90 protein-coding genes and 1 pseudogene (2 of these 91 cut by a window edge) are annotated in these 115,343 nt (G+C 43.8%); 54 read left to right on the top strand and 37 right to left on the bottom strand.

All coding sequences use genetic code 11. The features are described 5' to 3' along the window. The 9 genes from HUW51_RS05805 to HUW51_RS05765 form a co-directional block, all read left to right on the top strand. A protein-coding gene (locus tag HUW51_RS05805) for a SusC/RagA family TonB-linked outer membrane protein (protein ID WP_185273049.1) crosses the window boundary here: on the top strand, positions 1 to 543 show its 3' end. 2,691 nt of this gene lie to the left of the window's left edge; only the last 543 of its 3,234 coding nucleotides appear in the window; its start codon lies off the left edge, out of view; it ends in the stop codon at positions 541 to 543. A 14-nt stretch (positions 544 to 557) separates the two neighbouring features. Continuing rightward, positions 558 to 2,432, top strand: coding sequence for a RagB/SusD family nutrient uptake outer membrane protein (locus HUW51_RS05800; RefSeq protein ID WP_185273048.1), 1,875 nt, complete (start codon positions 558 to 560; stop codon positions 2,430 to 2,432). 27 nt (positions 2,433 to 2,459) lie between these two features. After that, positions 2,460 to 3,197 carry a DUF3823 domain-containing protein gene (locus tag HUW51_RS05795; RefSeq protein WP_185273047.1) on the top strand — a complete coding sequence of 246 codons (738 nt, stop codon included), beginning with the start codon at positions 2,460 to 2,462 and terminating at the stop codon, positions 3,195 to 3,197. A gap of 187 nt (positions 3,198 to 3,384) precedes the next feature. Beyond that, complete coding sequence (locus HUW51_RS05790) at positions 3,385 to 5,463, top strand: CehA/McbA family metallohydrolase domain-containing protein (RefSeq protein WP_185273046.1); 2,079 nt, start codon at positions 3,385 to 3,387, stop codon at positions 5,461 to 5,463. Between the two features lie 328 nt (positions 5,464 to 5,791). Next, entirely contained in the window at positions 5,792 to 6,184 is a 393-nt protein-coding gene (locus HUW51_RS05785; RefSeq protein WP_185273045.1) for a DUF1801 domain-containing protein, read from the top strand. Position 6,185: 1 nt separating this feature from the next. Then, positions 6,186 to 6,551, top strand: a complete 366-nt coding sequence (locus HUW51_RS05780; RefSeq protein WP_185273044.1) for a DUF2200 domain-containing protein — start codon at positions 6,186 to 6,188, stop codon at positions 6,549 to 6,551. A 108-nt stretch (positions 6,552 to 6,659) separates the two neighbouring features. Continuing rightward, positions 6,660 to 7,502, top strand: a complete 843-nt coding sequence (kduI, locus tag HUW51_RS05775; protein WP_185273043.1) for a 5-dehydro-4-deoxy-D-glucuronate isomerase — start codon at positions 6,660 to 6,662, stop codon at positions 7,500 to 7,502. Positions 7,503 to 7,520: 18 nt separating this feature from the next. After that, positions 7,521 to 8,312, top strand: a complete 792-nt coding sequence (locus tag HUW51_RS05770) for a gluconate 5-dehydrogenase (RefSeq protein ID WP_185273042.1) — start codon at positions 7,521 to 7,523, stop codon at positions 8,310 to 8,312. A gap of 259 nt (positions 8,313 to 8,571) precedes the next feature. Then, positions 8,572 to 9,789: a DUF4861 domain-containing protein gene (locus tag HUW51_RS05765; protein ID WP_185273041.1), complete on the top strand. Its 1,218-nt coding sequence runs from the start codon at positions 8,572 to 8,574 to the stop codon at positions 9,787 to 9,789. Positions 9,790 to 10,134: 345 nt separating this feature from the next. On the opposite strand, the gene HUW51_RS05760 is transcribed toward HUW51_RS05765, so the two are convergent. The 8 genes from HUW51_RS05760 to HUW51_RS05725 all read right to left on the bottom strand — a co-directional run bounded on the left by HUW51_RS05760 (position 10,135) and on the right by HUW51_RS05725 (position 27,008). Then, the gene (locus HUW51_RS05760; protein WP_185273040.1) at positions 10,135 to 12,705 is read right to left on the bottom strand and encodes a phosphocholine-specific phospholipase C; all 2,571 of its coding nucleotides are present in this window, start codon (positions 12,703 to 12,705) and stop codon (positions 10,135 to 10,137) included. A 435-nt stretch (positions 12,706 to 13,140) separates the two neighbouring features. Continuing rightward, entirely contained in the window at positions 13,141 to 14,769 is a 1,629-nt protein-coding gene (locus HUW51_RS05755) for a type I restriction-modification system subunit M (RefSeq protein ID WP_185273039.1), read from the bottom strand. A gap of 9 nt (positions 14,770 to 14,778) precedes the next feature. Then, complete coding sequence (locus tag HUW51_RS05750) at positions 14,779 to 15,900, bottom strand: AAA family ATPase (protein ID WP_185273038.1); 1,122 nt, start codon at positions 15,898 to 15,900, stop codon at positions 14,779 to 14,781. 3 nt (positions 15,901 to 15,903) lie between these two features. Continuing rightward, positions 15,904 to 17,205, bottom strand: a complete 1,302-nt coding sequence (locus HUW51_RS05745; protein ID WP_185273037.1) for a restriction endonuclease subunit S — start codon at positions 17,203 to 17,205, stop codon at positions 15,904 to 15,906. Next, positions 17,195 to 18,211, bottom strand: coding sequence for a PDDEXK nuclease domain-containing protein (locus HUW51_RS05740; RefSeq protein WP_185273036.1), 1,017 nt, complete (start codon positions 18,209 to 18,211; stop codon positions 17,195 to 17,197). Before HUW51_RS05740 ends, HUW51_RS05745 begins: the two co-directional genes overlap by 11 nt. A gap of 137 nt (positions 18,212 to 18,348) precedes the next feature. Continuing rightward, entirely contained in the window at positions 18,349 to 18,726 is a 378-nt protein-coding gene (locus HUW51_RS05735; protein WP_185273035.1) for a GxxExxY protein, read from the bottom strand. A 151-nt stretch (positions 18,727 to 18,877) separates the two neighbouring features. Beyond that, a complete protein-coding gene (locus HUW51_RS05730; RefSeq protein ID WP_185273034.1) occupies positions 18,878 to 21,877 on the bottom strand; it encodes a type I restriction endonuclease subunit R in 3,000 nt (999 codons plus the stop codon). Positions 21,878 to 22,271: 394 nt separating this feature from the next. Beyond that, positions 22,272 to 27,008: a T9SS type A sorting domain-containing protein gene (locus HUW51_RS05725; RefSeq protein ID WP_185273033.1), complete on the bottom strand. Its 4,737-nt coding sequence runs from the start codon at positions 27,006 to 27,008 to the stop codon at positions 22,272 to 22,274. Positions 27,009 to 27,559: 551 nt separating this feature from the next. Between HUW51_RS05725 and HUW51_RS05720 the strand changes: the two genes are divergently transcribed. After that, positions 27,560 to 27,988, top strand: a complete 429-nt coding sequence (locus HUW51_RS05720; RefSeq protein WP_185273032.1) for a hypothetical protein — start codon at positions 27,560 to 27,562, stop codon at positions 27,986 to 27,988. A gap of 34 nt (positions 27,989 to 28,022) precedes the next feature. Here HUW51_RS05720 and HUW51_RS05715 read toward each other — a convergent pair whose 3' ends face one another. After that, positions 28,023 to 28,451, bottom strand: a complete 429-nt coding sequence (locus tag HUW51_RS05715) for a hypothetical protein (protein ID WP_185273031.1) — start codon at positions 28,449 to 28,451, stop codon at positions 28,023 to 28,025. A 462-nt stretch (positions 28,452 to 28,913) separates the two neighbouring features. On the opposite strand from HUW51_RS05715, the gene HUW51_RS05710 reads away from it, so the two are divergent. The 6 genes from HUW51_RS05710 to HUW51_RS05685 all read left to right on the top strand — a co-directional run bounded on the left by HUW51_RS05710 (position 28,914) and on the right by HUW51_RS05685 (position 34,626). Further along, the gene (locus tag HUW51_RS05710) at positions 28,914 to 30,128 is read left to right on the top strand and encodes a sensor histidine kinase (RefSeq protein WP_185273030.1); all 1,215 of its coding nucleotides are present in this window, start codon (positions 28,914 to 28,916) and stop codon (positions 30,126 to 30,128) included. A gap of 469 nt (positions 30,129 to 30,597) precedes the next feature. Further along, positions 30,598 to 31,458 carry an STAS domain-containing protein gene (locus tag HUW51_RS05705; protein ID WP_185273029.1) on the top strand — a complete coding sequence of 287 codons (861 nt, stop codon included), beginning with the start codon at positions 30,598 to 30,600 and terminating at the stop codon, positions 31,456 to 31,458. Between the two features lie 8 nt (positions 31,459 to 31,466). Further along, a complete protein-coding gene (locus tag HUW51_RS05700; protein WP_185273028.1) occupies positions 31,467 to 31,865 on the top strand; it encodes an STAS domain-containing protein in 399 nt (132 codons plus the stop codon). After that, positions 31,849 to 32,262, top strand: coding sequence for an anti-sigma regulatory factor (locus HUW51_RS05695; protein ID WP_185273027.1), 414 nt, complete (start codon positions 31,849 to 31,851; stop codon positions 32,260 to 32,262). Before HUW51_RS05700 ends, HUW51_RS05695 begins: the two co-directional genes overlap by 17 nt. Then, positions 32,252 to 33,277, top strand: coding sequence for an ATP-binding protein (locus HUW51_RS05690; protein WP_185273026.1), 1,026 nt, complete (start codon positions 32,252 to 32,254; stop codon positions 33,275 to 33,277). The genes HUW51_RS05695 and HUW51_RS05690 overlap by 11 nt, the downstream gene beginning before the upstream one ends. A gap of 5 nt (positions 33,278 to 33,282) precedes the next feature. After that, a complete protein-coding gene (locus HUW51_RS05685) occupies positions 33,283 to 34,626 on the top strand; it encodes an ATP-binding protein (protein WP_185273025.1) in 1,344 nt (447 codons plus the stop codon). A 292-nt stretch (positions 34,627 to 34,918) separates the two neighbouring features. Here the strand turns inward: HUW51_RS05685 and HUW51_RS05680 are convergent, their stop codons facing one another. Continuing rightward, positions 34,919 to 35,104 carry a hypothetical protein gene (locus tag HUW51_RS05680; RefSeq protein WP_185273024.1) on the bottom strand — a complete coding sequence of 62 codons (186 nt, stop codon included), beginning with the start codon at positions 35,102 to 35,104 and terminating at the stop codon, positions 34,919 to 34,921. A gap of 452 nt (positions 35,105 to 35,556) precedes the next feature. Here HUW51_RS05680 and HUW51_RS05675 point away from each other — a divergent pair, with 452 nt between their 5' ends. After that, complete coding sequence (locus tag HUW51_RS05675) at positions 35,557 to 37,407, top strand: malectin domain-containing carbohydrate-binding protein (RefSeq protein ID WP_185273023.1); 1,851 nt, start codon at positions 35,557 to 35,559, stop codon at positions 37,405 to 37,407. A 271-nt stretch (positions 37,408 to 37,678) separates the two neighbouring features. Beyond that, on the top strand, positions 37,679 to 38,527 hold the full coding sequence (locus HUW51_RS05670) for a ThuA domain-containing protein (RefSeq protein WP_185273022.1): 849 nt from the start codon (positions 37,679 to 37,681) through the stop codon (positions 38,525 to 38,527). Positions 38,528 to 38,610: 83 nt separating this feature from the next. On the opposite strand, the gene HUW51_RS05665 is transcribed toward HUW51_RS05670, so the two are convergent. The 5 genes from HUW51_RS05665 to HUW51_RS05645 all read right to left on the bottom strand — a co-directional run bounded on the left by HUW51_RS05665 (position 38,611) and on the right by HUW51_RS05645 (position 42,501). Then, positions 38,611 to 39,024 (bottom strand): DUF7793 family protein, encoded by a 414-nt coding sequence (locus tag HUW51_RS05665; RefSeq protein ID WP_185273021.1) that lies wholly within the window; start codon positions 39,022 to 39,024, stop codon positions 38,611 to 38,613. Between the two features lie 204 nt (positions 39,025 to 39,228). Continuing rightward, positions 39,229 to 39,744, bottom strand: coding sequence for a DinB family protein (locus HUW51_RS05660; protein WP_185273020.1), 516 nt, complete (start codon positions 39,742 to 39,744; stop codon positions 39,229 to 39,231). Positions 39,745 to 40,174: 430 nt separating this feature from the next. Next, entirely contained in the window at positions 40,175 to 40,432 is a 258-nt protein-coding gene (locus HUW51_RS05655) for a hypothetical protein (protein WP_185273019.1), read from the bottom strand. Positions 40,433 to 40,844: 412 nt separating this feature from the next. Further along, positions 40,845 to 41,195: a histidine kinase gene (locus HUW51_RS05650; protein ID WP_185273018.1), complete on the bottom strand. Its 351-nt coding sequence runs from the start codon at positions 41,193 to 41,195 to the stop codon at positions 40,845 to 40,847. Positions 41,196 to 41,241: 46 nt separating this feature from the next. Then, complete coding sequence (locus HUW51_RS05645) at positions 41,242 to 42,501, bottom strand: PAS domain-containing protein (RefSeq protein ID WP_185273017.1); 1,260 nt, start codon at positions 42,499 to 42,501, stop codon at positions 41,242 to 41,244. 738 nt (positions 42,502 to 43,239) lie between these two features. On the opposite strand from HUW51_RS05645, the gene HUW51_RS05640 reads away from it, so the two are divergent. The 3 genes from HUW51_RS05640 (at position 43,240) to HUW51_RS05630 (ending at position 49,372) form a co-directional block, all read left to right on the top strand. Continuing rightward, complete coding sequence (locus HUW51_RS05640) at positions 43,240 to 46,548, top strand: SusC/RagA family TonB-linked outer membrane protein (RefSeq protein ID WP_185273016.1); 3,309 nt, start codon at positions 43,240 to 43,242, stop codon at positions 46,546 to 46,548. A 101-nt stretch (positions 46,549 to 46,649) separates the two neighbouring features. Beyond that, positions 46,650 to 48,422, top strand: a complete 1,773-nt coding sequence (locus HUW51_RS05635; protein ID WP_185274434.1) for a RagB/SusD family nutrient uptake outer membrane protein — start codon at positions 46,650 to 46,652, stop codon at positions 48,420 to 48,422. Between the two features lie 98 nt (positions 48,423 to 48,520). Continuing rightward, the gene (locus HUW51_RS05630) at positions 48,521 to 49,372 is read left to right on the top strand and encodes an endonuclease/exonuclease/phosphatase family protein (RefSeq protein WP_185273015.1); all 852 of its coding nucleotides are present in this window, start codon (positions 48,521 to 48,523) and stop codon (positions 49,370 to 49,372) included. A 743-nt stretch (positions 49,373 to 50,115) separates the two neighbouring features. Here HUW51_RS05630 and HUW51_RS05625 read toward each other — a convergent pair. Further along, complete coding sequence (locus HUW51_RS05625; protein ID WP_185273014.1) at positions 50,116 to 50,865, bottom strand: CPBP family intramembrane glutamic endopeptidase; 750 nt, start codon at positions 50,863 to 50,865, stop codon at positions 50,116 to 50,118. 480 nt (positions 50,866 to 51,345) lie between these two features. On the opposite strand from HUW51_RS05625, the gene HUW51_RS05620 reads away from it, so the two are divergent. After that, on the top strand, positions 51,346 to 51,645 hold the full coding sequence (locus tag HUW51_RS05620; protein ID WP_185273013.1) for an SH3 domain-containing protein: 300 nt from the start codon (positions 51,346 to 51,348) through the stop codon (positions 51,643 to 51,645). Between the two features lie 204 nt (positions 51,646 to 51,849). Here the strand turns inward: HUW51_RS05620 and HUW51_RS05615 are convergent, their stop codons facing one another. From HUW51_RS05615 to HUW51_RS05590, 6 genes are all read right to left on the bottom strand, one after another. Next, positions 51,850 to 52,275, bottom strand: a complete 426-nt coding sequence (locus HUW51_RS05615) for a lipocalin family protein (protein ID WP_185273012.1) — start codon at positions 52,273 to 52,275, stop codon at positions 51,850 to 51,852. A gap of 221 nt (positions 52,276 to 52,496) precedes the next feature. Continuing rightward, on the bottom strand, positions 52,497 to 52,814 hold the full coding sequence (locus HUW51_RS05610) for a DUF6686 family protein (RefSeq protein WP_185273011.1): 318 nt from the start codon (positions 52,812 to 52,814) through the stop codon (positions 52,497 to 52,499). Positions 52,815 to 52,990: 176 nt separating this feature from the next. Then, positions 52,991 to 53,710, bottom strand: coding sequence for a hypothetical protein (locus tag HUW51_RS05605; protein ID WP_185273010.1), 720 nt, complete (start codon positions 53,708 to 53,710; stop codon positions 52,991 to 52,993). A gap of 51 nt (positions 53,711 to 53,761) precedes the next feature. Then, positions 53,762 to 55,027 (bottom strand): PepSY-associated TM helix domain-containing protein, encoded by a 1,266-nt coding sequence (locus HUW51_RS05600; RefSeq protein WP_185273009.1) that lies wholly within the window; start codon positions 55,025 to 55,027, stop codon positions 53,762 to 53,764. An 84-nt stretch (positions 55,028 to 55,111) separates the two neighbouring features. Further along, complete coding sequence (locus HUW51_RS05595; RefSeq protein WP_185273008.1) at positions 55,112 to 56,341, bottom strand: DUF4374 domain-containing protein; 1,230 nt, start codon at positions 56,339 to 56,341, stop codon at positions 55,112 to 55,114. Between the two features lie 32 nt (positions 56,342 to 56,373). Then, a complete protein-coding gene (locus HUW51_RS05590; protein ID WP_185273007.1) occupies positions 56,374 to 58,767 on the bottom strand; it encodes a TonB-dependent receptor in 2,394 nt (797 codons plus the stop codon). A 535-nt stretch (positions 58,768 to 59,302) separates the two neighbouring features. Here HUW51_RS05590 and HUW51_RS05585 point away from each other — a divergent pair. The 4 genes from HUW51_RS05585 to HUW51_RS05570 all read left to right on the top strand — a co-directional run bounded on the left by HUW51_RS05585 (position 59,303) and on the right by HUW51_RS05570 (position 63,459). Beyond that, on the top strand, positions 59,303 to 59,932 hold the full coding sequence (locus HUW51_RS05585; RefSeq protein WP_185273006.1) for a LuxR C-terminal-related transcriptional regulator: 630 nt from the start codon (positions 59,303 to 59,305) through the stop codon (positions 59,930 to 59,932). A gap of 162 nt (positions 59,933 to 60,094) precedes the next feature. Then, complete coding sequence (locus HUW51_RS05580) at positions 60,095 to 60,709, top strand: 3-keto-disaccharide hydrolase (protein WP_185273005.1); 615 nt, start codon at positions 60,095 to 60,097, stop codon at positions 60,707 to 60,709. A 157-nt stretch (positions 60,710 to 60,866) separates the two neighbouring features. Further along, positions 60,867 to 61,748 (top strand): DMT family transporter, encoded by an 882-nt coding sequence (locus HUW51_RS05575; RefSeq protein WP_185273004.1) that lies wholly within the window; start codon positions 60,867 to 60,869, stop codon positions 61,746 to 61,748. 604 nt (positions 61,749 to 62,352) lie between these two features. Further along, complete coding sequence (locus HUW51_RS05570; protein ID WP_185273003.1) at positions 62,353 to 63,459, top strand: DNA alkylation repair protein; 1,107 nt, start codon at positions 62,353 to 62,355, stop codon at positions 63,457 to 63,459. A gap of 200 nt (positions 63,460 to 63,659) precedes the next feature. Here HUW51_RS05570 and HUW51_RS05565 read toward each other — a convergent pair whose 3' ends face one another. Next, a complete protein-coding gene (locus HUW51_RS05565; protein WP_185273002.1) occupies positions 63,660 to 64,067 on the bottom strand; it encodes a DoxX family membrane protein in 408 nt (135 codons plus the stop codon). Between the two features lie 202 nt (positions 64,068 to 64,269). Here HUW51_RS05565 and HUW51_RS05560 point away from each other — a divergent pair, with 202 nt between their 5' ends. From HUW51_RS05560 to HUW51_RS05540, 5 genes are all read left to right on the top strand, one after another. Beyond that, positions 64,270 to 65,127, top strand: a complete 858-nt coding sequence (locus HUW51_RS05560) for a helix-turn-helix domain-containing protein (protein WP_185273001.1) — start codon at positions 64,270 to 64,272, stop codon at positions 65,125 to 65,127. A 140-nt stretch (positions 65,128 to 65,267) separates the two neighbouring features. Further along, positions 65,268 to 65,867 carry a DUF417 family protein gene (locus HUW51_RS05555; RefSeq protein ID WP_185273000.1) on the top strand — a complete coding sequence of 200 codons (600 nt, stop codon included), beginning with the start codon at positions 65,268 to 65,270 and terminating at the stop codon, positions 65,865 to 65,867. A 72-nt stretch (positions 65,868 to 65,939) separates the two neighbouring features. Continuing rightward, entirely contained in the window at positions 65,940 to 66,479 is a 540-nt protein-coding gene (locus HUW51_RS05550) for a carboxymuconolactone decarboxylase family protein (RefSeq protein ID WP_185272999.1), read from the top strand. A 382-nt stretch (positions 66,480 to 66,861) separates the two neighbouring features. Further along, positions 66,862 to 68,406: an aldehyde dehydrogenase family protein gene (locus HUW51_RS05545; RefSeq protein WP_185272998.1), complete on the top strand. Its 1,545-nt coding sequence runs from the start codon at positions 66,862 to 66,864 to the stop codon at positions 68,404 to 68,406. A gap of 315 nt (positions 68,407 to 68,721) precedes the next feature. Then, positions 68,722 to 69,477 (top strand): hypothetical protein, encoded by a 756-nt coding sequence (locus HUW51_RS05540; RefSeq protein ID WP_185272997.1) that lies wholly within the window; start codon positions 68,722 to 68,724, stop codon positions 69,475 to 69,477. A gap of 240 nt (positions 69,478 to 69,717) precedes the next feature. Here HUW51_RS05540 and HUW51_RS05535 read toward each other — a convergent pair whose 3' ends face one another. Continuing rightward, entirely contained in the window at positions 69,718 to 70,635 is a 918-nt protein-coding gene (locus HUW51_RS05535) for a helix-turn-helix domain-containing protein (protein WP_185272996.1), read from the bottom strand. A 90-nt stretch (positions 70,636 to 70,725) separates the two neighbouring features. Next, positions 70,726 to 71,499, bottom strand: coding sequence for an SDR family NAD(P)-dependent oxidoreductase (locus tag HUW51_RS05530; RefSeq protein ID WP_185272995.1), 774 nt, complete (start codon positions 71,497 to 71,499; stop codon positions 70,726 to 70,728). A 347-nt stretch (positions 71,500 to 71,846) separates the two neighbouring features. Here HUW51_RS05530 and HUW51_RS05525 point away from each other — a divergent pair, with 347 nt between their 5' ends. The 9 genes from HUW51_RS05525 to HUW51_RS05485 all read left to right on the top strand — a co-directional run bounded on the left by HUW51_RS05525 (position 71,847) and on the right by HUW51_RS05485 (position 80,601). Continuing rightward, positions 71,847 to 72,593, top strand: coding sequence for an SDR family oxidoreductase (locus tag HUW51_RS05525; RefSeq protein ID WP_185272994.1), 747 nt, complete (start codon positions 71,847 to 71,849; stop codon positions 72,591 to 72,593). A gap of 120 nt (positions 72,594 to 72,713) precedes the next feature. Beyond that, complete coding sequence (locus HUW51_RS05520; protein ID WP_185272993.1) at positions 72,714 to 73,646, top strand: helix-turn-helix domain-containing protein; 933 nt, start codon at positions 72,714 to 72,716, stop codon at positions 73,644 to 73,646. Positions 73,647 to 73,739: 93 nt separating this feature from the next. After that, on the top strand, positions 73,740 to 74,504 hold the full coding sequence (locus tag HUW51_RS05515; RefSeq protein WP_185272992.1) for an SDR family NAD(P)-dependent oxidoreductase: 765 nt from the start codon (positions 73,740 to 73,742) through the stop codon (positions 74,502 to 74,504). Positions 74,505 to 74,706: 202 nt separating this feature from the next. Continuing rightward, positions 74,707 to 75,609, top strand: a complete 903-nt coding sequence (locus HUW51_RS05510; RefSeq protein WP_185272991.1) for an NmrA family NAD(P)-binding protein — start codon at positions 74,707 to 74,709, stop codon at positions 75,607 to 75,609. Between the two features lie 8 nt (positions 75,610 to 75,617). Beyond that, positions 75,618 to 76,538 (top strand): helix-turn-helix domain-containing protein, encoded by a 921-nt coding sequence (locus tag HUW51_RS05505; protein ID WP_185272990.1) that lies wholly within the window; start codon positions 75,618 to 75,620, stop codon positions 76,536 to 76,538. A 923-nt stretch (positions 76,539 to 77,461) separates the two neighbouring features. Then, positions 77,462 to 77,836 carry a GntR family transcriptional regulator gene (locus HUW51_RS05500; RefSeq protein ID WP_185272989.1) on the top strand — a complete coding sequence of 125 codons (375 nt, stop codon included), beginning with the start codon at positions 77,462 to 77,464 and terminating at the stop codon, positions 77,834 to 77,836. Then, the gene (locus tag HUW51_RS05495) at positions 77,833 to 78,720 is read left to right on the top strand and encodes a slipin family protein (protein ID WP_185272988.1); all 888 of its coding nucleotides are present in this window, start codon (positions 77,833 to 77,835) and stop codon (positions 78,718 to 78,720) included. The genes HUW51_RS05500 and HUW51_RS05495 overlap by 4 nt, the downstream gene beginning before the upstream one ends. 333 nt (positions 78,721 to 79,053) lie before the next feature. Further along, positions 79,054 to 79,587 (top strand): hypothetical protein, encoded by a 534-nt coding sequence (locus tag HUW51_RS05490; protein ID WP_185272987.1) that lies wholly within the window; start codon positions 79,054 to 79,056, stop codon positions 79,585 to 79,587. Between the two features lie 87 nt (positions 79,588 to 79,674). Then, on the top strand, positions 79,675 to 80,601 hold the full coding sequence (locus HUW51_RS05485) for an RraA family protein (protein WP_185272986.1): 927 nt from the start codon (positions 79,675 to 79,677) through the stop codon (positions 80,599 to 80,601). 880 nt (positions 80,602 to 81,481) lie between these two features. Here HUW51_RS05485 and HUW51_RS05480 read toward each other — a convergent pair. Continuing rightward, positions 81,482 to 82,990 (bottom strand): catalase, encoded by a 1,509-nt coding sequence (locus HUW51_RS05480; protein WP_185272985.1) that lies wholly within the window; start codon positions 82,988 to 82,990, stop codon positions 81,482 to 81,484. Positions 82,991 to 83,289: 299 nt separating this feature from the next. Between HUW51_RS05480 and HUW51_RS05475 the strand changes: the two genes are divergently transcribed. From HUW51_RS05475 to HUW51_RS05460, 4 genes are all read left to right on the top strand, one after another. Beyond that, entirely contained in the window at positions 83,290 to 84,225 is a 936-nt protein-coding gene (locus tag HUW51_RS05475; protein WP_185272984.1) for a hydrogen peroxide-inducible genes activator, read from the top strand. A 437-nt stretch (positions 84,226 to 84,662) separates the two neighbouring features. Then, positions 84,663 to 85,430 (top strand): MBL fold metallo-hydrolase, encoded by a 768-nt coding sequence (locus tag HUW51_RS05470; RefSeq protein WP_185272983.1) that lies wholly within the window; start codon positions 84,663 to 84,665, stop codon positions 85,428 to 85,430. A gap of 158 nt (positions 85,431 to 85,588) precedes the next feature. Continuing rightward, positions 85,589 to 87,043: an MBL fold metallo-hydrolase gene (locus HUW51_RS05465; RefSeq protein WP_185272982.1), complete on the top strand. Its 1,455-nt coding sequence runs from the start codon at positions 85,589 to 85,591 to the stop codon at positions 87,041 to 87,043. 127 nt (positions 87,044 to 87,170) lie between these two features. Further along, the gene (locus HUW51_RS05460; protein ID WP_185272981.1) at positions 87,171 to 88,091 is read left to right on the top strand and encodes a ketopantoate reductase family protein; all 921 of its coding nucleotides are present in this window, start codon (positions 87,171 to 87,173) and stop codon (positions 88,089 to 88,091) included. 829 nt (positions 88,092 to 88,920) lie between these two features. Here the strand turns inward: HUW51_RS05460 and HUW51_RS05455 are convergent. The 3 genes from HUW51_RS05455 to HUW51_RS05445 form a co-directional block, all read right to left on the bottom strand. Beyond that, the gene (locus HUW51_RS05455; RefSeq protein ID WP_185272980.1) at positions 88,921 to 90,090 is read right to left on the bottom strand and encodes a glycoside hydrolase family 43 protein; all 1,170 of its coding nucleotides are present in this window, start codon (positions 90,088 to 90,090) and stop codon (positions 88,921 to 88,923) included. Between the two features lie 601 nt (positions 90,091 to 90,691). Further along, complete coding sequence (locus HUW51_RS05450) at positions 90,692 to 90,961, bottom strand: hypothetical protein (RefSeq protein WP_185272979.1); 270 nt, start codon at positions 90,959 to 90,961, stop codon at positions 90,692 to 90,694. Continuing rightward, positions 90,958 to 91,587, bottom strand: coding sequence for a pyridoxamine 5'-phosphate oxidase family protein (locus HUW51_RS05445; RefSeq protein ID WP_185272978.1), 630 nt, complete (start codon positions 91,585 to 91,587; stop codon positions 90,958 to 90,960). The genes HUW51_RS05450 and HUW51_RS05445 overlap by 4 nt, the downstream gene beginning before the upstream one ends. A gap of 174 nt (positions 91,588 to 91,761) precedes the next feature. On the opposite strand from HUW51_RS05445, the gene tcmP reads away from it, so the two are divergent. The 6 genes from tcmP (at position 91,762) to HUW51_RS05415 (ending at position 96,388) form a co-directional block, all read left to right on the top strand. After that, positions 91,762 to 92,871 carry a three-Cys-motif partner protein TcmP gene (tcmP, locus tag HUW51_RS05440; RefSeq protein ID WP_185272977.1) on the top strand — a complete coding sequence of 370 codons (1,110 nt, stop codon included), beginning with the start codon at positions 91,762 to 91,764 and terminating at the stop codon, positions 92,869 to 92,871. Positions 92,872 to 92,926: 55 nt separating this feature from the next. Then, entirely contained in the window at positions 92,927 to 93,643 is a 717-nt protein-coding gene (locus HUW51_RS05435) for a DUF5131 family protein (RefSeq protein WP_185272976.1), read from the top strand. Between the two features lie 362 nt (positions 93,644 to 94,005). Continuing rightward, positions 94,006 to 94,164 (top strand): hypothetical protein, encoded by a 159-nt coding sequence (locus HUW51_RS05430; RefSeq protein WP_185272975.1) that lies wholly within the window; start codon positions 94,006 to 94,008, stop codon positions 94,162 to 94,164. Positions 94,165 to 94,328: 164 nt separating this feature from the next. Continuing rightward, the gene (locus tag HUW51_RS05425) at positions 94,329 to 94,904 is read left to right on the top strand and encodes a Crp/Fnr family transcriptional regulator (RefSeq protein WP_185272974.1); all 576 of its coding nucleotides are present in this window, start codon (positions 94,329 to 94,331) and stop codon (positions 94,902 to 94,904) included. Between the two features lie 110 nt (positions 94,905 to 95,014). Next, positions 95,015 to 95,749: a DUF4386 domain-containing protein gene (locus HUW51_RS05420; protein ID WP_185272973.1), complete on the top strand. Its 735-nt coding sequence runs from the start codon at positions 95,015 to 95,017 to the stop codon at positions 95,747 to 95,749. Positions 95,750 to 95,974: 225 nt separating this feature from the next. Continuing rightward, a complete protein-coding gene (locus HUW51_RS05415) occupies positions 95,975 to 96,388 on the top strand; it encodes a hypothetical protein (RefSeq protein ID WP_185272972.1) in 414 nt (137 codons plus the stop codon). A gap of 51 nt (positions 96,389 to 96,439) precedes the next feature. On the opposite strand, the gene HUW51_RS05410 is transcribed toward HUW51_RS05415, so the two are convergent. Continuing rightward, positions 96,440 to 97,312, bottom strand: a complete 873-nt coding sequence (locus HUW51_RS05410) for a helix-turn-helix transcriptional regulator (RefSeq protein ID WP_185272971.1) — start codon at positions 97,310 to 97,312, stop codon at positions 96,440 to 96,442. Between the two features lie 95 nt (positions 97,313 to 97,407). Here HUW51_RS05410 and HUW51_RS05405 point away from each other — a divergent pair, with 95 nt between their 5' ends. Beyond that, positions 97,408 to 98,349 carry an NADP-dependent oxidoreductase gene (locus tag HUW51_RS05405; protein ID WP_185272970.1) on the top strand — a complete coding sequence of 314 codons (942 nt, stop codon included), beginning with the start codon at positions 97,408 to 97,410 and terminating at the stop codon, positions 98,347 to 98,349. A gap of 686 nt (positions 98,350 to 99,035) precedes the next feature. Here HUW51_RS05405 and HUW51_RS05400 read toward each other — a convergent pair. The 4 genes from HUW51_RS05400 to HUW51_RS05385 form a co-directional block, all read right to left on the bottom strand. Beyond that, a complete protein-coding gene (locus HUW51_RS05400) occupies positions 99,036 to 100,427 on the bottom strand; it encodes a sulfatase family protein (RefSeq protein ID WP_185272969.1) in 1,392 nt (463 codons plus the stop codon). 11 nt (positions 100,428 to 100,438) lie between these two features. Continuing rightward, positions 100,439 to 101,899, bottom strand: coding sequence for a sulfatase family protein (locus HUW51_RS05395; protein WP_185272968.1), 1,461 nt, complete (start codon positions 101,897 to 101,899; stop codon positions 100,439 to 100,441). 30 nt (positions 101,900 to 101,929) lie between these two features. Then, positions 101,930 to 103,411, bottom strand: a complete 1,482-nt coding sequence (locus tag HUW51_RS05390) for a RagB/SusD family nutrient uptake outer membrane protein (protein WP_185272967.1) — start codon at positions 103,409 to 103,411, stop codon at positions 101,930 to 101,932. A gap of 72 nt (positions 103,412 to 103,483) precedes the next feature. Continuing rightward, positions 103,484 to 106,660 carry a SusC/RagA family TonB-linked outer membrane protein gene (locus HUW51_RS05385; protein ID WP_185272966.1) on the bottom strand — a complete coding sequence of 1,059 codons (3,177 nt, stop codon included), beginning with the start codon at positions 106,658 to 106,660 and terminating at the stop codon, positions 103,484 to 103,486. A 700-nt stretch (positions 106,661 to 107,360) separates the two neighbouring features. On the opposite strand from HUW51_RS05385, the gene HUW51_RS05380 reads away from it, so the two are divergent. After that, positions 107,361 to 108,977, top strand: a complete 1,617-nt coding sequence (locus tag HUW51_RS05380; protein ID WP_185272965.1) for a Na+/H+ antiporter — start codon at positions 107,361 to 107,363, stop codon at positions 108,975 to 108,977. Between the two features lie 243 nt (positions 108,978 to 109,220). Here the strand turns inward: HUW51_RS05380 and fabF are convergent, their stop codons facing one another. Together fabF and HUW51_RS24515 are read right to left on the bottom strand one after the other, a co-directional pair. Continuing rightward, on the bottom strand, positions 109,221 to 110,471 hold the full coding sequence (gene fabF, locus HUW51_RS05375; protein ID WP_185272964.1) for a beta-ketoacyl-ACP synthase II: 1,251 nt from the start codon (positions 110,469 to 110,471) through the stop codon (positions 109,221 to 109,223). 31 nt (positions 110,472 to 110,502) lie between these two features. After that, a pseudogene (locus HUW51_RS24515) lies at positions 110,503 to 110,586 on the bottom strand (DUF2798 domain-containing protein); the annotation flags it as partial. A gap of 858 nt (positions 110,587 to 111,444) precedes the next feature. Between HUW51_RS24515 and HUW51_RS05365 the strand changes: the two are divergent. Next, entirely contained in the window at positions 111,445 to 113,916 is a 2,472-nt protein-coding gene (locus HUW51_RS05365) for an Ig-like domain-containing protein (protein ID WP_185272963.1), read from the top strand. Positions 113,917 to 113,921: 5 nt separating this feature from the next. Here HUW51_RS05365 and HUW51_RS05360 read toward each other — a convergent pair whose 3' ends face one another. Continuing rightward, a complete protein-coding gene (locus HUW51_RS05360) occupies positions 113,922 to 114,923 on the bottom strand; it encodes a helix-turn-helix transcriptional regulator (protein WP_185272962.1) in 1,002 nt (333 codons plus the stop codon). Between the two features lie 134 nt (positions 114,924 to 115,057). On the opposite strand from HUW51_RS05360, the gene HUW51_RS05355 reads away from it, so the two are divergent. Beyond that, a protein-coding gene (locus tag HUW51_RS05355; protein WP_185272961.1) for a cupin domain-containing protein crosses the window boundary here: on the top strand, positions 115,058 to 115,343 show its 5' portion. It continues 266 nt past the right edge of the window; 286 of the gene's 552 nt are visible here — the first part of the coding sequence; its start codon is at positions 115,058 to 115,060; its stop codon lies beyond the right edge, outside the window.

Here is a 115,343-nt window from a genome sequence, read left to right as displayed (position 1 = left end):
GAGCGCCCGATTGGTTACGGTTTAAGTACCACGCCTATTTTGTCGGGTGGGATAAATTTAACGGTAGCTTACAAAGGCTTTGACTTTGCCGCTGATTTTTCGGCGGGGAGCATGCAAACCTTTAACCGCCGCAACGAACTCCGCAACGCTTTCCAGAACACCGGTAATATTGCCCGCATTTTATACGACGATCGCTGGCACCGCGCCGATCCGTTAAACCCGGACAGCGAATGGATTCCGGGCAAAAATCCACCGATTCGCTTCAACGATGGCGGCCACAGCAACTTAAATAAAGATTCGGATTGGTGGCTTGTGAATACCAAATACTTCCGTAACCGCACCATGGAATTAGGTTATACTTTGCCCAAAGCATTAACCAACCGGGTAAAACTGGAAAGGTTGCGCTTATTTGTGAACACCTACAATTTGTTCTCTATTGATAACGTGGATCAGTACGGGATTGATGCCGAAATAACCGACGACAATGGTTTGCAATACCCGCAGAATAAACTGGTGAACTTTGGTATTAATTTAAGTTTGTAAAAAGAGAATCAGCGATGAAAAAATATATTTTTTTAATAATTGGGGCTTTAGCTCTGAACAGCAGCTGTAAGAAAGACGAAGATTTTTTAAATGTAAAGTCCACGAACATTTTGCTGGTAGATGAAGTGTACGAAGATCCGCGGCTGGTTTTGTCGGTTATCACGGACTTGTATAACCGTATTCCAGATTTAGTGGAACCGAGTAACATGGGCATTTACGCTTCATTCGACGAAGCTTTTGCCTCCGGCGACTACGGCCGGCACCAAAACCGCGAATACAGCTACGACGACTGGAACTACTGGGATTACGGCTACATCCGGGAAATAAACTTGTTTATGCAGCGGGTAGCCGCTTCCGAAAAGTTGTTGCCGGCAGATAAAACCCGGTTTACCGCCGAAGCGCGTTTTTTACGGGCCAATGCTTACTTCGAAATGGTAAAACGGATGGGCGGCGTGCCGTTGATTCTGGAACCCCTCATTTACGACTTTAGCGGCGATGCTACCAGTTTACGCAAGCCCCGTGCTAAAGAAGCCGAAGTGTACGATTTTGTGATCAGCGAAATGGAAGCCATTAAATCGGTGTTGCCCAATACGCCCGGTGAAAAATCGCGCGCTACCTACGGCTTGGCTTTGGCCGCTAAAACCCGGGCGGCATTGTACGCGGGTTCTATTGCCAAGTACGGCGCTACTACGCCTTCGGTGTCTTTGCCCAACGGCGAAGTAGGTATTCCGGCCGATAAAGCCAATGGTTATTACCAAACGGCCTTAGCCGCGGCTCAGGAACTCATCAACTCCGGCCAGTATAGTTTGTACCAGAAAAACCCGGACTTATCGACCAACTTTGCCAATATCATACTGGATAAAGCCAATAATCCGGAAGTAATTTTCGTGGAAGATTTTAAACTGCGCAGCGGCAAAGTGCACGGTTTTGCCCTGGATAATCAGCCCCGGGCGATTACGGAAGAAGGGGAGCGGGGCGGCCGGTTAAATCCATCTTTAAACCTGGTGCAATCTTTCGAAAAACTAGATAATACCTTTGCGCCTTTGCCTATTAATAACGGTAGCCCCACCGATTATATTTACTACGACAAACCCGAAGATTTATTTGCCGGCCGCGATCCGCGGTTGCGGGGTACGGCTTTAGTGCCCGGCGCTTTGTTTAAAGATAAACCCATTGATATCTGGGCGGGTTTACTGTTAAGCAACGGCAGCTTTTTATCCGGCGACCAGTTAGGACAATTAAAAGCACCCGTAGAAGGCGGGCCATCGGTGCAGGTGGTAGGCCGTTCTGGCCCAATTGATGGCTACGATGGCTCGGCGCAATCCGGATTTTACATGCGCAAGTACAACGATCCCTTGGTAGGTTCCGGACAGATTGGTACTCAAAGCGATGTCTGGAATGTGCGTTACCGGTACGCCGAAGTATTGTTAAATGCCGCCGAAGCTGCTTTTGAATTAGGCTTACTCGACGAAGCTGCTACCTACATGAACCAGGTACGCTCCCGCGCTGGCTTAACTAAAGCCTTAACTCCCGGCGATATTACTTTCGACCGCATCGTGCACGAACGCAAAGTAGAACTGGCCTTCGAAAACCATTTACTCTGGGACATGAAACGGTGGCGTTTAGCACACATTGTCTGGGATGGCAGCAACTCCGATTTAACTACCCAGCCTGGCAAAGCTACCGAACCCAGTACCCGCGTTTTTGGCTTGTGGCCCTACAAAGTGTACAATCCTGGCGGCGCCAACCACGAAAAATGGGTGTTCCGTAAAGTTACTCCTTCGCGGGTAACGCAAAGCCACGTGTTCCGGCTCGGAAATTATTACTCCCGCATCAACGATGTGATTATCAACAATAATCCGCTCATTGTCCGGAATCCGAATCAATAGGTCATACTTTAATTTTCTATGAATTATATGAAAATAGTAGCTCGATTTTTAAAAATTTTAGTAGTTGGCTTTCTGTTAAGCTCCTGCGAAAAAGATAATTTTGACGCCCCGCAATCGGTGTTTGAAGGCCGGATTGTATACAACGGAGAACCGCTGCTGGTGCAAAGCGCTAACGCCGCACCGGGCAATAACTCCGACTTTCCGGTTTTTATTGAATTGTGGCAAAAAAAGTATCAGAACCGGAGCTCCATTCGGGTGCCCATTAAACAAGACGGGACTTTTACCACGGTATTGTTTAACGGCGATTACAAACTAACCGTACCCAACGGCCAGGGGCCTTTCTTATGGAAAAAAACGGCACAGAACACGCCCGATAGCCTCACGATTAACTTGCAAGGCAGCCAAACCTTAGACATTGAAGTAGTACCTTACTACATGGTCCGGAATGCGCAGTTTTCGGCGAGTGGCCGTTCGGTTACCGGCACGGTTAAAGTAGAGAAAATAATTACCGACGTAAACGCCAAAGACGTGGAACGGGTGTCGATTTACGTGAACAAAACCCAGTTTGTAGATGCCGGCAACAACATTAACAAAGCCGATTTAGCGGGCAGCGCCATTCCGGATTTAAATAATGTGAGTATCAGTACGCCGGCGCTGGGCGCCATTGTGCCGTCGCAAAGTTATGTTTTTGCGCGGGTAGGAGTAAAAATTGCCGGCGTGGAAGACATGATTTATTCGCCGGTCCAGCGGATAGAACTGCAATAAAATTGTACACTAGCAAACTGACAACCCGGTTGGTTTATGACTGGCCGGGTTTGCTTATTTTTTAAATTTTTTAAATTTTGGGCCTTAAAGCCGGTACTCTTATTTAAATTATTTTTTAATTCGCTAACGCTAGTACCTGAAACCTTCCGGCAGGAGGGAAATTTTTCGTTCTTACCTTTCTAAAAACATGAAAAAAGCTTTCTTCTTTTTGCTTCTCCTCGTCACCGTTATTACCCAGGCCCAGGTACCCGTTGATTTGGCCGGATTTCAGAAAAAAAATAACGTTCAGGTAACCCACTCGGGTAATCAGTTAGAAGTAAGCTGGCCGGTAAAAGTTAAAGAAAAAGGGAAAATTATTCTGAACCTGGACCAAAATAACCCTTTGTTTACCAGTTTACAGCTCAGCCAGGGTGGTAACTTTCAGGAAATTGCCGCGGCTTTAGACCCCGGCTTTATTTTAACCGTGGGCAAACGGGATTTAATCTCGCAGAACGGCTGGAACATCTTTTTCGATAAAACCCATAAAAAACCCCACACGTCGCACCTGGTAAATTTTACCAAAAGAAACGCCAGCGTAAAAACTGTGGGTTCCCGCACCGTAATCCGGATTTCGGAAGTACAAGCGGCATCGTTTACCGGCGCCCTGGAAATTACTTTATACAACGGCAGTCCCTTGTTTAACGTGGCCGCCGTAATGGCCACCGAAGTAGATTCTACGGCTATTTTGTACGATGCCGGTTTGGTAAGTAAAGCGCCCACCTGGCAAACCATTGCCTGGTCCGACACCCAGGATAAGCTACAAACTATCCCATTAAACGCCAACCAAGCCAGCGAAGCCAAAGCTGTAAAATACCGCACTATTATGGGCTCAGGTGCCAAAGGTACGCTGGCCTTATTCCCGGCACCGCACCAGTATTTTTACCCTTTAGACGAAGCGTTTAATTTAAAATTTACCTGGCTAGGTAAGAATTACCGCGAGCTGGTGCCCGATTTTGGTATTGGTATCCGGCAGGATTTGATGGGCGATGATCGGTATGTGCCTTGGTTTAATGCCCCACCCAAAACGCAGCAACGGTTAAACTTTTTCTGTTTACTCAGCACCGACTCGCCCGAAAAAACCTTAACCACAGTTAAGCAATTTACCCACAACGATACGTACTTGCCGCTGCCGGGCTACAAAACCATGTCGAGCCATTTTCATAATGAGTTTATCATGAAAGTGGTAATGGCCAACAAACCCGTTCCGGAAAAACCCACTTTTGTGGATGTATTTAAAAATACCGGCGTAGATATTGTGCACCTCGGCGAGTTTCATTATACCGCTCACCCCAAAGGTCCGGATGAACAACGTTTGCAGGAACTGCAGGCTTTATTTGAACAATGTAAACGACTCTCCACGGATAAGTTTTTACTGTTGCCCGGCGAAGAACCTAACGAATTTTTTGGCGGCCATTGGCTGCAGTTTTTCCCGAAACCCGTGTACTGGATTATGTCCCGAAAGCCCGAAATGCCTTTTGTGACCCAAGATGCCCGCTACGGCAAGGTGTACCGCATCGGCGATAAAAACGACATGCTAAAGTTACTGGAAGTAGAAAATGGCCTGGCCTGGACGGCCCACGCCCGCACCAAAGGCTCTACGGGTTACCCGGATAAATACAAAGAAGAAGCATTTTTTAAATCCGAAAGGTTTATGGGTGCCGCCTGGAAAAACATTCCCGGCGAACTCTCGGAGCCCCGCTTAAGTAAACGCGTTTTGGATTTAATGGACGATATGGCAAATTGGGGTTTAAAAAAACACGTAATTGCCGAAGCTGATTTATTTACCGTGGAGCCGGAAAACGAAATGTACGCCCACCTCAACGTAAATTACCTGCAAATCGATAAACTACCGAATTATGACCAGGGCTGGCAAACCATTCTGGATGCCATGCAACAAGGCAAGTTCTTTGTATCTACCGGCGAAGTGTTGTTGCCCACCTTTACCGTAAATGGCAAAAAATCCGGCGAAACGCTTACCTTGCCCCGTAACGGTAAAGCCACCATTGCCCTGGACGTAAACTGGACTTTTCCGCTAACTTTCGCCGAAATCATTTCGGGAGATGGCAAGCAAGTGTTCCGTGAAAAAATTGATCTGCAGCAAACGCAGGCTTTCGGGAAGCAAAATTTTAAATTTAATACCAATTTAAAGGGTAAAAAATGGGTGCGGGTAGAAGTATGGGACGCTGCCGTAAACGGAGCCTTTACGCAGCAAGTTTGGCTGGAGTAGCTTTTAAACTATTTTGTAAAGATTATGAAAAGTAGCATTTTAGCCACTTATAAGGGCCTAAGTTTTACAAAAATTTAAAAAATGAATGCTCTGAGTAAGATTTCTTATTTAAGGTAAGTTCAATCTTTGCACTGTACAGATTAAAGTATAGGTTAATTTCTTTCGGTCATTCAGGAGGAACCTATTTGACTACGTAGCTAAATAGGTTCCTCCTGAATGACCGGATCATGTTATCTATATTTCTATTTATTCATTACTTTTAATCCTAAAGCACTTGCTTAAAATTACTTGATACTTTTATTAGTGCCTTCAGAAACATGCCCCCTTTATGAAAGAAGAAATCCAGGCATATAACAACAAACAAGCAGCGGTTGAGAACGAAATTTGTGACTCGCTAGCTGCAATTATCAACCAGCAACTACCCGAAGCTGAAAGCAAAATCTGGCACGCGCACCCGGTTTGGTTTTTAGAAGGCAACCCAGTGGTGGGTTATAGCAAACTAAAGAACGGGATACGGCTGATGTTCTGGAGCGGGGCTGATTTTGAGGAAGAATTGTTGCAAGTGGGCACCGGTAAATTTAAAGACGCCTCAATTCTTTATACTTCCGTCGCGCAGGTTAACTTGCCCGATCTGGAAAGATGGCTAAAGAAAGCCCGCGACATTCAGTGGGATTATAAAAACCTGGTAAAAAGAAAAGGTCAGTTAGAAAGATTAAAATAATATGAAAACAACCCCGGAGCACGACGCCCGCATCGCCAAACTAACCTTTGCCTCGGTTTACCCCCATTATGTGACTAAGGCGGAGAGTAAAGGCCGGACTAAAGCAGAACTGCACCAAGTACTGGAATGGCTCACGGGCTTTAACGACCAAAAATTACAAGAACTGATCGAGGAAAAAGCAACTTTCGAAACTTTCTTTGCCCAAGCCAATTTAAACCCCAACGCTCACCTGATTACCGGCGTTATTTGCGGGTACCGGGTCGAAGAAATTGAAAACCCCTTAACCCAACAGGTACGGTATTTAGATAAGCTGGTGGACGAATTAGCCAAAGGCAAGAAAATGGATAAGATTTTACGCCAGGCATAAAAGCAAATTGCCGTTAACATCGTAGCAATAAACACGCTTGCAATCAAAACAAACGTATAATTCTTGCTGCTCAGTAGCTTTGCGCACCCTAACCACAAACACGAAACTATGAAAATGCATTATACTTTGCGGCAGGCGGTAAGTCCCCGGGAAACCAAAACCATGGACACAACTGCTCTACGCGAAAATTTTTTAATCGAAACGGTATTTCAACCCGACGAAATTCAGTTGTGTTATACGCAGTTCGACCGTTACATTGCCGGTGGGGCCATGCCGGTGCAAGATATTTTAACTTTAGCAACTATCCCGCCACTCAAAGCCGAGTATTTTTTAGAAAGACGGGAAATGGGTATTATTAACATTGGCGGTGCGGGCACCGTTACGGCCGATGGCGTAGCCTATGAGTTGCAATACAAAGAAGCTCTGTACTTGGGCAAAGGCACAAAAGAAGTTACGTTTGCCAGCAACCAGGCCGATGCGCCAGCTAAATTTTACCTTAATTCCGCGCCGGCTCACCAGACTTATCCCAGCAAAAAAGTGACTCGTGCCGAGGCCGAAGTAGTAGAATTAGGTTCTCTGGAAACGGCTAACAAAAGAACAATCAATAAACTATTAGTGGCGGGCGTCATTCAAACGTGCCAGTTGCAAATGGGCATGACCGAACTGCAAACCGGCAGCGTCTGGAATACCATGCCGGCCCACACCCACGACCGGCGCATGGAAGTGTATCTGTACTTCGAGGTGCCCACCGGGCAGGCGGTTTGTCATTTTATGGGCGAGCCCCAGGAAACCCGCCACATCTGGATGCAGAACGAACAAGCCGTTATTTCGCCGCCCTGGTCTATTCACGCGGGAGCGGCTACGTCTAATTACACTTTCATCTGGGGCATGGCCGGCGAAAATCTGGACTACAGCGACATGGACCCTTGTCCGATTACTGATTTACGCTAATCCCGATTTCTTAAAAATATGGTATTACAACAATTTAATTTAACCGGGAAAATTGCCTGGGTAACCGGCGGTACGCACGGCTTAGGCATGGCCATGGCCAAAGCTTTGGGGCAAGCCGGCGCTACCATTGTGGTAAACGGCAATTCGTCGCGGGAGAAACTAGATCAGGCCATTCAGGAGTACCAGGCCGAAGGACTTACAGTGCACGGATTTTTGTGCGATGTTACCAATCAGCAGCAAGTGCGGGAGTTGGTGGCACAGATTGAGCGGGAAATTGGCCATATTGATATTCTGGTGAACAACGCCGGTATTATCAAGCGCATTCCTTTAGTGGAAATGGATTTGGCGGATTGGCAGCAGGTGATTGATGTAGATTTAACGTCGCCGTTTATTGTATCGCAGGCTGTGGTAAAAAGCATGATCCAACGGCAGCAAGGGAAAATCATCAATATTTGCTCCATGATGAGCGAACTGGGCCGCCAGAATGTGGGTGCCTACGCCGCGGCCAAAGGCGGTTTAAAAATGCTCACCAAAAACATGGCTACCGAATGGGCTAAGTTTAATATTCAGGTTAACGGCATTGGTCCGGGTTATTTTGCCACCAGCCAAACGGCTCCGTTACGGGTGGCAGGTAATGCTTTTCATGAGTTTATCGTAAACCGCACCCCAGCGGGCAAATGGGGCGAACCAGATGAACTAGGCGGTACTACGGTTTTCCTGGCTTCGGCGGCCAGCAATTTTATAAACGGCCAAATCATCTACGTCGACGGCGGCATTCTAGCTACCATCGGCAAGCCCATGGGCGAGTAACAGCAGCTGAGCCGGATGTTAAAACAATAGCTTCAGAATTTTAAAAATTTAAAAAAATCATCTCTGCACCAGCATATATAAAGTGCACCGCCAAGAGTCTGTCATTCAAACCATTCGGCTACGTAGCCAAATAGGTTCTTCCTGAATGACCGCAATTATTTATGAGTGAAATATCTGCCTCAGCTTTTAGATAATCTGCCAAAAGCTTGTTTATTATTACCCGAAGCCTCAGCGTAGCATAAACCTTTAACAAAGAATAATGCAGAACTTTACTCTCACCCGAAAAATGGTAATCGCGAGTATGTTGTTGGTTTTAATTGGGATTTTCGCTTTTCATACGAAAGAACCCGTGGTGTATTTCTCGGTGAAGAATAATTTAAATAGAGCGCGTACCTCCGAAACCATCAGCATTCCGGTTTCTAAAATTAATAAACTGGTAAAAGCTTTTGGTGCGGCCCAATTGCAAATCAAAGATGTAACAACCGATAGTGTGCTGGTAAGTCAGCCGCTGGATAATAATGGGGATGGCACCATTGACGAAATTTTATTCCAGATCAACATTCCGGCAAATGCTGAGAAAAAGTTTAGCGTGTCCGGCCGCCAACCCGGTGCTGCGGCACCACGGAGTAAATTAACTACCTATGCGCGGTTCGTGCCCGAACGTACCGATGATTTTGCCTGGGAAAACGACCGGGTGGCTTTTCGTACGTATGGGCCGGTGGCGCAGCAATTAGTGGAGCAAAACAAACCCGGCGGCACCCTCACCAGCGGCATCGATGCCTGGCTGAAACGGGTAAATTACCCCATCATAGATAAATGGTACCGAAACAACAGCACCCAGGGCGGGTCTTACCACGTCGATCATGGCGAAGGTTACGACCCGTACCAGGTGGGGCCTAGCCGGGGCGTTGGGGGCATCGGCGTTTTCCTGAACGACTCGCTGTACGTATCTAAAAACTTTGTACAATACAAAATACTCGCTACGGGTCCTATCCGGACTTTATTTGAACTGACCTATGCTCCCTGGCAAGCCGGTAATAGCATTATTCAGGAAAAAAAGCGTATCAGCCTGGATTTGGGCAGTAATTTAACCCGCTATGAAGTAACGCTCCGCAGCAATCAAACGTTGCCCAATGTTACCGTTGGCATTGCCCTGCATGATAAAAAAGGCGAAGTAAAAGTTAATCCATCGCAGGGTTGGTTCCGGTACTGGGAGCCCATGGATGATGCTTTTCTGGGAACGGGCATTGTTGTTTCGCCTGCCGCCGTTCAGCAATACAAAGATTGGCGGGTAAAAGCAAAAGATCACAGTCAACTTTTGGTAATCACCAAACCACAAAAAAACACGATCGTTTATTACGCCGGTTTTGGCTGGACCAAAAGTGAAAATTTTAAAAATCAGGCAGAGTGGGACGCGTATTTACAAACTTTTGCCCAGTGCAAAGCTTCGCCGCTACAGCTTACATTAAAAAAATAGAAACGCCCAGACGGATATTTCTATTTTTAAAATTTTACTATTTACCATGTAGTTGATACTAAATCGTATTAATAAGCTACCATTAGTTTTGCTCGATGGCGTTTTCTTTGGACCCGATTCCCGCCTCCAGGCGCACTATGGCGCGGAAGTTACTTCCGTGACTTACTTTAGGGACCTGTCGGTTTTATTTTTCCCATTTAAGTCATCCTGCAGAGTTTAGAGAATCCCAGAAGAATTTAACCAGTAGGTAACCGATTAGATCTTTCTGGAATTTTTTGAATTCTGCACGATGACGGAGATGAGTAAGAATAGCTTATCTCGAATTCACGTTAAATAATAAACATCCTAAACAACTACCCGGCCCATAAACGGATCGGTGGAACCGTGTTTGCCCGTTTCTACCCGGCCGGCAAATCTTTGTTCGTAGGTAACGTGCCCCGTTACTTTTACACTGAAATCGTACCAGTTAGAACTGCGCTTTAAATCCAGGTTTAAGGTTACCTCAGCCGGACCGGAAGCGTTGGGTTTTATTACTTTTTTTAAATCATGGGCCTTATACGCATGGTCGATAATCTCTAAAGTATACGCCTGGTTTTTGCTGGTATTTTTAATTGTTAATTGGGCGTTGCCAATTAGCTGCTTTTTGTTTTTCGGGTTGCGCTCATACTCTAATTGTATTTCTAAGGCCGGATCTTGCGTGTTGCCCCTAAATTCCCGGAAGAAACCGTTGGGACCGTACAATCTTAAATGGTAGGCGTTGTTCTCAAAAGCTGCCAGGGGCCAGGCATGGGCCAGTTGGTCGCCGGCGTTTACGGCAAAAGCCCAGTTGGTCATGGTGTCGGAGATTAGTTGCTGTTGGGCGTTGGTTTGCCGGAACGTACCCGGGGCATACACCTGAAAAGGAACGCCTGCGGTTTTGTCGCCAAAAACTTCATTGCCGGAAGCAAAGCTTACTTCAAAGGCAGTTTTATCGGCGTTAAGCTGGCCGTTAGCGTAAATCTGGTAAGGTAAAGCGCAGGAGTTGCGAGTGCCTTGCTCTTGTTGCGGCAACAACTCCGAAGTATGAGTATTTTTATTAATGCTTTCTACTTCTTGCGGATTTAATAATTTAAAACCCGTAGGCAAATCTTTGAATTTGGCCTGATGAACACTTTGAAAAAAGGCGTTTTTATTAACAGAATCCGGCAGGGTAAATTTTTCGTTGTTGTAAGGCCGGAAAACCGAAGTTAAGTCGCCGCAAATGCTGCGCCGCCACGCACTAATGTTAGATTCTTTTATTTTTTTGCCAGTCTTTTTATTTAAAAATGTTTCTAAAAACTGCAGGCAGGAGGTATGGTCGAATACCTGCGAATTTACCCAACCGCCCCGGCTCCAGGGCGAAGCTATAACCATGGGTACCCGGTAGCCTAAACCAATCGGACTTTCGCGCAGCCGGTCGGCGGAGTAGCCTCTTTCTTTTTCCTGGGCCATGGTAACGTGCTCTACCCGGGTATCCAGGTTTTTAGAAGCTAAACCGGTTTCGGGGCGATCTGGGTGCGGCGGAACAAACGGGGGAACATGATCAAAGTAGCCGTCGTTTTCGTCGTAGTTTAAAACAAAAATGGTCTTTTTCCAGACTTCCGGATTTTGGGTTAAAATATCCAGAACTTCCGACACGTACCAGGCCCCGTACCACGGCGAACCCGGATGGTCGGAGAAATTAGAAGAAGCTACCAACCAGGAAACCGTAGGCAAATTACCAGATTGCACATCTTTCCGGAACTGGTGTAACACATCGCCTTTTGGTACATTTACTTCGCGCTCCGTGCCGTTATCATTGTAAGTAAGCCGGGTAAGTTCGTGGTAATCCGGGTCGTGGAGGTTGGTAACAAAGGCTTTGCCATGAATACTTTTCTCCCGGTCGCTTAGTTTGTTGTAGCGTTCCTGGGTCCATTCTTTTTGCTCCTGCAGAATAGCCGCTAAATCTTTTTTCTTTTTTTCGAGTTGTTTTTTCTGCTCGTCGTTTAGTTTGTTCTGCTGATTTTCTTTTTCTAAAGCTTCTATTTCTTGTTTTAAAGAAACGGGCCTTTTTTGCAGATATTCCAGGTGTTTGGCGTGTAGGCGCACGTTGTACTGGGCAAAAAACTCTAAATCGTTATCGGTAAAATTGGCGAGCCAAGCCTCTTTTTCGCCTTCTAAATCGGTGCTAATACTTAGTTCGTTCTGGTAAACTTTCCAGGAAACTCCCGCATCTTCTAACCGCTCCGGAAAGGTAGTCCAGCGCAAATCTTTGTGGTCAATTTCGCCGTTCCAGACGTGAGCTTTGGATTTTTCGTGCTGCTCTTCGCGAATGGTACCGGTCCAGAAGTAACACCGGTTCGGGCTGGTACCCGTTAAGGCCGAACAAAAATACTGGTCGCAAACGGTAAAAGCATCGGCCAGGGAGTAGTAAAAAGGAATATCGGCCCGGTTAAAGTAGCCCAGGGTTAAGGGTAAGTGGGCGTAGTCTTTATTGCCCGAATTTTTAAAATCCAACCATTTATCGTATTTGCCATTGTTCCTGGCATCTACCTGGTCAGCCCACGAATGCGGCAAAGCACTCATCCAGGTAGATTTAGTGTCTTTCAGGTTCAAGCGAAAAGGCGCATACGTTTGCCCAGCCGCGTTAGATTGCAGCCATACTTTGTTTTTATTCGGTAGCTCGATGGCCCGCGGGTCGCTAAAGCCCCTTACCCCTTGCAACGTACCATAAGCATGATCGAAGGAGCGGTTTTCCTGCATTAAAAAAACAATGTGTTCGGCATCCAGATAGGTGCTGCCGGGGGCGGCATTAATGGCCAAAGCTTTTTGGATAGAAGCCGGCAAGGCACCCAGCAAACCCGCACCGGTGGTTAAAACGGCCGCTTTTTTTAAAAATTCTCTTCTTGAATCTGGCATTTTACTTCTACTAAACGACTTAATACATTTTTAAAAAACAGATTTGCTCCCCTCATTTCATAAGCTGTTTTTTATTCCGGTAAAAGATACAGGCAAATTACTCGAAAGCGCGCAGGAAATAAACCCGCCAGGTTATTTTATTATTAATTCTAAGCTGGCTGGCCGGTGATATTGGTTGATGGGGGAGTTAGCAATGTTTTCGTGTTGGTATTATGCTAAGTTATTCATTGTTCAGTAGCTTCTTGCTGATAGTTTGTGCCCTGACTAGCGATAAGAAATTTATAAATTTTCAATTTTTACTTAATTCGATATTGTTTTCAAGCATTGTTTTACGCTCCACTTACACTTGCTATTTACTCATTAATACGAAGGCACACGGCAATCCTGGTTCCTTTGGTTGCCATGTGCCCTCAAGTAGTGGTATGCGTAATAAATTTAAATTAAATCTAAGCCTAATTCTTTCAAAAACTTATTATGGGTTTCCGTACTGCTTTTTATTCGCTGCTCAATCTGGGCTAAATCGGCATTTACTTTTTTAAGGTCAATTTTCTCTTCGTCAAGGGAGGTGCTGACGTATCGGGAAATATTCAAGTTATAGCCGTTCCTTTGGATTTCTTCTATGGAAACCCGACGGGAATAGCGCTCTCTTTCGCTGCGGTATTTGTATGTTTGGATAATAGCTTCTAAATGGTTTTCACCTAAACTATTTTGCCTTTTCCCTTTTTCATACTGTTCACTGGCATTGATAAATAAAACATCGTCTTCTTTTTTGCATTTTTTTAAAACCAGAATACAAACCGGAATACCCGTGGAATAAAACAAATTAGAAGGTAATCCAATGACTGTATCAATATTATTGTCTTTTAAGAGTTTGGTACGGATTTTTTCTTCGGCCCCGCCCCGGAATAAAACGCCATGGGGTAATATAATCGCCATGGTGCCCTCTTTGCCTAAAAAATGGAAGCCGTGCAACAAGAACGCAAAATCGGCAGCGGACTTGGGGGCTAAACCGTAGCTTTTAAAGCGGAAATCTTCGGCTAAGGTATCATTGGGTTCCCAGCGTAAGCTAAAAGGCGGATTGGCGACAATGGCATCAAATTCTATCTTTTTGGCTGGATTCATTTCGTTGAGTAAATCCCATTGGTTCTCCAGGGTGTCGCCGTGGAATATCTCGAACTCGGTGTCTTTCATGCCGTGTAAGAGCATATTCATGCGGGCCAGGTTGTAGGTGGTAATATTTTTTTCCTGGCCGTAAATTTTACCAACGCTGCCGCCGTTTTCTTTGATGCGCCTTCTTACGTTTAGCAATAAGGAACCGGAGCCACAGGTAAAATCCAGCACTTTATCCAGTTTTAGCTTTGGACCTGTTGTAGGGTTATGACTATCTAGAATGACAATTTTAGAAAGAATAGTCGAGATTTGTTGCGGGGTGTAAAACTCACCGGCCTTTTTACCGGAACCAGCGGCAAACTGACCAATTAAATACTCGTACGCATCGCCCAGCGTGTCGGAATCAGTGGAGAAATCCCGAATGCCTTCCGCTATTTTCTGAATTATATTGCAAAGTTTTTTATTCCTTTCAGGTAGAGTTTTGCCAAGCTTTTCTGAATTTAAATTTATTTCAGAAAACAAACCTTGAAATGAATTATCAAAAGATTCATTTTCGATGAACCTGAAGCCTTTATCCAGCGTGGCTAACAATTCGCCATCTTGTGTACGTGCCAGTTCTGTGATATTGCTCCAAAGGTGTTGGGGCTTTATTACATAATGCACCTTCCTGCGCATCTGTTGTTCAAAGTATATAACATCATCAGGGTTCTCATTGTACCATATCTCTAAAGGTGTTTTAACCTTAAGTGTAGACATTACATCCCCTGGAGTGTCATCTGGATAATCTCTACCCAATTCTTTCTTAGCGGCCTCTTCGTAGTTGTAGGATAAATACCGCAGGAATAAAAACGAAAGCATATAATCGCGAAAATCGTCCGCATTCATGGCTCCGCGTAAGTTATCGGCTATATTCCAAAGGGTTTTACCCAATTGCTGTTGTTCTTTTTGTGTCATTATAAATTTTTAAGCAAATATTTCAGGTAATTGGAATTGATGTTTCTCCAAAAACGCATTCAATATTCTTTTAAACAGGTCTTTATTATCTATATTCATTTCAACAGGTTGATAAACAGAGTATTTCCCGTGACTCAGTAAATTTAAAGCACGAGAAAAAAGTACTTCGTCATCTACACCGTAAATGCATTTAGAAAATTCATCATAACCAAAAAAGGTTGATGTTTTTTCCAAAACACTACGTAGCATATTAAAATGGTAGGTATTTACCTTTCCTGTATCCGCTGCTTTTTTTAACTCGGTTAATAAAGCAACATGATGAAAAAATGGCGTGTCGTCGGTAGCTCTTAGTATATAACCGTCCGTACCGTTTTTATGTAAGAAATGACTCTTGTGCTCCATATTCCTGAGCTCGTTATACATTACATTAAAGAATAACGAGTGGTGGGAGGAGATAACTACTTTTACGGTATCCTTTCCTCTTTTTAGTAATTGAGCCAAATCGCTGGCTACCGTGATAGCGTTGTTGTCATCAAGCGAAGAAATCGGGTCATCTATATAGATATATTTTACCCAACTATAAGATGCCGCTTTATCTATAGCTAATTCACAAATAGCGAGAAAAATGCACCAAATAAATATGTTTTCTTCGCCTCTGGATATCTTAATATAATCTTGCTTTATATATTCTGCTTCTGTTGTTTCGGGCCTGTATCTTGGATTTTTAACTTGCTTGCTAAAAACGATTATCCAATCATCGTAATCTATTTTAAAATCGAACTCTGCGTATCGTTCTAAATAGGCGAATATTTTCTCTTCAAGTGCTAACTCTCTAAAGCCTTCAAAAAATTTTGAATCTCTATTAATTATTAAATGTCTTTCTGTATCATTTTCAAGGTCATTATTCCAATGAAAAAGGTCCTCTGTGTAAGCATTATAATAGAGTGTATCTTGGGTAGGATTTCCTCTGCGCTTTTTACTTCTATCTTTATATTCCATAGAAAGACGGGTTTTCCCAGTGCCATTGTAAGCATATAGTAATACAAAATAATGGTCGTTTAAATCATCTCTTAACCTAACTGCAACTTTAGTTAGATTTTTGTACTTGTATACTTTTGCCCTTTCGCTCATCTATTATTCAATTACTTTTGGAAACAAGCCCTGCATCAATCCTTTTTTATGAAGTTTCAATTGCTCTATTTTCTCAACTTGTGCAGTGATTAAAGCATCTAAAGCAGAAAGACAGTCGGCTATTCTTTGCTGTTCTTTTTTGCTTTTAGGATAATATAACTCAATATTTTCTAAGTCGGCCTTTGAAAAACCTTTAATAGAAGTACCTTGATTCAATGTTTGCAGAAGATGTTTGTTTGCAGAAAAATAATACCCAATAAAATAATTTAAAATTGTATAAGGAATAAAATTAGTGTAGTCCTGACTAGTGCAAAGCTCTTGTTGGTTAATTGCCAATTTCCCGACGCCTACTCTTGATACAAATAAAATGCTCCCTCTAGGAATTATCTTTGTGGCAGATTCTTTTACTGCCAGCTCATTTATAAATCGAGTAATTGAGATGTTATGAATATTATCTTCACCAATATCAGAGCTGGAAATCCAAGGAATCCTTCCAATCCAGTAATTATTATTTGACCTTTCAGGTGTTCCTCCTCCTAAAAACTTTCCTAATTTTCCTAATAAACTTTTTTCCCACTCCCCATCATTCGCAAACTCCGGAAAGCGGCATTTTGGAACAGTTTCCCCTTCTTGGGGGAATAGGTTTTGCATCAAGCCTTTTTTATGTGCTTTTAAGGCTTCTAATTTTTGGCTGTGGGCAGCAATTAATTCATCTAAAGAAGAAAGGCAGGAAGCGATTTTTTGCTGTTCTTTAAGATTTTTAGGATATGAAATCTTAACCTTAGAAATCCTTGCAGCTGAAATTCCTAAGACTTTTGCTCCTTGTGCTTCCTTCTGTATTTGCTGCCTAACAGTATGAGATTTAAATAAATATCCTCCGAAGCCTATGAATAATTTATTTTCCTTTTGTCTTGCTAGTAAAGTGTGTAAGCCAGAAACTAATTGTTCATTTTCTAAACTAACAATTTCAATGCTTTTACCTATATCATTCAGATCTTCAGAGGCATCGGCAAATATTATGTCTCCTTCAATACAATAGTTTTCTTCCTTTATTTTATCTATTGGAACATCTGGGTTAATAAATGGCACTTTCTCTTTTGCAATATCAAAAAGTGTATTAAACTTAGTGTGAATATCGCCATAATGAATATTTTTTACATACCCTTTTTCATAGTTTAAATTTTCCCGTGAAAATGAATTAGTGACCCTAAATTCATAAACATCTCCAACAAACTTCTCTTCCCAATCTTCCTCGTTTTCAAACTCTGGAAAGCGTAATTTGGGCACTAATTTATTATTCTGCATTCTCAATTAATTTGCGGTTTCGGTCGGCAATCATGTCGGCCAGCTCTTCTTCGCTAGGCAGTACGGTTTGGTATTTAGAGGCAAAAAGCTGTTTGTTTTCTTGCAGTACCGAGTATTTTACCATGGTCTCGTCTTTTTCGGCACAAAGAATAATACCAATAGTGGGGTTATCGTCTTCACCCCGCTTTAGGGCATCAAACATGCGCACGTACATATCCATTTGCCCAATGTCGGCGTGGCTGAGTTTGGTAGTTTTTAAATCAATTACTACAAAACATTTGAGCAAGTAATTATAAAAAACCAAGTCGAGGTAAAAATGGGCGCTTTCGGTACTAATGCGCATTTGGCGGTCTACGAACGAAAAGCCTTTTCCTAGTTCGAGTAAGAACTTTTGCAAGTTGCCAATTAAGGCATTTTCCAGCACCGATTCCTTGCCGGTTAAATCTTCGGGCACATCTAAAAACTCCGCTACATAAGGGTCTTTTATAAAATCGGCCGGACGGTATTTATCGGTTTCGGTAGCCGGTATATTTTGTTGCGTAGAAAGCAAACGCCGGTAATAACCACTTTTAATATTACGCTCCAGCACCCGGGAACTCCAGTTTTGTTCGGCAGCTTCTTTCAGGTAATAATCCCGTTCTTTTGCATCCGGGAGCCGCATAATAAGCCGGATATTGGTCCAGCTCAAATTCGCTACGCGGTGCGTATCCAATTGCTCAAAATGCGGGAAGGTAATATAAAACTGCCTGATATTCTTTAAATTAGCTTCGGAGAAGCCTTTGCCAAAGCTGTTGGATAAGTGCCGAGATAGATTGGTAATTAGATAATCGCCATAGCCCGCACGACTTTGCCCTTGTTGTTCTTTTTCTACAATGCGCTTGCCTATTTGCCAATACGTTTGCACCATCAAGGTATTTACCGCCTGGTAAGCTTTGCTTCTGGCCAGCTGCAACAATTGACTGATTTCGGTAAAAAAAGCATTGTCGTTGTTTACCTCTTTACTCATTTATCTGAATCAGGATTTACAAGATTTAAGGATTTCTTGATTTTAAGGTTAATTAAGCTCATTTTATGATGTTGCATTTTCTTATTTTATTTTTTAATGTAAAATCCTGTTCATCTTATAATCTTAAAAGTTCTGATTCAGGCTTTGTATTTGGGATTAAATACCTTTTTAATTTGTAAGCTCTGGCTTCCAAAATTGATTAACAATCCAATGGGCTTGTTGTAGGCTACTATATAATTTTTGGCTTGAGCTAAATGCACATCTTCCAAATTTATTAAGGCTTTTAATTCTAACACTACACTTTTTTCTATTACAAAGTCCGCTCTTCGTGTACCTACCTCAATCCCTTCATAATAAATGGTATGTTCCTGCTCTCTTTCAAAAGAAATTCCCGCTTTACTAAATTCAATTGCCAAACACCTCTGATAAATGACTTCTTGAAATCCGTTGCCAAGAGTATTGTGTACCTTCATGGCACAGCCATTTATCTTGTATGTTAATTCATCTAAAGTCATTTGTCAGAATCAGGATTTGCAGGATTTAAAAATTTATTGATGTTATTTGGTTTTTGCTTCATCTTAAGTTTCGGTTTCATCAGGTGCTAAAATTATTTCAATATAAAATCCTGTTTATCCCTTCATCTTGTAAATCCTGATTCTGACAACCTTACTCATAAGCGGCTAACCCAGATATTTCGCGTCCTTGAGCTATTTTTTTTAAATGGGGTACTAAGTCTTCCATTAAGGCCAACTCTTTTACCCGGCGTTCTTTCCAGCTTAGTTCCAGCGGCTCCAACAGGTCGGTGAGCTTTTCGCCGTCAAAAATCATCCGGCTCATAATGCCATCTACAAAAACTTTCAAGTCGGCAGTTTGCAAGCCGTGTTGGTGGGCAATAGCCGTTAATTCTTTTTCGTTTTTCTCGGTTTTAAAAGTGTCATAGCCTCGCCGTAAAGTATTTACATCTTGCCCGCTGTTCCAGTCCAAGCTGTTAATGTAATCGGTTAAATCTTCCTGCTCATCCATCAGGTTAGAATTAGAACTCAGCAAGTTAATTACCTGAGCCTTGGTCATTTTTTGTTTGGCCGGTTTCTGCTGCGTGCTGTCGGCAATTAAAGCCATAATGTAGTCGTAATCAATCACTGCCGAAGCAAAAAGTACCAATTCAAAATCCAGTTGTTGAATGTCAGGTGGTGCCTGGTCGCCTTCTTTTTGCTGGATTTCTCGTAACTGCTTGGCGGTTTCCAGGTAAGAACTTCTGAACGCCTGCAGCTTTTCTTTAGGCAAAATGGTTTCAATTTTGGCTCGTTGGGTTTCGTTCAGGTCGGTGTATTGGTCTAATTGGGTTTTGAGGCGTTGTACTTCCTTAAAGTTTTTTACGAAAGTAATGCGGGCCGCATCGCCTTTCAGGTTGTACACTTCCTGCGGTTCGTTTACTAAATTGTGTTGTTGCATAAATTCGCCTAAAGCGGCTACCGCTTTCTGGTATTCCGCAATAACCACCGGAGCCGGATCCACCAGCCAAATTTCTTTCGCTTCTCCTTTATCTTTACCGGAAAAGAGCCCGATAGCTTGGTTTACCGCTTCTTGTTGCGAGCGAAAATCTAAAATATTACCGTATGGTTTGGTATCGTTCAGCACCCGGTTGGTACGGGAAAAGGCTTGTATCAAGCCGTGATATTTCAGGTTTTTGTCTACGTACAAGGTATTGAGGTACTTAGAGTCAAAACCAGTCAATAGCATATCCACCACTATGGTAACATCTATTTTGTTCTTGTGCGGGTAATCTTTATTGCTGTATTTCTGGTTTTTAATGCGCGTTTGCACATCCTGGTAATACAAATCAAATTCGTTGATGTTGTGGTTGGTACCAAATTGCAAATTGTAGTCAGTAATAATTTCCGTTAAAGCTTTTTTCTTTTCTTCCGGATTAGTTTGATTATCTTCTTTTTCCTGTTGTAAATCTTCTTGTAATTGCTTTACATCGGCTGCGTTTTTCTGACTTTGCTGGTCGCCATTTTTTGCAATTAACTGCGCCGGCGGAGAAAACACGCAAACAATATTTAGGGGTACATAATCTTCATTGGCGGCCTTCTTCTTTTGGGTCTCTTTAAAAAGCTGGTAATATTCAATAGCATTGTTGATGGAAGCTGTTGCCAGTATAGCATTAAACCGCCTGGAATTGGTAGCGGCATTGTGCTTATCCAGAATGGCTTCTACTACTGCCTGTTGGGCAATTGGCTCTCCTGGCTTAGGGGTCTGGGTGCCTTTGCCTTTAAAATAATCTATATGAAAACGCAGTACATTTTTGTCTTCTATGGCATTGGTAATGGTGTAGGCATGTAATTCCTTTTCAAAAATCGATTCTGTAGTCTTATACGTTTCATATTGGTCTTCTCTGATTTTTTGCGTCGCGTTTTCGTCAAATATGGGCGTACCTGTAAAACCAAACAACTGTGCCTGCGGGAAAAACTCTTTAATTGCTTTATGATTTTCTCCGAACTGCGAACGGTGGCACTCATCAAAAATGAATACTATTCGCTTATTACTCAACGGTTTTAAGCGTTCTTTATAGTTTTTCTTATTGGTGCCATCCAGGGCTAATCCTAATTTTTGAATAGTAGTAACAATTACCTTGTCGGCATAATCCGTAGAAAGTAAACGCCTTACCAACGTTTCGGTATTGGTGTTTTCTTCTACACTGCCTTCCTGAAATTTATTAAATTCTTCGCGGGTTTGCCGGTCCAGATCTTTCCGGTCTACCACGAAAAGGCATTTCTCTATATCCTGATTTTCTTTTAACAGGGTAGATGCTTTAAAAGAAGTCAAGGTTTTACCGCTACCCGTCGTGTGCCAGATATAGCCGTTGCCCCGGTTTTGATGAATGCAATCAACAATAGCTTTTACCGCATAAATCTGGTAGGGCCGCATCACCAACAGCTTCTGTTCGCTTTCTACCAAAACCATATACTTGCTAATCATTTCGCCCAGCGTGCACTTGGTCAGAAACTTTTCAGCAAACTCATGCAAATCGTTGATTTTCTTATTATCTCTGTCAGCAAATTCATATACTGGTAAAAATTGCTCGTCGGCATTAAAATTAAAATGCTGATTTTTATTATTAGCAAAATAGAGCGTTCTGGAACCGTTACTTACAATAAATAACTGCATAAAACACAGCAACGAATTGGTATAGCCATTGCCTGGGTCATTTCTGTAGTCTACAATTTGCTGCATGGCCTTCCGGTGCGAAATGTCCAGCTTTTTCAATTCGATTTGTACGACAGGCAAACCGTTTATCAGCAGGATCACATCATAGCGTTGGTGGCTGTTTTCGGTATTGATGCGCAACTGACTAACAACTTCATACTCGTTTTTGCACCAATCTTTAATGTTAACTAAGGTATAATGAAGTGGGGTGCCGTCTTCCCGTTGAAAGTACTGTCTTTCCCGTAATAATTTAGAAGCTGCAAAAACATCCGGATTAATAATTTCTTCCCGTAAGCGTAGAAATTCACTTTCAGTCAGTTTAATCCGGTTAAGTGCCTCAAACTTAGTTTTGAAGTTCTGTTCAAGTGTTTTCCTATCAACAATATCTTTCCGATGAATGTACTTAAGTTCGGTAAGTTGCTTGATTAGATTTTCTTCAATTTGTTTTTCTGTAGTCATTAATCTTCTTCCAGTAAATCTTGGACAGTAACTTTTACTATTTTGGCAATATGATGCAATTCTTACTAGTAACTCAGATTATCATATTGCTTCATATTCTTTCATTAGGGCTTTTTTCATCCGGTAATTAATGAACAATAATTTAGACTGCTAAAAGTACCGTTTTCCTTTTGTTAAATAAACTCCTTTTAGCTTATATAAGAGAAATTAGCCTTTGGAGTAAACAAACTTCTCGTAAAAGCAAATCAAAAGAATATTGTGTTTCTAACACTTGAGGCTTGCTATACTCCGCTATGTACCATGTGATTAAAAATTCTTACTTAGCTCCATAAAAAACACGAAAGCCGGGGAGAGGTCTCCGGCCGGCTTTCAGAAGTTAAAAATTTTAAAAATTTTACTTTGCCAGGATAAGTTTCTGGGTGTTTTGCCCCGACGAGGTTTGCAGTTGCAGCAGATACAAGCCATTTTCTTGTTTACCGGCTTGCCATTCTACTTCGTACTTTTTATTGGCTTGAGCTTCTCCCTGGAACAAGGTAGCTACGGGTTGTCCTTGGTTATCGAGTATCCGGAGGGTAGCCGCTTGCGTTTGGAGCAAGGAAAAGCGCACCGTTACGCGTTCCTGGAACGGGTTAGGATAAGCTGCTAAATGTGTTAGTTCTGCGGGGAATGGTTCTTCTGGTCCTAATGGAGCGGCTTGGGCTGCTACCTGGGCAGCGTTTGCAGGCGCAACTTTCACCAGCCAGTAATCGGTGCTGCCTTGGCTGGGCTGGGTACGGTCGCCGCTAACGCCGGAATTGGACCGGCCGCCCAACAGCAAGCCGCCGTCTTTGGTTGGCGTTATTGTGCGCAATTCGTCTTCGCCGTTGCCGCCATAGCGTTGGTCCTGCACTTTGTTGCCGTTTTCATCTACTTCTACTACCCAGTAATCGCCCGCGCCCTGGCTGTCCTGGGTTTTATCGCCGCCGGTGTTGGAGTAAGAGGTACCAGCTAAAATATAATGCCCTTGGTTGGTGTAGGTGCTGGCGCGTAGTACATCATTTTTACTGCCGCCAAAACGCTTATCCCACAGTTTCGTGCCCTGTTTATCTAGTTTAATTAGCCAATAATCCAGCTCGCCCCGGCTGGTTTGGCTTACTTCGCCGCTAGCTTTGGAACTGGTACTGCCAGCTAGGTAAAAGTTTCCATCCGGAATTTGGCGCACCGAAAAGGCTCCGTCCTGGCCATCGCCGCCAAAGGTTTTTTCCCAAACCAGATTGCCGTCTTTATCGGTTTTTACGGCCCAGAAATCGCTGGCGCCGCGGCTAGATTGGGTTTTATCGCCGCCTTTGCCCGATACTGTGCTGCCACCCAGGAAAAAGCCGCCGTCGCTGGTTTCGGTAAAGCTGCCTAAATCTTCGTTGGCCGTGCCACCGTACCGCTTATCCCAGATTTTAATGCCAGTAGCGCTGATTTTCACTAACCAGAAATCGGTACCCCCTTGGCTGGACTGGGTTTTATCGCCGCTCACCGGCGAGCTGCTGTAACCGCCCAGCACATATTCGCCGCTAGCCAATTGAACTACTTTTTCTAACTCGTCTTCGCCCGTGCCGCCATAGGTTTTATCCCATTGCTTGTTGCCCAGGGCATCGGTTTTTATTACCCAAAAATCGCGGTTGCCTTTACTGCCTTCTGATTTGTCGCCACTTTTACCCGAGAAAGAAGACCCCGCTAAAAGATAACCACCATCAGCCGTTTGAATCACCCGGTTCAGGTAATCCTGGTCGTTGCCGCCAAAGCGTTTGTCCCAGAGTTTATAGCCGTTTTTATCGGATTTAACAATCCAGTAATCGTTCTTGCCCTGGCTACCTTGGGTTTTATCACCGCTAACAGCCGAGTTGGTGTAACCGCCACTTAAGTACCCGCCATCACTGGTTTTAATTACGGACGTAAAATTATCCGTGTCCATGCCGCCGTAGCGCATGTTCCATTGCTTGGCCAGCGGCACGGATTCGTCTGCTATTTTCACGAGCCAGAAATCGCCTTGGTCCTGCGAGAATGGGTTGGTAGTATCCCGGGCGGCGGCCGTTTTATCGCCGCCAATACCAGCTACAGAAGAGCCGCCCAGCAAGAAACCGCCATCGGGCGTGGGCACCACTACTTGAAGCGTATCATAATCCCGGCTACCCAGGGTTCTATCCCATTTTTTAGTTCCTTCCGTGTTAATCTTAAGTACCCAATAATCGTTGCGGCTTGGGTTGATGGCCGTAATGATTCCGTTTTCTTCATCTACCGGATAAGGGTAAGGTTCGCCCACCCGGCTACTTTCTGTTTTATCTTTTCCTTTTTCGGAGTTGGAAGTGCCAGCCAGAATGTAATTGCCATCTGGGGTAGTAGTTATAGAGGCCAGATAACTGCCGCCGTTATCTCTATCTGAGTAGATAAGGCCGCCATATGTTTTATCCCAAGCTTTAACTCCTTTATCGTTAATTTTTACCACCCAATAATCGTGGTAATACGCATTGTTCTCATTGGTGCCCTGGTTCGCATCAGATTTTTCTGCTCCTTGTTCCGCATTAGAATAACCCCCCAGCAAGTAGCCCCCATCTGCGGTGGTAATTAATGAAGTTAACGTGGAGCTTCCTACCTCGATAAAGCAATTTTCCAGGTCACCTTCCCAATCGCAATTTTCAAAGGAGGAATGGCGCTCTTTTAGCCCGCCGTAGGTTTTATCCCACTGTTTGCTGCCGTCTGCATTTAAACGCACGATCCAATAATCTTCAAAACCCCGGCTAACTTCACTTTTATCGCCGGATTTACCCGAGGCAGAAGTTCCCCCAAGCAAATACCCGCCCTCTGGTGCTACCACCAAAGCCGCGAGCCGGTCCGAGGCATTTCCTCCATATGTCCGGTCCCAGAGTTTTTTGCCGTTGGTATCTATTTTTACAATCCAGTAATCGCTGCTGCCTTGGCTAAACTGACTTTTATCGCCGGATTTAATGGAAGCAGAAGACCCTGCCAGTAAATAGCCCCCATCCGGAGCAACTGCCAGGGCCGTAAGTTTATCTACGGAGTTGCCGCCAAAGGTGCGGTCCCAGATTTTGGTACCGTCGGCATCGGTTTTTACCACCCAATAATCGCTGCTGCCTTTAGTGCCCTGGCTTTTATCACCGGAACTACCCGAAACAGAATAGCCACCCAACAAATACCCTCCGTCTGGCGTGGCGATTAGGGCAGTTAAACTATCGGCGGCATTGCCCCCGTAGGCTTTATCCCACACTTTGGTTCCCTGACTATTTAGTTTAACCAGCCAATAGTCCGTGGCGCCTTTACTGGCATTGCTTTTATCGCCGGTTTTTCCGGAACGGGAATACCCACCGGCTATGTAGCCGCCATCCGGAGTGGGAATAAGGCTGGTAAGGATATCCCGGTTACTTCCGCCGTAAGTCCTATCCCATTTTTTCTGCACTACCTTCTTTTCTTCTACGGTAAACCGGCGATCTATAACGGTAGCGTTATACGTGGCATTACCGGGCTGATAAGCTTGAATGTGCACCGAACCAACGCCCGTAAGTTTGATGGTATTGCCGCTGATGGTAGCCGGGCCCGAAATAACGCGGTATGAAACAGGTAACCCCGAACTAGCCGTTGCCTCCAACGCAAAAGGAGCGTCGCCTAGTGCCCGGTTTAGTAAGATGGACGATGTAAAGAAAATGCTTTGGTTTTGACGGATGGTATTTTCCAGCTTGACTAGCCAGAAGTCGGAAGCGCCTAAATTGGCTTGGGACTTATCGCCGCTAATGCCAGAATTAGAGTTACCCGCCAAAACGTAGGAACCATCAGAAATCTGCTTCACCGACTGAAGGTAATCTTCAGCTTCTCCGCCAATGCTTCTATCCCAGGCTTTTTGCCCGTCGGCCTGTAGTTTTACAATCCAATAATCGGGCGTAAAGATTTTTTTTAAAATTTCGGTTTTGTCGCCGTTTAAATCGGTTAATGACCAGCCTCCTAATAAATACCCACCATCTTGTGTCTGTTGCACCGAAGTTAAACGGTCATCGCCATTGCCGCCAATAGTTTTATCCCACACTTTTGTGCCATTTGCCCGGAGCTTTACTACCCAATAATCATCAGTAAGGCCAAAGCCATTCGGATTGTTTTTTCCGCCTTTGCTAGCTTCGGATTTATCACCGGAAATGCCGGAGCCGGAAGATCCGGCCAGGATATAGCCGCCGTCCTGGGTTTGCCGGAAAGACGCTAAATAATCCGCCTGATCGCCGCCAAAGGTTTTATCCCAGAGTTTGCTACCGTCTGCTTTAAGTTTTACCAACCAGTAATCCTGGTCGCCTCTTCCGTTTTCACTTTTGTCGAAGCCCTTTTCTGAGCCAGAAGATCCGCCCAATATATAGCCACCATCCTGGGTTTGCGCTAGCGCTATCAATTCATCGGTACTATTACCCCCAATGGTTCTGTCCCATTCTTTCGTGCCATCAGCTCTTAGTTTCAGGACCCAATAATCATCCAGGCCCTCCGTTTTAATTTTTTCGGTTTTATCGCCCGTGTTGCTCGACTCGGAACTGCCACCCACCAGGTATCCACCATCCTGAGTTTGTTGAAGTGCGGTTAGGTAATCATAGTTACTACCACCATAGGTTTTATCCCAAACTTTGTTGCCGTTTGCATCCAGCTTCACGATCCAGTAATCTTCGTTACCCCGACTATCCTGGCTTTTATCGCCGCTTTTAATGGAACTGGAAGTGCCTCCCAGAATATAGCCGCCATCCTGCGTCTGCTGTACCACGGCCAACTCATCTTGTTGTCTGCCACCGTAGGTTTTATCCCATTCTTTGGTACCATCCGCTTTTAATTTAATTACCCAATAATTTAAAAATCTTCTGTCAGGATCTGCCGGATCGCCTTTAATGCCCAGATCAGTATAGCCGCCTAAAATAAAGCCGCCATCTTGGGTTTGTTGCCAGGATGTGATTACATCTTGGTTTTTAGTGCCGAAAGTTTTATCCCAAATTTTATTCTGAGCAAAAGTTACCATTGGTAAACCGAGGAGGAGCAACAGGATAGCGCTTACGAGGTGGCGCCAGCGGGGGAATACCCGGTTTTGTTGAACCAGGTAAAAGATAGATAAAGGTGCTTTCATAGTATGTATTAATTATTAAATAAGGGGAAGGCTAATTTTAAACAAACGCGGCACAGATTAATAGCATTAGGAGGGCTCCTGAGCTGTGTAGCTATTGCCTTTTGTTACATACCATTAGCAGGTAAATTGTTACCATTATTTTAAAAATTTAAAAATTCAATAACGTGCCATTTTTCTGCGGAAGTTTCCGGGGCAAAGTTGCTTTGGGTTAGGCTGGTTGGAGGCAACAGAAATGCTGCCTTAACTTACAAGCAGATAAACTAGCTTATTCAACCCAAGTTCGTTGCTGCTATTTTAATGGTAGTGCAGGAATCCTCGGCAGAATTGATCTGGAAAAGGGCAGTTCCGGTGCTATTGGTTCTTTGCTCCATTTTAACCCACCCTGACCATTACCTACGTTTTATAGTGGTAAAAACTAAAGGTATTAGTTTTGGAGCAGTAGTAAAAGAAGATAATATTTAATTTATCTAATATAATTTGTTTGCTATTATTAATTTTGGTTAACTTACTACTAAGCTATTTAGAAGCAAAACCCTAATAAATTTAGTTTTATGATTTATACTTCTAAGCTCCACCTTTTATTTGAAGATACAATTTTTAAAATTGAACTAGATGCCATTGGGCCGATTTTGCGCTTAACCTGGCAGCAGCACCCCTCCAGTGAAGATTACCGGCGCGGTTACCGGCAAGCTATTTTGCTGGCTTTAGAACACAAAGCTAAATACTGGCTCACCGACTCCCGCATGCTGCCTTACCTGCACATGACAGACCAGCATTGGATGTACACTAAAATGCGGCCACTCCTAAAAGGCGGTAAACTACAAAAAATGGCCATTGTTATGCAGCCGGAAACGTTGATGATGACCGATATAAACCCCATCATGGACCAGGCATCACCTAATCAAAAGCGGGAGAAATTAATTAATATGGAGTTTTTCCTGGACCTGGAATCGGCCAAATTATGGCTGTTAAATGAGTAGGACTTCTGAGGCTTTACCAGCCGCCACGTTTTATCTAGCCAAAAGAGCGGAAGGGTTTGCCGGTTAGCCATTCCAGGGCTTGTTCTCTGCTGGTAAAGTTTTGAATCAGGTAAGAAGCCGGCTCGCTTTTTAAAACGTGTTGTTGCACCTTATTCGCCATTCCTTCCAGGGTTGAATCGCTACTAGCCAGGCGGGCTACCTTTTTTAAATGGGTATACTTCAGTTTCTGGGAAACCTGGTAAATAAGCTGGTGGTAGGCCGCATTATCTACCTGCACTACGGCTTTTCTGGAATCCAGCAACAGATAATGTACGTGGTAGTTGTTTACATGCTCCACCATAATATCAAAGCAGTGTTTTGCTTCGCTTAGCTCCTGCGTTCGCATTTCAGGTAAATCTACAAACAAGGTATCGGTAGTAGGGTCGTAATCTAAGGTGAAATAGCCGTTATTAAATAGTATCATACCTGAAATAGAGAAACCGGGATTAACGGTTTGTATAACAATTATTTGCTTTAATCATAAAAGCGCTGGTGAAGATACTAAAAACAAGGCGCTTGAGAATCTTTTAAGGTTGTAAACCAAAAAATTTAAAAATTTCGGGTAAGTTCTCTATCTGAAGGTAATTGCACAATTTAAGGAAGCATAAAGGTGGCTGGGCGTAAGCAATTCTTCGGGTGTTTTAAACTTTTTTGCGTGTTCTTGTAGCTGGTTCCATAATTTAATTTGTTACTATCTAAAATTTACAGAACCTAATAGTAAATTATAATTGTCATAATTTACTGATAATGTATTATGCCGATAAAGTAAATTGATGTACAAGTACTCGCAAGAAAAGATTTGCTTTGCTAAACCTATATTGTGATGACGCACTTTATTAAATTTGTTTTTTAATACTTATTCTTGCATTAATAACTTGCTTTGCGAATGCCTAATAACCACGACAACTTACTGAAAGACCTGGAAGTTGTTAGAAATATTTCGTTTGTGCCCAGCATGCTGGAAATTATTTGTGATTTAACCGGAATGGGTTTTGCTGCTGTAGCCCGGGTAACCGATACCAAGTGGCTTGCCTGCAGCGTGCGCGACAAAGTACAATTTGGTTTAAAAGAAGGAGAGGAACTACAGCTGGAAACCACGCTTTGTAACGAAATCCGGGATCATCGCCAGCCTGTTATTATTAATAACGTGGCGGAGTGTTCGGAGTATAAAAATCATCATACTCCCAGAATTTACGGCTTACAGAGCTATATTTCTTTTCCTATTATTTTGTCAGATGGTACTTTTTTTGGAACGCTTTGCGCCATAGATTCCAAGCCGGCCCAGGTAAATACCAAAAAGATTATTGATACTTTTTCTATGTTTACCGAGTTGCTGACTTTTCATATACAAAGCCAAAACTTATTACAGCAGAGTTACCTGGCTAATACCGATTTAGTACAGCAAAATAAAGTTCTGACTTCGGCTAATACGGACCTGGATAATATTGTGCATACTGCCTCTCACGACCTGAAATCACCAATTAATAATATTGAGAGCTTAGTGGATATTCTGGACCAAACAATCCTGGAAGAACCATTAAACCGGGAATTAACGCAGGATATTATCAGATTAATGCGGTCGTCGCTGAAAAATTTTAGGCAAACCCTTACAGACCTCACCACTATTATAGAAGCGGATCATTCTTTAAAGGTGATAGAAAAAGAAGAAATTAATTTTCTGGAACTGGTGGAGCGTGTGAAGCAGGATTTACATAGCTTAATACTAGAATCGCAGGCTAAAATACAGGTAACCGGATGCGAAAAACTCTTATTACATTTTCCTCGGAAGATATTTAAAAGTATTTTGTATAACCTGGTAAGTAACGCCATTAAATACCGGGCTCCGGAAAGGCAACCCGAAATACTTATAAACCTGGAGCAAGTAGATGAAAAAATCAGCTTATTGGTTATCGATAACGGATCAGGGATTCCGGCAAATCAGCAGGATAGCATTTTTATGTTGTTTAAGCGCTTGCACACCCACGTAGAAGGAAGTGGCTTAGGTTTGTATATTGTAAAAAAAATGGTAAATACACTGGGAGGACAAATTAAAGTAGAAAGTGTCTTAAATCAAGGAACCACGTTTCGGATTACTTTTTAAAAATTTGCTGGTTTCAAGCGAGAAGTGGTTATTAGAATGCATTTAAAAGCCCGAACTATCCAAGCCGGTGGTTCGGGCTTTTAAATGTACGTCTCTGGTTAAAGAAAAAATTTAAAAATTTAGCAGGTATTACCAGCGGGCTTCGAACTAAATAGCTTTACGGATTCCCTCTATTTTAAAGAATTAATTTTTAGATAATTGAACTCCGGGAGAAAGAAGGAGGTGCTACAAAAGTTAGAATTAACTACGTTGTTGCAGCTAATTACATGCAAAGTTTTAAAAATAACCAGCTATCAGGGTTTTTAAGTCAGCCGCGGCGCTTAAGAATAGCTCCATTTAAGCTAAATAATTTAGTTTAAACGCTACTATGGTTAAACAAACTAATTAGCTACTTTTGACACTCAAAATTTAACAATAACTGGTAAGGCGAATAGTTTACCGGTTTAATCTTTTTCTGCAACATTAATTTATGCAATCCCAGACGACTTCTTACCTGAAGAAAAATAAAAAGTATATTCTGGAGGCTTGGATGAGTAACCAGTTAACCGACGCAACCCTTCGGGAAGACTTAATTTCTAATGAAGAGTTACATGCCCAGTCCGAGGACTTATTAGATGCTCTATTAAAAGCCTTAAACAGCGGTACTTTTAATTTAGAAGCGGATGCTTATCAACCTGTAATTGATTTACTGAGCGAAATTTCGATAACCCGGGCCCGTCAGGGGTTTTCTCCCCGGGAAACTACCTTGTTTGTGCTTAGCCTTAAAAAGGCCTTACAGGTAGCTTTACAACAAGAATTTAAAGATAACCACCAACTGCTGTACCAGGAGGTATTAGAGTTAAATGATATTCTGGATAGTTTAAGTATCGTAACCACTGAAACTTTTATTAAAGGCCGGGAAGAAGTTATTCTGAGGCAAACCGACGAAATCAGTGAAATATCTACACCGGTAATCCGGGTATGGGAAGGTATTCTGGCTCTGCCTATTATTGGTACCCTGGATAGTGCCCGCACCCAGGTAGTGATGGAGAACTTACTGGAAAAAATTGTAGAAACCAGCAGCCGCATTGCCATTCTGGATATTTCCGGAGTGCCCGCCGTAGACTCTTTGGTGGCCCAGCATTTAATTAAAACCGTAAGTGCTACCCGCTTAATGGGCGCCGAGTGCATTATTAGCGGCATCCGGGCCGAGATTGCGCAAACCATCGTGCACCTGGGCATTGATTTATCTAATATCTACACCAAAGCATCGCTGGCGAGCGCCTTAAAATTAGCATTTAGTATGCTTAACATTGAGGTACGCCGCGGAGAGAAGAAATTTGTGAGGTAAAAACCAAGATGGACAGAATACCAATTTTAAAAATGGGCGAGTTTTTACTCGTTACCATTCAGGTAGATTTATACGACCGGCTGGCTTTAACCTTAGAAAGTGATTTAATGAACATGGTGAGCCGGACGGAAGCCCGGGGCGTGCTGATTGATATTTCTGCGGTGAGTATTGTTGATTCCTTTATGGGCCGCATACTAGGCAATATAGCTTCTATGTCTAAAATTATGGACGCCGAAACAGTTGTAGTGGGCATGCAACCGGCCGTTGCCATTACCCTGGTAGAATTAGGCTTAACTTTATCCGGGGTGCATACTGCCCTGGACGTAGAGATGGGGATGGAACTTCTTCGCGAAAAAATTGGGCCCCAACCAAACGACGAGGAAGATCTCTATGATGACATTATCTAAGGAGAACTTCGAAATTAAACGGGAACCCGATGTAATCTTATACCGGAACCGGGCTAAAGAATTAGCCGCCAAAATTGGCATGAGCCTGGTGGGGCAAACCAAACTCATTACAGCCGCCAGTGAACTCGTGCGGAATATGCTCCGCTATGCCGATGGCGGTACGGGTACCATCGAGGTAATCGTTAAAAACAATATCAAAGGCATCCGGTTAACTTTTGCCGATAAAGGGCCCGGAATTAAAGATTTAAAATTAGCCATGCAGGATGGCTTTTCTACGGGCCGCAGTTTAGGTTTAGGTTTGCCCGGTGCCAAGCGTTTATCTAATGAGTTTGATATTAAAAGTGAGCCTGGCAAAGGAACCACAGTAACCATTATACGTTGGAAAAATGGATTATAACCTGCACGTGCGGTTTGAGCTACAAGACCGGAGTTTTTTAAATATTGTTAAGCGGGATATAACCAAACTGGCAGAAAGTGTTGGGTTTTCAGAAGTAGATGCAGGTAAACTCAATATTGTGGTGGCCGAGTTGGCCAGCAATTTAATTAAGCATACCTCTAAAGGCGGGGAGTTACTGGTTAAACCAATTAAAGGCGAGAACCAAGTAACCGGCATTGAAATTATTTGCTTAGACGCTGGTCCCGGCATGATCGATCCCCGGCGAATGATGGAAGATGGCATTTCTACGTTTGGTTCTAAAGGCGAGGGCTTAGGCGCCATTCAACGGTTATCCGACGAATTTGATATTTATTCCCGTCGCGACTCAGGCACGGTATTGTTATCGCGGTTGTATAAGAAAGGGCACCAGCCAAAACCAAGTGAGCGCAAAAGGTTTGATTTAAATGCTGTGCAGGTAGCAAAGCCCGGCGAAACCCATTGCGGCGATGGCTGGACCAAGGTGCAACACCAGGAAGTTTGCCGGATTCTTACCGTTGATGGTTTAGGCCACGGAGAAAATGCGCATCAGGCTACCAGTGCGGCTATAACTTCTTTTCAAAAGCAACCTTATTCTTCTCCTGCCAGCCAGATCCGGCAAATACACAGCGATATTGTGCGTACCCGGGGCGGAGTTATAAATATTGCCAACATTGATTTAAGAAATAACACGCTTACGTATTGTGGCATAGGCAACATATCTGGCCGTATTTTATCCACCGAAGGTTCCCGCAGTATTATTGCGTACAATGGGATTGTAGGGCACAATTTACCCAATACTATCCACGATCACCAGCTACCCTGGAATCACACAAACGTGTTAGTTCTGCACTCCGATGGCCTGAAAAGCCGCTGGGATTTGAGCAAACACCCGGACTTACTTAACCATGATACCAGTGTAATAGCCGCCGTGCTGTACAAAGAATGGACCCGGAAAACGGATGATACTTTAGTTTTAGTGGGCAGAACGCGCCCGTAATGCCGATGAAAAAGGAAATTATTAAAATTAAAATAGAAAACGAGTTAGACGTAGTATTGGCGTACAAACGGTCTTTGCAATTGGCTGGCTTCTGTGGCATTGCCATGGCTAACCAAACCAAATTTGCTACGGCTGTTTCCGAGATTTGCCGCAATGTACTGGAGCACGTAGGTCAAGGCCAGATTCAGTTTAACATTGCCGAAAACAAAGGCATTTTATACTTGGAAGCTTTAATTAGTGACCGAGGGCGGGGTATTATTAATGTAGAAGAATTATTAAATAAACATTACCGCCCGGTAACGTCAAAAGGCTGGGGTATTTATAATTCTAAAAAGCTGGTAGAGCAAATATTTATCGACAGCGACAGCGAAAAAGGAACTCAGGTTATGCTCCACAAAGCTATTCCGCATAACCATCCACCAATTAATAACGCTATCATTCAAGGCTGGAATCAGCACTTTGCCAGCGAAGCAAATGTATCTCCTTACGTCGAGATCAAAAATCAAAACATGCAGCTGCTGGAATTACTCGATCAATTACGGTTGAAGAATCTGGAAGTGGAACACCAGTTAGATGAAATAAAAAACTTAAACACCCAATTACAGGCCTCTAACCACGAAATAACTAACCTATTACAAGAACGCAACTTGGCCAATACACAGCTTACCGCTATTAACCAAGAGCTGGATAAGTTTGCTTATATTATTTCCCACGATTTAAAATCGCCTTTATTTAATATTGTATCCTTAACTTCCATAATAGAAGAAGACCTGCAGGAAAACAATTTAATCGGAGTAAAAAAAACGATTCAGATGGTGCAGGAACAGGCTGAATTAATGGATAAATTTATTTCGGATGTGTTGGCTTATTCCAGTATGGGCCGGCATTCTATTGCTAAAACCAGGGTTTCTTTAAAAGAGTTAATAGATAAAGTTATCCGTTTTTTAAATGTTCCGGCTCATATCCAAATTGAAGTAGCTCCGGATTTGCCCGTTTTATTTACAGAAGAAATTTACTTACAGCAAATTTTTACCAATTTGCTGAACAACGCTATTAAATACAATGACAAACCTGCCGGATTAATTCAAATTAACTGGCAGCAAGGAGAAAACTTTATTCAGATATCGGTTGCGGATAATGGCCAGGGAATACCCTTGGAAGACCATATAAAAATTTTTGAGCCCTACCAAACAGGGAGCCGGCACCGGAACACCAGCACCGGTCTTGGATTGTCTATTGTAAACAAAATAATGCAAATAAAAGAAACCGATATTTGGGTGGAATCTACGGGAAAAGATGGTACGGTATTCCATTTTAATTGGCCTATTGCAGATATGGTAGCTAGTTAAATAATGCAAAATAATAGTGGTTGCTTTACAGGAACTGGTTTAAAAACGCCCCGTTTAGTTTTACAGAATAAGTAACTATAAAAGTGTAAAGGTGTTATTAGTGCTATTTGTTAATTACCTGATTTATAACCAATAATGCTTGCTAATCGCCTTTGTAGCAGAAATAAACTTGTAATTGGGTAGGATGTACGAAAAGTACATACAACGTTTTCGCCTATTCAGAGAATTTTTAAAATTTCTATTTATCAAGAGTGTTTGTTTGATTACTCGCGTCTGGTTCTATTTTAAATTCTCATTTATCCAGTTCCAGCATTCTTTTCTTTAAACGGGTTTGAATTTGTAGTAATCTTGCTCTTTGTTCTACCGTCAGGTTTTGATAGAATATCTCCAGAATATACTTGTTATAGGATTCAATCTCTGAACGGGATAGCTGCTCAATTACTATATTCTCGAAAATATGATCGATTAAACCCGCCATATACTTATAACTACTAATTTGTTTACACCAAAGTATACGGGCCTGGAGCTAGTGATTTCTACGGCTTTCTATAAAGCATTATACGGATTTAAGTATTCGGAAAGAAATCAGTACAAATACGGTAATAAAAAAAGATTAAACTATATACATTTAAGTAAAGAGGCTGTTACTGCCTGCGTACGTGCCTAAAACGCATTGGTTTAAATTCTAAAGAAGAATTTAAGGGAACGGCGAAGTAAAATATATACCTTAAAATTGTAACAATTTATCTTAAACAAAGTATATTCAAATATTAAATTTAATGAATGTGCCATTCCCGTAATACACAAATATCAACTTTCTAGCCTATTATCAGGTGTAACTTGCTTTCCCTCAGGGTGTATTTATCTTGAGTAGGCCCTTCCTTGTTTGAAATACTTATTGATCTTTCTATTTTTATTATTCTTAATTACATGATTAAAATTTACTTTCCTGTTTCAAAATTTGCCAAGTTAAAACATAGTAGAGGATTATTACTGGCCGCTATTTGCTTTTTATTGCAGTTGCCCGTGCGAGCAGATGAATTGGTTTACCGCATTAATGCAGGTGGGGGCAGCATGAGCTCCTCCGTGGGTACGTTTTCGGCTGATAAGTATTTTGCTCCTTCGCCGGGGTCTACTACCACCACCACCACTGGTATTGCGGGCACCACCGATGATGCCATATACCAAAACCAACGACGCTCTGCTACCAATAACAGTACTTTTAACTATAACTTTCCGGTAAGCAGCGGGCAGTACCGGGTTAAGCTTTTTTTAGCCGAAATATACTGGACCAAAGTAGGCCAACGAATTTTTGATGTAAAGGCCGAAGGCACGAAGGTGTTAGATAATTATGATATTCTGCGAAAAGTAGCACCCAATACTGCTACTTCCGAAACTTTTACGATAAATGTAACAGATGGTACCTTAAACCTTTATTTCAGTTCTCTGGCCAGCGATGGCGGAGTAAACCGCCCGCAAGTAGCCGGGATAGAAGTAGTAAGAGTTTCTTCCTCCACGCCTGATTTTACCCGCATTACCTGGGGTACGGCCGCCAGTCAGCCTTATGGTACCCACGAAGTGCACGGCGAAGTAGTAAATGGCAGGCTCTACATTTTTGGTGGTTATGATGTTACAAAATCAACTTATACGCCTACTAAAAAGGCTTACCGCTACGATCCGAATAACAATACCTGGCAGGCTATTGCCGATTTGCCGCATACACCCAAAGGCAGCAACTTTGGGGGCATAACCCACGTGGGTACTGCTACCGATGGTACTAATATTTATTTAGCCGGCGGGTATCCGTCTAATGCTACCGGCACCGGGCAGGTTTTTGGTACCAAGCAAGTATGGCGCTACAACGTAGCCAGCAATAATTATACAGCCTTACCCAACTTACCTTACGACCTGGCCGCCGGACAATTAAAGTACCTGAACGGCAAACTACATTACATGGGCGGTGCTAATAAATCCCGGGCCGATGTTTCGGTGCATTATGCCTTAGATCTAAAAAATCTTTCGGCCGGTTGGAAATCTTTAGCTTCCTTACCCAATAAAACCAACCATGGCGGTTCTGCGGTTTACAATGGTAAAATTTACTACATCGGGGGGGCGCATGGCCAGAATGATGCCGCGGTGATGCAGAAATCCGTACAAATCTACAATCCGGCTACAAACACTTGGTCCAAAGGCGCTGATATGCCGGTTGGCCGGGATCATATCTCGTCTTCGGTGGTGGTAATGGGCAACCGCATTTTAGTATTAGGCGGACAAACTGCTTACAACGTAAGTTCGGCGCTGGTATCGGCTTATAACCCGGCAACTAATACTTGGCAAGAATTAACGCCATTACCAGCCAAAAGATCAACGGGGGTAGCCGCCGTAATTAATGGCATCATTTATTATACGGGGGGTATTCGGTCTAAGGTAAACTACAAAGGCGTACCGGTGCAGCCTGCCGCTTCAACCTCGGCAGTAGCGGTAAGCGAAATTGAACCGGAAAACTCCACCGAAATCCAACAAATTGTTGCCTACCCTAATCCGCTTAAGGCAGGCGATAAACTTTCGGTAGAAATTCAAAATTTTAAAAAACAGGAAAATGTTACGGTTACTTTGTTTGATGTGCTAGGTCGCCAGATGCAGTCTACCCAGGTAGTTACTTCCGAAGAAGGAAAAGCTACTGTAGAAATGCCGTTTCAGGCGCCGGTAAATTCCGGTATGTACATTATAAAAGCGTATTCTGATAGTGGCAAAGCGCTAACCCGGTTAATAAAAGAATAATTAACCTATTGTTGCAACAAGAAGAACCGTTAGTGGCTTAATAAATAAACCCGGTAGGTATTAAAACTTACCGGGTTTATTTATGTTAAAATTTTTAAATTTTAACGTGAGTTCGACATAAGCATATAACAACATAAAGAACGAACTTTGCTATCTATTTCAGTCATTCTGCGATTAGATTCTTGCAGAATAACGTACTTTGACAGGAATAAAGCTGTACTCTCCACTTATCTCGAACTCACGTTAATTTTAGCTGCAAAACCTGCCTTTAATGAGAAAGTTTGGTAAACGTATACTTGGTACTCTGTTAGGTGTTCTGCTGGTATCGGGGGCCACCATCGGGCTGTTTTTTTATAAAATTACCTATGGCTTTCCGGTTAGCTATGAAACTGAAAAACCAAACATCCAGTTTCCGCGCCAAAAAGCGGCTATCCTGGTTTTTTCCAAAACTACTGCTTTCCGGCACAGCGAATCCATCCGGGCATCTCAGGCAATATTTAACCAGTTGGCGAAACAGAATAATTGGTTTATTTACCAAACCGAGGCAGGCGGCGTTTTTAATCCGGAACAACTGCAGCAATTTAAAGCGGTTATTTTTAACAACGCTACCGGTCGGGTTTTAAACGAAGAACAACAACAAGCCTTAAGCCATTATGTAGAAGAAGGCGGTACTCTGTTGGGCATTCATGGGGCCGGCGATAACTCGCACCATTGGCCCTGGTACGAGCAAAGTTTGCTGGGTACCCACTTTTCGCACCATCCTATTAATCCGCAGTTTCAAAAAACAACCGTATACCTGGAACCTACGGCCAGCTTAGCCTTAACCCGGAACTTGCCCCCAGCTTGGGAACACCAAGACGAATGGTACGTTTTTACGGGTCAACCCCAGAGCGCCCAGGTGGTAGCTTACATTAACGGCAACAAGATTATACCCAATGGCAACATGCTCTGGATCCGGGATAAAAATTTTGGTATGGGTAACTACCACCCCGTGGCCTGGCACCGGGCTGTTGGTAAAGGCAAAACTTTCTATACCGCTATGGGGCACAGCCAGGAAGTATGGCAGGATGCTAGCTTTGTGCGGCTACTGGAAAATGCCCTGCAATGGTGCCTGAACTAACCCGGGACTTGCCAATAAATGCTTCCGGAAAAATTAAATTTTTTAAAAATTTTAATTATCTGCTCTTTAAAAGTACAAGTGGCCTAAACGAAAGAGGTATCTCTAAATGGCTTGAGCCATTCCAGAGCCCGGTGCTTATCCGTAAAAAGTTGCGTCGGATTTTTAGGTTTACTTACCATCATGTAAAAGTTAGCGATCATCCGGAGCATGGGCGAGTTAATGAGCATGGCGCTGGCCACTACTAATTGATTGCCTTCTGCGGCCATGTAATCCCGGGCTTCTTTGGTAATTTGGTTTACCTGCGTTACGTCAAACAAACAAGGATAAGATTTATTTCTAAAAAATACTATCCGATCGTGAACGGTAATTTTAGCAATGGCTAGGTCCAGAACTTTTATAGGTTTAAAATAGGCCTGGCAAATGTCGTCCTGGATACACATTTTTACGTAAACCGTTTCTTTCCATTTAACTATCTTACCTACTGAAGAATCGGACATTTAAAATTTGAGGCTATAAAGTATACCAAGTGGTTAACGGATTAAATAGCTTAATATAAGGGCGTTTTTTATAAATAGCAATGTTCAGAAAAAACAAGGCCATTTTCCGGTGTTTAATTAAACCTGTTTTTAAAAATAATGCTTGTCCTAACTGCTCAAATTTTGGTAAGTGTTAATACAGCGCACTAGGGTACATAGCCCCAGTTATTCCCAGTTCCGTGATTGCAAAAACAGATCGATTCTTTGCTTTTGCCGGAGGTGATGGCGAAAATGCATTTCCGCAAATTGCAGCCATTCGGCCGCGTTAAAATAGTTTAAACCGGGATGTTTGGTTTTGCCCTTAAAAGCAGAATTTTGCAGCAAAGCGGCCGCCTGATTCATAGCCACTTTCAAATCCTGAAGGCGATGCCGAAGCTGTTCTTTACTGGTAGGTTGCGGAATAAAGGCGTTTTCCGGGGAGCCTTCAATCACCTCGTCCGGAAAAGCATTATTCCGGAACAACGTTTGTGCAAATAAGGAAGCTTCCTGGTCAGCATGGTCATTGGTGACAACGCACGTTTTTATCTGATCGATAAAAAAAGTGGTGTCGTTGATCAGGTGCAGGTACAACTGCCCTAACGACCAACTGCCGGGCGAGGGTTGGGCACACAACTGCGCCAAGCTGTATGGTTCTAATGCGGCTAGCCAGTAATCAACAGTCCGGTTAAAATCGGCAAACATTCTAGTAAGATTTTATCCGCAAATTTACAGATTAGCCATGCGGGCAAAAGGAAAATAATTATAAAACTAGGCCTTTCGGCGTTCATGCTGTTTTTAAATATATAATCGCATGCTTAAGGGTTATGTTCTTTGGGTAAGGCCGCAATAAACCAGTAAAATAGAAAAATTTAAAAAATTTTGTTTTTGGTTAAGCTTGTAAGCGGCAGCAATCCTTTATAAAGAATTTACCGGTTACAGAATAAAGAAGGAGTAAACTTACTTTAACGTAATAACAGAAAGCCAAGCTTTATTTTTTAAGATAGAATTAGTTGTTTCTCCCAGGAAGTGAGAGGTGATGCATTACCCGGCCACAGGCTGGTAAAGGTAAGAAAAGGCGTAATTAAGGCAGGAACTGTACGGAACCCGCAGACGCAAAAACTACCGAAGAAAACTAATTATCGTTGGTTTTGGGAATCAATAAATAGGTAACGCCATCGTATTCCTGGCAGCGGCACGTATACCGGCATAAGTACTGCAGCCGGCTTTCAAAGTTTTGAATAACCTGATCGGGGATGGCCCGTTTTTTTATCTCGCGGGTATCCTGTACTAAAATGTATTCCTTGGTTTCGGCTATTTCTACTACTTGTTTTAAAAACAGCGGCGAAGGCTCAATTAAGTACTCATAAATTGTTTGTTTAGATCTTACCACCACTATCCTCCTTCAATACATGCTGCTGGTTTGTTAACTACGTATTTATACTATGTGTTTTTATACTTAGATTAACGGCAATGGTTTTATAAATTGCCTGCTCTTTTAATTTTTTTTTAATCTATTTTTAATTTCTTTTTCTTGTTGTTCTGCTGCAGCCTAGGTGTAAGCCTGTTACAAGCTAAATGCAGCAGAAGCTGCTTTGCCGGAAGTTACTAATGCTGGTTGTGCTTGTTTTAATTTCAGCTCCCGGACTAGCTGCTTTTTACCTGTTTTAATAATTTTTTAAATTTTTTAATTTCTAAAAAGCATATAAGTAAAGAGGTACAGGTGTTTAACTATTTCGGTTTAACCGCTTTGTTCTCCCCAAAGTCTAAAATCTAATACCTTAATACTTGTGTTTAGGGAAAGGTTAATCGCCCAGCCTTTGCTCCATAAGCGTTACAAGATTTAAAAACTGAATCGATTTTTCTTCTATCACACTTAAACCATCGTAAGCTTCGTCTATTTTGCCTCGTTTGTATAAATCAGTTAAGTGATTCACGAATAAATTTATTTCTTGTTGTAAGCCATTTAATTCCCGCATTTCGGGTTCGTTTTTATATTTAAGCAAACCCACAGAGTCGAACCAGGTATTTACCGGACCTAAACGGGAAAAAAAAGCTGCATCGTACGAGCCACCATATACGGCAGAACGCACCTTTGCTTTATATAAAATATGCTTAATACGTAATTGTTGTAAATCTACCTGAGCCGCATTCATCCTTTAATAGTTTCTTCCATAATGCATTACAACTGTTTTATTCTTACTAGCGGATTTGTAGTTGTTGCCGGAGTTTTACATTTTCACTTACTTCGTTGCCGCACACCATAATGCCGGAAATTTGTTGATTTTCGTCGTAGATTGCCTGGTAAACAAAAGAAACATAGATTTCTTCTAACTCGCCGGTGGCCTGGCGGTCTAATTTAATAGGCACTTCCTCCGCCGAAAAAGTTTCGCCGGTTTGGTATACCTTATCCAGAATTTGAATATAGCCTTGTTCTACTACCTCGGGCATTACTTCAGCTACGGTACGGCCTTTAATGTTTTTGGCGGGTAAAAGTTGCTGGTATTTATCGTTAATTAACTCAAACCGGTGTTGTGGGCCTTTTAAGATGCAAAAGAAAGCGGGCGCCTCTATAATCAGCCGCTCCAGGGTTTTGCGCTCGGCTTCGGCTTTGTTAAACGCTAATTGCACCTGATCTGATAAAGCGGCCATTTGTTCGTTGGTTTCCAGTAGTTCCTGCACCATTTGCTTGGTGCTGTGAATATCGGTGCAACTGCCTACCCACATAAGTATTTCGTTGGTTTCATCTAAGCGCACTGGGGTAGTTTTGTTGATGAACCAACGGTATTGGCCATTTTGGTTACGGATGCGCAGCTCCGCCTGAAACTCATTTTTTTGTTTTAAAGCTTCCTGCACGCTGCTGGTTAATCGCGGTAAGTCTTCCGGATGAACCAACGTGCTCCAATCAAAATCCGGGCTATAGCCTTCTTCTTCCGAAATCCCCGTATAGTTAATCAGTCGTTTGTTAATGTGGTTTACTTTGCCGGCACCATCTGTCGTGAAAATTACCTGCGGAATGGTATCCATTAAAAATTTAAATTTCTTTTCGCTGATAACCCGCGCCTGCCGGGCCAGTTCTCGTTCGGTAACATCAATGGTTTTTTGAATAATGTATTCTATGTTGCCTGCATCATCCAGCACAGGGGTATGCGATGCTTCCCAGTAACTGTCGTAGAAACCGCCGCCTTCAAATTCCGGTAAAGCAATCCGGTAGCTTACCAGCTCCATGTAATCTACTTTTTTGGTTTGCAGTACTTTCTCGAAAGATATTCTAACGGGGTTTTCCTCAAAAGTATAGTTCGGGTCGGGGTAAGCTTCTAAAAGAAAATGCAGCCCTACAATTTCTTCCCGTTGGCGGCGGGTTACCTGCAAATAGGCATTAGTGGCATCTAAAATTTTATACTCCGGGGAAACTACAATCAGGTTTTCAGGACTGTTATGGAATAATTTAAGCGCATCCATTAAAAAGTTGTGTTAAATCGTAAAAGTTTACTTTAGTACAAGTATCTGCTGTAATTGTTCGGCAAGTTACTTTGCCATAGCCGGCTTTTATTATCGAGGCTTATTTATCCGGCATTTATTCGGGCTGAAAATTTAAAATTTTAAAAATTTCGCTAACTGAGCAAAGCAACTGCCCTAAATTAAGGATTTTACAATTCTATAAAAAAGGGCTTTGTTATGCGCAAAGAATTACGTTTAACCCCAATGCTAGGTTATCTGCTTTGTTCCTTAGTAACGCGGGTAATTAATTAAATAAAGCAGAAAAATTAAAATCAGATAAACAAATCTCCAATGTGTGGCGAGTTGCTACCAGTACCTTTTTTTGCGGGTTTTGTTTGGTATGTTATTAAATTATTATTTTTAAAATTTTATTCTGGTCGATTGATAATATAAATTTAACAGAATGAAGAGATTCAGAATAAATCTGTATTTGTTCCTTTGCGACGAAATTAGGTTCCTGTTAAAAAGGCAGGAACGTGAAGTAACACGCATACCAGAAATTATTATTTTGATTAAATTTGAAATTATTCGCCACGACTCTTATTTTCAGGTTTTCAACCTATTTCTGCACCCGCGTCAGCAGCGTAGATTAAGGTCTGTTATTTAGAATTTCCGCTCTCTTTAGCTACCTGCCCCCAACTAATTTAGTTTTTCAGGATGCACCTGAAGCCATATTCCTTTGTACTAAATAGTAAAGCCATGCATAAAAAACTACGTAAAAACAGAAAGGTTATTTCGCTCCCTTTAGCTCAGTTGTTAATGGCGACCGCTTTAATCAACCCCTTAGATGGATTTAGCGCCGGAAGTAGTAACCAATTTTTAAACCGATCCACGCTTATTTTTCAGAACAGTCTGCCGCAAACCAGGCCTATCACGGGTCAGGTGAAAGATGCTGCTGGTCAGCCATTACCGGGCGTTTCGGTGGTAGTAAAAGGAACCAACAATGGCGCTATTACCGATCCGGAAGGTAAGTTTACTTTAAACATTGACCCGGGCACTTCGCCAGTGCTGGTATTTTCGTTTATTGGTTATTTAAAGCAGGAAATCCCGGTTACGAACCAAACTGCTGTAAACGTAACCTTGCCCGAAGATACCCAAAGCTTAAACGAAGTGGTGGTAGTGGGCTATGGTACCCAGAAAAAAGTTAACCTGACCGGCGCCGTAGACCAAGTAACCGCCGAAGTTTTCGAAAACCGGCCCGTATCCAACGTAGGGCAAGGTTTACAAGGAGTAATCCCTAACCTAAATTTGATACCTACGGATGGTAAACCCATTCAGTCGCCAACCTTTAACATTCGGGGAGCTACGTCTATTGGGCAAGGCGGTAATGCCTTGGTGTTGATTGATGGGGTAGAAGGCAATCCCAGTTTGCTGAACCCCGCCGATATCGCCAGCGTGTCGGTGCTGAAAGATGCTTCCTCGGCGGCTATTTACGGGGCGCGGGGCGCCTTTGGGGTAGTGCTGATTACCACCAAAAATCCCACGAAAGATAAAACCAGCGTTACCTACTCGGTAAACCATTCCATAAAAAGCCCCACGGCCGTGCCCGATTTTGTAACAGATGGTTACACGTTTGCTAAAATGTTTAACGAAGGCTGGACCGCCTGGAACAACTATTCGCAAACCCCGCAGAACGTAAACAAAACGGTACGTTTCTCGCCGGAATACCTCGCCGAATTTGAAAAAAGAGCCAACGACCCTACGTTACCTAAAACCGAAGTAGGCCCTAACGGCGAGTACGTATATTACGAAAATATGGACTGGTACAAAGAGTTGTATAAAGACCATACCAGCGCCACCGAGCACAACGTAGCGGTTTCGGGCAGCAGCGGCAAAGCCAGTTTTTACGCCACCGGCCGGTACTACAACCAAAACGGTTTGTTCCGCTATAATTCCGACGATTTTAACACCTATAACTTCCGGGCAAAAGGTACCATCGATTTGTTCTCTTGGCTCCAGATTGATAACAACACCGATTACACCCAGTTAAAATACCACAACCCCTTGAACGTAGGCGAGGGCGGCGGTATCTGGCGCAATATCGCCGACGAAGGCCACACCATGTCCCCGATGTTTAACCCCGATGGTACTTTAACTTACTCCGCGGCTTATACCGTGGGCGATTTCTGGTACGGCAAAAATGGCATCGACATGAACCAGCGCGTAATCCGGAATACCACCGGTTTTACGACCAAATTTTTAGAAAATAAACTGCGGGTAAAAGGTAACTTTACTTTCCGCAACACCGACGACGACCAAAAGCAAATCCGGGTGGCCGTGCCGTATAGCCGCAAACCCGGGGTAATCGAGTACGTGGGCCTAAATACCAACGATATTCAGGATACCTATCGCGAAACCAATTACTTGGCGGCTAACTTGTTCGGGGAGTACGAAACCAATTTTAACGAGGCGCATTATTTTAAAGCCATGGCCGGCTACAACTACGAGCAATCGACGTATCAGGCGCTGCAAACTTTACGCAATGGTTTAATTTACCCGGGGGCTCAGGATTTGAACCTGGCTTTGGGCCAATCCATTACTACCAGCGGCGGTTACGAAAAATGGGCCATTATGGGCGGGTTTTACCGTTTAAATTACTCGTTCAAGGACCGGTATTTGCTCGAAGCCAGCGGCCGTTACGATGGTTCTTCTAAGTTTCCGGAAAATGAACGGTTTGCCTTTTTCCCTTCCTTCTCGGCGGGCTGGCGGCTTTCCGGCGAGCCTTTCTGGAAAGTATCGCCCGATGTGGTATCGGATTTAAAAATCCGGGCTTCCTACGGTTCTTTGGGTAACGGTAACATTAGTTCCTACGCTTTCCAGGAGCAGTTTGCCATTACGCAATCCGACCGGGTACTGAACGGCGTACGGCCCCAAAAAACCAGCCAGCCCGGCGTAATTCCGGATGGCCTTACCTGGGAAACTTCTACTACCCAAAACATTGGCCTGGATCTAGGCATGCTGCGGAACCGGCTTACCTTTACCGGCGACGCGTACATCCGGAAAACCACCGATATGTTTACCGTGGGCATGACCTTGCCAGCCGTATTTGGCACCAATGTACCTAAAGGCAACTACGCCGATTTAAAAACTAGCGGCTGGGAAGTAGCCTTGAACTGGCAAGACCAATTTGCGGTAGCGGCTAAACCTTTTAACTACAGCGTACGGCTTACTTTAGCCGATTACCGCGCCGAAATTACCAAGTTTAACAACCGCGATAATAAATTAACGGATTACTACGCCGGTCAGCGGCTAGGCGAAATCTGGGGCTACGAAACGGCCGGTTATTTTACCTCCGTAGACGAAATCAACAACTCGCCGAGTCAGGCTTTATTCCGGGCTTCTACCAGTGGGCAATGGTTACCGGGCGATATTAAATTTGCTGATCTAAACGGTGATGGTGTCATCAACAACGGCGATAATACAGTGGCAAACCCCGGCGATAGGCGCATAATTGGTAACTCGTTACCGCGCTACACCTACGGCGCACGCCTAGACCTCGACTGGAATAATTTCTTCTTTTCTACTTTCTTCCAGGGCGTTGGTCACCAGGATTGGTACCCCGGGGCCGAAGCGGCTATTTTCTGGGGACAGTATAACCGCCCGTATAATAAATTGCCGGAATGGCATTTAGGTAATATCTGGTCGGAGCAAAACCCGAATGCGTATCTGCCGCGTTACCGGGGTTACGTAGCTCAAAACGGGGCCGGCGAGCTTACCCAAACCCAAACCAAATACTTAATTAACGCGGCTTACCTGCGGATGAAAAATATCCAGATTGGCTATAATTTACCGGAAGTGATTACGAGCAAACTGCGCTTGAGCAGCGCCCGCGTTTTCTTATCCGGCGAAAATTTACTTACCTGGTCGCCGCTGTACAAAATCACCCGCGACCTGGATGTAGAAACTCTCAACGGTTCGGACCGGGTAGTAACCAATGGCTCCAGCGGTAATGGTTATAACTATCCTATCCTGAAAGGCTTTACCGGTGGGGTATCGATTACTTTCTAACGCTACCGGTTTACAAGCAGATTTTTGGTCGGAGTAGTTGAATACCGCTCCGCAAAAAAGAAAAAATTTAAAAAATTAAGTTACAAGCTGATTTATAGATGATGAAAAAGCAAATAATATGGCTGCTGTTGTTCGGCGCTTTTCTTTCGGGTTGCGAACTAAACGAAACGCCCGAATCTACCGCCACCAAAGAAGCGGTGTTTAGCAGCGAAAGAGGCCTGGATTTATACACTACTTCGTTTTACGATATTTTACCCACTGGCAACGATATTCACCGCGGCGACGCCATGAGCGATTACGCCGCCCGTACCCAGGTGCCCGAGTTTTTGGTACCCGGTGCCTTTGGTCCGCGGCAAAGCGATGGCTGGACCTGGACCGGCCTGCGCAACATTAATTATTTTATCGCTAACAACAACGATCCTAACATTGCGCCCGGCGTGCGCAGGCATTATCTGGGCATTGCTAAGTTTTTCCGGGCCTGGTTTTATTTTGACAAAGTAAAACGCTTTGGCGATGTGCCTTGGATTAACACGCCCATGTCCGTGGATGATCCGGCTTTGTACAACGGCCGCGATTCGCGGGCTACGGTAATGGATTCGGTTTTGGCCGATTTAAATTACGCCTGCGCCAACATTACCACCACCAGCGACAACTCCCGCAGTTTAATTACCAAATACGTGGCGTACGCTTTTAAAAGCCGGGTTTGTTTGTTCGAAGGTACTTTCCGGAAATACCACCCCGAATACGGCCAGGAAAGTAGCGCCAACGCCTGGCTAACCGAAGCCGCCACTGCCGCCGAAACCGTCATGAAAGAAGGCGGTTTTAGCCTGAACACCGCCGGCGGCCCCGACAACGCGTATCGCCAGTTATTTATCAGCCAAAAGCCCGTAACTTCCGAAATTATTTTGTCGGCTGTAGTGGATCCGGCTTTAAGTATCTTTAACGATGCCAACTGGTACTGGACCAGCGCAACGTATGGAGCCCGGGTAAGCTTAATCCGCACGTTTGTAAATACCTATTTAAACCTGGATGGTACGCCGTTTACCAGTAAGCCTGATTATCAAACCTTAACCTTCGCCGAGGAAGTGAAAAACCGCGACTTGCGGCTGAAACAAACCATTCGGGCGGGCGATTATAAAAGATTAAACGGCGGCGTAGCCGAAGCTGCTCCCCCGGTATTTTCTTACACCTACACCGGTTACCAACCCATTAAATGGACTTTGGACGATACGTTTTACGACGGCGGTAGCCGGAATAACAACTCTATTTCTATCATCCGTTTTGCCGAGGTATTATTAAACTACGCCGAAGCCAAAGCCGAACTGGGTACGTTTACCAACGAAGACTGGCAGCGCACCGTGGGCGCCTTACGCCAGCGGGCCGGCATTACCGGCGGCTTAGCCGAAAAACCAACCGTAGCTGATCCGTATTTGCAAACCAATTATTTCCCCAATATAAACGATGCGGCTTTACTCGAAATACGGCGCGAACGCGGCATTGAACTGGTATTGGAAGGTCAGCGCTTTTCGGATTTAATCCGTTGGGACCGCGGCGAATTAATGGAGATGCCCTGGAATGGTTTCTACGTACCAGCCCTGAACCAGCCTCTGGATTTAAACGAAGACGGCAAACCCGACGTGGCCTTTTACAAAACCATGCCGGCTAATCCGGTAGCGGGTGTAACGTACGTAAACGTAGCCGAAACCATTAGCGGCGGCACTGCCAATCCGCAGCGTTTAAGTAACGATACATCCGGCGAATTAACCTGGCTGAATAACATTCCGCGCAACTGGGAAGCCAAACATTACCTGTATCCGATCCCCGAAACCGACCGATTGCTTAATCCCAAACTCGGCCAAAATCCGGGATGGTAATTACCAGTGGGCAAAAAAGAATTTTTTAAATTAATTTAATTTCGCCATCATTGAAATTGGAAAATTTTAAAAAACAGCATATAGTATTTATAAAACAGATGAAATTACAACGTGCGCTTTACTTTTTAATCGTCTTTTGTTTGTTGTCGGGTTCTGCTTCTGCCCAACAGTTAACGGTAGGTTCCTTTAATATCCGTTTTGATAACCCAAGGGATGAAGGTAATTTATGGGCCGACCGGGCGCCGGCTGTGGCCGCTTTACTGCAGTTCCACGATTTTGATATTTTTGGTACTCAGGAAGGCTTAAAAAATCAACTGGACGATATCAGTAAAGCTTTGCCGGGATATGCGCGCTACGGCAAAGGACGCGACGATGGCCAGGAGAAAGGCGAACACTCGGCTATATTTTTTAAAAAAGACCGGTTTAAACTACTCAAAAGCGGCGATTTTTGGTTATCGCAAACGCCTGATAAACCATCATTGGGTTGGGATGCTACCTGCTGTAATCGCATTTGCTCCTGGGTGTACCTGCAAGACCAGCAAACCAAGAAGAAGTTTTATGTTTTTAACGTCCACTACGACCACCAGGGTGTGCAGGCCCGCCAGGAAAGCAGCAAATTAATTTTAAGCAAAATCAAAGAAATTGCCCGCCAGGAACCCGTAATTTTAACCGGCGACTTTAACGGCGACCACAACAGCGAGTGGTACCAGGCCGTAGCCAACTCCGGGCAATTGTATGATACTTACAAAGCCGCGAAAAACCCTTATGCCCTTAACGCTTCTTTTAACGCGTTCGGTAAAAAACTCGACGGCCAGGAAATTATCGATCATGTTTTTACCACCAAAGATTTTAAAGTACAAAAGTGGGGCGTCCTTACTGATACCTACCACGGCAAATTTCCTTCGGACCATTTCCCGATTTTGGTTAAGCTGAGTATGGGAGCCAAATAATTGCCGGTAAATAGCTTCTTATTTTTTAAAGCCTGATTATAGTTTAAAGCTGTAATCAGGCTTTTGCTTTAATTAACCGGAAGTACGGTTGTTTTATAGAAAGTTATGTTAAGTTGTTGGTTGTTAACTTTACTTATTTAGAGTCGGTTCCCGTCTCCATGCAGAGGTGCTATCGTGTTTGAACAGGCTGCGTTTGCCTCGTGGCCGGCAGGCCTCGTTTAGCCAGTTCGGACGGTTTAGCGAACCTTGGCTCGTTTCACTGCGCCATGCCTCCTAACGTCGGCACCGGAACGCTAAAAGGTCCTCATGGCTAAACTGGTGTCAGATGCGCTTCGCTACGGCTTTCCGGACTCATTTGGTTTTAAAAGCAGTGAACATGAATATTGTGATTTATTATTAATAGTACTACTGGATTACACTTTCAGACTCTGTTTTATTTTTTTCGGATTAAACAGTAGCTAAGAATAGCTGACACCAGTTTGACTCTAGAGCACCTGCTAGGAATGCCGGTTTTGCATAGCAAAATTTCGCACACGAAATCGAAAATCAGAATAGCCACATCTCCTCCCCTGTTTTTAGGGGAGGTCCCGCAGGGGGAGGGGTAAAATCAGCCTGTTCCAATCAGATAGCACCTAAGTAAGGAGACTTGCAAAGGCTCCAAAGAATAGTCCTTGATTTTATGAGCTGCAGGCTTTATACGCTTTGGTATCACAAGCAGAAAAGCCATATCAAATTTTAAAAAATTAAAAATCGGCTCCGTAAAAGATGCAGTAAATCATGCCCAGGTTAAAAGCCGCATGGCAAACCATAGCCCCCAGAATAGACCCGCTGTTTTTCTTACACACGTAAAATAAACGGCTCACCAGAAACATACTTACTACCCAAATGAGCGTGGGTAAAAGTAAAAATTGCCATTGCTGGTTTGTGTACACCAAACCAAAATGCGCCACATGCGTCAGGGCAAAAGCGGTACTGTCTATAACCGAAGCTTTTTCTTCGCCGGTAGATGGGGCAAAACTGGCGTGCACAATGCCCCGGAAAAACAACTCTTCGCCAATAGGGCTAAACAACATACCGGTTACCGCCATAACGGCAAACAAAATAGCTTTATCGCTGGCGTTAATGCCCGCCGGAATATTGTACGATTGCCCGATGTAGACGTACCAGTTGTGGTAAGAATTGCCGAAAAGCGTTTGCCCCAGCCACCAAAGCAAAATGCTGAAAAGCAAACCCGCCATAAAAGCCATTAGCAGCCAAAGTGTGTTGGTAGGCTTTTTTAAACCGATTTGGTAACGTCCAAACTTACTTAAAAACAGAAACGGCGCCAAAGCCGACAAAACCATGATGATGCCGATGTACTGGTAATTAGCCGAAGTATTGGCGTGCAGCACCAAAACAAACCGGGGAACGCAGATAATTAAAAGAAGGAACAACCCGAATTTCCAGTTGAAGCAGAATATTTTATCCCATAATGGCTTTAATTCTTTGTGCATACGGCCCTGGTTAGATGCTACCCTAAATGTAAGGGTAGTTATTAAAAGTAACAGTAAGCAACAGAAAGGAAAGGTAGATTTCCGGAGTTAAAAGCTGATTATAGCTCTGGGTTGGGGCAGTGCTGCTGCCCCGGAAAGTGCGCCACCGCAGCAACTGCGGGTAAATTTTTAAATTTTTAATATTATATCAGGCTACACCGTTTCGCTAGCACGTGCTATCAGTAAGCTTCTGATTCTGAAAATACCTGAAAATTTAAAAATTACCTAAACCGGGTTGTTCGTAACCGGACAGTGTGCGGTGATAAACCGTTCGGAAACGTACATGTTTTTATCTGTTTTTTCTAAAAAGTGCCTTTGCAGCCGTTATTTGGCGTTTTTACTGGTTTGGCACAGCCGTTGCAATTCTATTAAAGGAAATAAAATGGCAAAAGCCAGATTCTAAAAACAAAAAAGTAAACGAAAAAATAACAAAATAAAACTATGAAAACGCTTCTTCTTTCGCTCGCTCTTATGGCTCAGGTTGGTTTAACTATGGCCGATGATAAAATGAAAACTACCCCGGTGCAAGTGCGCAACGACAACGTTAAAATGTTTAAGCAAGCGGGCACTTCTACCCCCATTCTGGAAACCTTAACTACCACCGACCGCGTGGAATTAGTGCGGAAGTTTAATAAAGAATGGGCCATTGTGGTAGTAAACGGCAAAGCGGGCTACGTGCTGATTTCGGAGCTTGCCAACCTGAAAACTACTCCATCAACCAAAACTTTAGCCAGTAAGTAAAAGGTAAATTATTAAGAGTGTAGGTAAACGGCCACCCCCATAGGGTGGCTTTTTCTTTATGTAACGGGCTGCATTAGCCACCAAAATGGGAGAACTGCTGATACCCAGAGAGATTTAAAAAACAGATATACCGGATTTTTTAAAAAATTTAATTTCCGGAAAGCTCTTTTTATTACCCGAACCAAAGTTTATTTAAACGCAAATTTAAAAAGGGATTTGAGCCAGTTGGGTTAGCTGTAAATACCTTTCGCCGGAGCCTTGATCGTAAAAGCAGCCATCGTCCAACACAAATTGCTCGGTTTCAAGGCTGTTTTCGTCCTGGTAGGTAATGTTTAAAGTAGATCCGTTTACGTGCCACACGCCGTATTTGGTTTTTTCCAAAGGAATAGTTTCGTTCACGTCAACAAACATCCACTTGGCGGTGCCATCGTATTTGAGTACGTAAATTTCTTTGGCTTCATTTATGGAATAACGGTCTGATTTTACCATGTAATTCCCGGCAAACTTAGTAGTAACAGGTGTTACCTGGGGTTGCAGGCTTTGTGCCTGGCTGGTTGGAATTTGTTGGATGCTGCTACTATCGCAGGATATAATCCCTACCGAAAAAAACAGAAGAAATACCCTATTCATACCTAATCGAATCTGATAATTTGCCCACCTTAAAATTACTCTGCGGACAATTATTTCTTCTTTAACTCTTTTACCGGGGTGTTTATTGTGCAAACCAGAAACTAGTCGTTTGTTCCTGTTGAGCAAGGCCCCGAATTAAGCTTCTGGAACTGCATTGGCAGGGAAGAAAATCTGCCGAAATTTTTAAAATTTCTGATTTTGGGTAAGGCTGTTGGTCCAATTTACCGCATGGCTTCGTACACCTCCTGCATCAGCATAGCTTCCCGGATAACTACCTGCAAATCGTGCCATTCTTCTTCCATAAAGGCAAACCCAATTTGTTTTTCGGGGAGCTGCATCACCAAGCGCATTTGGTAGTCCGGAAACGGTACCGCATCTTCGTCGAATGTAAACCGGTTGGTAATTTCTTGAAATGTAGCAAACTCCGCGGAGGTAAAGCTCAATAGTAAATTGTTGTGCCACAAATAAAGGGTTTGGCAATGCAGGCACTGACTAATGGTGGTGGCATTTTTATTACTTAACAGGAGAATATCGCACATAGCCATCGGATAAATTTAAAATTTTACATTGTTTAGGAAGAGGGCTTAGCCGCTTGGTTGCTCGTAACAACATACCGCTGGTGGGAGAGGGGTACGTTTGTACGGCGGGCAGCAGGCAGAACGAAGCGTTCCGGAAAGCGGCTAAGCCAGAAGGAGTGATTAATTGACGGGAAAGATTACTTGACTACAACCTGCAGGGTAGAAATTTTATAGATAGATTGGTACGGTTTGCCGTTACGTTCGCCGGTGGTATTTTCTTTGTGTTGGGCTTCGAGTAAATACTTGCCGCTCCATTCCGGCGTAAAAGTAGCCTGACCTTGCGTGCCCGAGTTTACCTTACGTTGCCAACCGGCCGGCGACATGACGGTAATTTCTAATTCTTTAGCGGCCCCATCCGGATAAAAGCTGTTAACGGTAAGTGGCTTTTTTACCTGCGGGGTTTTAGTGTCCGGTAGCTGTAAGGTTAAAGTTTTAGAGGCGGTTATTACTGGCTTATTTACTTTTTCGCTGCCCACGGCTACCGTGGCAGAACTATTAAATTCGTACACGGTGGTGCCGGCTACTTCGCCGGTTAAATGGTTTACGTGCAGTTGGTACTGGCCCGCAGTTTTAGGCGTAAACGTGGCCGTAAAATGATCTTGAGCGGGCGTTACGGTAATTTGTTCCTGCTGGCCGTTCGGGTGCGTGAGCCACAGTTTAAAAGTTTTTACGTCGGCGTACCATTTCTCAATGGGTTCCAGGTTGTTCAGTTCAAATTCGCCGTAGAATACTTTTACCTGATGCGCTTGCCCGGCTTTGCCGGTAGCGGTGGTTTCAATCCAAAGGGCGTGGGCGTAAGCCGCTGTTTCCAGTAACAATAAACTGCTCAGCAGCATTATAAATTTAGATAACCTCATTTTTTAGTTTTTTAAATTTTTTAAAATTTTAGACTTTATTCCGGCTACTGGTTAGGTGCGCACGGGCCTTTTTACCCGGGGCCGGCTTATTTCGGGCGTAACCGCCACGCCTGGTACCGGAGCGAATGGCGTATTTTTAAATTTTTTGCTTTTGGCGGATTTCCTGCCTTTTTTCTTTTTGCCCCACCAGATAATAAAACCGGTAACCGGCAAGCTGGCCGAAATAATACAAACCAGAAATGCAATAATCTTGGTCCAGATGCCGCCAATGGAACCCACGTGTAAGTCGTAGTTGAGTTGCATAAGTTTATCGCCTAAGTTGCCGTTCGGGAAGCCCGGTTTCTCGGAGAGTTTTTTCAGCGATTTTTGCTCGTAGTAAGTGGAGGCTGTTAAGTAGCGGGTACCTGGTTTCGAGTTTATATCCACTCCCCAGGCTCCATCCGTACCGTAAGGGTACACAATCCTCACGTCGTTCTTGCTTAAATCTACCTTTTGTTCGGCCAGTTGGGCAAATAATATATCTTCTTCCAGTTGCGGCAGGGGGGGAGCTACCAGCGTCGTGTCGGATTTAGGTCGATCTTGTATTTGCGTTTGGCCACCGGAGGCAGTCCAGTAAACGCCGTCGGCGAACCACTTCATGCCGTACACCATGCCCGTTAACCCTAATACCAAACCTACCAGCAGCGAGTAAAAGCCCAGTACGTTATGTAAGTCGTAATTAACCCGTTTAAAGCTGGCTTTAAAATTCAGCCAGAAGCTTTGCTTGCGGGTAGTAGCGGTCCATTTTTGTGGCCACCACAGGACCAGGCCGTTTAATAAGGTAATTACAAAAATGAAGGTACTGTACGCCACAATGGGTTTGCCGATGGGGCGGGGCAGCCACAACTGGTAATGCCCGATAATCATAATTCGGAAAAAGTCGTCGTTTAGGTATTGCCGATGCAAAACTTCGGCGGTGTAGGGGTTCACGTAAACCACCTGGTAGTTGCGGCGGTCGGCGTAGTAAGGCACAATGGCGCTGCGGGTTTTGCCCTGGTACATCACCGACGAAACCGACGGAAAATTATACTTGTCTTTTACCGCTTTACTCAAAACCGAAGGTGGCAAAAAAGGCTTATCCGAGTATTCTACGGTTTGGTACGGTTGCAGCCACACCCGTAACTCATCTTCGAAAGTTAGCGCCGCCGCCGTGAGGCTCACGATAATCACCACGATACCGGAAGCCAGCCCCAGCCAAAGATGCAGCCAGGCCGAAACGCGGTAAAACAAAGAACGGGAATGCTTTTTAGTTGCTTGGGCTTTGCTACGGAATAACATGTTTACTTCGGTTTATTGTAAGAGTAAAAGAACCAGGAGATTTAAAGGGCAGAAATTAAATTAAACCACCTGGTTCCGCAGTTATTAATAATCGAGTTTGCTGATGGCGGTAATCTGGCCACCTTCTACTTTAATGCCTCGGGTAGCGGTGGCGGTAGTGGCGTTAATCTGGTACACGTAGCTGCCTTCGGCGGTAGTTATGCCCACGTGCGCGGTGTTGTCCGTAACTAAATTATTGGTAGTAACATTGGTAACGGTAGCCGGATCGGGGGCGCCTTGTACCCAGGTAATGGTTTGGTTGTATACATCGGCAATGGCCAGCCGGAAACCAGTGGTGTAAGCGCCTTTTACGTTCGATAGCATAGCGATGAATTTGCCGTTGCCCACGTAGTTCTGGTTGGTAATGTAATAGCCTTCGGCGGCTTGCTCCACATTAAAGAAATAGCTTTTATCGAACTCGGTTTCGCCTTTTTTAATTTTTAAAAATCCGGACGGTTTGGTAGAGGCAGGTTTGCCGCTGTTGGTAGCTACCGCCGAAGAAAATGCGTAAGCGTCGCCTTTTTCGTCTTCTACTAACCCGTTAGTGAAATACCGGCCAATGTAGCTGGTGCGGTTATCGCGGATTACTTTTTCGAGGGTCATGCTGGGATACGAGAATACCGCTACCCAACTGCTATCGGGGTACAAGGTTCCAAAGGTGTCGCCGCAGCAACCTTTAATGCTCATGTACGGGGCGTATACTTTATCGCCTACTTTCGATAACCACGAAAAGTGCGCCCGCTCGCCGTTACCGGCCAGTTTCACGATATTGGTTTTGCCTTCGCCCACAATCTGCATCTGCTCGGCGTTAACGCGGTACCACGACGCATTTTCGTCTCCGCTGCGGGGTATTTTCATCATCAGAATATCGTCGTTCACGGCGGCAAAAGCCTGTACCGTTTCCGATTGGAAGTTTGATAACTTGGTTAGTTTTCCTTCGCTGTTTAACTCATAGGTGGTAACGGCTCCTGGGTTGCCTTGCCCGTACAACAAACTGAAAAAACGGTTTTTGTTGGTAACATAGTAGCGGTAGGTACCGTCCTGTTCAATGCCGTTGCCCACGGTGCTCACGGTACCCTTACTTAAATCATCGACGGTAAGCAGGTAATCGGCTACACCTTGCGAAGCAGTAGGAGTAGAGGCAATAATGTATTTGGTAGTGGTTTCCGGTTTGGTAACCGGCGGCTGGGTGGTGTCATCGTCGGAGCAGGAAGTAGCCAGTAAAGTGGTGGTCAAAAATAAACCAGATAACAAGGATTTAAAGTTGTAAGTCATTAGGTATATAGATTAAAATAGATTGGTGTTACTTATTGATTAATGAAATAGCGGAGCTTGGCCGTGAAACTGCGACCCGGTTTTTGCAGACTAAAGTTGTCGTACAATTGGGCGTTGGCTACATTGCGGCATTCCAGGGTTACATTGTAGCGGCCATCTGCCAGGGTATAAGTGAGGTTTACATCGTGTGCTAGCTGCTGCGGAATATCGAGTTTGTCGCTGCCCAGGCTGGGCCAGTACAGGTAAAAAGCGTGCACGTATAGCAGGTTATAACCCAGGTTCAGGTTGTTGCCTTTCTTGCCCAAATCTTGGATAAAAACCGAGGCATCGGCGTTGCCAAACAAATAAGGCATGTTCGGAATGCGGTCCCGGTACACCACGCTTTCCTGGGTTTGCCCTTCTTCAAATTTGGTGTTGTTGCGCAGGTTTTGGTAAGTCAGGTTCAGGCCGGCATTTAAGAAACCTTTGTAAGAGTACCGGATTTCGCCGTCCACGCCGGCGTTGGTAACGTCAAACAAATTTTCCATTACCTGCATGGTTTGGTTGTTGTTCAGGCGGGCCCGGATAAAATCCCGCGCATCGCGGTACATCACGTTACCGCTGAAATTTAACTGGTGAATTTTGTTGAAGGTAGTGTTGTAACTCAAACCCAGATTAAAATTGTGACTGGTTTCGGGGTCTAAGTCAATGTTGCCTTGCAGGTTAACCAAATCGCCGAACAATTCCTCGGTTTCGGGGAGGCGGTAGCTTTTTTCGTAAGAGCCTTTGGCCTGCAAATGTTCCGTCAGGAAGTAAGTGGTAGCCAGGCCGTAACCCCAGTTGCTGAAATTGTTTTTTTGTTGCCGGTACAGTACTTCGCTGGTGTTGCTGCCGGGGTTGTACGATTGGCTGTAGCGGTTTACCTGGCTGTAATGTTTGGCAAACAAAGTGGTGCTCCAGCGGCCAGTGTAATCTATTTTGTAGCCAATACCGGTAATGTTTTTGCTGCTCTTGCGGGGCTGCTCGTAATTGTCGTTTTCGGGGTACAGCTCATCCCGGCCTTTGCGGTTAAAGGTATTGTAAACATGGTTTAGGGAAATGGTTTGCTTTTCGCTGAGTTGGTAATTTAAATTAGCCGTGCCCACGCCGTTGTTGTTGCGGTATTTATACATTGACCGCGACCGCTCGCTGCCCTGACCTTCGTATTGCTTGTAATCCCCGAACCAGTTGTAGCGGCGATATACCGTATCAATGTTTTGTTCGGTGCCCAGGTTGTAATTTCCGTTCAGGGTTAAATCCAGCCCTTTTATAAACAAGTCGCGTTTCTGGTATTGCAGGGTGGGCATCACAATGTTACCCTTGCGGTGCCAGTCGCCGAAAACACTTACCAGGCGCGCCCCGGTTTGTATTTCGGCGTAGTTCTGGCCCAGCGTAACCCCAAACAATAAGCGATCGGCGTATTTTTTACCCACCACCCCGGCTTTGGCAATTATGGTTTCGTTGTGGTAGGTATCATTAAAACGGCGCACCCGCTGGTTGGGGAAATATTTACCCGTATTAATGTCGGCTACATCTACATTTACCCAATAATTATTATCGGAGTAATTCTGAAAAGCATTGATTTGCGCCGTAAAACCGGATTTAGCAGTGTAACCGGCATTGATTACTGTACGGTGCGTATTAAAAGACCCAAAAGAGTAGGAGGCATCGAGGTAAGTCCGCGGCTGGTTGTTGGTAACAATATTTACCGCGCCGCCCAGCGCATCCGAGCCCAGCCAAATCGGCACTACGCCTTTGTAAATTTCAATCCGCTCGGCCAGGTTAACCGGAATGTTATTGAGCTGGAAAGAAGAACCAAAATTATCCATGGGCACGCCGTCGAGGAAAAACTTAACCTGCCGGCCGGTAAAGCCATTTAGGGAAAAGTTGATGTTAGAACCCACACCACCGGTTTCCCGTACCCGCACGCCCGATACCCGGTCCAGGGCATGGCTTAAATCCAGGCTGGTATTGTGTAACTTGCGGGCATCAATGGCTTGTACTTCGTAGGCTTGCTCTTTCGTTTCCTGCACGGCACTTTTACCCATCACTGTTACCGATTCCAGCTCCGTAGAAGATTCTTTCAAAAAATATTGCAGCGAAGTAGTTTGACCGGCGCTGATTCGGATGGTATCGGTTTGCGACTGGTAGCCTAGCGAGGAGATAACTACCGGGTAAACGCCTGCTGGAATGCGGTCCAGTTTAAAATAACCTTTAGCATCTGAAACTACTCCTAAGGTAGTTCCTTTTAAGTACACCGTCGTTTCGGGTAAAGCATTTTTCTGGCTGGATTTCGTGTATCCCTCGATGCTACCGGTTGGCGCAGTTTGAGCCGCGGCCCGGAAGAGAATAGCTCCCCCCAGATTGGCGACGAGTACCAGTTTGATTATAAGTTTTAAGTAATTCATCTAAGTAAATTTTCCGGCAAATGGCTATTTTTTTAATTTTATCTGGTTGTTCAACTTTTCAAGGTGGTTGTTGCTAGCTTCCAGTAGTCTTTACCAAGCGCCGATTTCAAGACCAAACCGCCCTGTTCTTCTTTGTTATTTAGAATGATTCAAAATTACAGGCTGTAAAAATATTTTTCTTCGACAGCAATAGGGAATTTGGCCGTTAAAGGGTAGTGATTTTAAATGCCAGGAGTAGTAGGGCAAATCACTAGTACTAGCGATTGCATTTTACCGGTAAAATCGGAGAAGGTGCTTTTCCCCCGCAATTGAGAGTTTTTAAGCCGCGCGGAAAGAGAAAAATTTGAAAATTGGGGATAATCAAGGATTAACCAGAGGAGCGTAAAAGTAACTCCTGCGCTTCCGGAAGCAGCAGATAGCCCAGCGGTACTTTGCTATTTAGAATGATTCTAAACATTTTTTCGTACACTTGCACTAAAATTTATTTACAAAGAATTAGGAGTACCGGGTGTATTTAGATACAAAGAAAATTTCCGTGCTGGTTACCGAAAGTAATTTGCTTACCCGCCGGGGCATTGCTACTTTATTGGCCGCCCAGCACGGCGTAGAAGTAATAGGCGAAGCAGAAAATATTTCTGAATTAACCTCCTGGATTAAAAATTTACAACCCCAGGTAGTTACCGTAGATGGTAACTTCTTGCAGGAGTTCGGGGCGCCGGAAATGGAAACGCTGCAGCAACTCGCCCCACAAACGTACCTGCTGGCCATTACCACCAACTCGGAAAAATACATGGTGGTAAATGCCCTGAAAGTGGGGGTTACCAGTTATATTTTAAAAGATTGTGACGAGCAGGAGTTGCTGCAAGCCGTACGGACCACAGCCCAGGGTAAACGGTTTATTTGCAGCAAAGTATTAGAAGTAATCCTGGCCGATACTGGTTCCGTGGAAACGGTGCCGGATAATTTAAATTTAAGTTCCCGAGAAATAGAAGTAATCCGGTTAATTGCCGAAGGAAAATCTACCGCTGAAATTGCCGAAACTCTTTTTTTGAGTCCGCATACCATTAACTCACACCGCAAAAACATTTTGCGTAAACTCCAGATAAAATCACCGGTTGAATTAATTATAAAAGCTATGGACTTGGGAATTGTTAAAATAAGCTAATCGGTCCGGACTAAAAGGGTCGGAGCAAGTACAAGCCGGGAACAAAGCCCAAGAGAATATCAGCGGGAGTATTGATAAACCCATTCTCTTTTGTTATACTTGGCTGTTCGATGTTCAATTTTTGTTTTCTTTACAATCTATTTTACCACAATTAAACCCCTTATGGCTTACAAATCTTTTTTTAAAATTGCTTTATTCTTTGTAGTACTGGCTGTTACGTGCCAGGCACAAGCGCAAAAAAAACTTTTTAATGGCAAAAACCTGGATGGCTGGCAAGTGCACGGCACCGAAAAATGGTACGTAGAAAACGGCAATTTAGTCTGCGAAAGCGGCCCCGATAAACAATACGGTTATTTAGCCACCGACCAAAAATTTAAAGATTTTGAATTGACGGTAGAATTTAAGCAAGAAGCCGACGGCAACAGCGGCGTTTTCTTTCATTCGTCGCTGGATGGTACCAAAATTTCTGGCTGGCAAGCCGAGGTAGCTCCTCCGGGCAAAAGCACCGGTGGTATCTACGAATCTTATGGCCGGGGCTGGCTCATTAAACCTGATCCGGAAAAAGATAAAGCCTTAAAAATGGGCGAGTGGAACAAAATGAAAATCCGGGTAGTGGGTAACCAAGTAACCACCTGGGTAAACGGCACTCAAATGATTGAATTAACCGATGAGCAAATTGGCAGCCGCGATGGCGTAATTGCCTTGCAAATCCACGATGGCGGTGGCATTAAAGTACGCTGGAGAAACATCGCCGTAAAAGAGTTGAAGAAAAGCTAAGATAAACTTTGCTTGCTAATTTTTTAAAAATGCCATCTTTCGTGATGGCATTTTTGTTTTATAAACCATTTCATCTTCTGGAGCCCTGAGTACTGTGCAAAAATCACCATATAATAAATACCTTTGCCGCGAACCTGTTATTTGTAGTTGTTAGTTTATGCGAAACGTATTACCCGGGGTGCTATTTGCCATGTTGTGGGCTTCGGCCTCGGTTGCTACTAAAGTAGGGGTGGCTCACGCGCATCCGTTATTATTAGCCAATATTCGTTTTTTAATTGCTGGCGGCCTGATGCTGGCATTTTGTTATGGCTGGCAGCGGGGTAAGAATGCTTTCCCGCGAGGTGCGGAATGGCGGCAGCTGCTGCTTTTTTCTTTATTAAACACTACTATTTATCTGGGCGCTTTTGTGCTGGCTTTAAAAGAAGTTTCGGCGGGCATTGGTAGCCTTTCTACGGCCACTAATCCGTTATTTATTACTTTGCTTTCGGCAGCCTGGCTGCGCCGACCGGTAAAATGGGGCGAAGGGCTAGGCATTATGCTGGGCTTAGCTGGCGTTGGCCTGGCTACTTATCCTTTACTGGAAAACAGTTTTGCTACTACCCGGGGCTTACTTATTTTACTTGCCGGCATGGTGTCGGTGTCGGCGGCTACGGTGTATTACGCGCAGGTAAAATGGCAACTGGCTACCCTGGTGATTAATGGCTGGCAGGTTTTACTGGGCGGTTTGTGTTTGCTGCCGTTTACCTTGTATTTTACGGATTACACCCATACCCACTTTGATGTTGCTTTTTGGGAAGCAGTTTTCTGGCTGATCGTGCCCGTATCTATAATTTCGTTGCAATTGTGGTTTTACCTGGTAAAGCAAGATGCGGTGCGGGCTTCGTTGTGGTTGTTTCTGTGCCCGATTTTTGGTTTTGGCTACTCGTATACCTTGTTGCACGAGCCAATTACATGGCATACTTTTGCTGGTACCGCGCTGGTGATTATGGGGTTGTATTTGGCGCAACGCAAAAAATTTAAAAAATCACGAATTGAATAAATTAGTTTTTGCCTTTTAGATTAAATCTACTAGCGCAAGTTTTCAAACTTGGGCCTTTGTACAAAGTAAAGTCTGTGACTTTACTCCGGCTTTTAGCCGGAACCCGCATCGGCTTTAACAAGCTGCTAAAAGAGTAATTTTTAAAAATTTAGTATGGTTCCGTATTTACATGGAGCCTGTTCCTGCCTCCATGCTTAGGTGCTATCTTATTTGAACGGGCTGAATTTTGCCTCATGGCCGGCGGGCTTGGTTAACCCCTCCGCCTGCGGCACCTCCCCTAAAAACAGGGGAGGAGATGCCGTTATTCTGTTTCCTCGATTCAGTCTGCGGAATTTTGCTGCGCAAAACCGGAACCCTAGCAGGTGCTCCACAGCCAAACTGATGTCAGGTGCGTGTAGCTGTGGCTTTTCATTTTGTTTAGGTTTAAGAATTTTTAATCTTGCTGAATGCTTACATAATTAAATTGCTCGACGCTTCCTTAATGCTAGTTGGGGAATATCGGAAATTTTAAAAAAATAAGAATCTGGTAGCAAGTTTTGGATTGGGCAATTGGAAATTGTGGTGTTTATTTGTGCATCCAATCTGTTTTAAATTCCTGCCTCTTATGAGCACGCTGCTGAAAGATATTTACTCGCCTGCTTTTTATAATCATGTAGCTGCCAGTCTAGAAAAAGTGATTCCGGGTTTCCGGAAACCAGCGTTTTTGGAGTTGGTTTTAACGGACGATTTTGAAACAAAAGAGTTAAAAGCGCGGATGCGGCATACAACTCAAGCCTTGCACGTTTTTATGCCCGCTCATTTTGCCGAAGCGGCGGAACTGCTGCCGGCCATTATCGCGCAGCTAAAAACGGATGGCTTCGGAGCCGGGCGGTTGGAGTTTTTGTTTCTGCCGGATTACATCGAAACTTACGGCTTGGCGCATTACGAAAGCTCCATGAAAGCGCTGGAACACGTTACCCAATACATTACCGGTGAATTTGCCATCCGGCCTTTTTTACTACATTATTACGAACCTACGCTGGCGCAAATGCTTGCCTGGTCGCGGCACGAAAAATACGAAGTACGGCGACTGGCCAGCGAAGGCTCCCGGCCGCGGTTGCCCTGGGCTATGGCGGTACCCGCGTTAAAAAAAGACCCTGCGCCGGTATTGCCCATCCTGGAAAATTTAAAAAATGATCCGTCGGAGATTGTGCGACGCAGCGTCGCCAATAACCTGAACGACATTGCCAAAGATCATCCGCAGTTAGTTTTACAAATTGCCGCCCAATGGAAGGGTGCCAGCAAAGAAGTAGATGCACTGATTAAACACGGTTGCCGCACTTTACTCAAACAAGGCCACCCCGAAATCCTGAATCACTATGGCTTGTCGGCTAAAAACATAAGGCTTACCAGCTTTGAACTAAATACCCCGGTAGTGCACATTGGCGGCAATCTGGAGTTTGTGTTTCGGATTAAAAACGAGCAGACTGCGGAACAACTGGTGCGAATTGAGTACGCCATTTATTATCTAAAGCAAAATAACACCCACGCTAAAAAAGTTTTTAAAATAAGCGAGCGTTTGTTTTTGCCCCACGAAGAAGTAACCATCACCCGCCGGCAAAGTTTCAGACGCATTACCACCCGAACCTTTTACCCCGGACTACACCGTTTAGGTTTGATTTTAAACGGGGACGAGAAAGAAGTTAAATCTTTCGAGCTTTCGGCTAATTAGAACCGGTCATTTTCAAACAACAATTTATTTGCCTGGAACCAACTTTGCTGGCGCGAGCGTCCCGCTCGTGTCTACTATTTGGTAGGCCTCAGGCCGGGCAAACCGTTAAACTTAAATTAAAAGCTAATAACCTAAGCTTACCACTGGCCAGGAACCGGATGATGAACAGACCTGATGAGAAAGTTCTGGCTGCCCCAGTATCAACCTCGGGCATTATTTTTAAAAATTACATGATCCAGCGCCCAGGTGTTACTTTGGGTAAAATTTAGTAAGCCGGCCAAAAAAGCCACGTGAATGAGTTGCGAGGGCAAAGCATCCCAGTTTTCGAGGAGGCAAGTGCCAAAAATTAAAAAAATCATCATCCAGGCGCCGGCCATTAAAGCGGGGCGGGTAAACAGGCCCAAAACCAGCAATAAGCCAATTACAAACTCGGCAATAGGTAACAAATAACTAAAAGGCGTTACCAGAAATTCGGGGAGCATGGATTTCGCAAAAAGCCCCACCATCCATTGGCTAAAGGTTGCCAGTTTGGGCAAGCGCACCAGGCCGTGCCCCAGTAAGCTCATGCCAATGGCTACCCGGAATAATAAGAAAGAAGTTTGATTCATATTTTTTAAATTTAAAAAATTATATCCGCAACCAGCAAGGGTCTAAACCATCCCGCAAGTCATCCAAAATCAGGTTAATTTCTCTGGGTGGATGTCGTGCAAAGTAAAGATATTTGCGGAGCTGCCGGAAGTAAACTTCGGGTAAAATACGCTCGCCGGCCAGTAGTTGTAATTTCCGGTAAGCATTCTTAAGTTAATTCTAATGAAAAAAGCGCTTCTACGAGGAAACGATTTGTTATTTGGCTTAAACCCGGACAGCGCCAGTGTGTTTCAGAAGCCGGTTCAGTTTGCCGAATACACTTGGTTGTTTATCGCGGAAGGCACCGGTATTTACCACGCCGATTTTGCGGTTTTCCCAGTTAAAGCGCCGGTGCTGGTTTTTGCTACGCCTTTGCAGCAAATTTTTATGGAGCAGCAAACCCCGGTGCAGCTAACGGCGCTGCAATTTCACGGCGACTTTTACTGCATCGAGTACCACAAAGTACAGGTAGCCTGCAACGGACTCCTTTTTAATAATATTTACCTGGAGCCGTGCGTAAAGCTTACGGTGGCCGAAGCCCGCATATTTCAGCAATTATTACAAGACTTAAATGCCGACTTTGATCCGCAACGCCCCGATGAAACGGTGTTACGTTCTTATCTGCAGCTTTTACTGGCCAAATCGAGCAGCATTAAACTACGGGCTTTAGCCGAACCTCCGGTTTTAAAAGAACAGGATGAGCTCATGAACCGGTTTAAAGATTTACTGGAGCAGCATTTTTTATTTTTACATAAGCCCGCGGATTACGCCGAACTACTCGCCATAACCACCAACAGCCTGAACAAGCGCAGCAAAAAGTATTTCGGCAAAACACCCTCGGAACTGATCCAGGAACGGCTGATTCTGGAAGCTAAAAAGCAACTGCATTTAACCCGTTTAAGCATCAAAGAAATAGCCTATAAGCTACAATTCAACGATGAGTTTTATTTCAGTCGGTTTTTTAAAAAATTTACCCACGTATCGCCCCAGGCTTTTCGTGATCTAACGGGTATTTCGGTGGTAGCGGATCTGGTGGCTTGAGTTTTCTTTATTTTTTAAATTTTTGACTGGGTTACCAGTGGCGGTTTTGTGCAGGCTTTGTCCCGATTTGTCCATGTTCGGGTGGCGGTAGCTGCATTACCTTTGTGTTGTTCTTTTAATAATCGCAAAAGCATAGCAACATGAAAAATCAATTAATACAACAAATAGCCCGTTTAGACCAGCTAGGTAAATCAGCGGTTCGCTTCGGTATTGTCGTGGTATTTCTATGGATTGGCGGCCTCAAGTTTTTTACTTACGAAGCCGACGGCATTGTTCCTTTCGTGGCCAATAGTCCGTTTATGTCGTTTTTCTACAATTACCCCCAGGAATATAAAAATTACCAGAACAAAGAAGGGGAGTTGATACCGGCCCATCACGCGTGGCATATTCAAAACAATACCTATGGTTTTTCTTACGGTTTAGGCTTATTTCTGATAACAATAGCCGTTTTGGTGGGCCTTTATAAAGTAGCGCCTTTAGCCAGTATGGTGGGGAGTCTGTTGGTTTTTATTATGACGCTGGGCACGCTTTCTTTTCTGGTAACCACCCCCGAAAGTTGGGTGCCGCACCTAACGGATGAGCACCACGGCTTCCCTTATCTGAGCGCCCGGGGTCGGCTGGTAATTAAAGACCTTGTGATTTTGGGTGGCGCTTTAATTACCATAAGCGAAACGGCGCAAATTTATCTAGCCAGATTAAAGGAGAAATCCTTAAAATTAAAACTTTCTCCGGCTCGCTAAGCATCTTTCTGGCAGCATGCTTAGGCACTCTATCGCATTCAATAATGAATTAGTATTTAAAAATTTTAAAAAATGAAAACGATCAACGTTCCTACTGCGGAACAGGTAAGTCCCGAATCGCAGGAGATATTTGCGCAGTTAACCAAACGGCTGGGTAAAGTGCCGAATTTATATGCTACCATTGGTTATTCCGGCAATGCACTAAAAGGCTTTCTGGATTTTGAAGCCACCTTAAACAAAGGCAGCTTTAGCGCCAAAGAACGCGAAGCCATTGCCTTGGTAGTGTCGGAAGTAAACCACTGTGCTTACTGTTCAGCCGCTCACACCCAAGCCGCTTTAAAGTTCCGGTTTACTTTAGAAGAAACCCTGGACTTCCGACGCGGTACTGCCACCGACGATAAACTACGCGCTATTGTACAACTTGCCAAAGCCATTACCGAAACCAAAGGCCACCCAGATGCGGCTCTGGTCGATAACTTCTACGCCGCTGGTTTTAATGAAGCAAGTTTAATTGAACTGATTGGCCTGGTAACTGTTCGCATTTTCACCAACTACGTTTTTGCCGCTACTCAAATACCAGTAGATTACCCGGCCGCCTCAGAGCTGGTTTAAGAGAAGTGAAAAGACAGAAATAAGTTAGAGAAGCGCCATTATTGAAGTCTTTGTTATTTAGTTGTTATTTGATGCATCAATCAGGAGGAACCTATTTGGCTACGTAGCGAAACGGGTCCCTCCTGATTGACCGGATTTTTTTTACCTCCTGCCAAACCAGAAATTAAGGCTTCTTACCTTGAATAAAAGGTATTTTTAAATTAATTGCTCTTGCAGATAGCTCACTCCAAGTAAATTATTCGCAAATTCTATTTGAAACTGATTCTCAAATTCATGTACTTGGCGAAAAATTTAAAAAATTGTAAGAGCTTGACGGGTTTAGGGTAATTTAATCGCTACCGCTAAGCTTTTTTCTAATTGCTACACCGAAATTAAATAGACTATGGCAAAAATTGTTTCTCCGCAAGTTGACTTCGCCGAACTAATCCGGCAGGTAAAGCAGGTAACCCCCGAAATTTATGACCAACAGGGAAATTACCTGAACCTTTTAGAAGGTCGCTGGCAGGAGCCGGGCACTCCCCGGGAATTTGTATCTCCCATTGATGGCTCCGTACTGGGCAGCCTGCCTTTTCTGGATAAAGCTACCGCGCTGCGGGCCGTACATGGCGCCCATCGCGAAGCAGCCGATTGGTGCCGCGTAGACCTGGACGAACGCAAGCAACACGTGCAGGATTGCCTCGACCAACTCCGCGATAACGTGGAACTGATTGGCAAATTGCTCATGTGGGAAATTGGTAAAACCTACAAACTAGGCTTTACCGACATCGACCGCTGCATTGATGGCGTGCAGTGGTACGTGGATAATATCGAAGAAATGCTGGGCCGCCGGGAGCCCCTGGGCGTGGTTTCCAACATTGCTTCCTGGAATTACCCCATGTCGGTGCTGATGCACGCGGTACTGGTGCAGGTACTTTGCGGCAATGCCGCCATTGCTAAAACGCCTACCGACGGTGGTTTTATCTCCTTAAGCGTAACTTTTGCCATTGCCCGACGTTGCGGTTTGCCCGTAACTTTGGTTAGTGGCTCCGGTGGCGAGTTAAGCGATGTACTGGTAAAAGACCAGGCCATTGAATGCCTTTCTTTTGTAGGCGGACGCTATAACGGCCGCAACATTGCCGATGCCTTGGCTTCGGTGCACAAACGCTACATGCTCGAAATGGAAGGCGTGAATACCTACGGCATCTGGAATTTCTCGGACTGGAATAGCCTGGGCGACCAACTTAAAAAAGGCTACGATTACGGCAAACAACGTTGCACCGCTTACGTGCGTTTTGTGGTAGAGCGCCGCTTGTTCCCGCAATTTTTAGAAACGTATTGGAACGCTATCCGCAGCCTCAAAATTGGTAATCCTACTCTGGTAGATAACCCCAATGATAAATTGCCCGACTTGCATTTTGGCCCGGTAATTAATAGCCGCCAGGCCGAAGACCTGGATCGTTTGTACGCCGATGCGCTTAAAACCGGTGCTACGCCTTTCTACGAAGGTAAACTGGATGATTCGTTATTCTTACCCGATCAGGACCGTTCGGCGTACCGCGCACCGCGGGCTTTGGTAAACTTGCCGCGCCAGAGCGAGTTGTACTTTAAAGAACCGTTCGGCCCAATTGATTCGGTAGTTTTGGTTGACCGGGTAGAAGAACTGGTAGGCGAAATGAATATTTCCAACGGAGCCTTAGTAGCGGCCGTAGCTTCCGACGACACCAAATGGGCGCAACGCACTGCCAAAGAAGTACGGGCCTTTAAAGTAGGCATCAACAAGCTCCGTTCCCGCGGCGACCGCGAAGAAGTATTCGGTGGCCTCGGCGAATCCTGGAAAGGTGCGTTTGTAGGCGGTAAGTTATTAGTAGAAGCCGTTACCCAAGGTGCCCCCTCCGAACCCGTACTGGGCAACTACCAGGACGCAACCTTGCTGCCGGAGAAAATTTAGATTTTAGCGGAAGCTTAAAGCTTGTTGCATGCTGGTTGTGCGGACACAACCAGCGGCACAGGCTATTTCTTCACGGACAATTTTCAGGAAAGCCCTTGGTTTAGGAATTGTTTCTGATATAATTGCTTTTATACTGAAAATTTTAAAAAATATAAAACCTGGGGTTAGCTTAATAGCTGGTTCCAGGTTTTTTGTTACTGGGTATTTCTTGAAAGAATAAATATGTAGTATATTTTAATCTGGTTACGTTTATCCAGCTAACGGGTGGTGGATATATGTACCTATGACGTTTAGCAGTAAGTTAGCCATTATTTTATGAAAATAAATTACTTAACAATAATCCTGCTCCTTCTAGCAAATTTTGCTTTTGCTGACGAACAGCGGCTGACAACCCTTTTTAAGTCTGAAAACGGAAAATTCACCTTACAATATTCTAGAAAGCTTTGGAAGCTAAAAAATGAACTAGGGAAGACTTTATATTCAATAGAAGATAAGGGTTATACAAGTATGACTATTTTTGTTTCTAATGACGGAGAAAGGCTTGTAGTTTTTGACGATTTTATGGAAGGTCATAGAATTGGTCAAAGAATGGGAATAGTTTTTTTTAAAAATGGTATCCAAGTAGACTCTTATAAATTAACAGATTTAGTAACTGACACTTGTAATGTGTCTCAATCTATATGGCATTTAACCTGGACCTTAGATGATTTTAAGCTAATTCAGTCAGACTCTGTCTTTTCTATTGCCACCTATGAATTTAATGAAATAGAATTTGATACTTATACCGGGCAGATAATAAAAAATAAAAAACCAGAGCCTTTTGATAAGAATACTCTAATAGTAATTGGTGAATTCAAGAAAGGTGAATCAAGTAAATGTACTATGAGTATTGTAAAATACATTTATGGTTCTTCACAGCCAAATGACAAAATAACTTTTATTACGGAATCATTTGGCTTAAGAAAATGGGAAAGAACTTTAATGATAAAAGGTGGAATTGATGTAACTCCAGAAAGATTCAGAAAAAGTTTTATTGGAAGTACTTGTTGGAATAAAAAAGCTAATGGTTAAAAAAATATAAAAGTACATAAACGCACCATAGCGCACTATGGCGCGGAAGTTACTTCCGTGCCTAACTCACTTTAACTAAATTTCATTGGAATAATGCGTCATTGCTCCTGCACAACGTTCACTTCCTGTTTGCCTATTTTTAAATAATCTGTGTTTACCGGCAGCATTTACCTAAACAAGCAACCGCATGTGATTAGTAGCATTGTGCCTGATTCCAGAACCCAGCTATTAATAGCAATTCTAGTTAAACGCGGCTTTAAATTGCACCGGCGATAGCTGGGTTTTTATTTTAAAAAGCCGGCTAAACGATTGCGGGTGCTCAAAACCTAGTTGATAAGCCACTTCGCTGATGGTTAAATGGGTGGTAGAGAGTAATTCTTTCGATTTTTCAATCAGCTTTTGGTGGATGTGCTGTTGCGCGTTCAAGCCGGTGAGGGAGCGTAGCATATCGCTTAAATAATTGGGAGTGTAATGCAAGTTTTCTGCCAGGTACTGTACTGTGGGTACGCCTTGCGTGAGCGGCTTTTCCTCCTCGAAATACGTATTTAGCAGTTCTTCTAATTGTTGCAGCAAATCACTGGTAACGGCTTGGCGGGTTAAAAACTGCCGTTTATAAAAGCGTTTGGCATAGCTCAGTAGCAACTCAAACTGGGCAATAATCACCTCGTGGCTAAAGTCATCGATCCGGCTATGTAATTCTTGCTGAATGATGGTATAAATAGCCTGCATGGTGGCTCTTTCGGGCTCCGAAAGATGCAGCGCTTCGTTGCTCCCGTACGAGAAAAAACCGTAATTTTTAATTTTTTTGGCCAGGGGATACCCTTGCAGAAAATCCGGGTGGACGATGAGTGAATACCCAATACTATCCTTGTAGCTTTCGGTGCTGCCGATGAGTTGATTGGGAGCGGTAAATAAAAGACTGCCTTCATCAAAATCGTAATAGCCCTGCCCGTACTGGAACTTGCCCCCCAGTTTAGTAATAAAAGAAGCTTTATAGAATCGGGAAACGTAACTAACCGGTAACCGGCTAAAATCAATTTGCTCTCGGGTACCATCCAGCAACGTAATTAAGGGATGAACCGGCCCCGGCAGACCCAGCATGCGGTGTATTTCCGGGATAGATTCCAGGTTAGGTACTTTTGCGGTTTCGCTTTTCATAATGAAAGATAAGAAAGATGACCGGCAACTGTTTGGGCAGCCGGTCATAAATTTAAAAATCAGCTAGTTTTCATAAGCATTTTGCAATAACTACCACGGCAGCGGGCCATCCGGACCGGTAAAGCTGCCGGTCGGGCCATCGGTTTCCAGGGCTACCCGGATTGGTTCGCGCGAGCCTACTTCTACCGAATCGGTGCCCTGGAAATTATTCAGCGCTGTGGCCGTAAAGCCGGGGCTGGTAGCATTAACCTTAATGTTTTCTTTCTCCAGTTCAATAGCAAAAGCCAGAGTAACCGCATTAAGGGCCGTTTTGGAAGCGCCGTAAACTACCCCGAAATGTTCCCGGGCCCAGCAAGCCGGGTCCGAAAGCCAGGTGAGGGAACCCAACGCACTGGATACATTTACAATCCGGGCAGCCGCTGATTTCCGCAGCAAAGGCAGCATGGCTTGCGTAACGGCTATAACGCCAAATACGTTCGTTTCCCAAACCGTCCGGACTTCGTCCAGCGAGGCTGTAGTGGCTTTGCCCGCCACGGTGGTTTCTTCCAGGGTGCGGCCCGGCTGACCAGCGTGGGAAATACCGGCATTATTCACGAGCAAATCTAAACGCCCTTGTTCTTCTTGAATTTTCGCGGCCGCCGCGCTGATGCTCGGTTGTTGGGTAACGTCCAATTGAATCGCTCGCGCCTGGCCGCCTATTTCCGTAGCGGCTTTTTCGCCGTTGCTTAAGTTACGCGACCCGACGTAAACGATATACCCGTTTTCGGCAAGCGCTTTCGCAATCTGGTAACCTACTCCCTGGTTCGCGCCGGTTACCAAGGCAACGGGCGGGTTGTTTGTGGATGACTTTATTTGATTTTCCATAAGATGATTAATATTTCAGTAATGCAAAGGTCGGAGTTTAGGGTAGTACCAATCCTAACCAAATCAAGGACATTCGTAACTAAAACGGAAAATACGCGCTCACCGGATAAGCAGTTTAGGCAAGTAACTCTGCCAAAATCAACTGAAGCATTGTTTGATGTGGAATTCGGAAAGTAAATTTTACTATATTCCTTTAATGCACTCTTGCTTTATAAACTTTATAAACTTTGTATTTTTTAAATTTTAAAAATGTGGAATAAATAGTAGTCTATGGTATCGAAGAACTATAGTGAGAATGAGGAAAAGAAGTAATTTAAGGGAGGAAAGTGCAAACTGAAAATAGCTACATGGATAAAACAATTCTGATAACTGGAAGTAGCAGAGGCATTGGAGCTGCAACCGCTTTGTTAGCTGCAAAACAAGGTTATAACGTTTGTGTAAATTACTTGCAAAATAAAACAGCCGCCGAACAAATTGTGGATTCCATAAACCAAAGGGGGGGGCAGGCCATTGCGTATAAGGCAGATGTATCTTCTGTAGCAGATGTAACTGCGCTATTTAATAAAATAGATAAAGATTTCGGAAGATTAACAGCCTTAGTAAATAATGCAGGTATTCTGGAAGCACAATCGCGAGTAGATAACATGGATGTAGAGCGGCTTACCCGAGTGATAAACAGCAATATTATTAGTTACTTTTTATGCTCGAAAGAAGCAATTAAACGGATGTCAACTCTTTATGGTGGTAAAGGTGGAGCCATCGTAAATGTTTCTTCTATTGCCGCACGAACCGGTTCCCCTAATGAATATGTAGATTATGCTGCTTCGAAAGGTGCCATTGATACGCTTACATTTGGGCTTTCAAAAGAAGTAGCTGCAGAAGGAATAAGAGTAAATGCCGTGAGGCCAGGATTTATCTATACGGATATTCATGCAAGTGGCGGAGAACCCGATAGAGTAAACCGGATAAAAAGCTCCTTGCCCATGAAAAGAGGGGGCCACCCCGAAGAAGTGGCAAAAGCAATATTGTGGTTATTATCCGACGAAGCCTCTTTCTCAACCGGAACAATTATCGACGTGACCGGAGGTCGCTAAACTATGCCGCCGATTAATGGTTCTGAAATGCCCAAAAGGAAGTAATTGTTATTTCCTTACATTTTAAAGCTCCGCTTGCCCGGTATTTACTATATTTGATTTTCGCAAAACAGTTGTAAAATGACAGGCATTGCTTCGTTGCAGGACTTTTACCGGGAAATGGGTTTTGTAGCCAATAACCAACTCGAAACCATTTTGCCCGACGGCATTAATAAAGAAATCGGACACTTTAACGTTTTTAATATTGCCAGCACCCGGAAGAAGTTGAAGGAAACTAAAGAAATGCCTTACAACCGGCGTACTTATTACAAAATAAGCCTGATAAACGGCCATAACCGTGCCGAGTACGCCGACAAAACCATCGACATCCGGAAGCACGGTTTATTGTTTGCCTCGCCCAAAGTGCCGTACAACTACCTGCCGCAAGACGAAAACCAGTCGGGGTACTTTTGCATTTTTACCCACGAGTTTCTGGCAGCTTCGCGGAGTGGCGTAATTCTGGATGAACTGCCTATTTTTAAGCCAGGCGGTTACCCGGTTTTTGAATTAACCGAGAATCAGGCCCAAGAACTAAAACAGTTGTACGAGAAAATGTTCCAGGAACTGGCCTCAGACTACCCGTATAAATATGATTTATTGCGCAATTATGTGTTAGAGTTAATCCACTACGGCCAGAAACTGCAACCCGATATTGCCCAGTATAATTCCCATAATGCTACTGCCCGCATTGCCGGTTTGTTCGTGGAATTGCTGGAACGGCAGTTTCCGATAACTTCACCGGGACAGCAACTGGAACTGCGGGCCGCCAAAGATTACGCCGAGCGGCTAGCCATTCACGTGAACCATTTAAACAAAGTTTTAAAAGAAAACACCGGCAAAACTACCACCGATTTTATTAGCAGCCGCCTGGCCCAGGAAGCCAAAATCCTGCTCAAACAAACCGATTGGAACGTGTCGGAGATTGCGTATTCTTTGGGGTTTGAAGAAGTAGCGCATTTTTCTAATTTTTTTAAAAAACAAGCTGGTCTGTCGCCGCTGGCTTTCCGTTCCTGAACTACCGATTTGATTTTTGCAAATAATGGATTGAAACGCGCAAACACCGGACCGGCAAATTGCGCCAACTTTGTAGTATAAAAATTTAAGAAAATGGCTACAAATAATAAAATAGCCTTAGTAACCGGCGGGAGCCGCGGACTAGGCAAAGACATGGCTCTTAGTTTAGCAAAAAAAGGCATCGATGTGGTGCTTACCTACCACAGCAACCAGCAGGAAGCTGAAAAAGTAGTATCGGAAATACAAACTTTGGGGCAGCAAGCCTATGCTTTTCAATTAGATGCCGGCAACATTCCATCGTTTGATGGTTTTCTGGAAAGAGTAACCACTCATTTACAAGAGCAAACCGGCAGCCCTAATTTTGATTTTTTAATTAATAATGCCGGCACCGCGCTTTACGCTAATTTCGCCGAAACCACCGAAGAACAGTTTGATACGGCCTTAAACATTCACTACAAAGGCGTGTTTTTCTTAACGCAAAAAGCTTTGCCTTTCTTAAATGATGGCGGTCGCATTATTAATATTTCGTCGGGATTGGCGCGTTTCTCTAATCCGGGTTCATCGGCGTATGGCTCCATGAAAGGTGCCGTGGAAGTGCTTACCCGGTATTTAGCCAAAGAATTAGGTTCGCGTGGCATTGCGGCCAACGTAGTAGCTCCCGGACCTATTGCCACCGATTTTGGCGGTGGCCGGGTGCGCGATAACCAAGAACTAAATGACCACTTATCCAGTTTAACTGCGCTGGGCCGGGTAGGCGTAGCCGAAGATATTGGCGGCGTTGTCGCCTTTTTATGCACCGAAGAAGCCCGCTGGATTAACGGTCAACGCATTGAAGTTTCGGGCGGCGTGAATTTGTAAATTTTTAAAAGTACGGCCACTTACCAAGCTTTACTGCCAAAGAGTTGCCGGGGAATTTGCCTCGGCAGCTCTTTTGTTTTACGTTGCTTACGCTGTAATTACTTCCTGAGGTAGTTAAGAAACGGCTACAACAACCACAGATTTGGCTACACTGGCTTTTTAGTAACTGCAGAAATTTGCAGAAACTAAAAAATTTAAAAAAATGAAAATTGTAGTAACCGGCTCTTTAGGCCACATCAGCAAACCACTTAGCCAGGAATTAATCCAGAAAAAACACACTGTTACCGTTATCAGCAGTAACCCGGAAAAACAAACCGAAATTACCGCGTTAGGTGCCACCGTCGCCATTGGCTCTTTAGAAGATGTTGCTTTTTTAACCGCTACTTTTACCGGGGCCGATGCCGTGTATACCATGATACCGCCCAACAATTACTTCGACCCGAACCTGGATTTGTTAGGGTACTACCGCCGGTTGGGCCAAAACTACGCGCAGGCAATTAAGCAAGCAGGGGTAAAGCATGTAGTGAACCTAAGCAGCATTGGTGCCCATTTAGAAAAAGGCAACGGCATTTTGCGCGGCGCGCACGATGTAGAGCAAATCTTAAACGAATTACCCGCAACTATTAGCATTACCCACCTGCGCCCGACTTCTTTCTATTATAACTTATACGGCTATTCCGAAATGATAAAAAACCAGAACCTGATTGTTGCTAACTACGGAGCCGACGATGTAATTCCCTGGGTTTCTACGGTAGATATTGCCACGGTGGCCGCCGAAGAACTGTTAAATACCCAAACCGGTAGAAAAGTACGTTATATAGCCAGTCAGGAAGCAAGCGGCAACGAAACCGCCAAGGTTTTAGGTGCAGCCATCGGTAAACCCGATTTAAGATGGATTTTAATTTCTGATGAACAAACGCTGGCTGGTTTAACCGCCATCGGCATGAACCCCGAAATTGCCGCTGGCCTGGTAGAAATGTACGCCGGTCTGCATACCGGTTTACTAGCCGAAGATTATTACCGCAACCGACCAGCCGAAATGGGGGAAGTTAAACTAACTGATTTTGCCCGGGAATTTGCGGCCGCTTTTCAGCAAATTAAGTAACTTGTGCTATGGCAACCACACAACCTCTCCGCTTTAAAACCATCAGCGAGTACCACCAGAAAATGGGACTTTCTAAACCGGAGCATCCTTTAATTAGTGTAATCGATATGAGCATGATGCCGGTTTGGGCGGGGCAAAGTCCGCAAAACTTAGTGTTGGATTTTTATTCGATTGCCCTGAAACGCAATTTTAATATCAAGTTTAAATACGGGCAGCAGCAATACGATTTCGACGAAGGTATTTTGTTTTTTATCGCGCCGGGGCAGGTGTATGGCATCGAAGCCAGTTCGGACCAAGAAGTAAAACGCTCGGGGTGGATGTTACTCATCCATCCCGACTTTTTATGGAACACGCCTTTAGCCAAAACCATTAAACAATACGAGTACTTCGACTACGCGGTAAATGAAGCCTTGTTCCTCTCGGAAAAAGAAGAAGCTACCATGACCAATCTCCTGCAAAACATAGCCCAGGAGTACCATTCTAATATTGATAAGTTTAGCCAAAACGTAATTATTGCGCAATTGGAGTTATTGCTCACGTATGGCGAACGGTTCTACCACCGCCAGTTCCTCACCCGCAAAATCACCAACCATCAAATTCTGGATCGACTGGAAGAAATTTTAAATAATTACTTCAACAGTAATACCTTAACCGAAAAAGGCTTACCCACCGTGCAATTTATTGCCGAAGAACTGCACGTTTCGCCCACTTATTTAAGCAGTTTACTAAAAGTTTTAACTGGCCAAAGCACCCAACAACACATTCACGATAAACTCATCGAAAAAGCCAAAGAAAAACTTTCCACCACGGCTTTATCCGTCAGCGAAATTGCTTTCACTCTGGGCTTCGAACATTCCCAATCGTTCAGCAAATTATTCCGCAGCAAAACCAACCTTTCTCCCCTGGAATTCCGGCAATCTTTTAATTGAGACGAAGCTCCATTTAAAATTTGTAATTATGAATTAGAAATTAGAAATTAGAAATGACTTCTTCTGGTTACTTCTCTTTAATGTTTTTGCAACTTTTTCCTACTATGGTGCGGACTTGCGCTATGGCGCGGATTTACTTCCGTGACTTGCTTGCTATCCGAGTAGTTAATTCTCGTTCGCATAGCTGGCTGAGTAGCTGTGTTTTCTAAGTGAAGTTGTTTCATTGCTGAGGTATTTGTTCTTTTTGTCTTGATACAAAAAGAACCAAAAAAATCAAGACGCTAAAAACTCGCTGAACGCTCAAACAGTTTAGCGTCAACTCATGCACTTGGCTAAGGCTACTTGTTGCATAGTAGATTAGGAAAATTTTAAAAAATTAATAAGTTCTATTTACCCAGTCCATGCTACTCTCCACAATGTCATTCAGGAGGAACCTATTCTGCTACGTAGCAGAATAGGTTCCTCCTGAATAGCGCAAGATGAAGAACACGCAAAATATCTCTCAACCAGGAAAATATATTTGATCAAAAAGCGCAAATACTTTCCATTCCCCTAGTAAAATCTTAAATCTCCTTCTTTTCTAAAAGAGCACAATAGCCGCAGCTAAGCGCGACTGACATCAGTTTGGCTGTTGAGGGCCTTTTAGCGATTCGGTTTTGCGCAGCAAAATTCCGCAGCGGAGCGAGGAAAGATTCGCTAAACCGCCCGAAACGGCCAAACGCGGCCCGCCGGCCATGAGGCAAACTCAGCCCGTTCAAGCAAGATAGAACCTAGGCATGGAGACGGGAACCGGCTCCAAAAAAAAACACAACCTCCCATCTCAACTACTCAAAATATTTTATATCAATTATTTGCAAACAAAATTAAATCTTGTACGTTTGTACTATACATATAATACATTATTATATTGTAACAATAGGATAATGATTGATTTTAAACTAGACCCAAAATCTGGTTCGCCCTTTTACCGGCAGATCATCGACCAGATAAAATTTGGCATTGCGGCCGGCAACCTGAAAACCGGTGAACAATTGCCCACAGTTCGGGCTTTGGCCGTGGATTTAAAAGTAAACCTGAACACCGTTGCCAAGGCTTACAAAGAACTGGAAATTCAAAATGTATTGGCTACTCAACAGGGTACCGGTACTTTTATCAGTGACATTAAAATTGAAATACCCACCTCAGAAAAACAGAACAAACTGCAGGAAATCTGCAGCGAGTTTTCGGCCATTGCCTTTAGTTATGGCTTTTCGGTGGAGGACATGATTCAACAACTTCAAAAATTAAAAAGCCGATGAAAACAAATATCGATAGATGGTGGAATCCGATTTCCGCTACCGTGTTAATTGTGTTGCTAGCCATTTCGGTGACATTGTTGTATTTTCAAATAATTCACCCGGTTGGGGTGGTGGCGCTCGTGCTGCTTTCGTTTTTTGTAGCCCGGGCCATAAATATTGCCAACCAATGGGAAAAAGCCGTGGTTCTGCGGATGGGGAAATACCAGGGTTTAAAAGGGCCCGGTATCTTTTTTATTATTCCTATCATCGACAAAATAGATAACTACATCGACCAGCGGGTGCGGGTAACGGACTTTAAAGCTGAACAAACCTTAACCAAAGATACCGTGCCGGTAAACGTAGATGCTGTGGTGTATTGGACTGTGTGGGACGTGGAGAAAGCGGCCTTAGAAGTGCAGGAATATGAAACCGCCATTTACTACATTGCCCAAACTGGCTTACGCGACATGATCGGGAAACACGAATTGGCCGATTTACTGCAGGAACGCGATAAGGTGGCCGAAGACTTGCAACAAATCATGGACCACCATACCAATTCCTGGGGCATTACCTGCCAGAATGTGGGCATCAAAGACATTGTTATTCCGCAAACCCTAGCCGATGCCATGAGCAAGGAAGCCCAAGCCGAACGGGAACGACGCGCCCGGGTTATTCTGGGAACCGCCGAAACTGAAATTGCCTTTAAGTTTGCCGAAGCCAGTGAGCAATACCGCAACAACCCGGTAGCTTTGCATTTGCGGGGAATGAACATGCTATTTGAAGGTTTGAAAGAAAAAGGCTCCATGGTAATTGTACCCAGCTCTGCCCTCGATTCTATGAATCTAGGCGCGATGGGCGGCATAGTATCGCTCGCTAAAGCCAACGAACTGGAAAAAACAACTTAGCGCTTCGTTTAATTAAAAATTATGAATTAGAAATTAGAAATGAATATATGCCTAGTCCACCCACTCTGGCGCAAGTCTTGTAGGCCTTTCCTCTAAATTTCTAAGGAACAAAAATAAAATAAAGTAAATCTGCATCTTTTATAAAGGTCATTCAGGAGGAACCTATTTAGCTACGTAGCTAAATAGGTTCCTCCTGAATGACTAATTGCTATATCTTGTTTAACCTACTAAATACAGCATTTCTAAAATGTAATTTTTGAATGGCTTAACACTCGCCTTTGATAAACTTCTTTAACCACAATTTTCCCTACCTCACCTCTTAAATGCAAAATCATGAAGCGCCTTTATTTCCTAATACTACTTTTATTGGTTAGCACCTTCACGTTTGCTCAACCCACTAATTATTTAACCATGGTACAGCAAAAAATGCAGGCTTTAAAATGGGTGACTGGTAAATGGCAAGGTACGGTTTCAATTATGGGCGCCGATGGCAGCAGACAAGAATACAAACAAGCCGTGGAGTTTACGCCTAAATTAAAAAGCTCTATGCTCTTGTTTACCGAAGCGGCCAACCGGGGGCAGGATACCGTTTTCCAGAATATAGGGATTTTTGGCTATGATGCTCTTAAATCTAAATACACGATTCAGGCTTATACTAATGGTGGCATGCAAATACAGGCCGATGTAGAAGTACAGTATAAGAAAATGATTTGGCGACTTCCTCTAGCAAACTCCCTGATCCGGTATACCATTACTTTAAACGAAAAAGGGCAATGGCACCAGGTAGGCGAAGGCAGCGGGGATGGCGGTCAGAACTGGACTCTCTTCTTTGAATCCAAGCTAAGCCCCGTGAAAAATCAGAAATAAACCCGAAATGGTAATTTTTAATGGCGCAATTCTTATTTTTAAAGTTTTGATGGCGACCCATTTGCTTAAATTACCAATTACTAACCTATGAAAACAAAGATTACCATTGTTTTAGCCCTGTTAATTGCTTTATTTTTTAAAAATCCGCTGCTGGCGCAAACTATTTCCAAAGAAGAGCTTACCTATTTGACCTCCGATTGGAAAGGCGAACGTTTTCCGGATGGCCGACCTAAACTGCCAGATAATTTGCTGGAGCGGGCCAAGCTTATTATGATCGACGATGCCTGGAGCGTTTTAAAAAACGAGGGCTACGTAAACCAGTTTGAAGGCAACTGGAAAAGCGTGAACGATATGCCCATGACCGGTCGGGCGGTAACGGCCATGTACCTGCCCAGCCGCCCCGATTTAGAAAAACAAATCAAAGACCGGGGCGCCAAACAAGGCCGCAAAGGCAATACCAACGCCTGGCCCATTGATATTCTCGCCAAAGGTGATTTGTACGTGGCCGATGCTTTCGGTAAAATAAGTGGGGGCGGTATTATGGGTGCAACCTTAGCTAATTCGATTATTAGCAAATCAGGCAACGGGGTAGTTTTTGATGGCGCCGCCCGTGATTTACAGGAACTTCGCCAGATTAAAGGCTTTAACGCCGTAGTGCGCGATTTTCACCCGTCCTACACCGAAGAAATGATTTTACAAGGGCTCAATACGCCCATTCGCATTGGCCGAGCCGTGGTGCTACCCGGCGATTTAGTGATTGTGCAACCCGAAGGCGTTCTTTTTGTGCCGGCTCATTTGGCGGAACAAGTAGTGAGTACTTCAGAATTCGTAATCCGGAAAGATAAGTTTGGTTTTGAAATGGTGCGGACCGGCAAATACAGTACCGGCGAAATCGACAGCCAGTGGCCCGACAAAATCAAAGATGATTTCTTAAAATGGCTCGAAAAACACCCGGAACTAGGCAAAATGACCCGCCCGGAATTAGATAAAGTGATGAGCAAAAGAACGTGGTAGCTTTTGGCGCGGTGCTTAATTAGAAATTAAGTCTAAGTACATTTGCCAGCTCTGGCGCTTCTATGGCGCGGATTTACTTCCGTGCCTTGCTATTCGAGCAATAGATTCTTGTTCGCATAGCTAGAGCTGGTGCATTATTTTTTAGTGAAGTTGTTTCATTGCTAGTGTATTTGTTCTTTTTGTCTTGACACAAAAAGAACCAAAAAAATCAAGACGCTAAAAACTCGCTGAACGCTCGAACAGTTTAGCGTCAACTATTGCACTTGGAATGGCTGCTTGTTGCATAGTTGGAGAGCAGAATTTTAAAAAATTTATTTTTTTAAATTCTGTTATTAACACTTTCCAACGTGTCATTCAGGAGGAACCTATTTTGCTACGCAGCAGACTTGATTCAGTTAGTAATAACCTGTTATCATACCCCTACGCTGGCTCAAGCGTCCTCGCTCGTGTTTTACCAGGTGGTAGGCCTCTGGCCGGGCAAACTTACAAACGCTTCTAAGAAGAATAATTATTATCCTTTGGCGCAAGTCTAAACACAGTAAAGTATACCCAATAAACAAAAGCCAGTCTCCTGACTGGCGAAACTTAACTTCGGTTGGGCTAGCTGGCACTAGTGGGATTGTTGACGACATTGATTAATAATTGCCACCCGTCAGGCAGGAGACTGACTTGTGTTCAAGAGCACCAATGATGCTCCGCTGAACACTAACGCTACATGGGAAGGTGGTGCTAGATAGAATCGCAGAAATTTTAAAAAATTACCAGGCTGACGCTTAAATCATGAGATCTCCCTGTAATTATGGCAACGCAGGTAAACAGAAAAAGGCGGGAGATGCTCCCGCCTTTTAATTATATATGAAGTAAGGTAAAGTTAAAGCTACTAGTTACCGGTAATGGCGTGTTGCATGGCCTGACTTTCGATATCGACGCCCAAACCTTTGGCAATCGCAATCCCTAAAGAAATATCCGCCCGGAAGAAATGACACAACTGGCGGTTGATAATCAAGGTGCGTTTTTCGCCGCTGATACCGCTCATCGCCCCGACGATGTTGTTAATCGTCGCTTTTTTCTCGTCGTCGGTCATTAACCGGAACAAATCGCCGGGTTGGGTGTAGTGGTCATTTTCGCCTTCACCGTTCCGATCGAACCAGCCGGCAATCGAAGAATCTAATTCCTGGGCGGGTTCTTTGTATTTTTCGTCGGCGTAAATACCATCAAAGCTGTTCGGGAAATAGTTCGGAGCCGCACCGCCATTACTATCGTAGCGCATGGCGCCATCGCGTTGGTAATTGTTTACGGCAAACGGGCAGCGGTTTACCGGCAGTTGTTCGAAGTTCGCGCCAATACGGTAACGGTGCGCATCGGGGTAGGACAGCAAACGACCTTGCAGCATACGATCCGGCGAATAGCCAATGCCATCTACCACGTGAGCCGGGGCAAAAGCCGATTGCTCTACGTCGGCAAAGTAATTATTCGGAATGCGGTTTAATTCCAGAATACCTACATCGATCAGCGGGAAATCTTTCTGCGACCAAACTTTTGTTAAATCAAACGGATTCCATTTGTAGGTTTTGGCTTCAGCCTCGGTCATAATCTGGATTTTTAAAGCCCACTGCGGGTAGTCGCCGCGGTCGATGGCTTCTACTAAATCGCGCTGGGCAAAATCCGGGTCAACGCCCTTCATGGCGGCGGCTTCGCTGTTGGTGAAATTTTTAATGCCTTGTACCGTTTTAAAGTGGAATTTCACAAAGAAACGTTCGTTTTCGGCGTTGATAAACGAGAACGTGTGCGAGCCAAAACCGTGCATGTGGCGGTAGCCATAAGGCGTACCTCTATCGCTCATTAAGATCATTACCTGGTGCAAGCTTTCCGGATTAAGGCTCCAGAAATCCCACATCATGGTAGCGCTTTTGGTGTGCGTGCGCGGGTCGCGTTTTTGGGTATGAATAAAATCCGGAAATTTTTTCGGGTCTTTAATAAAGAATACTGGCGTATTGTTGCCTACTAAATCCCAATTGCCATCTTCGGTGTAAAATTTAATTGCAAAACCGCGCGGGTCGCGTTCGGTATCAGCGGAGCCGTTCTCGCCGCCTACCGTAGAAAAACGCAAAAACAAAGGCGTTTCTTTGCCGATTTGGCTGAAAACTTTAGCGCGGGTGTACTTGGTAATATCGTGGGTAACCGTAAATTTTCCGAAAGCCCCACTACCTTTGGCGTGCACTACGCGCTCCGGCACCCGTTCCCGGTTAAAATGCGCCAGTTTCTCGTGCAGAATAAAATCTTCTAACAAAATAGGGCCGCGTAGGCCCACGGTTTTGGAGTTTTCATGCTCCGCGTAAGGAATACCCGAGGCAGAGGTAAGTTTGTGGTTTCTTTCTTTTTCTTCCATTTTTAAATAATAGGCTTATAAAGGCAGGTAAAGTGTTTTGTTAGTCGATAGTCGATAGACCATGGTCCACCGTCTACAATTATTTTCTTCAGCCAAGGATTCAAATTGATCTTCTCGCCTCTTTTATCCGCTGATGATGCACAAAGGTGACAAGGGTAAACTCATAAATCAAATCGATAATTTTTAACGCTTGATAGATTTTGTTTATATTAGATCGCGGATTTATGCGGATCAATTTGATTGCGCCGATGCTGAAACTCCTCATTTCTAATTTTTAATTTTTAATTTCTAATTTATTTATGACTCTCGTTCAGTTAGAATATGTGGTAGCGGTGGATACGTACCGGCACTTTGCTACAGCCGCGGAGAAAAACTTTGTAACTCAGCCTACCTTAAGCATGCAGATTCAGAAGCTGGAAGACGAGTTGGGCGTGAAGATTTTTGACCGGAGCAAACAGCCAGTGGTACCTACCGAAGTAGGGGAGGCTATTATTCAGCAGGCACGTTTGGTTTTAAGCCAGAGCCAGGTTATCCAGGAAATAATTCGGGATAAAAAAGGCGAACTAGCTGGCGAGCTGCGGTTAGGCGTAATACCTACTCTGGCCCCGTACTTGTTGCCTTTGTTTCTGAAGAGCTTTCTGCAAAAGTATCCCAAAGTAAAGCTGCGCGTAACCGAAATGACCACCGAGAACATGGCCACCGACCTGAAGAAGAATAAACTGGATGCGGGTTTACTGGTAACGCCTTTGCAGGATAATTCATTAAAAGAGCAGGTTTTATTTTACGAAGAGCTCTTGGCGTATGTATCCCATTCCAATGCGTTGTACGAGAAAAAGTACGTGCTACCCAATGATATTGATCTCGAAAAGCTGTGGCTCCTGGAAGAAGGGCATTGTTTTCGGTCGCAAATTTTAAATTTATGCGAGCTTCGCAAGGCCTTACCCGACGGAAAAACCTTTGAATACGAAGCCGGCAGCATCGAAACCCTGCGCCGCATGGTAGAACAGGATAACGGTATTACCATTATTCCGGAACTGGCCACCTTGGATTTAAGTGTACCCCAGCAAAAGTTAGTCCGGCACTTTAACGCGCCTGCGCCGGTGCGCGAAGTAAGTCTGGTTACCCACCGCGATTACGTAAAAAAACGCCTAATTGAAGTGCTTAAAACCGAGATTCTAGCCGCTTTGCCGGATAAAGTTAAACAGAATAAAAACGAACGGGTTATTACGATTTGAAAGTTAAACGCTAGACACTAGACATTGGATATTAGATGTTGGTTGTTAGATATTCGATGTTGATTGTTGAATGTTGAATGTTGGAGGTTAGATATTCGGCTTTTATAGTTGATTTGGTAAAATTATTTACTAAATATTTATTAGAGTAGTTGTCATTTTAAAAATTAGTAATAAACGTCGCCAGGGGTGGTGTCCTTACCACCCACACTGGATAGCTTCATAAATTATTGGGTTTAGTTTAACGGTACAATTCCGGGGATACAGCGCGCAAGTACAATTTTCGGAACGATAAAAATGTAATATTTTAAAAAACAGAATTTCCACAACCGGATTTTTAGCCCATCATTAAAGTAGCCGGAAGCCCTGCTTGTATAACAACAAAATACTTTGCTTCGCCTAAATGGTTTTAATTTAGCAACCTAAATAAAACATGTAATATGACATCCCCAAATAGTATTCAGTTAGTCCGGAATGCGACTTTAATCTTAAACTACGCCGGCGTAAAAATTTTAGTGGACCCGATGCTCATGCCCAAAGACACCATTGATCCTTTTGCTGGCAAAGCCCGTAACCCGCTGCTTGATTTGCCGATAAGCGTTGAGGAAATTATAAAGGACGTAAATTTGGTGCTGGTAACCCATACCCACCCCGACCATTTTGATGCGGTAGCAAGCCAGGTTTTAAGCAAATCCATAGATCTAGTGAATCAGCCTGCCGACGAGGAATTTTTTAAAAAAGAGAATTTTACCAACGCCCAAACGGTACAGAACCAGCTCATTTTTAAAAATATCCGTATTTCCCGGACGGGCGGGCAACACGGCAGCGGCGAAATTTTAAAACGCATGGGCAAGGTATCGGGCTTTGTGTTACAAGCCGAAAATCAGCCTACTATATATATTGTAGGGGATAGCATTTTTACCGAAGAGATCGAGCAGAATATTCAAAAGTTTAAGCCAGATTATATTATTACTAATTCAGGCGGAGCCGCTTTTCCCGGGTTCGAAGAAACACCTATTTTGATGGATGAAGACCAAACCATGGCGCTGCTAAATGCCAGCGGCGAGGCTAAAATTATTGCCGTACACCTCGAAGCCCTGGATCATTGCCTAACCACCCGAGATTCTCTCCGCCAAAAAGCCACTGAATCAAATATCCGAGAAGGCCAACTACTCATTCCGCGGGACGGGGAAACAATTGAACTTTAGATTCTAAAGCAACCCGAATCCTTAACCGAACGTCGAAATAAAAGCAAAAGAATTATCCTGAAAATAAGTTCGTACCTTTAAGTATTCATCCAGTAGCCATAAAAAGCAAAACAGATGAATTTTTAAAAAATGTACGAGCTATCAGTTTGTTTTGATAAATGGAAAGAAGAAAATTTATAGCTAATCTGGCTGGTATGGGTTTGCTGTCGTTGGTGAAGCCGGGTCAGTTGCTGAGTAAAACCGTGGCAGTTGCCAGTAATTACGTAATCGAGCAGTTCGAAGATAAAGGACTGGCGCATTATTCGTACGCGGTGCTGGCGGATAGTAAAATGGTAGTCATCGACCCGCAACGAAATCCCCAGGTTTATTATGATTTTGCCCAAAAGCACAACGCCCAGATTATTGGCATCATCGAAACGCACCCGCACGCCGATTTTGCCAGCGCCCACCTGGAAATGCATCAAAAATTAAACGTGCCGATTTATGCCAGCAGCCTCACCAAACCCAAATACCCCGCTACGGCTTTCGACGAAGGCCGCACGCTGAAGCTATCGGATTTGGTAGGTTTACGCTCTATTTATACGCCGGGGCACGCGCCGGACCACATTGCGGTAGTATTATATGAAAGCGGCAAAGACCGGGCGGTATTTTCCGGTGATTCTTTGCTGATCGGCGACGTAGGCCGTCCGGATTTGCGCGATTTTTCAAAAAACGCAGATGCACAGCGGCAACGACTGGCCGAAATGATGTACGATACCATTCACGAAAAATTTGCTAAACTGGAAGATGATGTGCTGCTGTACCCGGCGCACGGTGCGGGTTCTTTGTGCGGCCGGTCTATCCGGAAAGCCGCCAGTTCTACTGTGGGCTACGAAAAACAGCATAACTACGCTTTCGAAAAAAGAACCAAAGCCGAGTTCGTGAACTTGCTGCTGAGCGATCAGCCATTTATACCCAAGTACTTTCCCTACGCGGTTGGCCTGAATATTACTGGAGCTCCGGAGCTAAAAGCTAGCCTGGCTAAAGTAAAACACCTACCCAAAAATCACCAACCCGAAGCTAAAGCCTTGATTATTGACAGCCGGCCAGCGGCAACTTTTAAGGCTTCGTATTTAACCAACGCCATCAACATTCAAGGAGGCGGGGCTTTCGAAACCTGGTTGGGTAGCATGGTAGCGCCCGAATCTGAATTTTATTTGGTGGCCGCGGATGATGAGAATCTGCAAAGTGTTATAAAAAAGGCAGCAGCTATTGGCTACGAATCTAAAATAAAAGGCGCTTTTGTGTACGATGCCACCAACGGCAACCAGTTTACTACTTTTGATAAAAGTACTTTTAATCCGGAAGAAAACAAGTATACTTACCTGGATGTAAGAACCATCAAAGAAGTAAACGAAACTACCGTTTTTAAAAACAGCATTCATATACCACTGCACGAATTAACGCAACGCCTCACCGAAATCCCGAAAGATAAACCCATTTTGGTAAATTGCGCATCTGGGTACCGGTCGGCTACGGCCAGCAGTATTTTAAAAAAACTGCTGCCCAACGTGCAGATTTATGATTTAGGGGCAGCCGTAACGGAATATAAAAAGCCGGTGGCCGAAAAATAAAATTAATCTTTAAAGTCCGCGCCTGTTCTGGCTATATAACCGGAACAGGCGCGGATTTTACGTTTTTTCCTGACCTTAGTATTATTTTAATTTACCCGAAGAACGCTAAGGTTTTAAATTATTTTGCATGAAGTATTTAGTAATTGGCGCGGGTGGTGCCGGTGGATTAATTGGTGGTTTTCTGGCCCGGAGCAATTTTGATGTAACCTTAGTAGCCCGCGGGGAGCATTTAGCTGCCATTCAGGAAAAAGGCTTGACCATCCATCTATATAATCACGAAAGAATTACTATTCCGGATATAAAAGCAGTTTCGTTAACCGAGCTGGGCCGGGAGCGGTTTGAAGTTATTTTTGTTTGCGTAAAAGCCTACAGCATTAAAGAAATTATACCGGTACTGGAGCAGGTAGCCGATGCGCAAACCATTATTATTCCGATTCTCAACTCCATGGAAACGGGTAATATTTTGCGAGCCACTTTGCCACACAAAACCATCGGCGACGGCTGTATTTACGTTACCGGCTACGTGTCAGGACCCGGCGAAATCATCCAGAACAACCAGATTTTCCGGGTTGTTTATGGTTTTGCCAACCAAAGTAAAGCCAATTACCCGTTGCTCGAAACTATGGAAGCCGATTTACGAACCAGCGGCATAGAGGTACAATACAGCGCCGATATTTTTAGCCAGATTTTTAAAAAATTAGCTTTTACCTCAGCCTTTGCCTCGGTGGGCGGGTATTATCAGGTTAATGCCGCAGCTATTCAGCATACACCCGAATATCGGGAAGAATTTATCCGGCTGCTTCGGGAACTGGAACAAATTGGGCAAGCCGCTAACTACACCACCAGCGCGGAAATTGTAGAAAATAATATAGTCATTTTAGACGGGCTGGCCAGCGAATTTACGACTTCTTTTCAGAAAGACCTGCCATTAAACAAGCCCGATGAGCGGGAGCAGCTTATTTTTGATGTTGTCCGAATGGCGCAAAAGTACCAGGTACCGGCGCCTACTTACCTGAAAATTGCCCAATATTTTGGTTATACTGGTTGATGGCTTGAATAATACTAAACAGTAAGAAGTGGTTGCTATAACAGACATTGATGTTGTTCTTTGGAGTCTGTTCCAGCTTCTTTCTCTGGCGCAAGTTTTCAAACTTGGGCCTACTTATAAAGTAAAGTCTGTGACTTTACTCCGGCTTTCAGCCGGAACCTGCATCGGCTGGAGCAAGCTGCTAAAAAGTAAATTTTTAAAAATTTAGTAATTTACTGTGCTTACTTGGAGCCGGTTCCCGTCTCCAGGCTTTGGTGCTATCTAGTTTGATATTTCAAGTTTTGCCTCATGGCCGGCGGGCCTCGTTTGGCTCTTCCGGGCTGGTCTAAGCTTGTTTTGTTCGTCCCTCACAATGCCTCGTGCCTCGGCACCACAACCTTAGAAGGCCCTCCACAGCCAAACTGGTGTCTTTGCTAGTAGCTTCCGTGTTTACTTTTTTTAGTAGAATTTCTCAAATACTTGAGTAAACCTCTACTAAACAGTATCAGAGAGTTTATTTGCTGATGGTTGATTGTAGTCTATGAATTTATTTTTACACTCCTGATTTCTACCAGACGAGCTAGAAAAACCGTAGCTAAGCGCGAAGACACCAGTTTGGCTGTGAAGGGCCTTTTAGCGATTCGGTGTGGCGGAGCCACATTCCGCAGCGGAGCGAGGAAAGATTCGCTAAACCGCCCGAAAGAGCCAAACGAGGCCCGCCGGCCACGAGGCAAACTCAGCCCTATCCAATAAGATGGAACCTATGTATGGAGGCTGGAACAGACTCCAAAGAAACGCTTGCTATATAATAGCTTGTAAATACGATTTAGCATAACCACCCAAAAGAACCTTATTCCTTACTCGCAGCCTTTACACCCGAAGGCAATTTTTGCGGAGTAGTTGTAGGTCCATAAACTTTTAACACACCATCTTTCACCTCCATACGATCAATAAAAACCACGCGTTCGTCGCCGGTTTTGGTGGTGCGGCCATGATAAACGCAGAACATTTCTTTGCCATCGGGGGAGTAGGTAATGCTGTTGTGGCCGGTGCCGGTTACCGTACCGCCTTTAGCCGTATTTTTCTGTAATACCGGATTATTGGCGGCTTTTTTAAACGGCCCCAAAGGCGAGTTAGAAGTAGCGTACCCTACGGCGTAATGCTGCCCGCCAAAGTAATTCGCCGAGTACATAATGTAATAGGTATTGTCTTTCTTAAACGTCACGGAGCCCTCCGTCCAGCGGCGGTTTACTTCTTTGGATGTTACGGAACGGCTTTCCCATTCGGTTTGTTTGTCGCTGAGTTTTACGGGCGGGCGCAGCAATAAAACGGGTTCGCCAATTACGCCGGAAAAATCAGGTTTTAATTCTACGCCGTAGACCCAGCTTTCTTCAATTTCTTTAAACCAGCCTTTTTGCTTGGCCCAATCGGCTATTTCGCTGGCTACGGAGTGCTTGTAAGCGGCCCGGGAATAGTATAAGTAAGCTTTGCCGTTGGTGTCGAAAAACACGTTGGCATCAATTACCGGGTAACCCGGGTCGAAAACCGGCTTGTTAGCCAAGTCTACGAAAGGACCAGTTGGTTTATCGGCTACGGCTACGCCAATTTTAAAATTTTCTACTTCTTTGGTGGGGTTTTCTTTCCATTGGGCACTGTAAAACAAATAATACTTGCCTTTTACCTCGTACACTTCCGGTGCCCAGTACGCCCCACCCCAACTGGCATTCGGGTCGCTCCAGCCGTTCTTGTTATCATGAAAATAGACTTGCCCTTCGGGTTTCCAGTTTACTAAATCTTTGGAAGAGTAAGCCGAAAAGCCCTTGTTAGCGCCAGCACCCGTGCCGTACATGTAATACATGCCCTTGGTGCGCAACACGTACGGGTCGCCGAATTGTACCTTTAACGGATTCGTATAAGTAGCCTTGGCGGTCGCAACTTTGGGAGCAGTGGTTTGAGCCAGGGCAGAATTCCAGGTTAGTCCGGTAATCAGGCAAAATAAAAAAAGCGTATTTTTTATCATACAAATAAAGTTGTTGGTTGTTCGTGTTTCGGTGGGTATGGACTATTACGTCGCATAACAACCAAAACAATCGGTAGCCTAAATCTGGCGGGGCACTTTCTGGTTCTTCGTTAATTTTTTAAAAAATTGAAAACTAACAGCAGCAAGTTATCCAGAATAAAGTTTTTATTCGCCAAAGCCCGGCCATACCAATTGCAATCTAAGTTAAAAGTAAATAAACCGAAAACAATTAACACGAAAAGCCAGTCTGGAGACATAAGAAAGAAAGCGTGTTAGAAGGAAGGTAATTTTTGAATCGGGGTAAATAACTCTTCTTAAGGCAAATTAGTTAGGGAGGTTGGCGATTTACTTTTAGTTATCCATCCAGTTCTATCGCGAGCGTCCTCGCTCGTGATGTCCCATCGTCCGGCTTCTGGCCGGTAGGAACTTGCCAACTATTTTCTTTTAAGAAAAGTAGATTGGTTTGCCCGGCCAGAGGCCTCCCAAATAGTTAGACACGAGCGAGGACGCTCGCGCTATAGTACCTGTTATATTACTTGCCGTATTACTTGCCAAATTACCTGCATGCTAGATTACCTGTTAGAATAGGGAAATAATCTCTTTAAATAATGGTGAAACCATGACCTGGGGCATCCGGGTCAAAGTCGTAGCGGTCGCAGCGGGAATCGTACCAATCTTTTTTAAACTGTTCCAGGCTTTCCAGGTGCGCTTCAATGGCCGGTATTCCTGCGGCGTGTTCGTCGCCGTCCACGAGGCGCGGTTCGGTGGCGGTATCATCGGGGATTAACGCGTATTGAAATGCCAGCTTCTCTAAACGGTCCTGCCAGGTGGGGATCAGGTGGTTCTCCGGTGGGTAATAAATTGTGATCATTTCGGGGCAATTTTTAAATTTTCCAGTTCCGCTTTTAATTTTTGGTTTTCTGCTTCTAAATCCGAGAGGCGTTGGCGCTGGGCCGCGAAGGTGGGTTCCAGCTCTTCGGCGGTGTAGCGCGGGGTAATGTGCTGCGGACAGTTCCAATCGTAAGCCTGTACCGTGAGTACCAGCATGCGCTCCGGCCGGTGTTTATAGTCGGCGGGGTCTATTTGGGCAAACAGTTCGGGCGCATCGGTGATCTGTACTACTTTGGCTTGGGCATATATTTTCAGGCGGGCCCGGTGCGGGTACGCCACCATAATGAGCGCCACATTCGGGTTAGTCTCGATGTTGCCGACGGAGATGTACTGCCGGTTGCCCGAAAAATCCACGAAGGCCAGCGTATGCACATCCAGTACTTTTACAAAACCCTTGGGTCCGCCACGATGTTGGATGTAGGGGTAGCCGTTCTCGCCGATGGTGGCCATGTAAAAATGATCCTGAGCCCCGATAAACTTTATTTCATTCTCGGTCAGGCCATCCTGTACGTGGTATTTTTCCACGCGCTCGTAAAGCTGCCGGCTCCCAAATTCCTGCTGTAATTCTTTGGCGGCATCAGAAAAAGCTAATTGACTATAATTCATCTTTTTCGCAGTTGAGGATATTACTGAAACAGGCTGGCAGGTTGCTTTGTTTGGCGGCGGCTGTTTGGAAGTAGTTAATTAAAAAAACTGGACTTTTCAAGTAATTTATTAGGTCTTTATATTATAAAGTTCTAATATTAAGATGTTAGTTAAGATGAGTATATAGGAATCTTTATGCCTGGAATAAATTTACATAATAAACCATTTGATGAGTCTACCCTAGCTAAATTAGAAATATTTGAAAAGTATGCTGAAGCTTGGCTTCCTGTATTTTGTCATAAACCAGGTAGAACAATTTGCATTTTTGATTTTTTCGCTGGAACTGGTTATGATAAAAACAATGTACCTGGAAGCCCAATAAGAATTTTAAAAGTAGTTAAGGAATTCCTAGAAATTATTTTCAAGAATACAATTACTGTTAAAGTTTATCTGAATGAGTACAATGCTGCTAAATATGATTTACTTAAAGCGTCTTGGGAAACTTATTTGGATTCTAATAGAGATTTAAGAAGAGTAATAAAGTATGAAATATTTAATAAAGATTTTGAAGAAGTATTTAAAACTTTATTACCTGAAATTAACAAATATCCTAGCTTAGTTTTTCTGGATCAGAATGGGGTGAAATTTGCTGCTGATGAATACTTTCAAGCATTAAACAAGCTTTCAGAGACGGACTTTCTGTTTTTTATCTCATCTTCTTACATTTGGAGGTTTGGTGAAAAGAAAGAGTTTCAGAAATATTTGCCTATAAATATAAATGAGTTAAAAAAGAACCCCTATAAATTTATTCACCAAGAAGTTGTACACGCTCTTAAGCGAAAGCTTCCCGATGGTTCTAAATTGAAACTATATCCTTTTTCAATTAAAAAAGGTACACATATTTATGGATTAGTATTTGGTGCTAAACACCTCTTAGCAGTAGATAAATTCTTAGACATTGTTTGGAAGAAAAACCCTATTAATGGTGATGCTAACTTTGATATTTATGATGATTTAGCGCCAGTAGAAAAGCAATTATCTTTATTCCCTAAACCACTTAAGTTGAATAAGATTGAAAGATTTCAACTATTATTAGAAGAAGAAATTAAATTGGCTGGGACAATAACGAATTTAGAATTATATGAATTCACTATAGATAAGGCTCACATCTGTACTCACACCAAAGACCATTTAGTTGCCTTGAAGAATAAGGGCAAGATTACCTATGATAGTAGGTTTCCTAAAATAAATTATGAGGCGGTTAAGAAGAAAGATGTAGTTACAATTAAGTGGGTTGCTAAATAAATTAGTTTATAGTGTGTGTGGCTAATTATTTTAGTGTAAATTTGAATTAAAAATTATGGCTCAGTCAAGTATAGAATGGACCGAATTGACCTGGAATCCAACTACAGGCTGCACTAAGATCTCCGCTGGTTGTAAGTTCTGTTATGCTGAAGTAATGGCTAATCGCTTACAGGCTATGGGTATAGATAAATACAAAGATGCATTTGCTATACGAATTCATCCAGATACTTTAAAAATTCCTTATTCTTGGAAATCTCCTAAAATTGTCTTTGTTAATTCAATGAGTGATTTGTTTCATGATCAAATACCATTTTCTTTTATAAAACAAGTATTTGAAGTAATGAATGATAACCCTCAACATATATTTCAGGTATTAACTAAACGTGCTGAACGTTTATTAAAGTTAAGTCATGAGCTAAAATGGACAAATAATATTTGGATGGGTGTTTCAGTAGAAGATGATCGCGTTGTAGAAAGAATTGAATATTTATGCAATACTAATGCTAAGATTAAGTTTCTTTCTTTGGAGCCGCTAATAGGTCCATTATCTAATTTAAATTTAAAAAACGTTGACTGGGTTATCGTAGGTGGAGAAAGTGGCCGTAAGCCTCGCCCTATGAGAGCAGAATGGGTTCTTGATATTCAAAACCAATGCGAGAAAGCCGGAGTTGCTTTTTTCTTTAAGCAATGGGGCGGACGCAACAAAAAAGCCACAGGACGCTTGCTAAATGGTAGGACATATGATGCAATGCCTAAGTTTGCTGAAATATAAATAAGCTATAAGTCTTATTGTTGTTATATATTTAATATTAAATTATTTATATTCCTTTTTGTTGTGCTTAGAGTTAGCGCAGCGCTCTAAGTACTTTTGTGCGGCCAATCTCTGATTGGCGTTTACCAAAACTCCCCAATACGCCAATCAGAGATTGGCTGTCCAGAAATGCGGAGAGACCGCTCACGCGAACTCTCCGCATAACAGTACAACGCATACCAGGGAGGTACGGAAGTAAATCCGCACCAGAAATGCTTTCCACGCATTTTAAAAAAGCCAATCTCCTGGGCGTATTATTCGTAATAAAGCATACCGTTTAGCTAAACCGCAGCTGACTAAATTTAACCAAACGAAACCAGACTATGACAACCAGATCAGGAGATCAGCAAAAGAAACAGCGCCAGAAGGAATTTAAGGAAAAACAAGAACACCAGAAGCGCCTGCTGGCTGAAAAAAAAGCGAATAAAGATAAAGGTAAAAGTACTGATGCACCGGATGAGCTGGGCGAAACAGAGGATTAGAGTCTGTTTACATTTGGCCTAAGCTAGCTAAACCGGCTATTTTGTAGCATTTATAGAATTCTGGAAGAAACTTGCCGAAATACGTGGTTTTTGTATAGTTAAAATACTATTTAACCGGTTCTGGTTTTTTACCTTTACGGACTTACCCGCAACCCGTAAAATAAATGGAAAACCCAATTATTAAATTTATTACTTCTTACGTTGCACTTTCGCCGGAGGAAATAGACCTGGTTAATGAACAAAATCAGATTATATCCTATAAAAAAGGGACATTGCTACTATCGGAAGGAGAATATGCGAAAGAATGCTACTTTATTTTAAAAGGTTGTATACGCAGCTATTACCTCGTGAACGGGGAAGAAAGAACTACCGAATTTTATAATGAAACCCAGGGCATTAACCCGGTAAGTTATTTAACCAAGCAACCATCGGAATATTATCTGGCTTGCGAAGAAGATTGCGAGGTGGCGATAAGTTCGGCGGAGCGAAGTGAAAAGTTGATCCGGAATGTACCTAAATTGGAAGCGCTGATTATGCAAATGAGTAAGGAGTTACTAGTGCAAAATCAGGTATCGTTTGATAATTTTAAAAATCTGAGCCCGGAGATGCGTTACCTAAAACTGCTGGAAACAAGGCCGGAATTATTTAACCGGGTTCCGCTGAATCATATTGCCACCTACCTGGGTATTACGCCTGTTTCGTTGAGCCGCATGCGAAAAAGAATTACGGTTAAACCCTGATTGGCCGTTACCTAACCTCCTGAAGTTTTATACAAGTATTAATTATCTTAAGATAATTTTTGCCGGTTTGTTTACCGCTAGTTTTGCTTCTGATTTAATACCGGAGCAACATGGAAACAATTAAAACTGGCAAACAAAAAGATAAAACAGCCGCATTAATTACCGGGGTGTTTTACTTAGCGGCGGCTCTAACCGCTATAGTTGCCTTAAAGTTATACGAACCTATCCTGTACCACCCGGATTACCTGGTACAAGGCGCTAAAAACACGTATCTCATAGTATTAGGAGCTTTCCTGGAATTACTTACCGTAGCCACCGTAGCCGGAACAGCCATTATGCTGTTTCCTTATTTACGAAAGTTCAACGAAAGCATGGGACTGGCCTATTTGTGTTTCCGGGTGCTGGAAGCTATTCTTATTCTTGTTGGTATAGTTAGTGTTTTATCGCTGCTTACTCTTAGCCAAACCTTTACCAAGGCCGTTGCCCCGGATGTGGTTAATTACCAAATAACCGGCATTATCTTAAAAGCAGTTCACGATTATACTTTTATGCTGGGGCCTAATTTTATGCTGGGCATTAATACTTTTCTGTATAGCCTTGTTTTTTACAGCTCCCGGCTTATCCCTAAAAAACTGGCGTTGATGGGGTTAATTGGTGCTCTGCTAATATTTCTGGCTTCACTTCTGGAACTGTTTGGCCTTATCCGCCAGGTATCGGTAGAGGGCGTATTGTTGGCGCTGCCGGTATTTGCTTACGAAATAATTTTAGCTGTTTGGCTAATCACGAAAGGCTTCAACCAGGAAGTTTTGTCTGCCCGATCCTTACAGGCTAAAGTGTGGATTTAAGGCGAAAGTCAGGAATAAAATAAGAATACCCACCTTTTTTAAATACAAAAATCAAAAACTATTCTGCCTGCAATAGCCTTTGGCCGGGTTATTCTCTCCCGTTTAAAGCATCAGCCTTTACCCAATGCCGGTAATTTTTAGCAAGAGATTTAGCTAAGCAGATGTGCACCCAACCAGAAATACCAGATTCAGAAAGGAATAAACAACCACTATAAATCAAATAAAATGAAAAAATTTAAATTTTTAATTTTTGTCGCGGCCGTAATTACTACCAGTTCTTGTTCCCGGAACCTGCACCTGAATTATCAGTTAGAAGCGGCAAATACCGGCAGCATTATTTTAAAACCAGGCCGGCCAACCGAGAAAACTATGGTTACTTTAAACAATCAGGTAATCGTAAATAACAAGAACGTCAAATCCTTAACTATTCATCATGTACCAACTGGTAATTATACCTTTCATTATGTTTCGGGCACGAAGTGGTACAAGAATAAATTAGACGTACAGTTGCCCGTACAAATGGAAGCTGGGAAAGAAGTAACAAAAATCGTGGAAGTGCCACCTTATAAAAATGGCTATTGGTATTACCTGGCTGGCCAGGCGGTATTATCGGGAGTCATTGGGGCATTGCTGCGGTAGAAATCAGGATTCAATACCCCGCTTTTTTAAATTTTAAAATGCCGCCGCTATTTACTCTGCCATTACGGCGGCACTTACCAACACCGGTTTGGTTAAAGCTTTGCGAAATTCCGAAGGGCTGACGCCGCGGTTCTTCCGGAAGAATTTGTTTAAATGGCTTTCGTCGGTAAAGCCCAGCTCGTCGGCAATTTCGTGCATGCGTTTATCGCTGTGCTGCAAACGCGCTTCAATTAATTTTAGCCGGTAGTTTATCAAATACTTTTGCAAGGTTTCGCCGGTGTGTTTTTTAAAAAATCGGCCCAAATACGTTTCTGAAATACCTAAATGCTGACTAATAACCTCGGCGCGCGTTTTTTCCGGCGCGTAAATATTATCCTGGATGTAGTTAATAATCGTTAACGCTTTGTCGTCGGTACCGGTGTGTACTTGCTCGGGCAGGTATTTGGCAATGTTGCGCGCCACCACCACAATTAAGGTATTTACCAACTGTTGAATCAGTTCCTGGTTGTACAAGTCGCGGTTCACGTGTTCCCGGATAATAGCTTCTACCATGGGGCGCACCAAGGTTTTATCTACCTGGTTTTTTAAAATACAGCCTGGCTGGTGACTGGCATTTTGCAGAATAAACTCCAACCGCGGAATGTTATCGGTATGCAAGCCGCTTTGCTTCAGGTAAATATTATTAAACCGCAAAAAGAAAAACTCAGTAGTAGTATGAATATCAAAAGAATGGCAATCTTCGGGCGTAATCAAAAATAGGTGCCCCGCCCGGTAAGCAAATTGATGCTGGTTGATACACTGGTAGCCAGTACCCGCTAAAATAAATATCAGCTCGAAGAAATGATGCTGGTGTTCCCGTTGCGAATCTTTGTCTAAAGTTTCAAAAACAATGGAAAACGGTTCGTGCAGGCTTTCTTTCTTCATGGTGCAATTATACCAAATTAACGAAAAAGTATACCAGTGTTAGTTAGGTTTTTTGGTACAACTTTGTAGTGTTCCAAGATTAAAAGTAAAAAGTAATGAAAGCATTTGTATTAAACGGTTTTGGCGGCCCTGACCAACTGGTGCCCGCGACCATAGAAACCCCGGTTATAAAACCCGACGAAGTATTAGTGCAGGTAAAAGCCATTAGTTTAAACCCCGTAGATGCCAAAAGCCGTTCGGGCAAAGGCATGGCTGGCCGTTTAAAAGAATTGCCCACCATAATTCTGGGCTGGGATATAGCAGGCGTAGTAACCGAAGTAGGCGAAAACGTAACAAATTTTAAAAAAGGCGACGAAGTATTTGGCATGGTTAACTTTCCGGGCCACGGCCAGGCCTACGCCGAATACGTAGCGGCTCCGGCCGCGCACCTGGCCTTAAAACCCGCTAATATCACTTACGAAGAAGCTGCCGCCGCTACCCTGGCGGCCTTAACTGCTTACCAGGCCTTTGTGCATAAAGCTACCGTATCGCCGGGGCAAAAAGTTTTAATTCATGCGGCGGCTGGTGGAGTAGGGCATTTTGCCGTGCAATTGGCCAAACATTTGGGCGCGTACGTCATCGGCACTTCTTCGGCGGCTAACCGGGATTTTGTGTTGAGCCTGGGTGCTGACGAGCACATTGATTACCAAACCCAGCGTTTTGAAGACGAAGTGCAGGAGGTAGACCTGGTGCTGGACACCTTAGGCGGCGATAACATTGCCCGCTCCTTGCAAGTAATAAAATCCGGTGGTACGCTCATTACCATTCCCAGCGGTATGGCCGATACGGTTACGGAACAAGCCCAAGCCAAAAATGTAAACGGGTTTTTCTTTTTAGTACAATCCAGCGGCGACGATATGCAGCAACTGGCGGCTTTACTGAAGCAAGGCATTTTAAAAGCCCACGTATCGCTTACTTTCCCGTTCAGCGATTTACCTAAAGCCAGCGCCCAAATAGAAACTGGCAAAACCAAAGGCAAACTGGTAGTTACGGTTTAAGTTTACTTTAGAAAAAGTATTGAAAGAAAAAGCGTGGAAGCTGGAATTTTAAAAATTTAAAAAATTACGTTTACAACCATGCCGGGCGTTAAATAACGCCAAAGCCACAAAAAATAAAAGAAGGTCGATTTGTACCAGGTTAACCGGAGCACCACTTCCAATTAGCCAGAGAAGTAAGTAGCGGTTTTTATTTAAACCCGATACTTTGTTTAGTAAAGGGTGTAGCCAACCATTCACCATTCATCAGGCTACACCTTTTTACTTTTAAAGGAAGAAATTTGAAAAGACGAACTGTTTTCTTCCAGCAAAAGTAATGTGCTTTACCCTACTTCCCCTTCTTTAGTACAAACCGACTTCAGTATGGATGTTTAAAGATTAGCGCTAAATCTGGGTAGACTTTAAGTCTTTCTGCTTATAGAGACCCGCCTTTATTCATTTGGGGTGAAAAAAAACTAAAATTTAATTTTTGAATGGTTTAACCACTAATTAAACTCTTACAACAGAGTTGTTTAAATTTATATTCAGAACTGATTGAAAGGTTGATTTTTTTAAGAAGGGCTTTAAATTAGATTATTCTTTAAGAAGACAAGTAAGCTTTTGAGGTATTTTGTAACAATGATGGCACTTTAAATTTAAAACCGGATAAGTCTTGTTAAATCTGCTTAACAAGACTTATCCGGAGAATATTATTGAACTTTCCGCTTTAACTTTTGGTACTGTAAACGAATTTTTTGGAGCTGGTTTTGATAAGCCGCGTTAGTTGCCAGGTTTTGCTTTTCTAAAGGATCCTTTAGTAAGTCGTACAATTCTTCGTAACCGTATTCAATAAAATTCATGTATTTTATTTCGCGGCTCACCACCCCTTCTACCTTCGGCAAACGCGGGCTTCCTGCAAAGGTATGCTCGTAAAAGAAATCTTGCCGGGATGTTCCGGGTTTATGCGCGGCTACGGCCATTAAATCCAGACCTTGCATTCTCGCGGGCACTGGTTGGTTGGCTAACTTCAGAATAGTGGGGGCAATGTCAATATTTAAGGCTATATCGCTTATGGTTTGGCCTTTTAAGTGGTTGACCTGGCGGGGATCGTAAACAATTAAAGGAACCCGGATAGATTCTTCGTGGCCAAACCATTTGCCTTCCATGCCGTGTTCTCCTAAATAAAAGCCGTTGTCGCCAATAAAAATAATGACGGTATTATCAGCAATGCCCAATTTTTCCAGTTTCGCCACCATGTTCCCGATTACTTCGTCTACCCCGGTAATTAAGCGGTAGTAATTTTTGGTGGTTTCCTGGGCTAATTCCGGAGTAGAAAATAAAGGCTTCCAGCGTACACGGGCAATGTTTTTATCATTCTTAAAAAATTCTGGAAAGCTATTCCAATATTTCGGGTCGGCGGTTTCAGGCGTAGGGATAGTTACGTTTTGGTATAAATTTTTAAATTTTTCCTGCACAATAAACCGAGGCGGATCACCGTCTTGCTCGTGCGGCGCTTTAAAACCTACGGATAAGCAAAATGGACCTTTTTGGCCAAACTTATTTAAAAAATCTTGAATGTCGCGATCTGTTTGGTCGGTGTTATGAATAAAGTTACCCGCTTCATCCTGCATTTCGTAATCGGGTTGCAGTTTGGGAGTGCAGGTCCAGTAATCAAAGTACTCTTTAGGTTGATTTTTCTGACCAACGCCGTATTTATTAATAAAACCAATTTTATAGCCTGCCTTTTTTAGCAACAAAGGATAAGTTTGTTCCACGGCTTCTTTACTAAAATCGGTAGTAAATTCGTTGATCTTATGCCGGGATAAATACTGCCCGCTGAGAATACTCGCCCGGCTCACCATGCAAATGGCCGTAGTAACGTAGGCATTTTTAAATAATAAACCTTTACGGGCCAGGTTATCCAGGTTAGGCGTTTGAATAATTTTATTGCCCATCACCCCCAAGGCATCCCAGCGGTGATCATCGGTTACCACCACAATAACATTGGGCTTTTTAGATTCTTTTTGCCGAAAGGAGAAAAAAACACTCGCGAACAACAAATAAAGAAAGCCCAAGGCTGCCACATTTTTAAAATTTTTCATCAATCCAATAATTATTCAAGAATCGGTTTACCTTCGAAGTTTATATTTTTATAAGGAACAGTTTCGGTTTCGTCTACCACGTAATTCCATTGTTTTACGTACTCCATGCCGGGCTTAAATTCATCTTTCCGCTGTTTTAAAGTAGCGGAAAGTAAGTTATTCAGTTTTTGCTGGGTAGCCGCAAACGCTGGCTGGCCTATTAGGTTGTTTTGTTGAAACGGATCTTTGGTATTATCAAATAACAACCAAGGACCTTTTAAATCACGTGTGTAGGTATATTGGGTAGTAACTACACCCCGGTACTCGCGCCCGCCTTTTGAACGATTCCATTGCCCAAAGGGCTGCACGCACGAAATTAACGTATGTGTTACTTTATTGGGGTTGGTACCCTTTAAAACACCGGAAAAATCTACTCCTTCTACCGAAGTCGGAATTTTGGTTTGCGTCAGGCCTAGTAAGGTAGGCATAATATCGGGCGAGTTGATCAGGATGGGAGATGTTTTTCCGGTATTGCCGAAAGTGGCCGGATAATGAATCAGGAAAGGCACCCGAATGCTTTCTTCGTAGGGTTGTTGCTTATTCCAGGAACCATGGGCGCCCAGCAAATCGCCATGATCGGCGGTAAAAATAAAAATAGTATTGTTTTCAATGCCGGCTTGCTTTAAGGTTTCCCATACTTTGCCAACGCAATCATCAATGGCGGTAACGTGGGCATAATACCCTTTCAAGTCTTTGGTAGCTTTCTCGCGGAACTCCTGCGGCACATTCGGGTTAATTTTAATTTCTTTATCGGCGTACAGCTTTTTGTAGTTTTCCGGGGCAGTCTGGTAAGGATCGTGCGGGGGACCTATTGAAAGAAACAACATAAACGGATCTGGCTTTTTGGCTTGCTCGTTAATAAACCGTATAGCATCGGTGGTTTGGGCAATGGCATCGTAGCCTTCCCAGAACAGCTTCTTATCTGAATTACCGGCGTAATAAGGCGATTGGTTGTAATTATGCGTACACTCCAGCGCTTTCCAGTAATCGAAACCCTGGCGACGGTTTTCCGGAATATAACTGGTGCGGCCGTGACCATCGATGTGCCATTTACCAATAAAACCTGTTTGATAGCCTTCTTTTTTATAAACTTTGGCCAAAGTGGTTTTGGTCGTATCCAGCATTACATCGTTCATAAAAACGCCGGTAGTTAAAGGATACTGCCCCGTTAATAACGAAGCCCGGTAAGGCGTACAAACCGGCATTCCCGACACGGCATTTTTAAGATTTAAACTTTGGCTGGCTAGTTTATTCAAATTAGGCGTTTGTACATTTTTATCGCCCGCGTAGCCCGTAGCCTGCGCCCGCCATTGATCTACCACAATAAAAACAATATTGGGTTTGCGGGCAGGCTGCGGTGTACCGGAGTTTAAAGAAGTTAGGGTAAAACCAAAAAGTCCCGCTATTATCAATAAAATCAGAAACTGTTTCATGGTGCTAATTTTAAAATAGTAAATACCAGCTTAATATCCTGGGTTTTGTTCTAATTGATTCACCAATATTTGTTCTTCCGGTATTGGAGCCAGCAATTTATTGGGTGTCATTTCGTAAGCCGATGCGTACAGGAAAGATTTTTTGGCTTTTTCGCGTAAACCGTGAGCCGTAAGAACGGCCAAAGCTTTGCCGGTGCGTTTGAGGTCGTACCAGCGCTGGTTTTCGAAACAAAACTCTACCTGACGTTCCTTGTCAATTAAATTTTCTAAAGAAACTTTATCTAAACTGGTTAAATCGTTCGTTAATCCGGCCCGGGCGCGCACTTGTTGCACATACGAAATAGCTTCGCCAGTCCGGCCAAGTTCGTTTAATGCTTCGGCGTATAAGAGTAATACATCGGAATAACGCAGAATAGGCAGATTATCGCCAGTGCGGTCATCGGCGGCGGTTACTGGGGGTTTGTATTTGCCGCAATACGGAATATCCCGCACCTGGCCATCCCAGTCTTTTCCGTTCCAGTATTTTATAGATACATCTTTCCGTAAATCGCCGGGTTCAAAAGCATTAATTAAATCTTCGGTGGGCTGATTCCACCCACCCCCCACCAAACTAATGGCCGGGCGATTGGTGATGGCTCCGCCGGAAGTCCAGGGGGCAAACCAGAAAATAAAGCGGTTCGCCAGTTCTACGCTGTTTTCGGAAAACTGAATAGCAAAAATGGTTTCTTTAAAATCTTTGTTGGTGGGGTTAAAAACATCGGCGTAGTTAGGTTGTAAAATGTATTTGCCGGAATTTATAACGGCTTTTAGCGGCGCTTCGGCTTCGGCGTATTGATGCAGGGTAACGTACACTTTGCCTAGTAAAGCCAGCGCTGCCCCTTCGTTGGCCCGACCCACTTCTTCTACTTCTTTGGCCTGGCTAAACCGGGTAGCGGCATCTTTTAAATCGGTTATAATTCTTTCGTACACCTGAGCTTCCGTGGCTCTCTTAATTTTTACCGCTTCTTCGGAGCTGATCGGTTCGGTTACTATCGGTACTCCCCCAAACTGCCGCACCAGATTAAAATAATACAAGGCACGCAAAAATAAAGCTTCGCCGGCGCTCCGGTCTTTATAAGCGGGTTTGGACCAGGTAATTTCCGGACGATCTATTTCAAACAATAATTTATTGCAACGGGTAATTCCGTTGTAAGAAGCATTCCAGAAATTGGCGTAAGCTACGTTGTTAGAAGCCAAGATAAACTGATCAATTACGCCTTTAGAGGCCTCGCCAGTGGCAGTATTGTACTGGAAACTGGCATTGTCGGAAGGAAGCTCGGCCATTACCCAATGTTCTACTTTTTCGTAGTTGCGCATAGGCACGTAGCAGCCGTTGGCCAGCAGAATAATTTCTTTTTCCGATTTATAAAAAGTGCCCTCGTTCAAACTCGATTCGGGATAAATTTCCAGAAAATCATCGGAGCAAGCGGGCAGCAGGCCTAATAAGAGTATATAAACTAAATATTTTTTCACGGTAATTATTTCAATTTAAATAAGGTGATTCTAGATAAAAAGGAACCTGATTCTCTAAATCCAAGCGCCCACTTAAAAAGTAAGATTAATACCTAAAGAAGTAGTTCGGGCTAAAGGATAAGAAGTCATGTCAAAGCCGGGTGCCAGAGTGTTGTTGATGTTCACCGATTGCCCTTCGGGGTTAGCGCCGCCATACTTTGTGAAAGTAGCCAGATTTTGCACGGTAAAGTACAGCCGGCAATTTTTAATAGCGCCGGTATATTGCACCCATTTTTGGGGTAAGTTGTAACCCAGCGTTACGTTGGCAATGCGTAAGTATGTGGCGTCTTCTACCCATAAGTTAGAAACCCGGTGACCTAAGCTGGGAGTTAGTTTGGGAACCCCGTAATGCATGCCATCGCCGGGTTGATCGGCGCTCCGCCAGCGGTTTACCCATTCTTTGCTCACGTTAAAAAAGCCTTGCAGGTTATCTACGGTTTGCCGCAACCCATTCATTACCTGTCCGCCGTATTGCCCGTTTACAATTACGCCCAGGCTCAGGCCTTTGTAAGAAAAATTGTTGGTGAAGCCGTACGTAAAATCAGGGTGCGGATTGCCAATAATGGTGTAATCGAGCAAGTCTGTAATAATGCCGTCGCCGTTTACATCGCGGTATTTTACGTTACCTTCGTATACCTGGGCCGTTTTAATTATATTAGGGTTAGCCATATCTTCGGCGGTATACAAGCCTTCGTAAATGTACCCGAAGAATTGGCCGATGGGTTTTCCCACCACTGAAATGTGAGTAGGGTTGTTATCGTTATTTCCGGCTAAAATGCGGTCGTTGTTACTGTTCAGGGATAAAACTTTGTTCCGGTTAAAAGCAATGTTAAAATTGGTATTCCATTGTACCGTGCCGGCTACAGGTGTTCCGCCCAAGGCTATTTCTATTCCCCGGTTCCGAACGTTTCCTTTGTTTATGGTTTGGGTATTAAAACCGGTAATGGCCGGAATAATGTTGTCGAGCAGCATGTTATTGCTTTTCCGGTTATAAAAATCTACCACCAGGTTTAAACGGTTCTCGAATAAATCTAAGTCCAGGCCGGCATCAAACTGGTCCGATTCTTCCCAGGTTAAATTAGGATTAGGTAACCCCACGCTGACCGCTGTTACCTGCGTGTTGCCAAAGACATAAGCCCCCGGGCTAATAGAAGCCAAATGCGCGTAATTACCAATATTGTTATTACCACTTTTTCCGTAGCTCGCCCGTAACTTCAGGTTATAGATAATAGAGTTGTTTTTCAAAAAATTTTCTTCGGAAAGCCGCCAGGCTGCCGCCATGGAAGGGAAAAAGGCATACCGATTATTGCTACCGAACCGGGAAGAACCATCGGAACGGAACGTAGCGGTTAGTAAATACCGGTCTTTAAAGCCGTAGTTCACGCGGCCCAGATAAGAAATCATGCTCCACTCGTTAGAGCCCTGGCCCCAGCCTTTAATGGTTTGCGCCGCATTAATGGTTTCGAGTAAATCGTTGGCGTATGGATCGGCGTTAAGGTTAATGGTTTTGGCGGAGTTTTTTTGAGTGGTATACCCTACTACTGCACTTACCTGGTGGCTGCCAAAAGTTTTATCGTAGTTCAAGGTATTTTCAATCAGCCAATCAAAACTCTGGTCGCGGATGGTAGTGGAACGGCCCGTACCAGCTACCGGTGGTTTATTGGCAGCACCTACCGTGCTCGGGATAAATTGAAAATAATTAGAAGTAGACCAATTGGTGAATAACGACGTTTTGGCTTTTAAGTCTTTAAACAAGGTTAACTGCACAAACGCCGAACCCAGGTTCTGAAAAATATTCTGGTTCTGAACTGTTTCTTTTAAAACAAACAAAGGGTTAGCAAAACTCCAGGCCGAATGATACTTACTTTGCGGCGAAACAATGTAGGGAATTAAATTTCCACTGGCATCGTAGGGCGACATAAACGGGTTCGCCCAAATGGCCGTACCCAGAACATCTTCGCGGTTGGCGTTGGTATTGGTGCGGTTTTGCTTAATGTAACTGGGCTGCAGCGAAGCGCCTACTAACAAGTATTTGCCAATATTCGATTCCATACCCAGTTTGCTGCTGTAGCGTTCCACCCCGGTATAGCGCACGGTACCTTCCTGTTTAAAATAGCCCAAACTAAAGTTTAAGCGGGAGTCTTTGGTCCCTTTGTAAAGGCTCACATTATGGTCTTGAATAGCGGCGGTTTGTAAAAGTAAATCGTACCAATCGGTGCCGTTACCGGTAATATTATCCAGGTTCTGGTATTCTACGGGGTAATCGTTGAGGATAGCTTCCCGATTTTCGAGCCGACGCACGGTTACGTTTATTTTATCGCGCTGCAATTCGGCAAATTCCCGCAAATTTAGCATTTCCGGCCGGCCTTTTTGGGGTACCTGCTGCACCCCCCGCATCGATGAAACATTCACTTCGGTTCGGTCGTTGGCGCCTTTTTTGGTGGTAATTAAAATAACGCCGTTGGCCCCACGCGACCCGTAAATAGCCGTGGAAGAAGCATCTTTTAAAATAGTTACCGACTCAATATCGTTCGGGTTAATGAATAATAAAGGATTGGTAGTTTGGTTCATTCCGGCCGAGTACGGCAAGCCATCTACTACGTACAAAGGTTCGTTGCCGGCCCCTAAAGAACCATTTCCCCGGATTTTAATGGACGTTCCTGCTCCTGGCGCACCCGAAACCTGCTGAATTTGCACCCCGGCTACTTGCCCGGTAAGTTTTTGATCGATAGTAGAAACCGGTAAACTTTTAATATTTTTTTGGTCTACGGTTGCAACAGAGCCGGTTACATCCTGCGACCGCTGGGTGCCATACCCTACTACCACTACTTCGTCCAGAGCTTTGGTATCTTCCGTTAAGCTAATTTGGAGGAGTTCATTGCCAGTAAAGGCTACTTCTTTGGTTAAATAGCCAATAAACGACACCACCAAAATGCCCCCGTTATCCGGAACGGTTAACTCAAATCCACCTTCGGAGTTGGTAGTAGTACCGATAGTAGTGCCTTTTAAAAGTACCGTTACGCCCGGTAAAGGCTCTCCCGTACCCGAAATTACTTTTCCCGAAACAGGTTTGTCGGCAAAATTTACAGTAATGCTGAACTTATCCGTAATGGCCAGAGCTGGATTAGCGCTACTTTTTAGGAAAGGTAGGTGGTAGAGTAAAAGCAATACGAACCACTTACTACTTTTTTGTAGTAGTTTTTTCATCATTTATTTAGATTAAAGTTTGAGTTTATAGGCCGGCTACCTGCCAGAGTGCCGGTTTTGTTTTTGTTGCTTATTATTTAAGATAAGAGCGTCTGCTATTAGGAGCAATCCTAGAAACCATCGTTTCGGTATATCACTTCAGCGTCTCCTAAATGCTATAAGCTGATGAATGCTCTCACTCCATTTCCTGAATTACCCAAGGTGACTTTAAAGCTTATAACTGTTTTTTTCCTTTAGCCTGTCCTGAAAAACCAATAGAATTTAAAATCAGGAACCTCGCACTTTGCTTTAAACCCGAACGATCGCAACCTACAGTTTAGAGTCTTGCGAAAGTTAAACCTTTCATTATCCTTAGATCTTGCTAAAAATCTGACCAGAGCCACTTTAGGTATTTGCTTCTACTTTATAATATATAATCTATAGATTTTATAGACAAACAAAATAAACATTCCTTTAACTTCCAAATTATTCTTCTGTTTTTGCTATTATCCTTGCACGAATGTTTTTATTACTTAGCTCATTAAATAAAATTTATTTCAGGCGTGGCTTATTCTACTTATTCGAAGCAAATTCTTTTTTCTAATTAATACTTATCCTAAAACTATTTACGAGCCTTATTTTGCTATCCAAAAATTATCCGGACTATGATTATAATATTTAAATTTTTAAATAACATTAAGGCAGGTATCCACTTATCGCGTTTATGCAAAATACCCTGTTCTTTTACCTCGCGCTGTTGCTGGTTATTTTATTTTTGGTAATGCTGGCCCGGCGGTTAAAAGTGTCGTACCCGATTATTTTGGTTTTGGGCGGATTACTGCTAAGCTTTATTCCGGGGCTACCGGGTATTGAAATTAATCCGGAGCTGATATTCCTGATATTCTTACCACCCCTCCTATACGAAGCCGCCTGGAACACGTCATGGAAGGAATTCTGGAAATGGCGCCGGGTAATTGGTTCCTTTGCTTTTTTGGTGGTAATTCTCACTGCTACCGTTATTGCTTTTATTTCGCAGGCACTTATTCCGGGTTTTACTTTGGCTTTAGGTTTCTTGCTGGGAGCCATAATTTCGCCACCCGATGCGGTTTCGGCTACCTCGGTTTTAAAAGATGTGGAGGTGCCAAAGCGCGTTGTTTCCATCTTGGAAGGCGAAAGTTTGCTCAATGATGCGTCGAGCTTAATTATTTTCCGGTTTGCTTTAACCGCAGTAGTTTCGGGTAGTTTTGTTTTGCACGAAGCTGTTACCAGTTTTTTTGTGGTAATTATTATGGGCACGCTTACGGGTTTGGGCGTGGCTTTGGTATTTTATGCCATTCATAGGTGGTTGCCCACTACGCCCAGCATGGATACCGTGCTTACTTTTATCGCTCCTTATTTCATGTACATCACCGCTGAAAGGTTTCATTTTTCGGGAGTACTAGCGGTAGTAAGCGGCGGTTTATTTTTGTCGAACCACAGTCACCGGCTGCTGAGCCACTTGAGCCGGATTAGAGGCGCCAATGTGTGGGCCACGGTAGGTTTTGCCCTGAATGGCTTTGTGTTTATGCTTATTGGCCTGGAATTGCCTTTAATTGTACAACAGCTCGGCGACCACATTACCTTAAGCAATGCCATTACCTACGGTTTACTTATTTCGCTGGTAGTTATTATTACCCGGCTTTTGTGCGTTTTAGGTGCTTCGCTTTTTACGGTATTTATCAGCCGCTTTATTACCACTGCCGATAGTAAGCCCGGTTGGCGGCAACCTTTTATTGTGGGCTGGGCGGGTATGCGGGGGGTGGTTTCACTGGCTTCGGCCCTTTCTATTCCGCTGCTATTAAGTAACGGCCAGGCTTTTCCGCAACGTAACCTTATTTTGTTTATCACTTTTACGGTAATTCTGGTTACGCTGGTATTTCAAGGTTTAACCTTACCCCTTGTCATTCGCTGGCTACATCCGCAGGAAATGGATTACCCTTTATCTTTGCCCGAACAAGATTTAAGAGTGCGTAAAAAATTAAAAGATGCGGCTTTATCTTTAATCCAGGAGAAATACGCCACCGAGGTAAATACCAACGAATTAATTAAAAGCCTGAAGCTGCGTTTACAAAGTGACCTTACTTTTCTGGACCATTTTAATAAGCCGGAAACCGGCGAAAAATGGGCTGATGATAACGTAGAAACTTACCGCAAAGTAATGACCAGTTTGCTAACGCATGAGCGCCAGTTACTGCACCAAATTAACCGAAAAGCCGAAGTAGACGAAGTAGTAGTACGCAAGCATTTAGCTTTACTAGACCTGGAAGAAGAAAAGTTGCGTCAACAAATTGAGAATGATTAGATTGCTGTTTTCGCTATTGTTTATTTTCGCTAGATAAAATAAACAGGCGTGTATCTGTAGGCACTTGATGGATATGAAAGCGTATGCCTCTAATGTTGTATTGATTTGGATAAAAGGTAATTCTGAAGAGCTTATCAAGGCTCCAAAGGAAACTTAATTTGTATTGGCTAATTCAACTTAGTAAAAGAATGGGAGATGGTACTACCATCTCCCAAATCCAAATTTGCCTTAGTGTCAATAAAACTAATTGGTATATTTTTTAAAAATAGAACTGGCCGTATGGCCGCCAAAACCAAACGTATTATTTAAAACATAATTTAGTGGTTTAGTAATAGCTTTACCCAGAACAATTTCCAGGCCTTCCGGAATTTCCGGATCCAGGTTTTCGGTGTTAATGGTAGGGGGGATCAGATCTTCCTTTACCGCCATAATGCTGATAATGCTTTCGATGGCCCCGGCGGCTCCCAGCAAGTGCCCCGTCATGGATTTGGTAGCGCTAAGGGTTACGGGTTTGGTACCAAAAACTTTTTTAATCCCGTTTAGTTCGCTTAAGTCGCCGATACCGGTAGAGGTAGCATGCGCGTTTATGTAATCTATTTGGTCGGGCACTATTTGCGCGTCCTTTAACGCTTTTTCCATGCCCAAAGCTGCTCCTAATCCATTTGATGAAGTACCGGTTAAATGGTAAGCATCGCCAGCCATGCCACCTCCTACCATTTCGGCGTAAATGCGGGCGCCTCTGTTTTGGGCGTGTTCTAATTCTTCTAAAATTAAAGCGCCCGCACCTTCGCCCATCACAAAACCGTCACGCGACTGATCAAAAGGCCGGGAAGCAGTGTCGGGCTGATCGTTGCGTTTCGATAAAGCTTGCGCCGCACTAAAACCACCTACCGACGACTCGGTAATGGCCGCCTCGGAGCCACCGGCTACCATAATGCGGGCCTTGCCCATCCGGATAGTATCAAAAGCACTGATAATGGCTGTATTAGACGAAGCACAGGCCGAAACCGTACAATAATTAGGGCCATACAATTTGTGCCGGATAGAAATAACCCCGGCCGCGATGTCCACAATCATTTTGGGGATGAAGAACGGGTTAAACCGCGGGGTACCATCGCCGCTATGAAACTCCCGTAGTTGTTCTTCGAAAGTGCCAATGCCTCCGTTCCCGGTACCCCAGATTACGCCTACTTCAAACCGTTCGGCTTCCGGAATTTTTAAAAAATCCAGGCCGGCATCCTGAATGGCCTGGTCGCTGGCGGCAATGGCATATTGGGTAAACAAATCGTACTTCCGGATTTCTTTTTTATCCAGAAATTCTTCCGGATGGAAGTTTTTTACTTCGCAGCCAAACTGCGTTTTAAACTTGCTGGCATCAAATTTAGTAATGGGACCGGCGCCACTTTTACCGGCTGCTATATTTTGCCAAAATTCGGTTACCGTATTACCTAAAGGCGTTATGGCGCCCATACCTGTTATTACTACTCTTTTCATATAATTTGCTTGGTACCCCCAAGAACACTGCTTAAACTGTTTTGTTTACCAGCCATTGTACCCGCGGGCCAATTTTTAATATTGCCGGAATAATTACAAAGTAACCCATTAACCAGGATTTAAACCAGACCTATTGAAAATTTAAGGTAAACCCTTTATTAATAGCAATAATAGCGAAAGAAACCAGGCCGGTAGAAATCAAGCCCATGATAAAAGTAAAAGCCCATTTCTACTTCATTAAAGTAGATTTAAGGGGTTAGATACTAGACACTAGATATTAGATATTTGATGTTAGGATTTTTAATTAATGCGTTGAAAGCCAAATTGCTCGGTTAATAAAATTTTAAAAATAGACAGCTATTAGATTCTATCTCTTCTGCTGGGTTTCTCCTAATTTTTAAATTTTAACTATTTTGAAGTTGCTTCCGCGATTGATGCATGGCCTGTTTAAATTTTTTAATTGCCGTAGGCTTGTTTTGGCTGATAGGGTATACCAGTTTGAGTTCCTGCAAAAGTTTGCCAATTAATCTGGCTTATACAAGCTATCTGTAGCGCCTGCTTTTCTAAGGAATTAGCTCCTTTGAGTTACATTTTTTATTAGCAAGTTAATATTTATCTAAATTTTTCGTCTGGTATTTGGTCTAGTCTGGCGGGTTAAAATAGCTGTTCGGCGAAATGTACATTTTTATATATTAATGTTTATATATATTTGAAGGCTTTGCGATCTACCACCGTATAACTTATTGATTAGCAGTATTACCCAAAATTTTAAATTGTGCGCGTACACGTCCGAAACTACACCGCGAACAGCTAAAATTTAGATTGTGCCTTACAACTTTTCGGCGTGGTTTTGCTGCTAACCTTTAATTCAATAATCCAATGGTATTCTCAAAGCTAAAATAATTTTAGGGCGCTGCCCCGCCTGTAGTTGGTGTTACTGGGGCGGCCCATATATATTACCTAATGCTTCTCTATGAGAACTACTTTTACTGCTTATTGTCAATTGTTGCTACATTTTTGGGGCTCTTATAAAAGCTTTTCAATCGTAAGTATTTTCATATTAATTACTTCGTTTGCAAAAGCGCAAACAGTTACGTTTACTCCTGGAGGACCATTTTGCGTTGGCGGTAAGGTAACCGTAAACATTGCCTCTGCTGCAAATGGCAATAAAACTTACACCGTTAGTGTTTATAATGGAAAATCAGCAAACGCCACCGTATTAGAAGATTTAGGAACTATAGGCACGTCCAATTCAACCCATGCGGGCTCGGGCAGTTTCTTTTTACCAAGTGCTTCTGCAGGCAGTGGAAGGTATATAGGCGTAAAATTAACCAATGGTAGTGGGGCAACTGCATTTTCTTCAAATTCGTTTACTGTTAATGCGCTTCCGGGTGCCCCAACCAGTGGCGGCGATCAATCTACCACTTACGGGTCTGCCAATCCCACTCTTTCGGCCAGTGCAGGAAGTGATCAAACCTTGGCTTGGTATGATGTGCCTACGGGTGGTGAACCGATTGCCACCGGAACCACCTTTACCTCCCCGGCGATAACAGCCGGGACTTACACGTATTATGCCGAGGCGCGTAATAGCTCGGGTTGCGCCAGTGCTGTTCGTACTCCAGTAACTTTAACCATTAACAAAAGACCGTTAACCATTACAGCTATCGGGCTACCCAAGGTGTACGATGGTACTGCGGAGGCTTTTGTGGTGTTAACAGCCAATACAATTTACGGCGATGTATTATTATTATACTATAATTCATCTGTATACGACGATAAAAACCCGGGCATCAACAAAAATATTACTGTAAGCGGAATTACCATTGGCGGTAATGCAGCCGCTAATTATACCTTATCTAAAACTACCGCCACCACCACCGCCAATATCGATGGCGATAATGACCTTGATGGCATCGTAGATTCCTATGATTGGGACGATGATAATGATGGTATTCCGGATTTAGTAGAAACCCATAATATAAATGCCATGGGCGATGATAACGGCAACGGTATTCCGGATTACCGCGACCCGAGTTACAAACCGGCCACGTACAACAGTATAACCGGCGTAAACGACTTCTTCGACCAGGATCGGGATGGCATCATCAACTCCTTGGATCTGGACTCAGATGGCGATGGTATCCCGGATGCCATTGAGGCAAATAACGGTCGGAAACCTTTTTATGATTACAACGAGGCTGCAGGAAGGTTTACTACGGGCTCGGTTGGCAATAACGGCTTGACAGATAGCTGGGAAACTGATTTCGACAGTGGTATACCCCGAGTAGACTTGCCCGATACCGATAAAGACGGATTGCCTGATTTTCTGGACCTGGATTCCGATAATGATGGACTAAGCGATAACCTGGAAAGTCAGCCAGAAAGTCAGCCAAACGGCTTGGCCCGGAAATTACCGAAAGGCACGGATGGCGATAAAGACGGCATCGACGACCAATATGATGGCACGTGCGGCTGCAGTGAAAATGGACAGCCAATTACGCCCGTAATAACCAATACCCTGAACGGAATACCAGATTACCTAAACCTGGACAGCGATAGTGACCAGGCACCGGACTTTGTGGAAGCTTACGATTTAAATTACAATACCCGGTCGCTGGATGATTTAAAAGCTTTAGCTGCAAACTTTGCCGGAAATCAAGCTACTAATTCGGCTGCCGGCAAGTATTACGAAATCTTAAATCTGGACCCGAATCATATTCCGGCTTGGCTGCAGGACGATGATCAGGACGGCCTACCTAATTACCTGGATTCTGGTAATATTCACTACCACGATTCAAATAATAATGGTTGGATTGATTTGTTTGAGGTAGCTTCTTACGCGAATGAATTAAATCCTAACCCGGCTTTTCGACAGAACATTACCATTGTGGTTTTACCTGTAGAGTTGATTAATTTTAAAGCGCAACTCACTAAAAACGGCACACTGGTAACTTGGCAAACAGCCGCCGAACACCAAAACGATTACTTTTTAGTGGAGCGGAGCACGAATGGCACTACCTTCGAGACAATCGGGAAAGTGGCGGGTGCCGGTAACAGCAACCAACTTTTAAGTTATTCTTTCCTGGACGAGCACCTGGTGGGCGGCGTAAATTATTACCGCTTAAAGCAAGTAAGTTTAAGTAAACAAATTACCACCAGTAAAATTGTTTCAGTAGAAAGCCCCGTTATCAGTCAGGTTACGAGTCGGGCGTATCCTAATCCAAGCTCCGGTAATTTTAACCTGGAGGTAACCTTACCTGTAGCTAAAGAACTGACCCTGGTGGTTCGGGAGGTAACCGGCCAAATCATTCGCACGCAAACCTTTGCCGCGCTGCCGGGCCGCAATAATATTCCGTTGGATTTAACGCAAGCCCCCAATGGGATTTATGTAGTTTCCATTCTAGGCGATCAGTTGAAATTAGTAGAGCGACTTGTGAAAAATTAAAATTTTCAAAATTTCTTGCGGAGGTGTTGCGATGGGCTAACGCCGAAATGCTTTTTAAACGCCACGGAAAAATGATGCCCGTGTTCGTAGCCCAAAGTAAATGCCACTTCGTCCACGGAAGTAGCCGTGTTGCGCAATAACAGGCTGGCGTGCTCCATCCGGAGCTCTTTTAGGTAGTTAAACACGCTTTTGCCAAACAGTAGCTTAAAGCCTTTCTTTAGTTTAAACTCATTTAACAAGCACAAACGGCTAAGTTGCGTGAGGCTATGGTCGGTTAGGTAATTCAAATCCAGGTAAGCTTTTAACTGATACAACTTCTCGGCTTCGTCGGGGCGTACGCTGGGTTCCGGGGTACCGGTTATTTTAAATTGTTCAATCTCCAGCGCCAACAATTCTAACACTCTGGATTGCAGTAGCAGATTGCGCATGGCCCCGGTTTCGGGACTAGTGTTTATTGCCTGAACGATTTGCTGCATGTAGGGCGTAGCCATTAAGGGAGCCGCCAGGCCCGTAAAAGGCCGGTGTCTTTCCAGGTTCGTAATGGCTTGTTCGCTCCAGGCATCTTCCTGCCCCACCGTTGCCATAAAATAATCTTTCTGGACGGTAATGTGCAGCAGCGACAGGTTTTGGTTGGCTTTAATCTGGTTGGTATTACCCGCCTCCGGAATATACAGCAAATTATGGCGCCAGGGCTGCATGTCTAAATCGTGTGTAATACCCTGGAATGAAGAATGCATGTGCCCGCCCAGCACAAAGCAAACATTAATATTATCGGCAGGCGTACTATCGCATAATACTACGTTTTCGCTGCCCGTGTTCCAGGCCATGTGCATGATATGCATGTGCGGCAACACCACCGACTTTACCTGCACCGCTCCGGCTTTTTTATGATGATAATGTACATCCAGCGTGCCCGAAGCGCTTGGGGCAAGAGGTAAATCTTTTTTTGTCAGAGGAGTCAATACCTCAAAGTCGAAAACATCGCTTTGATTAATAATAAAAGCCATAATCCTTTTTGCGTAGGTCTTAATCCTTTTTGCGTTCCCGCTAGTGCTTCTGTACCAGTTAGTTTTGCTTAAAAATAAACAAAAATAACACGGTAAAAAAATAATTAACAATTAGCCCCAGCAGAATCAATCCCATGCAAACTTTAACCCGAACCATTACCAATCCTTTAATTAAAGACGAAGTTACTTTTTTAAAAACCTCGGCCGAAACCAGGGGCGCTTACACCTTGGTAGAAGTAAAATTAGCACCCGGCGGCGGCGTGCCGCTGCACTACCACAACAGCTACCGCGAAACATTTGCGTGCGTAGCCGGCGAACTCAGCATTCAATGCCAGAAAGACGTGGTACGCTTACAATCCGGCCAATCCGCAGTAGCTGAAGCCAATACCTTGCACCGCTTTTTTAACCAAAGCCCGGAGC

Source organism: Adhaeribacter swui (assembly GCF_014217805.1).
Lineage (GTDB): Bacteria > Bacteroidota > Bacteroidia > Cytophagales > Hymenobacteraceae > Adhaeribacter > Adhaeribacter swui.
The sequence above is the reverse complement of the archived record's forward strand: the minus strand, read 5'-3'. Positions and strand labels throughout refer to the sequence as shown.

Bases quoted from the DNA above. Each gene is read 5' to 3' on its own strand.
- HUW51_RS05800 (WP_185273048.1), top strand. From the start codon at position 558: ATGAAAAAATATATTTTTTTAATAATTGGGGCTTTAGCTCTGAACAGC.
- HUW51_RS05795 (WP_185273047.1), top strand. From the start codon at position 2,460: ATGAAAATAGTAGCTCGATTTTTAAAAATTTTAGTAGTTGGCTTTCTG.
- HUW51_RS05790 (WP_185273046.1), top strand. From the start codon at position 3,385: ATGAAAAAAGCTTTCTTCTTTTTGCTTCTCCTCGTCACCGTTATTACC.
- HUW51_RS05785 (WP_185273045.1), top strand. From the start codon at position 5,792: ATGAAAGAAGAAATCCAGGCATATAACAACAAACAAGCAGCGGTTGAG.
- HUW51_RS05780 (WP_185273044.1), top strand. From the start codon at position 6,186: ATGAAAACAACCCCGGAGCACGACGCCCGCATCGCCAAACTAACCTTT.
- kduI (WP_185273043.1), top strand. From the start codon at position 6,660: ATGAAAATGCATTATACTTTGCGGCAGGCGGTAAGTCCCCGGGAAACC.
- HUW51_RS05770 (WP_185273042.1), top strand. From the start codon at position 7,521: ATGGTATTACAACAATTTAATTTAACCGGGAAAATTGCCTGGGTAACC.
- HUW51_RS05765 (WP_185273041.1), top strand. From the start codon at position 8,572: ATGCAGAACTTTACTCTCACCCGAAAAATGGTAATCGCGAGTATGTTG.
- HUW51_RS05760 (WP_185273040.1), bottom strand. From the start codon at position 12,705: ATGCCAGATTCAAGAAGAGAATTTTTAAAAAAAGCGGCCGTTTTAACC.
- HUW51_RS05755 (WP_185273039.1), bottom strand. From the start codon at position 14,769: ATGACACAAAAAGAACAACAGCAATTGGGTAAAACCCTTTGGAATATA.
- HUW51_RS05750 (WP_185273038.1), bottom strand. From the start codon at position 15,900: ATGAGCGAAAGGGCAAAAGTATACAAGTACAAAAATCTAACTAAAGTT.
- HUW51_RS05745 (WP_185273037.1), bottom strand. From the start codon at position 17,205: ATGCAGAATAATAAATTAGTGCCCAAATTACGCTTTCCAGAGTTTGAA.
- HUW51_RS05740 (WP_185273036.1), bottom strand. From the start codon at position 18,211: ATGAGTAAAGAGGTAAACAACGACAATGCTTTTTTTACCGAAATCAGT.
- HUW51_RS05735 (WP_185273035.1), bottom strand. From the start codon at position 18,726: ATGACTTTAGATGAATTAACATACAAGATAAATGGCTGTGCCATGAAG.
- HUW51_RS05730 (WP_185273034.1), bottom strand. From the start codon at position 21,877: ATGACTACAGAAAAACAAATTGAAGAAAATCTAATCAAGCAACTTACC.
- HUW51_RS05725 (WP_185273033.1), bottom strand. From the start codon at position 27,008: ATGAAAGCACCTTTATCTATCTTTTACCTGGTTCAACAAAACCGGGTA.
- HUW51_RS05720 (WP_185273032.1), top strand. From the start codon at position 27,560: ATGATTTATACTTCTAAGCTCCACCTTTTATTTGAAGATACAATTTTT.
- HUW51_RS05715 (WP_185273031.1), bottom strand. From the start codon at position 28,451: ATGATACTATTTAATAACGGCTATTTCACCTTAGATTACGACCCTACT.
- HUW51_RS05710 (WP_185273030.1), top strand. From the start codon at position 28,914: ATGCCTAATAACCACGACAACTTACTGAAAGACCTGGAAGTTGTTAGA.
- HUW51_RS05705 (WP_185273029.1), top strand. From the start codon at position 30,598: ATGCAATCCCAGACGACTTCTTACCTGAAGAAAAATAAAAAGTATATT.
- HUW51_RS05700 (WP_185273028.1), top strand. From the start codon at position 31,467: ATGGACAGAATACCAATTTTAAAAATGGGCGAGTTTTTACTCGTTACC.
- HUW51_RS05695 (WP_185273027.1), top strand. From the start codon at position 31,849: ATGATGACATTATCTAAGGAGAACTTCGAAATTAAACGGGAACCCGAT.
- HUW51_RS05690 (WP_185273026.1), top strand. From the start codon at position 32,252: ATGGATTATAACCTGCACGTGCGGTTTGAGCTACAAGACCGGAGTTTT.
- HUW51_RS05685 (WP_185273025.1), top strand. From the start codon at position 33,283: ATGAAAAAGGAAATTATTAAAATTAAAATAGAAAACGAGTTAGACGTA.
- HUW51_RS05680 (WP_185273024.1), bottom strand. From the start codon at position 35,104: ATGGCGGGTTTAATCGATCATATTTTCGAGAATATAGTAATTGAGCAG.
- HUW51_RS05675 (WP_185273023.1), top strand. From the start codon at position 35,557: ATGATTAAAATTTACTTTCCTGTTTCAAAATTTGCCAAGTTAAAACAT.
- HUW51_RS05670 (WP_185273022.1), top strand. From the start codon at position 37,679: ATGAGAAAGTTTGGTAAACGTATACTTGGTACTCTGTTAGGTGTTCTG.
- HUW51_RS05665 (WP_185273021.1), bottom strand. From the start codon at position 39,024: ATGTCCGATTCTTCAGTAGGTAAGATAGTTAAATGGAAAGAAACGGTT.
- HUW51_RS05660 (WP_185273020.1), bottom strand. From the start codon at position 39,744: ATGTTTGCCGATTTTAACCGGACTGTTGATTACTGGCTAGCCGCATTA.
- HUW51_RS05650 (WP_185273018.1), bottom strand. From the start codon at position 41,195: ATGAATGCGGCTCAGGTAGATTTACAACAATTACGTATTAAGCATATT.
- HUW51_RS05645 (WP_185273017.1), bottom strand. From the start codon at position 42,501: ATGGATGCGCTTAAATTATTCCATAACAGTCCTGAAAACCTGATTGTA.
- HUW51_RS05640 (WP_185273016.1), top strand. From the start codon at position 43,240: ATGCATAAAAAACTACGTAAAAACAGAAAGGTTATTTCGCTCCCTTTA.
- HUW51_RS05635 (WP_185274434.1), top strand. From the start codon at position 46,650: ATGAAAAAGCAAATAATATGGCTGCTGTTGTTCGGCGCTTTTCTTTCG.
- HUW51_RS05630 (WP_185273015.1), top strand. From the start codon at position 48,521: ATGAAATTACAACGTGCGCTTTACTTTTTAATCGTCTTTTGTTTGTTG.
- HUW51_RS05625 (WP_185273014.1), bottom strand. From the start codon at position 50,865: ATGCACAAAGAATTAAAGCCATTATGGGATAAAATATTCTGCTTCAAC.
- HUW51_RS05620 (WP_185273013.1), top strand. From the start codon at position 51,346: ATGAAAACGCTTCTTCTTTCGCTCGCTCTTATGGCTCAGGTTGGTTTA.
- HUW51_RS05615 (WP_185273012.1), bottom strand. From the start codon at position 52,275: ATGAATAGGGTATTTCTTCTGTTTTTTTCGGTAGGGATTATATCCTGC.
- HUW51_RS05610 (WP_185273011.1), bottom strand. From the start codon at position 52,814: ATGTGCGATATTCTCCTGTTAAGTAATAAAAATGCCACCACCATTAGT.
- HUW51_RS05605 (WP_185273010.1), bottom strand. From the start codon at position 53,710: ATGAGGTTATCTAAATTTATAATGCTGCTGAGCAGTTTATTGTTACTG.
- HUW51_RS05600 (WP_185273009.1), bottom strand. From the start codon at position 55,027: ATGTTATTCCGTAGCAAAGCCCAAGCAACTAAAAAGCATTCCCGTTCT.
- HUW51_RS05595 (WP_185273008.1), bottom strand. From the start codon at position 56,341: ATGACTTACAACTTTAAATCCTTGTTATCTGGTTTATTTTTGACCACC.
- HUW51_RS05590 (WP_185273007.1), bottom strand. From the start codon at position 58,767: ATGAATTACTTAAAACTTATAATCAAACTGGTACTCGTCGCCAATCTG.
- HUW51_RS05580 (WP_185273005.1), top strand. From the start codon at position 60,095: ATGGCTTACAAATCTTTTTTTAAAATTGCTTTATTCTTTGTAGTACTG.
- HUW51_RS05575 (WP_185273004.1), top strand. From the start codon at position 60,867: ATGCGAAACGTATTACCCGGGGTGCTATTTGCCATGTTGTGGGCTTCG.
- HUW51_RS05570 (WP_185273003.1), top strand. From the start codon at position 62,353: ATGAGCACGCTGCTGAAAGATATTTACTCGCCTGCTTTTTATAATCAT.
- HUW51_RS05565 (WP_185273002.1), bottom strand. From the start codon at position 64,067: ATGAATCAAACTTCTTTCTTATTATTCCGGGTAGCCATTGGCATGAGC.
- HUW51_RS05560 (WP_185273001.1), top strand. From the start codon at position 64,270: ATGAAAAAAGCGCTTCTACGAGGAAACGATTTGTTATTTGGCTTAAAC.
- HUW51_RS05555 (WP_185273000.1), top strand. From the start codon at position 65,268: ATGAAAAATCAATTAATACAACAAATAGCCCGTTTAGACCAGCTAGGT.
- HUW51_RS05550 (WP_185272999.1), top strand. From the start codon at position 65,940: ATGAAAACGATCAACGTTCCTACTGCGGAACAGGTAAGTCCCGAATCG.
- HUW51_RS05545 (WP_185272998.1), top strand. From the start codon at position 66,862: ATGGCAAAAATTGTTTCTCCGCAAGTTGACTTCGCCGAACTAATCCGG.
- HUW51_RS05540 (WP_185272997.1), top strand. From the start codon at position 68,722: ATGAAAATAAATTACTTAACAATAATCCTGCTCCTTCTAGCAAATTTT.
- HUW51_RS05535 (WP_185272996.1), bottom strand. From the start codon at position 70,635: ATGAAAAGCGAAACCGCAAAAGTACCTAACCTGGAATCTATCCCGGAA.
- HUW51_RS05530 (WP_185272995.1), bottom strand. From the start codon at position 71,499: ATGGAAAATCAAATAAAGTCATCCACAAACAACCCGCCCGTTGCCTTG.
- HUW51_RS05525 (WP_185272994.1), top strand. From the start codon at position 71,847: ATGGATAAAACAATTCTGATAACTGGAAGTAGCAGAGGCATTGGAGCT.
- HUW51_RS05520 (WP_185272993.1), top strand. From the start codon at position 72,714: ATGACAGGCATTGCTTCGTTGCAGGACTTTTACCGGGAAATGGGTTTT.
- HUW51_RS05515 (WP_185272992.1), top strand. From the start codon at position 73,740: ATGGCTACAAATAATAAAATAGCCTTAGTAACCGGCGGGAGCCGCGGA.
- HUW51_RS05510 (WP_185272991.1), top strand. From the start codon at position 74,707: ATGAAAATTGTAGTAACCGGCTCTTTAGGCCACATCAGCAAACCACTT.
- HUW51_RS05505 (WP_185272990.1), top strand. From the start codon at position 75,618: ATGGCAACCACACAACCTCTCCGCTTTAAAACCATCAGCGAGTACCAC.
- HUW51_RS05500 (WP_185272989.1), top strand. From the start codon at position 77,462: ATGATTGATTTTAAACTAGACCCAAAATCTGGTTCGCCCTTTTACCGG.
- HUW51_RS05495 (WP_185272988.1), top strand. From the start codon at position 77,833: ATGAAAACAAATATCGATAGATGGTGGAATCCGATTTCCGCTACCGTG.
- HUW51_RS05490 (WP_185272987.1), top strand. From the start codon at position 79,054: ATGAAGCGCCTTTATTTCCTAATACTACTTTTATTGGTTAGCACCTTC.
- HUW51_RS05485 (WP_185272986.1), top strand. From the start codon at position 79,675: ATGAAAACAAAGATTACCATTGTTTTAGCCCTGTTAATTGCTTTATTT.
- HUW51_RS05480 (WP_185272985.1), bottom strand. From the start codon at position 82,990: ATGGAAGAAAAAGAAAGAAACCACAAACTTACCTCTGCCTCGGGTATT.
- HUW51_RS05475 (WP_185272984.1), top strand. From the start codon at position 83,290: ATGACTCTCGTTCAGTTAGAATATGTGGTAGCGGTGGATACGTACCGG.
- HUW51_RS05470 (WP_185272983.1), top strand. From the start codon at position 84,663: ATGACATCCCCAAATAGTATTCAGTTAGTCCGGAATGCGACTTTAATC.
- HUW51_RS05465 (WP_185272982.1), top strand. From the start codon at position 85,589: ATGGAAAGAAGAAAATTTATAGCTAATCTGGCTGGTATGGGTTTGCTG.
- HUW51_RS05460 (WP_185272981.1), top strand. From the start codon at position 87,171: ATGAAGTATTTAGTAATTGGCGCGGGTGGTGCCGGTGGATTAATTGGT.
- HUW51_RS05455 (WP_185272980.1), bottom strand. From the start codon at position 90,090: ATGATAAAAAATACGCTTTTTTTATTTTGCCTGATTACCGGACTAACC.
- HUW51_RS05450 (WP_185272979.1), bottom strand. From the start codon at position 90,961: ATGATCACAATTTATTACCCACCGGAGAACCACCTGATCCCCACCTGG.
- HUW51_RS05445 (WP_185272978.1), bottom strand. From the start codon at position 91,587: ATGAATTATAGTCAATTAGCTTTTTCTGATGCCGCCAAAGAATTACAG.
- tcmP (WP_185272977.1), top strand. From the start codon at position 91,762: ATGCCTGGAATAAATTTACATAATAAACCATTTGATGAGTCTACCCTA.
- HUW51_RS05435 (WP_185272976.1), top strand. From the start codon at position 92,927: ATGGCTCAGTCAAGTATAGAATGGACCGAATTGACCTGGAATCCAACT.
- HUW51_RS05430 (WP_185272975.1), top strand. From the start codon at position 94,006: ATGACAACCAGATCAGGAGATCAGCAAAAGAAACAGCGCCAGAAGGAA.
- HUW51_RS05425 (WP_185272974.1), top strand. From the start codon at position 94,329: ATGGAAAACCCAATTATTAAATTTATTACTTCTTACGTTGCACTTTCG.
- HUW51_RS05420 (WP_185272973.1), top strand. From the start codon at position 95,015: ATGGAAACAATTAAAACTGGCAAACAAAAAGATAAAACAGCCGCATTA.
- HUW51_RS05415 (WP_185272972.1), top strand. From the start codon at position 95,975: ATGAAAAAATTTAAATTTTTAATTTTTGTCGCGGCCGTAATTACTACC.
- HUW51_RS05410 (WP_185272971.1), bottom strand. From the start codon at position 97,312: ATGAAGAAAGAAAGCCTGCACGAACCGTTTTCCATTGTTTTTGAAACT.
- HUW51_RS05405 (WP_185272970.1), top strand. From the start codon at position 97,408: ATGAAAGCATTTGTATTAAACGGTTTTGGCGGCCCTGACCAACTGGTG.
- HUW51_RS05400 (WP_185272969.1), bottom strand. From the start codon at position 100,427: ATGAAAAATTTTAAAAATGTGGCAGCCTTGGGCTTTCTTTATTTGTTG.
- HUW51_RS05395 (WP_185272968.1), bottom strand. From the start codon at position 101,899: ATGAAACAGTTTCTGATTTTATTGATAATAGCGGGACTTTTTGGTTTT.
- HUW51_RS05385 (WP_185272966.1), bottom strand. From the start codon at position 106,660: ATGATGAAAAAACTACTACAAAAAAGTAGTAAGTGGTTCGTATTGCTT.
- HUW51_RS05380 (WP_185272965.1), top strand. From the start codon at position 107,361: ATGCAAAATACCCTGTTCTTTTACCTCGCGCTGTTGCTGGTTATTTTA.
- fabF (WP_185272964.1), bottom strand. From the start codon at position 110,471: ATGAAAAGAGTAGTAATAACAGGTATGGGCGCCATAACGCCTTTAGGT.
- HUW51_RS05365 (WP_185272963.1), top strand. From the start codon at position 111,445: ATGAGAACTACTTTTACTGCTTATTGTCAATTGTTGCTACATTTTTGG.
- HUW51_RS05360 (WP_185272962.1), bottom strand. From the start codon at position 114,923: ATGGCTTTTATTATTAATCAAAGCGATGTTTTCGACTTTGAGGTATTG.